109 protein-coding genes (1 of these 109 running past the window's edge) are annotated in these 110,648 nt (G+C 65.3%); 43 read left to right on the top strand and 66 right to left on the bottom strand.

Annotated features, from left to right (window positions below; genetic code table 11):
* The 5 genes in view from AC1DOQ_RS00545 to AC1DOQ_RS00525 are tightly spaced (at most 46 nt apart) and all read right to left on the bottom strand, a layout consistent with a single transcriptional unit that may run on beyond the window.
* Positions 1-383 carry the 5' portion of an SCO family protein gene (locus tag AC1DOQ_RS00545; protein WP_477359007.1) on the bottom strand. The gene continues 211 nt to the left of window position 1, outside the view, so only the first 383 of its 594 coding nucleotides appear in the window; its start codon is at positions 381-383; the stop codon falls past the left edge of the window.
* A gap of 10 nt (positions 384-393) precedes the next feature.
* Positions 394-1,299, bottom strand: a complete 906-nt coding sequence (cyoE, locus tag AC1DOQ_RS00540) for a heme o synthase (RefSeq protein WP_477359004.1) — start codon at positions 1,297-1,299, stop codon at positions 394-396.
* Positions 1,296-2,462 (bottom strand): COX15/CtaA family protein, encoded by a 1,167-nt coding sequence (locus AC1DOQ_RS00535; protein ID WP_477359001.1) that lies wholly within the window; start codon positions 2,460-2,462, stop codon positions 1,296-1,298. Before AC1DOQ_RS00535 ends, cyoE begins: the two co-directional genes overlap by 4 nt.
* 10 nt (positions 2,463-2,472) lie before the next feature.
* The gene (locus AC1DOQ_RS00530; protein WP_477359816.1) at positions 2,473-3,027 is read right to left on the bottom strand and encodes an SCO family protein; all 555 of its coding nucleotides are present in this window, start codon (positions 3,025-3,027) and stop codon (positions 2,473-2,475) included.
* A 46-nt stretch (positions 3,028-3,073) separates the two neighbouring features.
* Positions 3,074-3,793, bottom strand: a complete 720-nt coding sequence (locus AC1DOQ_RS00525) for an SURF1 family protein (RefSeq protein ID WP_477358998.1) — start codon at positions 3,791-3,793, stop codon at positions 3,074-3,076.
* A gap of 31 nt (positions 3,794-3,824) precedes the next feature.
* On the opposite strand from AC1DOQ_RS00525, the gene AC1DOQ_RS00520 reads away from it, so the two are divergent.
* Positions 3,825-4,025, top strand: a complete 201-nt coding sequence (locus AC1DOQ_RS00520; RefSeq protein ID WP_442124245.1) for a twin transmembrane helix small protein — start codon at positions 3,825-3,827, stop codon at positions 4,023-4,025.
* A 57-nt stretch (positions 4,026-4,082) separates the two neighbouring features.
* Here AC1DOQ_RS00520 and AC1DOQ_RS00515 read toward each other — a convergent pair whose 3' ends face one another.
* The 7 genes from AC1DOQ_RS00515 to AC1DOQ_RS00485 form a co-directional block, all read right to left on the bottom strand.
* Positions 4,083-4,940 carry a cytochrome c oxidase subunit 3 gene (locus tag AC1DOQ_RS00515; RefSeq protein WP_477358995.1) on the bottom strand — a complete coding sequence of 286 codons (858 nt, stop codon included), beginning with the start codon at positions 4,938-4,940 and terminating at the stop codon, positions 4,083-4,085.
* A 56-nt stretch (positions 4,941-4,996) separates the two neighbouring features.
* Positions 4,997-5,197: a DUF2970 domain-containing protein gene (locus tag AC1DOQ_RS00510; protein ID WP_477358992.1), complete on the bottom strand. Its 201-nt coding sequence runs from the start codon at positions 5,195-5,197 to the stop codon at positions 4,997-4,999.
* On the bottom strand, positions 5,190-5,744 hold the full coding sequence (locus AC1DOQ_RS00505; RefSeq protein WP_477358989.1) for a cytochrome c oxidase assembly protein: 555 nt from the start codon (positions 5,742-5,744) through the stop codon (positions 5,190-5,192). The genes AC1DOQ_RS00510 and AC1DOQ_RS00505 overlap by 8 nt, the downstream gene beginning before the upstream one ends.
* Before the next feature lies 1 nt (position 5,745).
* Entirely contained in the window at positions 5,746-5,880 is a 135-nt protein-coding gene (locus tag AC1DOQ_RS00500) for a hypothetical protein (RefSeq protein WP_477358986.1), read from the bottom strand.
* Position 5,881: 1 nt separating this feature from the next.
* On the bottom strand, positions 5,882-7,510 hold the full coding sequence (gene ctaD, locus AC1DOQ_RS00495; RefSeq protein ID WP_477358983.1) for a cytochrome c oxidase subunit I: 1,629 nt from the start codon (positions 7,508-7,510) through the stop codon (positions 5,882-5,884).
* A 24-nt stretch (positions 7,511-7,534) separates the two neighbouring features.
* Positions 7,535-8,728: a cytochrome c oxidase subunit II gene (gene coxB, locus AC1DOQ_RS00490; RefSeq protein ID WP_477358980.1), complete on the bottom strand. Its 1,194-nt coding sequence runs from the start codon at positions 8,726-8,728 to the stop codon at positions 7,535-7,537.
* Positions 8,729-9,084: 356 nt separating this feature from the next.
* The gene (locus tag AC1DOQ_RS00485) at positions 9,085-10,008 is read right to left on the bottom strand and encodes a methyltransferase domain-containing protein (protein ID WP_477358977.1); all 924 of its coding nucleotides are present in this window, start codon (positions 10,006-10,008) and stop codon (positions 9,085-9,087) included.
* A 310-nt stretch (positions 10,009-10,318) separates the two neighbouring features.
* Here AC1DOQ_RS00485 and AC1DOQ_RS00480 point away from each other — a divergent pair, with 310 nt between their 5' ends.
* A complete protein-coding gene (locus AC1DOQ_RS00480) occupies positions 10,319-10,885 on the top strand; it encodes a ComF family protein (protein WP_477358974.1) in 567 nt (188 codons plus the stop codon).
* 32 nt (positions 10,886-10,917) lie between these two features.
* On the opposite strand, the gene AC1DOQ_RS00475 is transcribed toward AC1DOQ_RS00480, so the two are convergent.
* Complete coding sequence (locus AC1DOQ_RS00475) at positions 10,918-11,550, bottom strand: hypothetical protein (RefSeq protein ID WP_477358971.1); 633 nt, start codon at positions 11,548-11,550, stop codon at positions 10,918-10,920.
* A gap of 185 nt (positions 11,551-11,735) precedes the next feature.
* Between AC1DOQ_RS00475 and trmL the strand changes: the two genes are divergently transcribed.
* Positions 11,736-12,206, top strand: a complete 471-nt coding sequence (gene trmL, locus AC1DOQ_RS00470; RefSeq protein WP_442124235.1) for a tRNA (uridine(34)/cytosine(34)/5-carboxymethylaminomethyluridine(34)-2'-O)-methyltransferase TrmL — start codon at positions 11,736-11,738, stop codon at positions 12,204-12,206.
* An 89-nt stretch (positions 12,207-12,295) separates the two neighbouring features.
* A complete protein-coding gene (locus AC1DOQ_RS00465; protein ID WP_477358968.1) occupies positions 12,296-13,873 on the top strand; it encodes a poly(ethylene terephthalate) hydrolase family protein in 1,578 nt (525 codons plus the stop codon).
* A 16-nt stretch (positions 13,874-13,889) separates the two neighbouring features.
* Here the strand turns inward: AC1DOQ_RS00465 and rfaE2 are convergent, their stop codons facing one another.
* Positions 13,890-14,372 carry a D-glycero-beta-D-manno-heptose 1-phosphate adenylyltransferase gene (gene rfaE2, locus AC1DOQ_RS00460; RefSeq protein WP_477358965.1) on the bottom strand — a complete coding sequence of 161 codons (483 nt, stop codon included), beginning with the start codon at positions 14,370-14,372 and terminating at the stop codon, positions 13,890-13,892.
* A 56-nt stretch (positions 14,373-14,428) separates the two neighbouring features.
* Positions 14,429-15,610, bottom strand: a complete 1,182-nt coding sequence (locus AC1DOQ_RS00455; RefSeq protein WP_477358963.1) for a PilT/PilU family type 4a pilus ATPase — start codon at positions 15,608-15,610, stop codon at positions 14,429-14,431.
* A gap of 119 nt (positions 15,611-15,729) precedes the next feature.
* On the opposite strand from AC1DOQ_RS00455, the gene AC1DOQ_RS00450 reads away from it, so the two are divergent.
* Entirely contained in the window at positions 15,730-16,677 is a 948-nt protein-coding gene (locus AC1DOQ_RS00450) for a hydrogen peroxide-inducible genes activator (protein WP_477358960.1), read from the top strand.
* On the opposite strand, the gene AC1DOQ_RS00445 is transcribed toward AC1DOQ_RS00450, so the two are convergent.
* On the bottom strand, positions 16,655-17,233 hold the full coding sequence (locus tag AC1DOQ_RS00445; protein WP_477358957.1) for a hypothetical protein: 579 nt from the start codon (positions 17,231-17,233) through the stop codon (positions 16,655-16,657). The two genes, AC1DOQ_RS00450 and AC1DOQ_RS00445, sit on opposite strands and share 23 nt — an antisense overlap.
* 133 nt (positions 17,234-17,366) lie before the next feature.
* Here AC1DOQ_RS00445 and ubiA point away from each other — a divergent pair, with 133 nt between their 5' ends.
* The 5 genes from ubiA to AC1DOQ_RS00420 all read left to right on the top strand — a co-directional run bounded on the left by ubiA (position 17,367) and on the right by AC1DOQ_RS00420 (position 20,830).
* On the top strand, positions 17,367-18,221 hold the full coding sequence (ubiA, locus tag AC1DOQ_RS00440; protein WP_477358954.1) for a 4-hydroxybenzoate octaprenyltransferase: 855 nt from the start codon (positions 17,367-17,369) through the stop codon (positions 18,219-18,221).
* Positions 18,222-18,261: 40 nt separating this feature from the next.
* The gene (locus tag AC1DOQ_RS00435; RefSeq protein ID WP_477358951.1) at positions 18,262-18,582 is read left to right on the top strand and encodes an ElaB/YgaM/YqjD family protein; all 321 of its coding nucleotides are present in this window, start codon (positions 18,262-18,264) and stop codon (positions 18,580-18,582) included.
* The gene (locus AC1DOQ_RS00430; protein WP_477358948.1) at positions 18,582-18,974 is read left to right on the top strand and encodes a phage holin family protein; all 393 of its coding nucleotides are present in this window, start codon (positions 18,582-18,584) and stop codon (positions 18,972-18,974) included. Before AC1DOQ_RS00435 ends, AC1DOQ_RS00430 begins: the two co-directional genes overlap by 1 nt.
* Complete coding sequence (locus tag AC1DOQ_RS00425) at positions 18,967-19,257, top strand: hypothetical protein (protein ID WP_477358945.1); 291 nt, start codon at positions 18,967-18,969, stop codon at positions 19,255-19,257. Before AC1DOQ_RS00430 ends, AC1DOQ_RS00425 begins: the two co-directional genes overlap by 8 nt.
* A gap of 412 nt (positions 19,258-19,669) precedes the next feature.
* Complete coding sequence (locus AC1DOQ_RS00420; protein ID WP_477358942.1) at positions 19,670-20,830, top strand: GGDEF domain-containing protein; 1,161 nt, start codon at positions 19,670-19,672, stop codon at positions 20,828-20,830.
* A gap of 100 nt (positions 20,831-20,930) precedes the next feature.
* Here AC1DOQ_RS00420 and AC1DOQ_RS00415 read toward each other — a convergent pair whose 3' ends face one another.
* The 3 genes from AC1DOQ_RS00415 to AC1DOQ_RS00405 form a co-directional block, all read right to left on the bottom strand.
* Entirely contained in the window at positions 20,931-21,125 is a 195-nt protein-coding gene (locus tag AC1DOQ_RS00415; RefSeq protein ID WP_477358939.1) for a DUF1059 domain-containing protein, read from the bottom strand.
* 72 nt (positions 21,126-21,197) lie between these two features.
* Positions 21,198-22,013: a pyrroline-5-carboxylate reductase gene (proC, locus tag AC1DOQ_RS00410; protein ID WP_477358936.1), complete on the bottom strand. Its 816-nt coding sequence runs from the start codon at positions 22,011-22,013 to the stop codon at positions 21,198-21,200.
* A gap of 9 nt (positions 22,014-22,022) precedes the next feature.
* The gene (locus AC1DOQ_RS00405) at positions 22,023-22,724 is read right to left on the bottom strand and encodes a YggS family pyridoxal phosphate-dependent enzyme (protein WP_477358933.1); all 702 of its coding nucleotides are present in this window, start codon (positions 22,722-22,724) and stop codon (positions 22,023-22,025) included.
* Between the two features lie 163 nt (positions 22,725-22,887).
* Between AC1DOQ_RS00405 and AC1DOQ_RS00400 the strand changes: the two genes are divergently transcribed.
* The 4 genes from AC1DOQ_RS00400 (at position 22,888) to AC1DOQ_RS00385 (ending at position 27,513) form a co-directional block, all read left to right on the top strand.
* The gene (locus AC1DOQ_RS00400; protein WP_477358930.1) at positions 22,888-23,931 is read left to right on the top strand and encodes a type IV pilus twitching motility protein PilT; all 1,044 of its coding nucleotides are present in this window, start codon (positions 22,888-22,890) and stop codon (positions 23,929-23,931) included.
* Positions 23,932-23,940: 9 nt separating this feature from the next.
* On the top strand, positions 23,941-25,077 hold the full coding sequence (locus tag AC1DOQ_RS00395; RefSeq protein WP_477358927.1) for a PilT/PilU family type 4a pilus ATPase: 1,137 nt from the start codon (positions 23,941-23,943) through the stop codon (positions 25,075-25,077).
* A 103-nt stretch (positions 25,078-25,180) separates the two neighbouring features.
* Positions 25,181-26,995 carry an L-lactate permease gene (locus AC1DOQ_RS00390; RefSeq protein ID WP_477358924.1) on the top strand — a complete coding sequence of 605 codons (1,815 nt, stop codon included), beginning with the start codon at positions 25,181-25,183 and terminating at the stop codon, positions 26,993-26,995.
* Between the two features lie 35 nt (positions 26,996-27,030).
* Positions 27,031-27,513: a glutathione peroxidase gene (locus tag AC1DOQ_RS00385; RefSeq protein WP_477358921.1), complete on the top strand. Its 483-nt coding sequence runs from the start codon at positions 27,031-27,033 to the stop codon at positions 27,511-27,513.
* Positions 27,514-27,696: 183 nt separating this feature from the next.
* On the opposite strand, the gene AC1DOQ_RS00380 is transcribed toward AC1DOQ_RS00385, so the two are convergent.
* The 7 genes from AC1DOQ_RS00380 to AC1DOQ_RS00350 are packed head-to-tail and all read right to left on the bottom strand — an operon-like array spanning position 27,697 to position 35,401.
* Positions 27,697-29,763: a glycoside hydrolase family 97 protein gene (locus tag AC1DOQ_RS00380; RefSeq protein ID WP_477358918.1), complete on the bottom strand. Its 2,067-nt coding sequence runs from the start codon at positions 29,761-29,763 to the stop codon at positions 27,697-27,699.
* 51 nt (positions 29,764-29,814) lie between these two features.
* Positions 29,815-30,501 (bottom strand): pentapeptide repeat-containing protein, encoded by a 687-nt coding sequence (locus AC1DOQ_RS00375; RefSeq protein ID WP_477358915.1) that lies wholly within the window; start codon positions 30,499-30,501, stop codon positions 29,815-29,817.
* A gap of 54 nt (positions 30,502-30,555) precedes the next feature.
* On the bottom strand, positions 30,556-30,870 hold the full coding sequence (locus tag AC1DOQ_RS00370) for a hypothetical protein (protein ID WP_477358912.1): 315 nt from the start codon (positions 30,868-30,870) through the stop codon (positions 30,556-30,558).
* 38 nt (positions 30,871-30,908) lie between these two features.
* Entirely contained in the window at positions 30,909-31,583 is a 675-nt protein-coding gene (locus AC1DOQ_RS00365) for an NMCC_0638 family (lipo)protein (protein WP_477358909.1), read from the bottom strand.
* Entirely contained in the window at positions 31,580-32,821 is a 1,242-nt protein-coding gene (gene glcF, locus AC1DOQ_RS00360; protein ID WP_477358905.1) for a glycolate oxidase subunit GlcF, read from the bottom strand. The genes AC1DOQ_RS00365 and glcF overlap by 4 nt, the downstream gene beginning before the upstream one ends.
* 6 nt (positions 32,822-32,827) lie before the next feature.
* A complete protein-coding gene (gene glcE, locus AC1DOQ_RS00355) occupies positions 32,828-33,910 on the bottom strand; it encodes a glycolate oxidase subunit GlcE (RefSeq protein WP_477358902.1) in 1,083 nt (360 codons plus the stop codon).
* Between the two features lie 9 nt (positions 33,911-33,919).
* Positions 33,920-35,401: an FAD-linked oxidase C-terminal domain-containing protein gene (locus AC1DOQ_RS00350; RefSeq protein WP_477358899.1), complete on the bottom strand. Its 1,482-nt coding sequence runs from the start codon at positions 35,399-35,401 to the stop codon at positions 33,920-33,922.
* A 74-nt stretch (positions 35,402-35,475) separates the two neighbouring features.
* Between AC1DOQ_RS00350 and AC1DOQ_RS00345 the strand changes: the two genes are divergently transcribed.
* Genes AC1DOQ_RS00345 through AC1DOQ_RS00335 form a run of 3 tightly spaced genes read left to right on the top strand, consistent with a single transcriptional unit; the run spans position 35,476 to position 37,896 of the window.
* Positions 35,476-36,030 (top strand): cob(I)yrinic acid a,c-diamide adenosyltransferase, encoded by a 555-nt coding sequence (locus tag AC1DOQ_RS00345; RefSeq protein ID WP_477358896.1) that lies wholly within the window; start codon positions 35,476-35,478, stop codon positions 36,028-36,030.
* 13 nt (positions 36,031-36,043) lie between these two features.
* The gene (locus tag AC1DOQ_RS00340; protein WP_477358893.1) at positions 36,044-37,198 is read left to right on the top strand and encodes a rhomboid family intramembrane serine protease; all 1,155 of its coding nucleotides are present in this window, start codon (positions 36,044-36,046) and stop codon (positions 37,196-37,198) included.
* Entirely contained in the window at positions 37,195-37,896 is a 702-nt protein-coding gene (locus tag AC1DOQ_RS00335) for a 2OG-Fe(II) oxygenase (RefSeq protein WP_477358890.1), read from the top strand. Before AC1DOQ_RS00340 ends, AC1DOQ_RS00335 begins: the two co-directional genes overlap by 4 nt.
* A gap of 31 nt (positions 37,897-37,927) precedes the next feature.
* Here AC1DOQ_RS00335 and AC1DOQ_RS00330 read toward each other — a convergent pair whose 3' ends face one another.
* From AC1DOQ_RS00330 to AC1DOQ_RS00315, 4 genes are read right to left on the bottom strand one after another with little or no spacing between them, the layout of a single operon-like run.
* Positions 37,928-38,872 carry an MYG1 family protein gene (locus AC1DOQ_RS00330; protein ID WP_477358887.1) on the bottom strand — a complete coding sequence of 315 codons (945 nt, stop codon included), beginning with the start codon at positions 38,870-38,872 and terminating at the stop codon, positions 37,928-37,930.
* 13 nt (positions 38,873-38,885) lie between these two features.
* Positions 38,886-40,757, bottom strand: a complete 1,872-nt coding sequence (dxs, locus tag AC1DOQ_RS00325; RefSeq protein WP_477358884.1) for a 1-deoxy-D-xylulose-5-phosphate synthase — start codon at positions 40,755-40,757, stop codon at positions 38,886-38,888.
* Entirely contained in the window at positions 40,758-41,654 is an 897-nt protein-coding gene (locus AC1DOQ_RS00320) for a polyprenyl synthetase family protein (protein WP_477358881.1), read from the bottom strand.
* Positions 41,651-41,920, bottom strand: a complete 270-nt coding sequence (locus AC1DOQ_RS00315; protein ID WP_477358878.1) for an exodeoxyribonuclease VII small subunit — start codon at positions 41,918-41,920, stop codon at positions 41,651-41,653. The genes AC1DOQ_RS00320 and AC1DOQ_RS00315 overlap by 4 nt, the downstream gene beginning before the upstream one ends.
* 402 nt (positions 41,921-42,322) lie before the next feature.
* On the opposite strand from AC1DOQ_RS00315, the gene AC1DOQ_RS00310 reads away from it, so the two are divergent.
* The 3 genes from AC1DOQ_RS00310 to AC1DOQ_RS00300 are packed head-to-tail and all read left to right on the top strand — an operon-like array spanning position 42,323 to position 45,224.
* Positions 42,323-43,438 (top strand): aromatic ring-hydroxylating oxygenase subunit alpha, encoded by a 1,116-nt coding sequence (locus AC1DOQ_RS00310; protein ID WP_477358875.1) that lies wholly within the window; start codon positions 42,323-42,325, stop codon positions 43,436-43,438.
* A complete protein-coding gene (locus AC1DOQ_RS00305) occupies positions 43,438-44,355 on the top strand; it encodes a DMT family transporter (RefSeq protein WP_477358872.1) in 918 nt (305 codons plus the stop codon). Before AC1DOQ_RS00310 ends, AC1DOQ_RS00305 begins: the two co-directional genes overlap by 1 nt.
* Before the next feature lie 11 nt (positions 44,356-44,366).
* A complete protein-coding gene (locus AC1DOQ_RS00300; protein ID WP_477358868.1) occupies positions 44,367-45,224 on the top strand; it encodes a sulfurtransferase in 858 nt (285 codons plus the stop codon).
* 45 nt (positions 45,225-45,269) lie between these two features.
* On the opposite strand, the gene AC1DOQ_RS00295 is transcribed toward AC1DOQ_RS00300, so the two are convergent.
* The 4 genes from AC1DOQ_RS00295 to polA all read right to left on the bottom strand — a co-directional run bounded on the left by AC1DOQ_RS00295 (position 45,270) and on the right by polA (position 50,081).
* Positions 45,270-45,401, bottom strand: a complete 132-nt coding sequence (locus tag AC1DOQ_RS00295; protein WP_477358864.1) for a hypothetical protein — start codon at positions 45,399-45,401, stop codon at positions 45,270-45,272.
* A 98-nt stretch (positions 45,402-45,499) separates the two neighbouring features.
* Positions 45,500-46,249 carry a ZIP family metal transporter gene (locus AC1DOQ_RS00290; protein ID WP_477359814.1) on the bottom strand — a complete coding sequence of 250 codons (750 nt, stop codon included), beginning with the start codon at positions 46,247-46,249 and terminating at the stop codon, positions 45,500-45,502.
* A 107-nt stretch (positions 46,250-46,356) separates the two neighbouring features.
* On the bottom strand, positions 46,357-47,190 hold the full coding sequence (locus AC1DOQ_RS00285; RefSeq protein ID WP_477358861.1) for a dienelactone hydrolase family protein: 834 nt from the start codon (positions 47,188-47,190) through the stop codon (positions 46,357-46,359).
* A 128-nt stretch (positions 47,191-47,318) separates the two neighbouring features.
* Positions 47,319-50,081 carry a DNA polymerase I gene (polA, locus tag AC1DOQ_RS00280; RefSeq protein WP_477358858.1) on the bottom strand — a complete coding sequence of 921 codons (2,763 nt, stop codon included), beginning with the start codon at positions 50,079-50,081 and terminating at the stop codon, positions 47,319-47,321.
* Between the two features lie 153 nt (positions 50,082-50,234).
* Between polA and AC1DOQ_RS00275 the strand changes: the two genes are divergently transcribed.
* The 3 genes from AC1DOQ_RS00275 to AC1DOQ_RS00265 are packed head-to-tail and all read left to right on the top strand — an operon-like array spanning position 50,235 to position 52,499.
* A complete protein-coding gene (locus AC1DOQ_RS00275; protein WP_477358855.1) occupies positions 50,235-50,717 on the top strand; it encodes a hypothetical protein in 483 nt (160 codons plus the stop codon).
* 52 nt (positions 50,718-50,769) lie between these two features.
* Positions 50,770-51,729 (top strand): homoserine kinase, encoded by a 960-nt coding sequence (locus AC1DOQ_RS00270; protein WP_477358852.1) that lies wholly within the window; start codon positions 50,770-50,772, stop codon positions 51,727-51,729.
* Positions 51,726-52,499, top strand: a complete 774-nt coding sequence (locus AC1DOQ_RS00265; protein ID WP_477358850.1) for a BPSS1780 family membrane protein — start codon at positions 51,726-51,728, stop codon at positions 52,497-52,499. The genes AC1DOQ_RS00270 and AC1DOQ_RS00265 overlap by 4 nt, the downstream gene beginning before the upstream one ends.
* Before the next feature lie 77 nt (positions 52,500-52,576).
* Here AC1DOQ_RS00265 and AC1DOQ_RS00260 read toward each other — a convergent pair whose 3' ends face one another.
* Positions 52,577-54,895 carry a UvrD-helicase domain-containing protein gene (locus tag AC1DOQ_RS00260; RefSeq protein ID WP_477358847.1) on the bottom strand — a complete coding sequence of 773 codons (2,319 nt, stop codon included), beginning with the start codon at positions 54,893-54,895 and terminating at the stop codon, positions 52,577-52,579.
* A 205-nt stretch (positions 54,896-55,100) separates the two neighbouring features.
* On the opposite strand from AC1DOQ_RS00260, the gene AC1DOQ_RS00255 reads away from it, so the two are divergent.
* Positions 55,101-55,643 carry an SRPBCC family protein gene (locus AC1DOQ_RS00255; RefSeq protein WP_477358844.1) on the top strand — a complete coding sequence of 181 codons (543 nt, stop codon included), beginning with the start codon at positions 55,101-55,103 and terminating at the stop codon, positions 55,641-55,643.
* Between the two features lie 125 nt (positions 55,644-55,768).
* Positions 55,769-56,239 (top strand): hemerythrin domain-containing protein, encoded by a 471-nt coding sequence (locus AC1DOQ_RS00250; RefSeq protein WP_477358841.1) that lies wholly within the window; start codon positions 55,769-55,771, stop codon positions 56,237-56,239.
* Positions 56,240-56,315: 76 nt separating this feature from the next.
* On the opposite strand, the gene AC1DOQ_RS00245 is transcribed toward AC1DOQ_RS00250, so the two are convergent.
* From AC1DOQ_RS00245 to AC1DOQ_RS00230, 4 genes are all read right to left on the bottom strand, one after another.
* Positions 56,316-58,415, bottom strand: a complete 2,100-nt coding sequence (locus AC1DOQ_RS00245) for a M13 family metallopeptidase (protein ID WP_477358839.1) — start codon at positions 58,413-58,415, stop codon at positions 56,316-56,318.
* A 146-nt stretch (positions 58,416-58,561) separates the two neighbouring features.
* Positions 58,562-59,053: a porin family protein gene (locus AC1DOQ_RS00240; protein WP_477358836.1), complete on the bottom strand. Its 492-nt coding sequence runs from the start codon at positions 59,051-59,053 to the stop codon at positions 58,562-58,564.
* Between the two features lie 216 nt (positions 59,054-59,269).
* The gene (locus tag AC1DOQ_RS00235) at positions 59,270-61,057 is read right to left on the bottom strand and encodes a M56 family metallopeptidase (RefSeq protein WP_477358833.1); all 1,788 of its coding nucleotides are present in this window, start codon (positions 61,055-61,057) and stop codon (positions 59,270-59,272) included.
* Positions 61,058-61,291: 234 nt separating this feature from the next.
* Positions 61,292-62,398, bottom strand: a complete 1,107-nt coding sequence (locus AC1DOQ_RS00230) for an S-(hydroxymethyl)glutathione dehydrogenase/class III alcohol dehydrogenase (RefSeq protein ID WP_477358830.1) — start codon at positions 62,396-62,398, stop codon at positions 61,292-61,294.
* Positions 62,399-62,535: 137 nt separating this feature from the next.
* Between AC1DOQ_RS00230 and AC1DOQ_RS00225 the strand changes: the two genes are divergently transcribed.
* Entirely contained in the window at positions 62,536-63,552 is a 1,017-nt protein-coding gene (locus AC1DOQ_RS00225; RefSeq protein ID WP_477358827.1) for a GlxA family transcriptional regulator, read from the top strand.
* 3 nt (positions 63,553-63,555) lie between these two features.
* Here the strand turns inward: AC1DOQ_RS00225 and AC1DOQ_RS00220 are convergent, their stop codons facing one another.
* Positions 63,556-64,209, bottom strand: a complete 654-nt coding sequence (locus AC1DOQ_RS00220; protein WP_477358824.1) for an ANTAR domain-containing response regulator — start codon at positions 64,207-64,209, stop codon at positions 63,556-63,558.
* A 345-nt stretch (positions 64,210-64,554) separates the two neighbouring features.
* On the opposite strand from AC1DOQ_RS00220, the gene AC1DOQ_RS00215 reads away from it, so the two are divergent.
* The 4 genes from AC1DOQ_RS00215 (at position 64,555) to AC1DOQ_RS00200 (ending at position 70,484) form a co-directional block, all read left to right on the top strand.
* Positions 64,555-66,132 carry a S8 family serine peptidase gene (locus tag AC1DOQ_RS00215; protein WP_477358821.1) on the top strand — a complete coding sequence of 526 codons (1,578 nt, stop codon included), beginning with the start codon at positions 64,555-64,557 and terminating at the stop codon, positions 66,130-66,132.
* A 126-nt stretch (positions 66,133-66,258) separates the two neighbouring features.
* Positions 66,259-66,915, top strand: a complete 657-nt coding sequence (locus tag AC1DOQ_RS00210; RefSeq protein WP_477358818.1) for a class I SAM-dependent methyltransferase — start codon at positions 66,259-66,261, stop codon at positions 66,913-66,915.
* 49 nt (positions 66,916-66,964) lie between these two features.
* Positions 66,965-69,763, top strand: coding sequence for a valine--tRNA ligase (locus tag AC1DOQ_RS00205; protein WP_477358815.1), 2,799 nt, complete (start codon positions 66,965-66,967; stop codon positions 69,761-69,763).
* 106 nt (positions 69,764-69,869) lie between these two features.
* Positions 69,870-70,484 carry a hypothetical protein gene (locus AC1DOQ_RS00200; protein WP_477358812.1) on the top strand — a complete coding sequence of 205 codons (615 nt, stop codon included), beginning with the start codon at positions 69,870-69,872 and terminating at the stop codon, positions 70,482-70,484.
* On the opposite strand, the gene AC1DOQ_RS00195 is transcribed toward AC1DOQ_RS00200, so the two are convergent.
* From AC1DOQ_RS00195 to AC1DOQ_RS00185, 3 genes are read right to left on the bottom strand one after another with little or no spacing between them, the layout of a single operon-like run.
* A complete protein-coding gene (locus AC1DOQ_RS00195) occupies positions 70,451-71,080 on the bottom strand; it encodes a response regulator transcription factor (protein WP_477358810.1) in 630 nt (209 codons plus the stop codon). The two genes, AC1DOQ_RS00200 and AC1DOQ_RS00195, sit on opposite strands and share 34 nt — an antisense overlap.
* On the bottom strand, positions 71,065-72,207 hold the full coding sequence (locus tag AC1DOQ_RS00190; RefSeq protein WP_477358807.1) for a sensor histidine kinase: 1,143 nt from the start codon (positions 72,205-72,207) through the stop codon (positions 71,065-71,067). Before AC1DOQ_RS00190 ends, AC1DOQ_RS00195 begins: the two co-directional genes overlap by 16 nt.
* Before the next feature lie 23 nt (positions 72,208-72,230).
* Positions 72,231-74,036 carry a CIA30 family protein gene (locus AC1DOQ_RS00185; RefSeq protein ID WP_477358804.1) on the bottom strand — a complete coding sequence of 602 codons (1,806 nt, stop codon included), beginning with the start codon at positions 74,034-74,036 and terminating at the stop codon, positions 72,231-72,233.
* A 202-nt stretch (positions 74,037-74,238) separates the two neighbouring features.
* Here AC1DOQ_RS00185 and AC1DOQ_RS00180 point away from each other — a divergent pair, with 202 nt between their 5' ends.
* The 3 genes from AC1DOQ_RS00180 to AC1DOQ_RS00170 all read left to right on the top strand — a co-directional run bounded on the left by AC1DOQ_RS00180 (position 74,239) and on the right by AC1DOQ_RS00170 (position 77,451).
* Positions 74,239-74,685, top strand: a complete 447-nt coding sequence (locus AC1DOQ_RS00180; protein WP_477358801.1) for a DUF2147 domain-containing protein — start codon at positions 74,239-74,241, stop codon at positions 74,683-74,685.
* 32 nt (positions 74,686-74,717) lie between these two features.
* Positions 74,718-76,901 (top strand): putative bifunctional diguanylate cyclase/phosphodiesterase, encoded by a 2,184-nt coding sequence (locus AC1DOQ_RS00175; protein ID WP_477358798.1) that lies wholly within the window; start codon positions 74,718-74,720, stop codon positions 76,899-76,901.
* Between the two features lie 91 nt (positions 76,902-76,992).
* Entirely contained in the window at positions 76,993-77,451 is a 459-nt protein-coding gene (locus AC1DOQ_RS00170) for a hypothetical protein (RefSeq protein WP_477358795.1), read from the top strand.
* Here AC1DOQ_RS00170 and AC1DOQ_RS00165 read toward each other — a convergent pair.
* The 11 genes from AC1DOQ_RS00165 to tyrS form a co-directional block, all read right to left on the bottom strand.
* Positions 77,448-77,900, bottom strand: a complete 453-nt coding sequence (locus AC1DOQ_RS00165; RefSeq protein WP_477358792.1) for a YaiI/YqxD family protein — start codon at positions 77,898-77,900, stop codon at positions 77,448-77,450. The two genes, AC1DOQ_RS00170 and AC1DOQ_RS00165, sit on opposite strands and share 4 nt — an antisense overlap.
* Before the next feature lie 13 nt (positions 77,901-77,913).
* A complete protein-coding gene (ruvB, locus tag AC1DOQ_RS00160) occupies positions 77,914-78,981 on the bottom strand; it encodes a Holliday junction branch migration DNA helicase RuvB (protein WP_477358789.1) in 1,068 nt (355 codons plus the stop codon).
* A 75-nt stretch (positions 78,982-79,056) separates the two neighbouring features.
* Positions 79,057-79,635, bottom strand: coding sequence for a Holliday junction branch migration protein RuvA (gene ruvA / locus AC1DOQ_RS00155; RefSeq protein ID WP_477358786.1), 579 nt, complete (start codon positions 79,633-79,635; stop codon positions 79,057-79,059).
* A gap of 19 nt (positions 79,636-79,654) precedes the next feature.
* A complete protein-coding gene (gene ruvC, locus AC1DOQ_RS00150) occupies positions 79,655-80,197 on the bottom strand; it encodes a crossover junction endodeoxyribonuclease RuvC (RefSeq protein WP_477358783.1) in 543 nt (180 codons plus the stop codon).
* Positions 80,198-80,363: 166 nt separating this feature from the next.
* Positions 80,364-81,950, bottom strand: a complete 1,587-nt coding sequence (gene purH, locus AC1DOQ_RS00145; RefSeq protein WP_477358781.1) for a bifunctional phosphoribosylaminoimidazolecarboxamide formyltransferase/IMP cyclohydrolase — start codon at positions 81,948-81,950, stop codon at positions 80,364-80,366.
* Positions 81,951-82,047: 97 nt separating this feature from the next.
* Positions 82,048-82,281 carry a helix-turn-helix domain-containing protein gene (locus AC1DOQ_RS00140; RefSeq protein ID WP_036235444.1) on the bottom strand — a complete coding sequence of 78 codons (234 nt, stop codon included), beginning with the start codon at positions 82,279-82,281 and terminating at the stop codon, positions 82,048-82,050.
* 87 nt (positions 82,282-82,368) lie between these two features.
* On the bottom strand, positions 82,369-83,394 hold the full coding sequence (dusB, locus tag AC1DOQ_RS00135) for a tRNA dihydrouridine synthase DusB (protein ID WP_477358778.1): 1,026 nt from the start codon (positions 83,392-83,394) through the stop codon (positions 82,369-82,371).
* 106 nt (positions 83,395-83,500) lie between these two features.
* A complete protein-coding gene (locus AC1DOQ_RS00130) occupies positions 83,501-84,142 on the bottom strand; it encodes a histidine phosphatase family protein (protein WP_477358775.1) in 642 nt (213 codons plus the stop codon).
* A 13-nt stretch (positions 84,143-84,155) separates the two neighbouring features.
* Positions 84,156-84,824 carry a YbhB/YbcL family Raf kinase inhibitor-like protein gene (locus AC1DOQ_RS00125; RefSeq protein WP_477358772.1) on the bottom strand — a complete coding sequence of 223 codons (669 nt, stop codon included), beginning with the start codon at positions 84,822-84,824 and terminating at the stop codon, positions 84,156-84,158.
* A gap of 54 nt (positions 84,825-84,878) precedes the next feature.
* The gene (dtd, locus tag AC1DOQ_RS00120) at positions 84,879-85,337 is read right to left on the bottom strand and encodes a D-aminoacyl-tRNA deacylase (RefSeq protein ID WP_477358769.1); all 459 of its coding nucleotides are present in this window, start codon (positions 85,335-85,337) and stop codon (positions 84,879-84,881) included.
* 10 nt (positions 85,338-85,347) lie between these two features.
* A complete protein-coding gene (tyrS, locus tag AC1DOQ_RS00115) occupies positions 85,348-86,622 on the bottom strand; it encodes a tyrosine--tRNA ligase (RefSeq protein WP_477358766.1) in 1,275 nt (424 codons plus the stop codon).
* Between the two features lie 169 nt (positions 86,623-86,791).
* Between tyrS and AC1DOQ_RS00110 the strand changes: the two genes are divergently transcribed.
* From AC1DOQ_RS00110 to AC1DOQ_RS00100, 3 genes are all read left to right on the top strand, one after another.
* Positions 86,792-88,153, top strand: coding sequence for a M23 family metallopeptidase (locus tag AC1DOQ_RS00110; RefSeq protein WP_477358763.1), 1,362 nt, complete (start codon positions 86,792-86,794; stop codon positions 88,151-88,153).
* Positions 88,154-88,290: 137 nt separating this feature from the next.
* Positions 88,291-89,394 (top strand): anhydro-N-acetylmuramic acid kinase, encoded by a 1,104-nt coding sequence (locus tag AC1DOQ_RS00105; RefSeq protein WP_477358760.1) that lies wholly within the window; start codon positions 88,291-88,293, stop codon positions 89,392-89,394.
* 10 nt (positions 89,395-89,404) lie between these two features.
* Positions 89,405-89,821, top strand: coding sequence for a GNAT family N-acetyltransferase (locus AC1DOQ_RS00100; RefSeq protein WP_477358757.1), 417 nt, complete (start codon positions 89,405-89,407; stop codon positions 89,819-89,821).
* Between the two features lie 58 nt (positions 89,822-89,879).
* Here AC1DOQ_RS00100 and erpA read toward each other — a convergent pair whose 3' ends face one another.
* From erpA to rplM, 5 genes are all read right to left on the bottom strand, one after another.
* On the bottom strand, positions 89,880-90,257 hold the full coding sequence (erpA, locus tag AC1DOQ_RS00095; protein WP_477358754.1) for an iron-sulfur cluster insertion protein ErpA: 378 nt from the start codon (positions 90,255-90,257) through the stop codon (positions 89,880-89,882).
* A gap of 54 nt (positions 90,258-90,311) precedes the next feature.
* Positions 90,312-90,728, bottom strand: a complete 417-nt coding sequence (locus AC1DOQ_RS00090; protein WP_477358751.1) for a bactofilin family protein — start codon at positions 90,726-90,728, stop codon at positions 90,312-90,314.
* Positions 90,729-90,853: 125 nt separating this feature from the next.
* The gene (gene argC, locus AC1DOQ_RS00085; protein WP_477358748.1) at positions 90,854-91,891 is read right to left on the bottom strand and encodes an N-acetyl-gamma-glutamyl-phosphate reductase; all 1,038 of its coding nucleotides are present in this window, start codon (positions 91,889-91,891) and stop codon (positions 90,854-90,856) included.
* 248 nt (positions 91,892-92,139) lie between these two features.
* Positions 92,140-92,532: a 30S ribosomal protein S9 gene (rpsI, locus tag AC1DOQ_RS00080; RefSeq protein WP_028102305.1), complete on the bottom strand. Its 393-nt coding sequence runs from the start codon at positions 92,530-92,532 to the stop codon at positions 92,140-92,142.
* A gap of 9 nt (positions 92,533-92,541) precedes the next feature.
* A complete protein-coding gene (gene rplM, locus AC1DOQ_RS00075; protein ID WP_258844852.1) occupies positions 92,542-92,970 on the bottom strand; it encodes a 50S ribosomal protein L13 in 429 nt (142 codons plus the stop codon).
* 272 nt (positions 92,971-93,242) lie between these two features.
* Here rplM and AC1DOQ_RS00070 point away from each other — a divergent pair, with 272 nt between their 5' ends.
* From AC1DOQ_RS00070 to AC1DOQ_RS00055, 4 genes are read left to right on the top strand one after another with little or no spacing between them, the layout of a single operon-like run.
* Positions 93,243-94,724 (top strand): alpha/beta fold hydrolase, encoded by a 1,482-nt coding sequence (locus AC1DOQ_RS00070; protein WP_477358744.1) that lies wholly within the window; start codon positions 93,243-93,245, stop codon positions 94,722-94,724.
* A 13-nt stretch (positions 94,725-94,737) separates the two neighbouring features.
* The gene (locus tag AC1DOQ_RS00065; protein ID WP_477358741.1) at positions 94,738-95,472 is read left to right on the top strand and encodes an ABC transporter ATP-binding protein; all 735 of its coding nucleotides are present in this window, start codon (positions 94,738-94,740) and stop codon (positions 95,470-95,472) included.
* The gene (locus AC1DOQ_RS00060; protein WP_477358738.1) at positions 95,469-96,653 is read left to right on the top strand and encodes an ABC transporter permease; all 1,185 of its coding nucleotides are present in this window, start codon (positions 95,469-95,471) and stop codon (positions 96,651-96,653) included. Before AC1DOQ_RS00065 ends, AC1DOQ_RS00060 begins: the two co-directional genes overlap by 4 nt.
* Positions 96,654-96,694: 41 nt before the next feature.
* Positions 96,695-97,117, top strand: coding sequence for an OsmC family protein (locus AC1DOQ_RS00055; protein ID WP_442124028.1), 423 nt, complete (start codon positions 96,695-96,697; stop codon positions 97,115-97,117).
* Positions 97,118-97,161: 44 nt separating this feature from the next.
* Here the strand turns inward: AC1DOQ_RS00055 and coq7 are convergent, their stop codons facing one another.
* The gene (gene coq7 / locus AC1DOQ_RS00050; RefSeq protein WP_477358735.1) at positions 97,162-97,809 is read right to left on the bottom strand and encodes a 2-polyprenyl-3-methyl-6-methoxy-1,4-benzoquinone monooxygenase; all 648 of its coding nucleotides are present in this window, start codon (positions 97,807-97,809) and stop codon (positions 97,162-97,164) included.
* Between the two features lie 254 nt (positions 97,810-98,063).
* Between coq7 and AC1DOQ_RS00045 the strand changes: the two genes are divergently transcribed.
* Genes AC1DOQ_RS00045 through AC1DOQ_RS00035 form a run of 3 tightly spaced genes read left to right on the top strand, consistent with a single transcriptional unit; the run spans position 98,064 to position 102,808 of the window.
* Positions 98,064-98,957 carry an ABC transporter ATP-binding protein gene (locus AC1DOQ_RS00045; RefSeq protein ID WP_477358732.1) on the top strand — a complete coding sequence of 298 codons (894 nt, stop codon included), beginning with the start codon at positions 98,064-98,066 and terminating at the stop codon, positions 98,955-98,957.
* A 4-nt stretch (positions 98,958-98,961) separates the two neighbouring features.
* Positions 98,962-102,555 carry a M1 family aminopeptidase gene (locus AC1DOQ_RS00040; RefSeq protein WP_477358729.1) on the top strand — a complete coding sequence of 1,198 codons (3,594 nt, stop codon included), beginning with the start codon at positions 98,962-98,964 and terminating at the stop codon, positions 102,553-102,555.
* A 46-nt stretch (positions 102,556-102,601) separates the two neighbouring features.
* Entirely contained in the window at positions 102,602-102,808 is a 207-nt protein-coding gene (locus tag AC1DOQ_RS00035; protein WP_477358726.1) for an addiction module protein, read from the top strand.
* A 126-nt stretch (positions 102,809-102,934) separates the two neighbouring features.
* Here AC1DOQ_RS00035 and AC1DOQ_RS00030 read toward each other — a convergent pair whose 3' ends face one another.
* From AC1DOQ_RS00030 to AC1DOQ_RS00005, 6 genes are all read right to left on the bottom strand, one after another.
* Positions 102,935-103,861 carry a bile acid:sodium symporter family protein gene (locus tag AC1DOQ_RS00030; protein ID WP_477358723.1) on the bottom strand — a complete coding sequence of 309 codons (927 nt, stop codon included), beginning with the start codon at positions 103,859-103,861 and terminating at the stop codon, positions 102,935-102,937.
* Between the two features lie 102 nt (positions 103,862-103,963).
* Positions 103,964-105,610: a methyl-accepting chemotaxis protein gene (locus AC1DOQ_RS00025; RefSeq protein WP_477358720.1), complete on the bottom strand. Its 1,647-nt coding sequence runs from the start codon at positions 105,608-105,610 to the stop codon at positions 103,964-103,966.
* 178 nt (positions 105,611-105,788) lie between these two features.
* The gene (locus AC1DOQ_RS00020) at positions 105,789-106,742 is read right to left on the bottom strand and encodes an IS1595 family transposase (protein ID WP_477358717.1); all 954 of its coding nucleotides are present in this window, start codon (positions 106,740-106,742) and stop codon (positions 105,789-105,791) included.
* A 160-nt stretch (positions 106,743-106,902) separates the two neighbouring features.
* Positions 106,903-109,596, bottom strand: a complete 2,694-nt coding sequence (locus AC1DOQ_RS00015) for a DNA topoisomerase III (protein WP_477358714.1) — start codon at positions 109,594-109,596, stop codon at positions 106,903-106,905.
* Positions 109,597-109,862: 266 nt separating this feature from the next.
* Positions 109,863-110,330 (bottom strand): Smg family protein, encoded by a 468-nt coding sequence (locus AC1DOQ_RS00010; protein ID WP_442124035.1) that lies wholly within the window; start codon positions 110,328-110,330, stop codon positions 109,863-109,865.
* Between the two features lie 107 nt (positions 110,331-110,437).
* A partial coding sequence (locus tag AC1DOQ_RS00005; RefSeq protein ID WP_477358711.1) for a DprA-like winged helix domain-containing protein occupies positions 110,438-110,648 on the bottom strand: 211 nt, incomplete at its 5' end.

Below are 110,648 nucleotides of genomic sequence, written 5' to 3'. Positions count from 1 at the left end.
CCCATGAAGCGCTTGTCGAAGGCCGGCACATAGCTGGCCAGCAGCTGCGGGGTGTCGCGCTCGGGGTCGAGGGTGATGAACAGCACCTGCACCTGGTCGGCCTGCGGGCCCAGCTTCTGCATCACGCCGGCCATTTCCGCCATCGTGGTCGGGCACACGTCCGGGCACTGGGTGTAGCCGAAGAAGACGACAACGACCTTGCCCTTGTAGTCGGCCAGGGTGCGCGGCTTGCCGTTGAAATCGGTCAGGCTGAAGCCCTTGGCGTAATCGAGGCCGGTGACGTCGGTGTTCTGGAAGCTGACCTGCTTGCCCGGCAGCTTGTCGCAGGCGGCAAGGGAAAACGCCAGGGTGGCGGCGACAAGTGCGGACAGCAGTTTTTTCATGTCGAGGGAATCAGAAAGTCAGGTATTGCTTCACATAGTGGTCGACCAGCAGCGCGGCGAACAGCAGCGAGAGGTAGATCACGGACCAGGCGAAGGCCTTGCGCGCGACCTGGTCGCTGTAGTGCTTGTGGACCAGCCAGCCGTGGCGCAGGAACCCGGCGTTCAGGCCGATGGCGGACAGCAGGTAGAGCCAGCCGCTCATGCCGACCGCGAACGGGAACAAGGTGCAGGCGGCCAGCGCGATCGAGTACAGCCAGACCTGCTGGCCGGTGTACTTCATGCCGTGGGTGACCGGCATCATCGGCAGGCCGGAACGCACGTAGTCGTCGCGGCGGTACATGGCCAGCGCCCAGAAGTGCGGCGGGGTCCAGACGAAGATGATCAGCACCAGCAGCCAGGCTTCCATCGGCACCGTGTTCGCCACCGCGGCCCAGCCCAGGGCCGGCGGCATCGCGCCGGACAGGCCGCCGATCACGATGTTCTGCGGCGTGTTGGGCTTGAGCAGGATGGTGTAGATCAGCGCATAGCCGACGAAGGTGACGAAGGTCAGCCACATGGTCAACGGATTGACCATGGTGTACAGGATGCCCATGCCGGCGCCGCCGAGGATGGCGGAGAAGAACAGGGTCTGGGTGGTCGACAGCTCGCCCATGGCGGTGGCGCGGCGCGCGGTGCGGGCCATGCGGGCGTCGACTTCGGCCTCGATCAGGCAGTTGACGGCGAAGGCGGCGCCGGCCAGCAGCCAGATGCCGAGCGTCGCCCAGAACAGCACGTGCCAGCCGGGGAAACCGTCGGTGGCGAGGAACATGCCGATCACGGCACAGAAGACGGCCAGCTGGGTGACGCGTGGCTTGGTCAGCGCCCAGTATTGCGATACGCGGCTGGGCGGTTTATGGGTTGCGGTTTGGGTAATCATGAGTGGCCCGTGGGCACCACCTCCGCTTCATGCCGGGGGGAGCGCACCAGGTCGAGTTGATACTGTACCTTGTAGTTTATCATGGTCACCAGCAAGACAAGCAGGGCCGCCCCCGCGTTGTGCAGCACAGCAATTGCAAGAGGGAAATTAAAAAACACGGTCGCGACACCCGTCAGAACCTGCGCCAATAATACTAAAGCAATGTTCCGGGCAGCGCCGTGCAGGCCCGGCAAACGCCAGGCGCGCCAGGCTGTCAGGCCCAGCACCAGCACCACGACGGCCGCGAAGTTCCGGTGCACCCAGTGGATGGCGGTCAGGGCCGAGAACGGCAGGTAATGGCCGGCAGCGGTTTTGCCGAGCTCGCGCCACAAGGTGAAGCCGTGCTGGAAGTCCATCTCTGGGACAATTTGTCCTTGGCAGAGTGGAAAGTCATTGCAGGCAAGCGTCGCATAATTGGTACTTACCCACCCGCCGAGTGCCAATTGGATGAGCACGACGGCGCCGGCCAGCCAGGCCAGCGGGCGCAGGCGGCGCAGCTCATTGGCCATTTTCAACGCGACCGATGGCGCCGACACCGGCATCGGATGCAGCAGATTGTCCTCGCGTCCACCCAGCCAGACGGCCAGCGCCAGCAAGGTCATGCCGAACAGCAGGTGCAGGGTCACGATCACCGGCTGCAGCTTCATGGTCACGGTCCAGGCGCCGAACGCGCCCTGCACGCACACCCAGAAGAACAGCAGCGTGGGCAGCCAGGGCGAATGCGAGCGCCCTTTCGAACGGCGCCATTGCACCCACGAAGCCACCATCAGGCCGATGATCATGAGGCCGATGCCCATCGCCAGGAAGCGGTGGATCATCTCGATCCAGGCTTTCACCTTCGTCACCGGGCCGGTCGGCATCAGGGCCTCGGCGGCGGCGATGTGCGCGTGGGCCAGGAAGGGGTTGGCTTCGCCGTAGCAGCCCGGCCAGTCCGGGCAGCCGAGGCCCGAGTCCGTCAGGCGGGTGAAGCCGCCGAACACGATCAGGTCGAAGGTGAAGAAGGCGATCACCCAGGCCAGCTTGCGGTAGCGGTTGCCGCCGGTCGCCATCCAGACCACGGACAGCGGCACGCTGGCGGCCAGGATGCCGGTCAGGGCCAGCAGTATGAAATTCGAGACTTCCATGATTCTTGCATCAGCCGACCGAAGAAGCCTTCAGCAGCTTGTTGATATCCTTGTACACTTTGCGCGGTTCCGGGTCCTTCGGGAAACGCATCATCAAATGGCCCAGCGGGTCGATCATGTAGATATGCTCGGTCACCTTGGTCCCCGGGTCGGCCGGCAGCCAGTCCGCCACGGCCTGGGCATCGGCGCGCAGCATGTGGGTGCCGTCGAATTCGCGGATCACGATGGTGTCGAGCGGCTCCTTGTCGTTGATCAGCCAGACGCGCTCGATGCGGTCCTGCTCCTTGCCCTGCATAAGGCGCAGCTGGCGCATCGCGAACAGCTGCTTCCGGCAGGCCTCGTCACAGGTGCCGGGCGCCACCATCAGCATCACCCACTTGCCCTTGAACTGTTCCAGCGCCACCGGCTTGCCGTCCAGGGTGGTGGTCGCCATCGCCGGGATCGGGTGGGCGCGCTGGTCGATCAGGGTGCCGTAGTTGTTGCGCTTTTCCGGCTTGAGCACGTAAAAGGTGAAGTATGACGCGATCATCGGCGACGCGCACACCAGCAGCACCACCCAGAGCATCCAGCGGCCGCGCTTGCGTTGTTGGGGTTCAGCCGGCTTGCTCAGTTTAACTTCGTCCACGTCGAAATCCTGTAATCACAAAAAAGAGGAAAGCCATCGCCGCCAGCGCATACCACTGCACGGCATAGCCCTTGTGGCGGTCGATGTCCAGGCTGGGCATGGGCCAGTTGCGCGTCAGGCCGTCGCCCGGCGCCCCGGTCCCGGTCTGCTCGACCACGACCGGCAGCAGGTCCAGCCCGCTGGCGCGCGCCACCTCGGCCGGGTCGGTGTTCTGCACGATCGCGTTCGGCGCCAGCGGCGCCGGCGTCCCCAGCTGCATCACGCGGGCCAGCTGGCGCACCGCCCTGCCCTCGAGCGTGACCTGGCCCGGGGGCGTGGTATAGGGCGGCAGCTTGTCGTGCTCGGCCGTATTACGCGGCAGCCAACCGCGCGCCACCAGTACGGACTTGCCCGACCCCGCTATTGTAAACGGCATCAGCAAAACGAATCCGCTGCGGCCTTCTTGCGGCCGGTTGTCGAGGAACACGGGCCAGTTGGGGACGAATTCCCCGCTAACAATGACACGGTGAAACTCCACCGCGGCGGGATCGACGGCGCTGCCATCGAGCGTCAGCGGGGGCGCCGCCATGCCCTTTTCCAGTTTCGTCTGCAGGACGGTTTTCTCGGCCGCGCGGCGGGTTTGCCAGTTGCCCAGCACGATCCCCAGCACGACGAGGACCAGGGTGGCAAGGAAGGGAACGGTCCTGAAATGGAAGCGAAGTCGCATACAATGTCACTATTCCAACTCGGGGCCAGTCATGAAAATCGTCGTCGCCATCGCCTTCGTGCTCATCATCGCCAGCCTGGCTTCCGCACTATTCTTCCTGATGCGCGACAAGGGCCGCAGCAACCGCACCGTGCAGGCGCTGGCGATGCGGGTGGGGCTGTCGATCACCCTGTTTCTGCTGGTGCTGTTTTCTTACAAGATGGGGTGGATTCAGCCGACGGGATTACGTTAGCCCATAAACGTCGTCCCCGCGAAGGCGGGGACGACGATTTAGGGCTTGCGGGACTTCTTACAGCCAGTAGACGACCACGTACAAGCCCAGCCAAACCACGTCCACGAAGTGCCAGTACCACGCCGCCCCTTCGAAGGCAAAGTGGTGTTCCGGCGTGAAGTGGCCCTTCAGTACGCGGTACAGCACCACCGACAGCATGATCGCACCCATGGTCACGTGGAAGCCGTGGAAGCCGGTCAGCATGAAGAAGGTCGAACCGTAGATGCCCGAGGTGAGCTTCAGGTTCAGTTCGGTGTACGCGTGGTGGTATTCATAGGCCTGGAAGCCCATGAAGACGGCGCCCAGCAGGATGGTGCAGAACAGCCAGAAGGCGGTCTTGCTGCGGTGCCCTAGACGCAGGGCGTGGTGGGCGATGGTCAGGGTCACGCCCGAGGTCAGCAGCAGTGCGGTGTTGATGGTCGGGATCGGGAACGGGCCCATCGTGTTGAAGGACTCGACGGTGCCGGCCGGGCCGACGTTGCCCCAGTGGCCGGCGAAGTCCGGCCAGATCACCTTGTGGTCGAGGTCGGACAGCCAGGGCATGCTGATCGAGCGCGCATAGAACAGCGCACCGAAGAAGGCCCCGAAGAACATGACTTCCGAGAAGATGAACCAGCTCATCGACCAGCGGTAGGAGCTGTCGATGCGGGCGCCGTACTTGCCCGATTCCGATTCGCCGATGGCGTCGCCGAACCAGAAATACAGCACCACGAGCATGGCCAGGATGCCGGCAATGCAGACGCTGGGGCCCCAGGGCGTGCCGTTGACCCAGCCGGCCGCGCCCGCCATCGTGACGAGCATCGATAGGCCGCCGGCCATCGGCCACCGCGAGGGGCCAGGGACGAAATAGTACGGCGCATTTTGTGGCGAACTCATTCTCATCTCCTCAAACGAACTTTTTGATTTGTCGAATTCCTGCTTGCTGCTTGTTCCTATTTCGCCACCACCATCCGCACCACGAACAACAGGATGCCGATGAAGATCGCCGCCCCGAGCAAGCCGCCGACGATCACGTGGATCGGGTTCAGGTTGGCGGCGTCGTGGTCGTAATCCTTGCGCTTGCGGACCCCGAAGAAGGACCAGAACACGGCCTTCATGGTGGCGCCGAAGCCTGCCTTGCGTTCATCACTCATTTTTTGCCACCGCTCCGCCGATCTCGAAGAAGGTATACGACAGCGTGATGTTCTTCACTTCGCGCGGCAGCGCCGGGTCGATGAAGAACACCACCGGCATCTGGCGCGCCTCGTTCGGGCCCAGCACCTGCTCCTTGAAGCAGAAGCACTCGACCTTCTTGAAGTGCGGCGTCGCCGACTGCGGCGCGTAGCTCGGGATGGCTTGCGCCTTCACGGTGCGCGCCTGGGTGTTCACGACCTCGTAGACCACGGTCGCCATCTCGCCCGGGTGCACGTCGATGCTGCGCTGCGTCGGACGGAAGCGCCACGGTCCCTGCGCATTGCCGTCCAGTTCGACGGTGACGGTGCGCGTCAGGTCGACCTGGGTGTTGGCCGGACGCTCCACCGTGCCGTCCTTCTGCGTCAGCACGTTGATGCCGAGGACTTCGCAGACCTGGCGGTAGATCGGCACCAGCGCATAGCCGAAGCCGAACATCACGCCGGCCACCACCACCAGCTTGGTGAAGGTGGTGCGGTTCAGGGCCAGCCGGCCGCTCTTCTCGGCCATCTCAGCTCAGCCAGAGCCGCTTGACGAACAGCAGCACGAAGAAGAACAGCGCCAGCCCGCCCACCAGCCAGGCGGTGCGCAGGTTCTTCCTGCGCAGCCGGGCGGTACGCTCCTGGCTCGATTCAGCCATCATCATCTCACTTCACCAGCGGCGGGTTCTCGAAGGTGTGGAAAGGCGCCGGGCTCGGCACGGTCCACTCCAGGCCTTCCGCGCCTTCCCAGGGCTTGGCTTCCGCCTTCTGGCCGCCGCGGATGGTCGGCAGCACCACGAAGAACAGGAAGTAGACCTGGCTCAGGCCGAAGCCGAAGGCGCCGATCGACACGATCTGGTTGAAGTCGGTGAACTGCACGGCGTAGTCGGCATAGCGGCGCGGCATGCCGGCCAGGCCCAGGAAGTGCATCGGGAAGAAGGTGATGTTGAAGGTGATCAGCGACAGCCAGAAGTGCATCTTGCCGCGGAATTCCGGATACATGTGGCCGGTCCATTTCGGGGCCCAGTAGTAGAAGCCGGCGAACAGGGCGAACAGCGAGCCGGCCACCAGCACGTAGTGGAAGTGGGCCACCACGTAATAGGTGTCCTGCACCTGGATGTCGATCGGGGTCACGGCCAGGATCAGGCCGGTGAAGCCGCCCATCGTGAACACGAAGATGAAGCCGACCGCGAACAGCATCGGGGTCTCGAAGGTCATCGAGCCCTTCCACATGGTGGCGACCCAGTTGAACACCTTCACGCCGGTCGGCACCGCGATCAGCATGGTGGCGTACATGAAGAACAGCTGGCTGGTCACCGGCATGCCGGTGGTGAACATGTGGTGGGCCCAGACGATGAAGGACAGGATCGCGATCGAGGCGGTCGCGTACACCATCGAGGCGTAGCCGAACAGCGGCTTGCGGGCGAAGGCCGGGATGATCTGCGAGACGATGCCGAAGGCCGGCAGGATCATGATGTAGACCTCGGGGTGGCCGAAGAACCAGAAGATGTGCTGGTACATGACCGGATCGCCGCCGCCTGCCGCGTTGAAGAAGGAGGTGCCGAAGTGGCGGTCGGTCAGGGTCATGGTGATGGCGCCCGCCAGCACCGGCATCACGGCGATCAGCAGGTAGGCGGTGATCAGCCAGGTCCAGCAGAACATCGGCATCTTCATCAGGGTCATGCCGGGCGCGCGCATGTTCAGGATGGTGACGATGATGTTAATGGAACCCATGATCGACGAGGCGCCCATGATGTGCAGGGCGAAGATCGCCATGTCCATGCCCGGGCCCATCTGGGTCGACAGCGGCGCGTACAGGGTCCAGCCGGCGGCGGTGGCGCCGCCCGGCACGAAGAACGAGGTCGCCAGCAGGATCGCGGCCGGCGGCAGCAGCCAGAACGAGAAATTGTTCATGCGCGCGAAGGCCATGTCGGAGGCGCCCACCTGCAGCGGGATCATCCAGTTGGCGAAGCCGACGAAGGCCGGCATGATCGCGCCGAACACCATCACGATGCCGTGCATGGTGGTCAGCTGGTTGAAGAACTCGGGACGGAAGAACTGCAGGCCGGGCTGGAACAGCTCGGTGCGGATCATCAGCGCCAGCACGCCGCCCGAGAGCAGCATGGTGAACGAGAACCACAGGTAGAGGGTACCGATGTCCTTGTGGTTGGTGGCGAACAGCCAGCGGCGCAGGCCGGTCGGATGGTCGTGGGCGTGATCGTGATCGTGCGCGCTCAGGTGATCGTGAGGATGCGCGTGATCGTGGTCGTGTGCGTGATCGATGGTGGAACTCATTTCAGGGTCTCCGATTCCAAACGCTTATTTGCCGCGGGCGGCCAGGACTTCCGACGGCTGGACGATGTTCTCGTCGGCCTTGTTGGTCCAGTTATTACGGGTGTAGGTGATCACGGACGCGATGTCGGTATCGGACAGCTGCTTCCATGCCGGCATGGCGCTCGGATACTTGCCGCTGTGCTTACCGTTCAGCAGCACGTTGATCTGCTCGGCCTTCGGACCCAGCACGACCGGCGAGCCGACCAGCGAGGCGAAGGCGTTCGGCACACCCTGGCCGCTGGCCTGGTGGCAGGCGACGCAGTTGGCGGCATAGATCTTCTCGCCCTTGGTCTTCAGCTCGTCGATGGTCCAGACCTTGTTCGGATCGTCGGCCAGGGCCGCCATTTCCTTCTTCTTGGTGTTGACCCAGGCGGTGTAGTCCTCGGCTGATACGACCTTCACAACGATCGGCATGAAGGCGTGCTCCTTGCCGCACAGCTCGACGCAGTTGCCGCGGTAGGTGCCGATCTTCTCGGCCTTGAACCAGGTGTCGCGCACGAAGCCCGGGATCGCGTCCTGCTTGACGGCGAAGGCCGGAATCGTCCAGGAGTGGATGACGTCGTTGGCGGTCAGCACCAGGCGGACCTTCTTGTTGACCGGCACGACCATTTCGTTGTCGACTTCGAGCAGGTAGTTCTCGGTGCGCGCGGTGGTCGGCGCCACACCGGGCTCGCCGACGGCGCTGCGCGGGGTGGACAGGTTCGACAGGAAGCCGATGCCCTCGCCCTCGCCCTTCAGGTAGTCATAGCCCCATTTCCACTGCATGCCGGTGACCTTGATGGTCAGGTCCGGGTTCGAAGTGTCCTTCATGGCGACGACCGCGTGGGTGGCGGGCAGCGCCATGCCGATCACGATCAGGAAGGGAACCACCGTCCATGCGATCTCGACCGCGGTGGATTCGTGGAATGTGGCCGGTTTGTGGCCCAGGGATTTCCGGTGCTTGAACACCGAGTAGAACATGACGCCGAACACGCCGATGAAGATGATCAGGCAGACGATCATCATCCAGTTGTGCAGGCTGTAGATATAGTCGCCGATGCCCGTTACGGCTGGCTGCATGTTGAGCTGGTGCTCGACCGGCCGCCCGATGACCTCGGGCTCGGCCCACGCCAGGGCCGGCATGCCGGCTCCTACCGCGAGACCGGACATCGCCGCTTTTAATCGCTTTGCATAAGTCATGTTGTCCCCAACCACCCAAAAAAATTGAATTTTCTTAAAGAGGCCGGCACTCCATGAACGAACTGCCGCCGCTCCGAAATCCTTCCTGCAAACCTCGACCATCAGGGACTACGAGACCTCGATGAACGCTTTTGCTCGGGCTCCGGCACCGCAAAACGCGGTTTCCGAAGCCTTTGGTGTTGCTGCAACCAGTTCGACTTCACGCTGTTTTTGCCTAAGTTTTTAGCGTGATGACTGCTTCAGTCGAAAAAAGTGTCATTGATTATACTGAAATCGCTAATTTTTATTCAAGGAAAATTACCTCATCCGCATGATGATCCATGATGCACTGCGGCAATTTTCTCGCGCTGACTCGCTCACTGTGGACGCGGCGGTTGCTGGCGTGGCTGGAAACGCACGATCGCCTCGCCCGCCGCCGTGACTTTCGGCGCCGGCCGGAAGGCGTGGCCGTAGATGATCTCGAACGTCAGGCCAAGTTTGCCGTCCGGGCGGCGCTGGCTTTCCAGGGCATCCAGCATGCGCTGCCAGGCCGCGCGTCCGACCAGGCCGCGGCGGCGCGTGGCCAGCGGATTGCCGCCGAAGGCGCGCACGTCGGCAAGCAGGGCCTGCGCGGTGTCGTAGGTGACCGTGATCTGCTCCATGTCCATGACCGGCGTGGTGAAGCCCGCTTCCACCAGCTGGTCGCCGAAATCGTGCATGTCGACGAAGGGCAAGCTGTGCGGGGTCTCGTCCATCGCCGCAAAGGCGTTGCGCAGCTCGATGAAGGTATCCGGGCCGAAGTTCGAGAACATCAGCAGGCCGTCCACGCGCAGCACGCGCCGCCATTCGGCAAACACGCGGTCCGGCTGCGGATGCCAGTGCAGCGCCAGGTTCGACCATACGAGGTCGACCGAGTTCGGACCCAGAGGCAGCTGGCCGAAGTCGGCGCAAACGAGATCGATGCCGCTCTTGGCGGGCAGCAAACGGCTGAGGAAGGAACGCGGCGCCTGGCCGGCACCGGCGGCGGCGCGCAGCATGGCCGGCACCGCATCGACACCCAGCACCTGGGCGGCGGGATAGGCTTTCTGCAGCTCGGCGAGATCGGCACCGGTGCCGCAGCCGGCATCCAGCACCTGCTGCGGAGAATTCTTCACCAGCGACAGGCGCTCGAACATGCGGCCGGCGATTTCGCGGCGCAGGAAGTCCGAAGGCGCCACGCGGGCCGGGTCGGCAAACAGCTGCTTGATGCGCACCGGGTCGATCGGCGCACTCATCTTGGAAGGGGATTGGGGCGAAGCCATGGGTCAACTGCGGTCAAATTGGAACATGGCGGCAGTGTACATGATGGGGCCTGAACCGTTTGGCGACAGCCCCCTTATGCCCCGACACCCTCTGTCCCTGCTGCGCCGCTGGCCACGCGCCATGCTGGATCTGCTGCTGCCCTCGCAGTGCGCGCTGTGCGGCGGCGGCTGCGACGACGTCGTCTGCGCGCCCTGCCGCGAACATTTTTGCCAAACGGCAAAAAATCACTGCGCCCGCTGCGGCAATCCTTTAACGTCGTCCCCGCGCCCTACCCCGTCGTTCCCGCGAAAGCGGGAACCCTTACCGAGCATGCAAAACGACAACAAAGAAAACACCTGCCGCACCTGCCAAACCTACCCACCCAACTACGACGCCACCATCTTCGCCGTCGACTACACCCCACCCCTCGACCACCTGGTCCTGCAATTGAAATTCGGCGCCCGCCTCCCGCTGGCCCCCTGGTTCGCCCGCATGCTGAGGGACGCCGTGCTGGCCCGCCCCGGGCTGCCGCTGCCCGACCTGCTGTGCCCGGTACCGCTGGGTCCTGGCCGCCTGGTCGAACGCGGCTTCAACCAGGCCCTCGAAATCGCCAGGCCGCTGGCCGCCTCCCTGGGCGTGACCCTGCATCCGGCGCTGGCCTCACGCCGGGTCGATACGCGCGCCCAGTCCGGCGTCTCGCCGCACGAGCGCGCCGACAATATCCGCGGCGCCTTCGTCATCGAAGACCCGGATCTTGTGGACGGCCGTCACGTCGGCATCGTCGACGACGTCATGACCAGCGGCAGCACGCTGGACGAGCTGGCGGCCACTTTCAAGCGCTTCGGCGCCGCGCGCGTCACCAATCTCGTGTTCGCGCGCACGCCGCCGCGCGCCTGACGCGGCGGCGGTTCGCGCGGCGCGCGGACAGCTCAGGGCCCGGGGTGGGGATTGTCGGGCAGCGAAGGCAGCGCGCTCAGGTACTCGTAGACGGCGCGCAGGTCGTGGTTGGTCATCTTGCCCACCGCCGGCCACGGCATCACTTGCAGGATCTGGCCCGCCGGATCGTGGGGATTGTGGCCGGTGCGCAAGGTCTGCACGAACTCGTCGCGCGTCAGGCCCGCCGGGCGCCCCTTGTTGTCCGGGGTCAGGTTGGGGGCGGTGATGGCCGGCCCGAACATGCGGCCGCCCGACATGTATTGCTCGGCATTGACACGCTCCGGCTGGCCCTGGAAGGGATCGCCGCCGGGGGAATAGCTGGGGTGGGTGTGGCAATCGACGCAGCCCATCGTGTTGACGATGTAGCTGCCCTGCCAGACCATGCCGCGCGACTTGCCCTTCAGGTTGAGAATGACGCCGGCCGGCACGATTTCCCGGCCGCGCTGGACGCGGCCGTCGTTGTCGTCCAGTGTAGGGCTGGCTGCGCTGGCGCTGGCGTTGGCGTTGCCGTTGGCATTGCCGTTACCGTTGCCGGGGCCGGCGTCGGCCAGCAGCGGCAAGGCACTGGCCGACGCCAGGACGATGGCCGCCCAGCGATAGCGGCGGGAAAAACCGGATCCGTTCATGTTTCCTCCTTGTGTTGAAGTACACGGTGGCCGAAAACGAATCCACTCAGTATAGGCACAGCCTGTCAATACGCCAGGCAAATCCTGCCCATCGATCCTGATAGGACGACTTTGCAACGGTGATGCCGTTCTGCGCTATGCTCCCGCTTTCAAGGCATCCTGCCGTCGCCTTCAAGGAGAAGAATTTGTTTCACGTAGTACTGGTCGAACCCGAAATCCCACCGAACACCGGCAACGTCATCCGCCTGTGCGCCAATACCGGCGCCCAGCTGCACCTGATCGAGCCGCTGGGCTTCCCGCTGGACGACGCCAAGATGCGCCGCGCCGGCCTCGATTACCACGACTACGCGACCATGAAGGTGCACAAGAACTGGGACGCCTTCCTGGCGGACGCACAGCCGGACACCAGCCGCATGTTCGCCATGACCACCCACGGCTCTTCTCCCTTCGGCGACGCCGCCTTCAGGCCTGGCGACGTGTTCGTGTTCGGCGCCGAGTCGCGCGGCCTCGATCCGGCCCTGCGCGAAACCTTCCCGCCGGCACAGCGCATCCGCCTGCCGATGATGCCGGGGAACCGCAGCCTGAACCTGTCGAACACCGTGGCGGTGGTGGTCTACGAGGCTTGGCGCCAGAACGGCTACGCGGGCGGCGCGTAAGTACGCGACCGGGCTGGCAGATTTACCAGCTATACCCTGCATGGGTCGGCAGCTAGGATGAGAACTTTCCATCTCATCAAGCCTCCGTAATGCACAAACTTCTTGCCCTCCTCCTGCTGGCCGCTTCGGGCGCCGCCGCTGCCGGCGGCGCTGGCCCCTTCGTCTTCTCGAACGACCCCGGCCCCTGGCCGGTCGGCGTGCAGGTCAAGGCGCAGTACGACTACAGCCGCGTCTACCGTCCCACCTTCGACATGGTGACCGGCCAGCCCGAGACCCATGAGCGCGCGCGGCCGATCCAGGCGATCACCTGGTATCCGGCCGGCGCCAGGGGCAAGCCGCTTACCTGGCGCGACTACATGGCGACCAAGGCGACCGAGGATGCGCCCTGGCTCTCCGCCGCCGAAGTGCAGGCCGCGACCGATACCGCCATCGCCGGCAACACCGCCGGCCTGGCGCCCGCCGCGGCGAAACGCATGCTGGCGCAGCCGATGTGGGCCAGCAAGGATGCCCCCACCGCCGCCGGCAAGTTTCCGGTCGTGATCTACGCGCCCAGCTTCAGCGCCTCGGCCACCGAAAACGTCGACCTGTGCGAATACCTGGCCAGCCACGGCTACATCGTGATCGCCAGCCGTTCGATGGGGACGCGCACCAAGGCCATGACCAGCGACCTCGAAGGCCTGGAGGCGCAGGCCGCCGACATCGCCTTCCTGATCGGCCAGGCCAGCCGGATTCCGCAGGCCGACGTGTCGCGCATCGCCGTGGCAGGCTACAGCTGGGGCGGGCTGGCGAACGTGCTGGCGGCGGCCCGGGACGACCGTATCCGCGCGCTGGTGAGCCTGGACGGTTCGGTGCGCTACTGGCCCGAGTTCGTCGACGGCGGCAAGGATGCGGCCAGGTATGCGACGCCCGCGCGGCTGGCGGTGCCGATGCTGTTCGTGGCCCGCGAGCGCGACTCGCTCGAAACCCTGGCAAAGAGAAAGAAGAAGATCGACTTCAACCTGTTGAACCAGATGACCTATGCCGACATGACCGTCGTGACGATGCGTCCCATGACCCATGCGGACTTCGCGTCGGATGGCCTGCGCTTCGCGAGCGACAAGCGTTTCGGCGAGTACTCGCGCGACGAAGTCTCGATGGCGCACAGCTGGACCGCGCGCTACGTCGAGCGCTTCCTCGACGCCTACCTGAAGAACGATGCGAAGGCGATGGCCTTCCTCGACAACCAGCCCTCGGCCAACCAGGCGCCCGCCCACATGATGTCGGTGGAGCGCCGCAAGGGCGCCGGCACGGCGCCGACACTGGAAGCCTTCGTGCGCACTCTGCAGACCGGCGGCTACGAGCATGCGCAGGAAGTCTACGACAGGATGCATGCCGCCAGCCCGGAGTTCAGCCTGGAATCGGACTGGCTGAACGTCTACGGCTACCAGCTGCTGCGCAGCGGGCGCGTGAAGGAGTCGCTGCCGATCTTCCGTCTCGGCACCAGGCTGGCGCCGGACTGGGGCGCCATCGCCGACAGCCTGGCCGAAGCCTACGAGGCGGCCGGGGAGCGCCAGCTGGCGATCGACGAATACCGGCGCGCACTGTCGCTCGATCCGACGATCGGCCATTCGGCCGAACGCCTGAAGGCGCTGGAAACGGGAGCGCCGGCGAAGGCGGCCGGCGGTTGAATCCTGGTTGCCGGGCTTATCCGCCGAACTGGCGGATCCTGGCGACCAGCTTGGTGGTCGAGCGGTCGTGCGCGAAGTCGATCGCGACCGCCTTGCCGCCCTGGGCGATGACTTCCTTCCCTTCCGGGATCTCGGTCATGACGTAGTCGCCGCCCTTGGCGTAGATGTCGGGGCGGGCTTCCTGCACCACCTCCAGCGCGGTGTCCTCGTCGAACTCGACCACCAGGCTGACCGATTCCAGCGCGGCCAGCACGGCCATGCGGTCGGCCATGGTGTTGAGCGGGCGGTCGTCGCCCTTGCCGAGGCGCTTCACGGAGGCGTCGGTATTGACGGCGACCACCAGCGAGGCGCCCAGTTCGCGGGCCTGGGCCAGGTAGGTGACGTGGCCGCGGTGCAGGATATCGAAGACGCCGTTGGTCAGCACGACCGGTTTGGGAAGGGCGTCGACGCGCTGTCGAAGTTCGGCGCGGGTGGTGAGTTTTTGTTCGAAGGTGGGCATGGGAACTTGGCTTCCCGCCTTCGCGGGAATGACGATTCAAAGATTCGCTATTGTAATCAGCTCGCGCCCTCTTCCGGTTCTTCCTCGATCATCATCGACAGCTCGGCCTTCGAAGCGGCGCCGTCGCCACCCGGTGCGCGGCGTTCGCCCGAGAGCTTGATCTGCAGGCGCAGGCCGTTGGCCGAGTCGGCGTTGCGGATCGCTTCGTCGTAGCCGATGTAGCCGGCGTTGTAGAGTTCGTACAGCGCCTGGTCGAAGGTGCACATGCCCAGTTCGCGCGACTTGTGCATGATTTCCTTGATGCCGTGGAAGTTCCCCTTCAGGATCATCTCGCTGATGGTCGGGGTGTTCAGCAGGATCTCGATGGCCGCCTTGCGGCCCTTGCCGTCTTCAAGGCGGATCAGGCGCTGGGAGACGATGGCGCGCAGGTTCGCGGACAGGTCCATCAGCAGCTGCGGCCTTCTCTCTTCCGGGAAGAAGTTGATGATCCGGTCCATGGTCTGGTTGGCATTGTTCGCGTGCAGCGTGCCGAGGCAGAGGTGGCCGGTTTCGGCGAAGGCGATCGCGTGCTCCATGGTCTCGGTATCGCGGATCTCGCCGATCAGGATCACGTCCGGCGCCTGGCGCAGCGTGTTCTTCAGCGCGTTGTGCCAGGAGTGGGTATCGACGCCGACCTCGCGGTGGGTGACCAGGCAGTTCTTGTTCTTGTGGACATATTCGACCGGGTCCTCGACCGTGATGATGTGGCCGGCCGAGTTGGCGTTGCGGTAGTCGATCATGGCCGCCAGGGTGGTCGACTTGCCGGAGCCGGTGCCGCCGACGACCAGCACCAGGCCGCGCTTGGTCATCACGACATCCTTCAGCACCTCGGGCAGGTCGAGCTTCTCGAAAGTCGGGATCTCGGAGGCGATCGTGCGCACCACCATGCCCACGCTCTGCTGCTGCACGAAGACGTTGACGCGGAAGCGGCACACGTTCGGCAGCGAGATCGCGAAGTTGCACTCCATCTCGGCCTCGAACTCGGCGCGCTGGCGTTCGTTCATCAGCGACAGGGCCAGGGCGCGCGTCACCTCGCCCGACAGGCGCTGGCTGCTGAGCGGCTTCATGGCGCCCTGGTGCTTCATGCTGGGCGGGAAGTCGGCGGAGATGAAGAGGTCGGATCCGCCCTGCTGCTGCATGACGGTCAGCAGCTTGTGCATGTATGCCTGGGCTTCCGCCGGGCCGAAGGTGGAGGACATGGTGGCCTTTTTATTAACAGCGGGCAACATCACCCGGGAAGGCCATTATATCGACAGCTTTACCGCTAAAATAGTGCTCATCCTCTCATGCCCGCAGCACTGTTGTAATCCTGAAGCCCATGACCCTGACCGAACTGAAATACATCGTTGCTGTCGCCCGTGCCCGGCATTTCGGCCACGCCGCCGAGGCCTGTTTCGTCGCACAGCCGACCCTGTCCGTCGCCATCAAGAAGCTCGAGGACGAACTGGGCGTGACGCTGTTCGAACGCGGCGGCTCCGAAGTCTCGGTGACGCCGCTGGGCGCCCAGATCGTGGCCCAGGCCGAACGCGTGCTGGAACAGACCGCCGCCATCAAGGAACTGGCCAAGCAGAACAAGGATCCGCTGTCGGGCCCGCTGCGCCTGGGCGTGATCTATACCATCGGCCCCTACCTGCTGCCGCCGCTGGTGAAGAACCTGATCGACAAGGTGCCGCAGATGCCGCTGGTGCTGCAGGAGAATTTCACGGTCAAGCTGCTCGACCTGCTGCGCCAGGGCGAACTCGACGCCGCCATCATGGCCCTGCCGCTGCCGGAACACGGCATGGCGGTACAGCCGCTGTACGACGAACCCTTCGTGGTCGCGATGCCGAAGAATCATCCCTGGGCCACGCGCAAGGAAATCTCGGCCGCAGACCTCAAGAGCGAAACCATGCTGCTGCTCGGCGCCGGCCACTGCTTCCGCGACCAGGTGCTGGAAGTCTGCCCGGAGATGGCCAAGTTCTCCTCGCCCAGCGCCGGCAACGGCATGCAGCGCACCTTCGAAGGCTCGTCGCTGGAGACGATCCGCCACATGGTTGCCAGCGGCATCGGCCTGACGGTGCTGCCGCGCGCCTCGGTGCCGGACATGAAGGACCCGAACGGCATGCTGACCTTCGTGCCTTTCCAGGATCCGGCGCCGTCGCGCCGCGTGGTGATCGTCTGGCGCAAGAGCTTCACGCGCCGCGCCGCGATCGACGCCGTGGTCAATGCCGTTGCCGAATGCGGGCTGCCGGGCGTGGAGATGGTCACGTTCCAGGACGCGGCCTGAGACGCGGCTGAACGGCCGGCGCCGCAATGACGGCAGCAGCTGCCGCCGGCGCCGGCTCGGGATGGAAGCCGGGCAACTGGCAGGCGCCCGGCGCGGCCGGCTGGCGCGCCAGGATGTTTTCCAGCAGCTCCGTGCTGCGGCGCGGCGCGGCGGCACCCACGGTGCAGCGCACCGGCTCCCAGGTCACCCCGGTCAGCCTGAATTCCATCGTCTGCACGTGATAGCCATGTCCCCCCTGTTCGACGGCCACCACGACGGTGTCGCCATTCACGGCGCCGAGCGCGAAGCGGCGCTGGGGCAGGCCGCCCCCCGGCACGTCGCCGGCATTGAAGCGGTCGCCGCGGTCGGCGATCCCGCCCTCCTCGCCCAGGCCCACGCCCAGCAGGGCCTGGATGCCGGCCGGCAGCTCGCGCAGCGACTGCGCCTCGGTCCAGTCAGCCGCGCCGCGCTCCGCATCCCATCGGCCCGCGCCGGCGCCCGCCCTGGCAGCCGCATCGGCCAGCGCACAACAGCCGAGCCCGATACCTGCCGCCACCACGATACTTGCGAGCTGCATCTCGTCCCCCTTTTTTATTGTCGAAAGCCGGCATCGTAGCCCGCTCGAGCCCGTCATACCTTGTGCATAGTCGATCGTGCGCCACGAACAGGCTAAAATCCTGATCTTGCAAATTTTCAATTCAGAATCCGCGATGAACAAGCTGGCGCTCTACTTCCGCCTGATCCGCGCCGACAAGCCGATCGGCATCCTGCTGCTCCTGTGGCCGACCCTGTGGGCCTTGTGGATGGCATCCGGCGGGCGGCCCGACCCGATGGTGGTCCTCATCTTCGTACTCGGCACCGCCCTGATGCGTTCGAGCGGCTGCGCGATCAACGACTACGCCGACCGCGACTTCGACCGCCACGTCAAGCGCACCGTCGACCGCCCGCTGACCAGCGGCCGCATCAAGGGCTGGGAAGCGCTGATGGTCGCCGCGGCGCTGGCGATCGTGTCCTTCCTGCTGATCCTGCCGCTGAATACGCTCACCAAGCAGCTCTCGGTGATCGCCGTGATCGTGGCCGGCAGCTACCCCTACTTCAAGCGCTTCTTCGCCATTCCCCAGGCCTACCTGGGCATCGCCTTCGGCTTCGGCATCCCGATGGCCTTCGCCGCCGTGCAGGACCACGTGCCGGCGGTGGCCTGGTGGCTGCTGGTGGCGAACGTGTTCTGGGCCGTGGCCTACGACACCGAGTACGCGATGGTCGACCGCGACGACGACCTCAAGATCGGCATCCGTACCTCGGCGATCACCTTCGGCAGATACGATGTCGCCGCCGTCATGCTGTGCTATGCGGCGGCGCTGGGCATCGACCTGGTGTGCGGCTGGATGCTGGGCCTGCGCTGGTGGTTCGTGGGCGGCGTGCTGGTGGCGGCCGCGATGGCGCTGTACCACTACACCCTGATCCGCGGACGCGACCGCATGCGCTGCTTCGCCGCCTTCCGCCACAACAACTGGCTGGGCGCCGCACTGTTCGCTGGCGTCGCGCTGGACTATGCTTTAGGTTAATATTGACACTAATACACACCCACTTTCGACGAGGTTCACCATGATGGAAAAAATCCCGACCCAGACCGGCGCGCGCGACCAGCTGCTGTCCGACCTCAAGACCGTCATCCATGACGCCGAAGCCTGGCTGCGCCACAGCGGCTCGCTGACCGGCGAAGAGCTGAAGGCGGCCAAGGCCAAGTTCGAGCGCACCCTCGTCAAGGCCAAGGACGACATCATCCGGCTCGAAGAAGCCGTGGTCGAGAAGACCAAGGTCGCCGCCAAGGCCACCGACGAATACGTCCAGGAAAACCCCTGGAAGTCGGTCGGCATCGCCGGCGCCGTCGGCGTCGTGATCGGCATGCTGATCGCCCGTAAGTAATGGCGATCCTGGCGGCCGTAGGCCGCGTGGCATCGACCCTGGTCGCCATGGTCGGCACGCGGCTGGAGCTGGCCGCCGTCGAATTCCAGGAAGACGCGCGCCGCCTGCTCGGCTACCTCGCCTGGTCGCTGCTGGCGGTGTTCCTGGCGGCAGGCGCCATCATGCTGGTGGCGCTGTTCGTGATCCTGTTGTTCTGGGACTCCTACCGCCTGCAGGCGGTGGCCGGCATGGCCGTCCTGCTGGGCGCCGCCGCCTTCCTGATCGTGTCGAGCGTACGCGCCAAACTGAACGCCCAGACGCCCCTGTTCGCGGCCACGCTGGCCGAACTGCGCAAGGACGTCGAGTACGTGCGCCACACGGCCCATGCACACGCGGAGGCCGCCAATGAATAAACCTTCCCTCGCCGCACGCCGCGCGGAACTCGTCGAGCGCTGCGCCGAGCAGCGCACCGGCCTGGCCTACGAACTGCAGTCGCTGCGGCCGTCGAATGTGCTCGACCATCCGGTTGCCGGCTATGTGGCCGGCCACAAGAAACTGGTGCTGGGCGCCCTCGGCGCCGGGCTGGGCATGGCGCTGCTGCGCCGCAAGCGCCTGCTGGCGCTGGCCGCCTCCGGCACCTCGGCCTGGCGCATGGCCCAGGGGGCGCTGGCGATGCTGGCACGCTTCCGCCAGTAAGCGCACACCGTGCGTGTGGCGGCGCGACACCGGTTTGTCCTGGCGGTATCGCCGCCGCGGTCGCCATCGAGACTCACCCCGCCCGCAGTGGCAAGCGCCTCCTGGGCATCCTGCTGCCGGCAGCCTTGATGCTTGGGTTCGGATATTTTTTCTATTCGCCTTTCCAATCCTTGTGCTCCGTGCCTGCACGGCCGTCATGAACGAACGGGAAGAGCTTGGATTCGAAGCCTGGGTCAACTGCTGAAGTCGTACATGCCGGACTTCCCTGTCCGCTTAGTGTCGATTCCACCACGCTGTGAAAGTTTGTGATTTTTTCAATCAGGCAACCTGTTATGCTGGAAAGATCGGCGAATCCGTCCACCGGCGAACAGCCGCAACCAGCGTGTCTCCTTACCCAGCGCCCAGGCATGTCGTGAACACCCATCAATCAACCAGCAAGTCCGACCTGGCTCTTGCCCGCGAAACCGGCTTTTCGGAATGTGCGATTGCGCTTCGGCGCGCACTCACCACCACGCCAGTCGGATGGCTGCTCGCCGTATGGTTCTGCTGGGGCCGTGTTCCCATCCATTCCATCGCCTTGTGGCTGGGGTGTGCCGCCGCCGTGTGGGCCGGCAGCCTGGCGGTCTTGCAGCACATGATCGTCACCGGCTCCAGCCTGGCGCGGCATGGCAATCGGCTTCGCTGGATCGCCGGACTGGACGGCTTTGGCTGGGGCCTGCTTACGTGGTTCCTGATCGGCTATGACCCCACGCTCGACGCGACGCTGATGGCGCTGCTGTGCGGCGTCACCTCGATCAATGCACAGGTGTATGGGACTTATGTCGTTGCCTATTTCGGGCAGATCGGGATTTTGTGGGGCATGGCGGTATTCGGATTATTGCTGGTTACCAGCAGCCAGGGTGCGCTCGATTATGTTGCCGGCCTGAGCGTTTTCATTGCCCTCACTGCCTACTATACGCGTGCAATCTCGCAACGCTTGATCGAAGGGATACGCCTGCTGCATGCCAATGCCTCACTGGCGTCGCAACTGCGCACGGCGCTCCACCAGGTCGAACTCGATGCGGCGACCGACGCGCTGACAGGGCAAGGGAACCGCCGGGCACTCGATGAAGCACTCAAGCAGCAGCTCGATCGACGCGCAGCTTCCGGCGCCCCGTTTTCCATCCTGATGCTCGATATCGACTTCTTCAAGAAGATCAACGATGAATTCGGCCATATGGTCGGCGACGATGTCCTGCGCGCTTTCGCGCAGAAGCTGCGCGAGTTCCTGCGTTCGGACGATTTCTGCGCGCGCTTCGGCGGCGAGGAGTTCGTCGTCGTCCTGCCGGACACGCCCCTGGTCGCAGCAATGGAAATCGGCGAACGTATCTGCAGAGGTATTGCGCACGCTCCCCTGCTGGCCAAGCCGAGGGTGCAGGCAACGGTGTCCATTGGCGTGGCGACAATGGAGCCAGGGCAGAACATCAGTGAACTGTTTGCCGCAGCGGATGCCGCCGTCTACCTTGCGAAGAACGAAGGGCGCAACCAGGTGCGCTCCCGCATGCACATGCCGGTACAGGTCGCCGGCATATGAAGCCGGCCGCCTTTACCGGACCGGGTGGCCGTCCAGCGTGTAGCTGATGCGGGCGTTGTAAGCGCCCTTCGGCGCCCGCCGTCCTCGGTGCCGGCCCGGATCAATCGGGCGGCCGGCCCTCGTGCATGATCTGTTTCAGCTGCGTGCGCAATTCGGGCGTATCCGCATGCTTGTGCACGGCAACCGCATGCTGGGCAGCGGCGTCGATGAGCTCATCCTCACGGTCGGCCGCGATCGTGATGCTGCAATTCATTTCGCTCGGAAACTCACGACAATCGATATATTTGCGTGTCATGGCGCTCTCCTGGCTTGAGGCATTCAAGCAAAGTATAGGCCGCCCTGCGGGGACATCAAGCGGAGAAGCCGTTTATCCCCTGCCCAGCTCCTCGCCCAGCTCGCGCCCGCGCTCTGCCGCCGCCTTCATCGCATCGACGATGGCCTGCTTCACGCCGGACGCTTCCATGCTGGTGATGGCCGCATGAGTCGTGCCGCCCTTCGAGGTGACGCGCTGGCGCAGCACCTCGGCCGGCTCGCCGGACTGCGCCGCCAGCTGGGCCGCGCCGGTAAAGGTCGCCATCGCCAGCTCCCTGCCCTGCTCCGCGGACAGTCCCATCTCGACGGCCGCCTGCTGCATCGCCTCGAGGAAGAAGAAGACATAGGCCGGGCCGCTGCCCGACACCGCCGTCACCGGATCGATCAGCTCTTCCGACTCCAGCCACACGGTCTTGCCGACCGCGCGCAGGATGCTGTCGGCGGCGGCCTTTTGCGCCTCGCTGACGCCGGCCATCGCCACCATGCCGGTGATGCCCTGGCCGATCAGGGCCGGCGTGTTCGGCATGGTGCGCACGATGGCGCCATAACCGCCCAGCCAGCGCGACAGGTCCGTGCCGCGGATGCCGGCGGCGATCGACAGCACCAGCGGGCGCGCATCCAGTTGCGACTGCAGGCGCAGCGCCACGTCGCGCATCTGCTGCGGCTTCACGGCCAGCACGATCACCTCGCTCGCCGCGACTTCGGCGGCGATCTCGGGCGCGGTCGTCACGCCATATTGCGTCCGCAGCTTCTCGAGCGCCTCCGCGTTCGGATCGACCACGTGGATGTCGCCGGCCTGCGCCACCTTGCCGGCCAGGCCGGCGATGAGGGCGGTGGCCATGTTGCCGCCGCCAATGAAACTGATTTTCATATTGCTCTCTTATTCGTAATGGCGGGCGCCAAAGATGGCGCTGCCTACACGCACGATGGTCGCGCCTTCCATCACCGCCGCGCGCATGTCGCCGGACATGCCCATCGACAGGGTATCCAGCTGGATGCCGGACTTGACGAGGGCCTGGGCCAGCTCGCGCAGGCGCGCAAAGGGCTCCCGTTGCAGCGCCGGGTCTTCCTGCGGTTCGGGAATCGCCATCAGGCCGCGCAGGCGCAGGTTCGGCAGCGCGGCGACCGCCCGCGCCAGTGCCGGCAGTTCTTCCGGCGTCACACCGCTCTTGCTGGCTTCGCCGCTGATGTTCACCTGCAGGCAGATATTCAGCGGTCCCAGCTCGGGCGGGCGCTGCTCGGACAGGCGCTGGGCGATCTTCAGGCGTTCGACCGTGTGCACCCAGGAGAAACTGGCGGCGATCGGGCGCGTCTTGTTCGACTGGATCGGGCCGATGAAATGCCATTCCAGCGGCGTATCCGGTAGCGCTTTTGCGACAGCCGCGATCTTGTCGACGCCTTCCTGCAGGTAGTTCTCGCCGAAGGCGCGCTGGCCGCAGGCGGCCGCTTCGAGCACGGCTTCCGCAGGGAAGGTCTTCGATACGGCCAGCAGCTGGACCGTCGAACGCGGCCTGTTTGCGGCCCGGCAGGCGGTCTCGATTGTCGCTTCGACAGCTTGCAAGTTCCCGGCGATTGTGGACATAATGGTTTTCTACAGGAAATATTTTTCGGTCTAAGCAAAGCGGCATAACGTCGTTCCCGCGAAGGCGGGAACCCAGGTTTGCATGAGTATCGTCGACGCAAACAGAACTTGGATCCCCGCCTTCGCGGGGACGACGACGATGCAGCACAAGGATTATATCTAAATGGACATCTCTGAACTCCTCGCCTTCTCGGTCAAGAACAAGGCCTCGGACCTGCACCTGTCGGCCGGCCTGCCGCCGATGATCCGCGTGCACGGCGACGTCCGCCGCATCAACCTGCCGCCGCTGGAGCACAAGGACGTGCACGGCATGATCTATGACATCATGAACGACGGCCAGCGCAAGCAGTACGAAGAGATGCTGGAGTGCGACTTCTCGTTCGCGATTCCCGGCTTGGCGCGCTTCCGCGTCAACGCCTACAACCAGGAACGCGGCGCGGCGGCCGTGATGCGTACGATTCCGTCGAAGATCCTGAGCCTGGAAGAACTGAACGCGCCGCGGATCTTCGCCGAGCTGGCCCTGAAGCCGCGCGGCCTGGTGCTGGTGACCGGCCCGACCGGCTCCGGCAAATCGACCACGCTGGCGGCGATGGTCAACCACCTGAACGAGAACGAGTACGGCCACATCCTCACCATCGAGGACCCGATCGAGTTCGTCCACGATTCCAAGAAGTGCCTGATCAACCAGCGCGAAGTCGGTCCGCACACGCTGTCCTTCAACAACGCGCTGCGCTCGGCGCTGCGCGAAGACCCGGACGCGATCCTGGTCGGCGAGCTGCGCGACCTCGAGACCATCCGCCTGGCGCTGTCGGCCGCCGAAACCGGCCACCTGGTGTTCGGCACCCTGCACACCTCGTCCGCAGCCAAGACCATCGACCGTATCGTCGACGTCTTCCCGGCCGAAGAAAAGGAGATGGTGCGCGCGATGCTGTCGGAATCGCTGCAGGCCGTGATCTCGCAGACCCTCCTCAAGACCAAGGACGGCCTGGGTCGCGTGGCCGCGCACGAGATCATGATCGGCACCCCGGCGATCCGCAACCTGATCCGCGAAGCCAAGATCGCGCAGATGTATTCGGCGATCCAGACCGGCTCCAACGTCGGCATGCAGACCCTGGACCAGAACCTGACCGACCTGGTGCGCCGCAACGTGATCGCAAGCAGCGCCGCCCGCGCCGCCGCCAAGATTCCGGAAAACTTCCCGGGCTAAGGAATAGACATGGAACGCGACCAGGCCTCCAAATTCATGTTCGACCTGCTGCGCCTGATGGTCGGCAAGGGCGGCTCCGACCTCTTCATCACGGCCGGCTTCCCGCCCGCGATCAAGATCGACGGCAGGATGACGCCGGTCTCGAACCAGGCCCTGAACGGCAGCCACACGGCCGACCTGGCGCGCGCCATCATGAACGACAAGCAGGCCGCCGACTTCGAACTGTCGAAAGAAGCGAACTTCGCGATCAGCCCCGGCGACCTGGGGCGCTTCCGCGTCTCCGCCTTCATGCAGATGGGCTGCGTCGGCATGGTGCTGCGCGTGATCACGACCACCATTCCGAAATTCGAGGACCTCGAACTGCCGGCGGTCCTGAAGGACGTGATCATGACCAAGCGCGGCCTGGTGATCATGGTCGGCGCCACCGGCTCCGGCAAGTCGACGACGATGGCGGCGATGGTCGGCTACCGCAACGAGAACAGCTACGGCCACATCATCACCATCGAAGACCCGGTCGAATTCGTCCACCCGCATCGCAACTGCGTGATCACCCAGCGCGAAGTGGGCGTCGACACCGACAGCTTCGAAGCCGCCCTGAAGAATTCGCTGCGCCAGGCGCCGGACGTGATCCAGATCGGCGAGATCCGCGACCGCGAAACGATGGAACACGCGATCGCCTTCGCCGAAACCGGCCACCTCTGCCTGGCCACCCTGCACGCCAACAGCGCCAACCAGGCCCTGGACCGCATCATCAACTTCTTCCCGGAAGAGCGCCGGCAGCAATTATTGATGGATTTGTCGCTGAACCTGAAGGGCCTGATCTCGCAGCGCCTGATCCCCAAGAAGGAAGCCAAGGGCCGCGTGGTCGCGATCGAGATCATGCTGAACTCGCCGCTGATCTCCGACCTGATCTTCAAGGGCGAAGTCCACGAGATCAAGGAGATCATGAAGAAGTCGCGGGAACTCGGCATGCAGACCTTCGACCAGGCCCTGTTCGACCTCTACGAGGCGGACAAGATCAGCTACGAGGATGCGCTGCGCAACGCGGACTCCCTCAACGACCTGCGCCTCAACATCAAGCTCAACAGCAAGCATGCGAAGAACCGCGATCTCTCGGCGGGGACGGAGCACCTCGGCATCGTCTGATTGGCCTGCAGGGGGCGCGCACAATTGATGAACCTATGAAAACGCGCCCGCGCGTTCCATAATGTCATACAGCTAGGCCTGTCGTTCCTTCAAGGAGACGATCATGTGGCAACAGGTGTATGACCCTCTGGGCAACGCCGTCCTGTCGACGTTGGCGGCAGCCATCCCCGTCGCCGTGATGCTCGCGGCACTCGCTTTTTTCCACATCAAGGCGCATATTGCCGCCCTGCTTGGCCTCGCCAGCGCATTGTTGGTGGCAATTTTCGCGTATGCAATGCCACCGCCGACCGCGATATCGGCCGCCCTGTATGGCGCCGCCAACGGCTTGCTGCCAATCGGCTGGATCATCCTGAACGTGATCTTCCTGTACCAGCTCACCGAGCGTAAAGGCTACTTCAAGATCCTGCAGGAATCGATTACCGGCATCACCACCGACCGCCGCCTGCAACTGCTGCTGGTGGCGTTTTCCTTCGGCGCCTTCTTCGAGGGCGCCGGCGGCTTCGGCACCCCGGTGGCCGTGACCGGCGCCATGCTGATCGGCCTGGGCTTCGCGCCGCTGGCCGCCTCCGGCCTGTCCCTGATCGCCAACACGGCGCCGGTGGCGTTCGGCGCGCTCGGCTCGCCCCTGATCGCGCTGGCAGGCGTCACCGGCCTCGACCTGCTGCAACTGTCGGGCATGGTCGGCCGGCAGCTGCCCTTCTTTTCGGTGCTGGTGCCGTTCTGGCTGATCTGGGCTTTCTGCGGTTTTTCCGGCATGGCCGCAATCTGGCCGGCGGCCCTGGTGGCGGGCGTGACCTTTGCAGTCCCGCAATACCTGATCTCGAACTTTCACGGCCCGTGGCTGGTCGACGTCGGCGGCTCGCTCATGTCGATGCTGTGCCTGACCTTGTTCCTGAAAGTGTGGAAGCCGGCGACGCTCTGGCATGACGCCGCGGGCAAGCTCAAGACCAGTACGGCAACCGGCACGCAACCCAACGAAGGCGCGGGTGCCGGCGCTGGGGCTGGCGCCGGCATGGGAGCCTATGCCGGTGCAGGTGCAGGTGCGGGCGCGGGCGCGGGTGGCGGTGCCTATGCCGGCACCGATCCCTATGCCGATACGAACGGGACCGGCGGCGGCGGTGCGCCGGGTCGTGCGCCGCTGGTCCACAATCATCCGCGCGCGGCCGTGCTGCGGGCCTGGCTACCCTGGCTGATCCTGTCGGTGCTGGTGTTCCTGTGGGGCATACCCGAGTGGAAGAAGATGCTCGACAGCATTTCGGTCTTCAAGTATGACTGGCCGGCGCTGCACAAGGTGGTGCAGAAGATGCCGCCGGTGGCCAGCAAGCCGACGCTTGAGCCCGCCGTGTACACGCTCAACTGGCTGTCCGCCACCGGCTCCGGCATCCTGGCCGCCGCCATCATCTCCGGCCTGGTGATGGGCTACAGGGTGCGCGAGCTGTTCGCCGTCTACTGGGCCACGCTCAAGCTGATGCGCTTCTCGCTGCTAACGATCGCCGCCATGCTGGCGCTCGGCTATACCACCCGCTATTGCGGCCTCGACTCGACCCTCGGCCTGGCCTTCGCCAACACCGGTGTGCTGTATCCCTTCTTCGGCACCCTGCTCGGCTGGCTGGGCGTCGCGCTGACCGGTTCGGATACCGCTTCCAACGTGCTGTTCGGCGGCCTGCAGAAGACCTCGGCAACCCAGCTCGGCCTGAACCCGGTCCTGATGGCGGCGGCCAATTCCTCGGGGGGCGTGATGGGCAAGATGATCGATGCCCAGTCCATCGTGGTGGCCTCCACGGCAACCAAGTGGTACGGCCACGAAGGCGAGATCCTGCGCTATGTGTTCTTCCATTCGATCGCGCTGGCCTGCCTGGTCGGCTTGCTGGTAACGCTGCAGGCCTATGTCTACCCGTTCACCGCGCTGGTCAGGTAAGATCATCTGATCAACATCGACTACAGGAGTCCTTCGTGAACGTCTTCGATTTCCAGGCCGCCTCACTCGACGGCAAGCCGGTCGACCTCGCCCAGTACCGCGGCAAGGTCCTCCTGATCGTCAACACCGCCAGCAAATGCGGCTTCACCCCGCAGTACCAGGGACTCGAGACCGTGTACCGCGAACTGCACGGCCGCGGCCTGGAAGTGCTGGGCTTTCCCTGCAACCAGTTCGGTTCGCAGGAGCCGGGTTCGGAAGAAGAGATCGGCGCCTTCTGCGAAAAGAACTATGGCGTGAGCTTCCCGATGTTCGCCAAGGTCGACGTCAACGGCGACAATGCGCATCCGCTGTGGAAGCACCTGAAGGGCGAGGCGCCGGGCGTGCTGGGCACCGAAGGCATCAAGTGGAACTTCACCAAGTTCCTGATCGGGCGCGACGGCAAGGTGGCCAAGCGCTATGCGCCGACCACCAAGCCGGAAGAGATTGCGGACGATATCGAGAAGCTGCTGGGACAGTGAGACCGTGGAATTTGTAAACGGACTAGTACGGTACAGGCGGATACATGTTCATTTCTTTACCTTGTTCACGTAACGTGAACAGAATAAGAAATTGAAACTCGATTTATTTTCGTGCCGCGCATGCGCGGCCGGATCGACGTCCATACGACCCGGCCCTTAGCATCCGATATTCTTCTTTATAGTTCACTGCTTCGGCGTGAAACGGATCGCCTGCCCGCCCCCCGGCGCCAGCTTCAACTGCAGCACGTCCTTCGCGGTCACGGTACGCGTTTCAAGCACCAGATCGAAGCGATGCTCGTTGCGGTAATCCGCCGCGTCACCGTCGCGATAGATCTCGGCCACGTACGGCTTGCCCGGGTCGAGGAAGCCCAGCGGGAAGGACAGCGTGCGCGCCTGGCCGTCGGTGACGGCGCCGGCGTACCAGTCGTCCGACTTGCGGTCCTTGCGCGCGATGCTGACGTATTCGCCGACCGCACCGTTGATCACTCTGGTTTCGGCCCAGTCGGTCGGCACGTCGCGGATGAACTTGAAGGCGGCCGGATACTTGGCGTAGTTCTCCGGCAGGTCGGCCGCCATCACGATCGGCGAATAGATGACGACGAAATTGGCGAGCTGCTTGGCTTGCGTCGAGTTGAACACCTTGCCGTCCGCGCCCAGCAGGCTGAGGATGCCCGGCGTGTAGTCCATCGGGCCGCTCAGCATGCGGGTGAAGACCAGCTTGGCCTCATGGTCGACGGCGTTGGGTGGATTGCCCCAGGCATTGTATTCGACGCCGCGTGCGCCTTCGCGCGAGATCCAGTTCGGATACGTGCGGCGCAGGCCGGTGTCCTTGACCGGCTCGTGGGTGTCGACGGCGATCCTGTAGCGCGCGGCATCAAGCACCGCTTTCAGGAAGTGCCGCACGCCCTCCTGCGAATCGTAGTGGCCGAAGTGGATCTTGCCGTCCGGACCCTGGAACCGCATGCTGCCGGCTTCGTGCACATAGCCGGACTTCACGCTGTCCACGCCCAGCTTCGCATACAGCCGGTACGCCGCGTCCATCTGCTTTTCGTAGGCCGGCAGGTTGCCGCCGGTCTCGTGGTGGCCGATCAGGCGCACGCCCTTCTGCTTCGCATAGGCGGCCAGCGCCGGCAGGTCGAAGTCTGGATAGGACTCGGTGAAGCTGAAGTCGGCGCCGCCATGGCCCCAGTCGCTTTCCCAGCCGCGGTTCCAGCCTTCGACCAGCACGCCGCGGAAGCCGTTCTGTGCGGCGAAGTCGATGTATTTCTTGACGTTGGCCGTGTTGGCGCCATGCTGCGGCCCCGCGTTCCAGGTCGTGTGCTGCAGGTGCATGCTCCACCAGACGCCGACGAACTTGGATGGGTGGACCCAGGACACGTCGCCCAATCTGTTCGGTTCGTTCAGGTTCAGCTCGAGATCGGACATGTAGAGGCCGGCCGCGTCGTCGGCGATGCGCAGCGTGCGCCACGGGGTCGTGAAGGCGCCGTGGCGGACCACCGCCGGGCCGATGCTCGACGGCGCCAGTTGGGCGCGCAGCTTCTGCCCTTCGACCTTGCGCACCCACATCGAGGCGTAATCGACCAGCGCCGCCTCGTGCAGGGCGAGGTGGGTGCCGTCCGCCAGGCGCATGGTCAGCGGGGTGTTGGCGGTGCCGATTTCGGCCAGCGGCGCCTTCTGGATCTGTTCTTCAAGGCCCGGCAGCTCGCCGGCCGGGATCCACCAGGCAGTGGCCGGCTGGGCGACCACGAATTCGGTCAGCTCGTCGAGGATCTCGGTGTCGCGCAGCTGCGGCTGGTCCGGGAATTCGTAGCGGAAGCCGACGCCGTCGTCGTAGATGCGGAATACGATCGCCAGCGCGCGATTCGCACGGCTTTTCTGCTCGACCTCGACGCGCAGCTCACGGTAGTGGTTGCGCACGAAGCGGCGCTCGCCCCAGGGCTGCTCCCAGGTGTCGTCATGCTCGCTGACCTGCTTTGCGCGCAGGCTGAAGCCGCCGTCCAGCTTCTGTGCGTTGGCCAGGTTGAAGCCCAGGCGCGACAGGCCGATGATCTCCTTGCCGCGGCGCTTGATGTCGTAACCCAGCTTGCCCATGCCGTCGATCTGCACGTCGACGCTGAGCACGTCGCCCGGCGAAGCCGCGCTGGCCACCACGGCCTGCGCCCAGGCGGACTGGCCGGCCAGGCTGAGGGCGGCCGCCAGTGCCGCGGCAAACAAACGGAAATCCGGCTTGAAACGGGGACGAACGCGCATCGCTGACACCTCCACAAAAGAGATGTAATTTTACTACAGCCGCGTTCGGATTCAGGCGACGTTCAGGCCCATCGCCCGCACCAGTTCGGCCGCCTGGCGCGGCGAGATGGTGGCGCCGGCGAACTGCTTGGCGTTCGAGAGTTTCAGCCCGCCGAGGTCGGCCTCGCGCAAATCCGCATGCTCGAAGCGCGTGTCCTTGATGTGGGCATCGCGCAGGCTGCCGCCTTCGAACACGGCGTCGCGGAAGTCGCAGCCCGACAGGTCGGCGTCGGAAAAATCCAGGCCCGTGAGCCTGGCCTTGCGGAAGGACATGCGGCGCAGGTCGGCGCCGATCAGCAGGCTATCCTCGAAGGACAGGCCGAGCTGGCCGACCTCCTCGAAGCTGGCGCCGGTCAGCTTGCAGCCGCGGTAGCTGCAGGAGGCCAGCTTGGCGCGGCGCCAGCTGGCGTTGTTCAGGTCGCAGGCTTCGAAGCGCGCGTCGACCAGGTCGGCGGCCTCGAAATCGGCATGGCCGCCGCGGCAGCGCCGCCAGCGCGTGCGCGCCAGGTTGGCAGCAAAGAAGGAGGCCTCGGCCACGGCGCAGTTGGCAAAGCTGCAGTCCTGCAGGTTCAGGCGCGACAGGTCGGCCTGCTGGAAATCGCATTCTTCGAACACCAGCAGCGCTTCCTGTGCGAGCAGTTCTTCGATGCGGTCGCGGCCGACGGTTTCGCCGCTGATGGTCATGGTTGGTTTCGACATGCCGACAGCATAACCGGCCACGTCCGAAAATACAGCCTCGTTTGAAGCCGCGCTCTAACGCGTCTCGACCAGTGCCGAGGAATGGATGGTGCAGCCGCGGTGCACGTTCTCGAGGAAGCGGATCGCCTCGCCCAGGCGCGCCGTGGCCGGCAGCATGCGGCCCAGCGATTCGTCGTCGTTCAGCTGGTCGATGCCGTAGGCGATCGCGCGCGAGACGTCGCGGGCCTGGCGGCCGTCGCTGTTGTAGAGTGCATCGTAGACGCCGATTTCTTCCCACAGAGAGACGTAGCCGGGGCCGATCGAATCCTGGAACGCGACCGAGGGCGCCGCATCCTCGTCCTGCGAAATCAACCGGAACACGAAACTCATGGCACCTCCGCCTTGCATAATTCGGGGCGCCGATCCTATCACGGCCTTGGGTTTCGCGCCGGACGCGCCGGGGTCCTGGACGGCGGCGCTGCGCCCGTGGCGTCACCGGCAATCATCGCCACCGAACCCAGCGCCTGCAGCTCGGCCTTGGGCGATGCCGTGGTGGTGAGCATGAATTCCATCTTGCGGCGCGCGCCCGGCGGCGCCCAGGTCGACGACACGGTGCGCATCTTGATCTTGTCCGCGCTCAGCTCGTCCCGGCTGGGGCCGCGCTTGGCCACCATCGGCTTGGGCGCATCGGCGACGATGTCGAGGAAACCCTTTTCGATCGCGGCGGTGTTCGCGCGGTGCGCGTGCAGCAGGCACAGGTTCTTCCCGGCAGGCAGGGCCAGCACGTAATTCCCCAGCTTGCCCTTGTACGGCACCGGCCAGGCGTCGCCGTCCATCCCGGCCAGGAACAGCTTGGCGTCTTGCGCCGGCAGTTTCGGCACCTTGTCGCGCAGCAGGCGGGCGCGGAACTCGTCGAGGTCGCCGAAGTGGCGTACGCACAGTTCGACGTAGAGGTTCAGGAAGCCGTCGGCGCCTTCGTCCGCTCCGGCGGCCTTCTTGTTGGCGGGCTTGGCGGCGTGATGGGCGGCAGGCTTGTGCGCCTGTCCTTCCCCCGCCAGGGCCGCCATCGGCAGGACCAGCAGCAAGGCTGCGACGACCCTCATCGGACCGGCGCCCCGGCCAGGGCGCGGTCGACCAGTTCGATCCAGTGCGTGACCGGCGTCTCCGTGCCCGACTGCAGGTGGGTGATGCAGCCGATGTTCGCGGACACGATCTCCTTCGCCCCGGTGGCCTCCAGGTTGGCGACCTTGCGGTCGCGCAGCGCATGCGCGATCTCCGGGTGCAGCACCGAATAGGTGCCGGCCGAGCCGCAGCACAGGTGGCTGTCCGCGCACAGCACCACGTCGACGCCGGCGGCGCGCAGCACGCCCTCGACCTTGCCGCGGATCTGCTGGCCATGCTGCAGGGTACAGGGCGGGTGGAAGGCGATGCGTTCCTTGATGCTGCCGGCCAGGCGCGCGCCGATCTCGCCTTCGAAATCCTGCATGACTTCGGACAGGTCCTTCGTCATCGCGCTGATGCGCGCCGCCTTCTCGGCGTACTGCGGGTCGTGGGCCAGCAGGTGGCCGTATTCCTTGACGGTGACGCCGCAGCCGGAGGCCGTCATCACGATGGCCTCGACCTTGCCGCTGTCGACATAGGGCCACCATGCGTCGATGTTGCGGCGCATGTCCTGCAGGCCGCCGTCCTGGTCGTTCATGTGGTAGCGCACCGCGCCGCAGCAGCCGGCCTTGGGGGCTTCGATCAGCTGCACGCCCAGCGCATCGAGCACGCGTGCGGTGGCGGCGTTGATGTCGGGCGCCATCGCCGGTTGCACGCAGCCCGCCAGCGCCAGCATCTTGCGCGCATGCTCGCGCCGCGGCCAGGCGCCCGCGCTGCGCGCCGGCTGCAGCTTGTCGCGCAGGCTGTGCGGCAGCAGCGGACGCGCCGCCTGGCCTGCCTTGAAGGCCGGCTTGAACAGTGCGCCGCGCGGCAGGAATTCCTTCAAGGTCGTGCGTTTCACGCGGTCGCCCAGCGGCCGGGCAACGCGCTCTTCGACCACCTTGCGGCCGATGTCGACCAGGCGCCCGTACTTCACGCCGGACGGGCAGGTACTCTCGCAGTTGCGGCAGGTGAGGCAGCGGTCCAGGTGCAGCTGGGTCTTGCGGGTCGGCTCTTCGCCTTCCAGCACCTGCTTGATCAGGTAGATGCGGCCGCGCGGGCCATCCAGCTCGTCGCCCAGCAGCTGGTAGGTCGGACAGGTGGCGGTGCAGAAGCCGCAGTGCACGCAGGCGCGCAGGATGGCTTCCGCCTCATCTCCTTCGCGCGTGCCCTTGATGAAATCGGCGAGGTTCGTTTGCATGGTTCTTTAATACATCCGGCCGGGGTTGAAGATGTTCGACGGATCGAATCCGGCTTTCAGGCGTTCGTGGATCTTCGCGACGGCCGGCGCCAGCGGCTGGAACACGCCGACGCTTTTATCGCCGCCGCGGAACAGGGTCGCGTGGCCGCCGCAGGCCTTCACCGTGGCGCGAATGCGCTCGGCCGCGGCGGCATCGCCGTCGGCGCGCAGCCAGCGCTGCGCCCCGCCCCACTCGATCAGCTGCGGGCTTCCCAGCACGATGGCCCCGTAGGTGGACGGCACCGACAGCCGCCAGAGCGGTGCATCGCCATCGAAGAAGGCATGGCGCTGCTCGCGCAGGCTGGCCCAGAAGGCCTCGCAGTCAGGCATGATGTGGCCGCCGTGCGCGATGCCCAGCGAGCGGATCGCGGCATCGACCGCGGCCCGGGCGCCGGACAGGCGCAGCGACAGGATGCCGTCGACCCAGCAGCTGGCCGAGATCGGCAGCGGCTGGCCGCCCCATTCGTTCAGCTTGCGGATGGCGTCGACCTCGTTCATCTCGAAGCGCAGCGTGGCTTCGCGGTAGGCCAGCGGCAGTACCTTGACCGAGACCTCCAGCAGCAGGCCGAGGGTGCCCAGCGAGCCGGCCAGCAGGCGCGAGACGTCGTAGCCGGCCACGTTCTTCATCACCTGGCCGCCGAAAGTCAGGATGTCGCCCTTCCCGTCCAGCAGCTTGGCGCCGAGCACGAAGTCGCGCAGGGCGCCGCTGCTGGCGCGGCGCGGGCCCGAGAGGCCGGCGGCGATGGTGCCGCCCAGGGTCGCGCCGCCGTCACCGAGATGCGCGAAGTGCGGCGGCTCGAAGGCCAGCATCTGCTTGCGCTCGGCCAGCACGGCTTCGATGTCGGCCAGGGGCGTGCCGCAGCGCGCCGTGATCACCAGTTCGGTCGGCTCGTAGTCGACGATGCCGGCATAGGCGCGCGTGTCGAGGACTTCGCCTTCGAGGCGCTGTCCGTACCAGTCCTTGCTGCCGCCGCCGCGGATGCGCAGCGCGCCTTTGCCTGCGGCCGCGGTGCGCACCTGGTCCTGGAATCGTTCAAGAATCTGCTGCATGGTGTACTTTCAAAAACGCGGCAGGTCCGCGAACGGCAGCACGCCGCCGCTGACCCGCATCTTGCCCATTTCGGCGCAGCGCTGGAGGGTCGGCACCGCCTTGTTCGGATTCAGCAGCATGGCGGGGTCGAAGGCGCGCTTGACCGTGAAGAAGGCTTCCAGCTCGTTCGCGCCGAACTGCACGCACATCGAATCGATCTTCTCGACGCCGACGCCGTGCTCGCCGGTGATGGTGCCGCCGACCTCCACGCACAGGGCCAGGATGGCGGCGCCGAAGTCTTCCGCGCGCTGCAGCTCGCCCGGCTTGTTGGCGTCGAACATGATCAGGGGGTGCATATTGCCGTCGCCGGCGTGGAACACGTTCGCGCAGCGCAGGCCGTAGGTGTCCTGCATCGCTTCGATCCGGCTCAGCACGTGGGCCAGGTGCTTGCGCGGGATGGTACCGTCCATGCAGTAATAGTCGGCCGAGATGCGGCCCGCCGCCGGGAAGGCGTTCTTGCGGCCGGACCAGAAGCGCAGGCGCTCGGCCTCGTTCTGCGACACCGCGATGGCGCTGGCACCGGCCTGCTGCAGCACTTCCGTCATGCGTTCGATTTCCTCGGCCACCTCGAGCGCGGTGCCGTCCGCCTCGCACAGCAGGATCGCGGCCGCCTCGAGATCGTAGCCGGCCTTCACGAAGGGCTCGACCATGCGCGAGGAGGTACGGTCCATCATCTCCAGGCCGGCCGGGATGATGCCGGCCGCGATCACGCTGGCCACCGCGTTGCCGCCCGTCACCACGTCGTCGAACGACGCCATGATCACCTGGGCCAGCGCCGGCTTCGGCACCAGCTTGACGGTCACTTCGGTGACGATGCCGAGCATGCCTTCCGAGCCGATGAAGACGGCCAGCAGGTCCAGGCCCGGCGAATCGAGGCCGTCACCGCCCAGTTCGATGACATCGCCTTCCATCGTACAGACGCGCACGCGCAACACATTGTGCACCGTGAGGCCGTATTTCAGGCAGTGCACGCCGCCGGAGTTCTCGGCCACGTTGCCGCCGATGGTGCAGGCGATCTGCGAGGACGGATCCGGCGCATAGTAGAGGCCGAAGGGCGCCGCCGCTTCCGAGATCGCCAGGTTGCGCACGCCGGGCTGGACCACGGCGGTGCGCGCATAGGGTTCGACGCGCAGGATGCGGTTCAGGCGCGCGGTCGAGATCACCACGCCGTCTGCCAGCGGCTGGGCGCCGCCGGAAAGGCCGGTGCCGGCGCCGCGCGGCACGATCGGCACCTTCAGCTCGCGGCAGACCTTCAGGATGGCCAGCACCTGCTCCTCGTTGTCGGGCAGCGTCACGATCATCGGCAGCTGGCGGTAGGCCGCCAGGCCGTCGCATTCGTAGGGACGGGTATCTTCGGGATCGTGCAGGACGCAGCGCTCGGGGAGCACGGCACGCAGGGCGCCTGCCACCTGGCGGCGGCGTTCGGGATCGACTGGTATGGCGGGAATCATAAGCCGATTGTAAGCACTATTGCACTATTTTGGCGTATGCTCGCGCTATCTTTTTTTATAGGCAGGGCATAAGCATGGGCAATCGACTTTCGAAAATCGCGACCCGCACCGGCGACGACGGCAGTACCGGACTCGGCGACGGCAGCCGTACCGGCAAGGACAGCGCCCGCATCGCCGCGCTGGGCGACGTCGACGAACTGAATTCCTTCGTCGGCCTGCTGCTGTGCGAGGACATGCCGGCCGGGCTCAGGGAAGAGCTGATCTCGATCCAGCACGACCTGTTCGACCTCGGCGGCGAGCTGTGCATCCCGGGCTACCAGATGATCAAGGACGAGCACGTGGCGCGCCTGGACGGCCTGCTCGAGAAATACAATGCCGACCTGCCGGTCCTGAAGGAATTCATCCTGCCGGCCGGCTCGCGCGCGGCATCGACGGCCCACGTGTGCCGTACCGTGTGCCGGCGCGCCGAGCGCAGCATCGTCGCGCTGTCGAAGACGGACACCATCAACGCCCAGCCGCGTCAATACGTGAACCGCCTGTCCGACCTGATGTTCGTGCTGGCGCGCGTGCTGAACCGCTTCGCCGGCGGCAGCGACGTGCTGTGGCAGCACGAGCGCAAGCGCGGCTGACGGGGCGCGACAGATGCAGGACAGCGGCAAGGCCGACGGCGTTTTCGAGGTCCGCTTCTACCGGGGCGGCGCGAACTGGCCCTCGAATCCCTTCCGGCTGCAGGGACGCGGCCAGCTGGCGATCGAGCCCGACTTCGTCTACGTGCGCGGCAGCAGCCACCGCTCGTTCCGCTTTCCGAAAAAGGAGGAGGAGCGCCTGCGCAAGGTCGACATCGTCAACGTGCGCACCGCGGGCGAGGACGTGATCTTCGACGTGGTCGGCGTCCAGGGCATGCAGGAAGTCGGCTTTTCCGCCGCCGGCCGCGATGCCGCGAAAGCCATCGCGGCGGCCCTTCCCTCGCGCTGCACGCCCGAGTTCGAGGTGGCGCATGCCGAGCGCGAGGTCTTCCATGACCGCATCGACTACTGGAGCCCGTCGACGCCGGTGATCTGGACCTTGCTGGCGGCCAACATCGGCATCTTCTTCCTGATGTGGCTGGAGCGTAAGGGCTTCGGCATGCCCTGGTTCAGGCCGCTGCCCGGCTGGGACTCGCTGGCCGCGGTGCAGGCCCACCTGCAGCTGTGGCAGCAGGGCCTCCACAAGCTGATGACGGCGCGCCAGTGGTGGCCGGATGCGCCCCCTGCCCTGCTCGCCGAGCAACTCGTCAAATGGGGGTCGAACGTGCCGCGCAAGACCCTGGGCGAAGGCCAGTGGTGGCGCCTGCTGAGCTCCGCCTTCCTGCATGGCAGCCTGCTGCACCTGGGGATGAACATGCTGGTGCTGTGGCAGGCCGGCCAGCTGGTCGAGCGCATCTTCGGCAGCCTGCGCTTCACCGGCCTGTACCTGCTGGCCGGCATCGGCGGCGGCCTGGGCAGCATGCTATGGGGCCTGGTCTCCCAGCAACCCGTCAACAGCGTGGGCGCCTCGGGCGCGATCTTCGGCATCATCGGCGGCCTGTTCGCCTTCATCGGCCGCGAACACAGCGGCGTGCCGCCGACCGTGGTGCGGGACCTGCGCGGCTCGGTCGGACCCTTCCTGCTATTCAATATCGGCGCCGGCTTCCTGTATCCGCACACCGACAACGCGGCCCACATCGGCGGCCTGGTCGCCGGCTGGCTGGCCGGCCACCTGCTGGCGCGCTCGCTGCACGTGCCGGCCCAGCATGCGGCCGCCCAAGGAGCACCATGACAGACGATTTCATCGGCATCTATGACGGCGCCCTGAGCAGCGAGCAATGCACCCACATCCTGCAACGCTTCGAAGCCAGCGACAAGGTCGTGCGCGGCCGCACCGGCAACGGCGTGGACGTGGCCAAGAAGGACAGCTGGGACCTCACCCTCACCCAGTACCCGGAATGGCAGGACGTCGCCGGCCTGATGGCATCGAGCCTGCGGCGCCACCTGGCGCAGTACGTGGACCGCTACCGCGCGCTGGTGCTGGGCGCGCTGTCGCCGATGGTCGCGCATCCATCCACCGGCCAGCCGGTCCAGCTCTCGCTCGACAACTTCGACGAATGCGGCCGCCCCCACCTGGACGCGCTGGTGCAGGCGATGTACCGCTGCGGCCCGATCAACCTGCAGAAGTACCTGCGCGCCAGCGGCGGCTACCACCACTGGCATTCCGAGATCTATCCGCAGAACGCCAGCTGCGAAACCCTGCACCGGGTGCTGCTGTTCCAGTTCTACCTGAACGACGTGGCCGACGGTGGCGAAACCGAATTCCTGTACCAGGGCCGCAAGGTGGAAGCGCGGCAGGGCCGCCTGATCATCGCGCCGGCCGGCTTCACGCACACGCACAAGGGGCATGTGCCGCATAGCGGGGACAAGTATGTGGCGACTTCGTGGATTCTTTATCGGCGGGCGGAGGAGTTGTTTGGGCAGAGATAACGTCGTTCCCGCGCAGGCGGAAACGACGGGATTACATCCCGACTTCCTTCAAGGCCTGCAAGGCCATCGCATGAATACCGTCATACGACTTGGCAGCGGCAATGAAGCGGCCGTTGTGGCAGAAGCCCGCATCCGGCACGCCGGTCACAAGCGCCAGGTCGGCGTCGCGCAGGCCGGCCCAGGAGGCCGGCAGGTCGGCCCTGGCTTCGAAGGTGTCGGCGGTGGCCGGCACCGTGTGCAGCATGTAGCGCTGCTCGCCGATGTTGTGGCTGATGACGAACAGGACCTTCGGCATTTCCTTGCGCACCACCGAGCTCCAGGGCAGCGCGCTGTTCTTCAGGTAGAGCAGGCGGCCGTCTTCCAGCACCTCGGCCTTGCGCACCTGCTCCAGCGCCAGCAAGGCGCCGACGCGGTACTTGACGGCGTTCGCCATCACGTCGATGAGGAAATCCATCGCGCGCCGGAACTGGCTCAGGCGGTAGGCGTCGGCGCGCTCGCCGTAGCCCAGCCTTTCCTCGTCCAGCCAGCTCAGGTTGTAGCCGGAGATCACCGCCGACAGGCCGTAGCCGCCGGGCGCGTTCTTGGCCGCGCCGACGTCCGACAGGTCCAGGTACTGCACGATGTCGGCGTCGATGGCGTAGGCGATGTGCTGGGCCGTTTCGTCGCTGAGCTGCTGGCCGGTGTGCTTCGCCGCCAGCGCAGCCACGCAGCGCGCGCCGTATTCGCGCCATACCAGGCCGGCGCTCGCATACGGCACGCCGGTCTGGCGGGCGCCGCTGAAGCCCTTCTGGTGGTGGTCGAAGCGGCCCGTGGCCGGGTCCCAGATGCCGCCGACGTCGATCACGACGTCGCCGCTCTCGATGATGGCCGGGTCGCGCGTGCGCACCAGTTCGGCCTCGGGATGCAGCACGTGGATGACGGCAACCGCCCAGGCGTCATCCGCATGGAATTTGCCGCCGTGGGTGACGATCAGCATGACCGGTCTCTGCTCAGTTGTTGTTCACGACCAGGCGCGGCTCGCCGATCCCGAAACGTTCGCGGATCGATTTGCCGATGCCGTGCGCGTCGAGGCCGACGGAAGCCAGCAGCACGCCCGGGTCGCCCTGGTCGATGAACTTGTCCGGCAGGCCCAGGATCAGCAGCGGCTTGACGATGGCCTCGAGCGCCAATGCCTCGGCGACGGCCGAGCCGGCGCCACCCATGGTGCAGCCCTCTTCCACCGTCACCAGGTAGTCGTGGTCCCTGGCCAGGCGCTTGACCAGCTCGACGTCGAGCGGCTTCACGAAGCGCATGTCGGCCACGGTGGCGTTCAGGCCCTCGGCCGCTTTCAGGCTCGGCGCCACCATCGAGCCGAAGGCCAGGATGGCGACGCCCTTGCCCTCGCGTTTCACGGTGCCCTTGCCCAGCTCGATCGAGCTCAGCTCCTGCTGGATGGCGGCGCCGACGCCGGCGCCGCGCGGATAGCGCACCGCCGCCGGGCCCGGATAGTGATAGGCGGTGGTCAGCATCTGGCGGCATTCGTTCTCGTCCGACGGCGCCATGACGACCATGTTCGGGATGCAGCGCAGGTAGGCCAGGTCGTAGTTGCCGGCGTGGGTCGCACCGTCGGCGCCGACCAGGCCGGCGCGGTCGAGGGCGAAGGTCACGTCCAGGTTCTGCAGCGCCACGTCGTGGATCAGCTGGTCGTAGCCGCGCTGCAGGAAGGTCGAGTAGATCGCCAGCACCGGCTTGACGCCCTCGGTCGCCATGCCGGCGGCGAAGGTCACCGAGTGCTGCTCGGCGATGCCGACGTCGAAGTAGCGGTCCGGATACTGCTGGTGGAAGCGCACCATGCCCGAACCTTCGCGCATCGCCGGCGTGATGCCGACCAGGCGCTTGTCGGCGGCGGCCATGTCGCACAGCCAGTTGCCGAACACTTCGGTGTAGGTGATCTTGGACGGCGCGGTGGCGGGCTTGATGCCCTCGCTCGGGTTGAACTTGCCGGTACCGTGGTACAGGATGGGCTCGGCCTCGGCCAGCTTGTAGCCCTGGCCCTTCTTCGTCACCACGTGCAGGAATTGCGGGCCTTTCAGCCTGCGGATGTTTTCCAGGGTCGGGATCAGCGAATCGAGGTCGTGGCCGTCGATCGGGCCGATGTAGTTGAAGCCGAATTCCTCGAACATCGTGGCCGGGACCACCATGCCCTTCGCATGTTCTTCGAGCTTCTTGGCCAGTTCCAGCATCGGTGCCGGCAACACGCTCTTTCCCACGTTCTTGGCGGCGGCGTAGAACTGGCCCGACATCAGGCGCGCCAGGTAGCGGTTCAGCGCGCCCACCGGCGGCGAGATCGACATGTCGTTGTCGTTCAGGACCACCAGCAGGTCGACGTCGTCCTCGACGCCGGCATTGTTCAGGGCTTCGAAGGCCATGCCGGCCGTCATCGAGCCGTCGCCGATCACGGCGATCGCCTTGCGCTTTTCGCCCTTGATCTTGGCCGCCTGCGCCATGCCCAGCGCCGCCGAGATCGAGGTCGACGAGTGGGCGGTGCCGAAGGTGTCGTACTCGCTCTCGTCGCGCTTCGGGAAGCCGGACAGGCCGTGATGCTGGCGCAGCGTCGGCATGCGGTCGCGGCGGCCGGTCAGGATCTTGTGCGAATAGGTCTGGTGGCCGACGTCCCAGACGATGCGGTCTTCCGGCGTGTTGAACACGTAGTGCAGCGCGATCGTCAGCTCGACGGTGCCGAGGTTGGACGAAAGATGGCCGCCGGTCTTGGACACCGAATCGAGCAGGAACTGGCGCAGTTCGGTGGCCAGCGGGGTCAGCTGGGTGCGCGGGAGCTTGCGCAGGTCCGCCGGGTCGTTGATGGTATCTAGCAGTTTCATTTAGGCCTTCCGCTGCACGATCAGGTCTGCCAGCTCGCGCAGACGCAGTGCTTGTTCTCCGAACGGCGCCAGCGCTTCGTGCGCCTGCTGCCGCAGTTGTTCGGCCAGCGCCTTGGACGGCTCCAGCCCCAGAATCGTTACGTAAGTCGGTTTGTTCGCCGCCGCGTCCTTGCCGGCCGTCTTGCCGAGGGTGGCCGAATCTTCGGTCGCGTCCAGCACGTCGTCCACCACCTGGAAGGCCAGGCCGATCGCGCGCGCGTATTCCTTCAACGCGTCCAGCTCCCGCGCATCGAGCTCGCGGCCGGCCAGTGCGCCCAGCAGCACCGAGACGCGCAGCATGGCGCCGGTCTTCAGCTGGTGCATGCGCTCCAGTTCTTCCAGGGTCAGTGCCAGGCCCACGCTGTCCAGGTCGATCGCCTGGCCGCCGCACATGCCGGCGGATCCGGCCGCCTCGGCCAGCAGGCGCAGCATCGTGACCAGGCGCGCCGGGGCCACATCCGTACTGCCGGCCAGTACGTCGAAGGCCTGGGCCTGCAGCGCGTCGCCGACCAGCAGCGCGGTCGCCTCGTCATACGCCACGTGCACGGTCGGCTTGCCGCGGCGGAGCGCGTCGTCGTCCATGCAGGGCATGTCGTCGTGCACCAGCGAGTAGGCGTGGATCATCTCGACCGCGCAGGCGGCGCGCGCGACGGCATCCTCGCCCGCGCCGAACAGCTCACCGGCGGCATGCGCCAGCAGCGGGCGCACGCGCTTGCCGCCGCCCAGCACCGTGTAGCGCATCGCTTCGTGCAGCTTGGCCGGTACCTGGCCAGTCGGCGGCAGGAAGCGCTCGAGCGCGGCTTCGGTGCGGGTTTGCACGCCTTCCATCCAGGCGCGGAAATCGGGCTGGGCGCTCATACCTCATCCTCGCCGTCGGCGCTGAAGGGTTTCAGCATCTCGCCTTCGAGCACCTTGACCTGCGACTCCACCTTTTCCAGCTGGGCCGCGCAGTAACGCACGAGTTCGGAACCGCGGGCATAGGCCGCGACCGAGGCTTCCAAGGGCAATTGTCCGCCTTCCATCTGCGTGACGAGCTGGGCCAGCTCGGCCATCGCCTGTTCGAAGGATTCCGGCGGCAGGGCGGCCTGCGCTCCAGGGCTCTCCGCGCTTGTTTTATTTGGCATAATGACTTTAATCGGTTCGGGGCTCGACTTGCCTGGCGGCAGTGCGTTGGCACTTGCGCGAGGCGCGACAGTCTAATCGCTTATTGTAAACAATCCTACCCCTGCGTGATGGCGCGACAGTTGCCGTTTTCTTGCAAGCAAAGACACATTTTATCGCAAAGCGCCTGCCGATTCATGAAAACGATGCCTTTCAGGCAATTTTTGAGCATCCACGCACCACAACCACGTGCGGGACCGAGACCGGATGAGCCTTTACAGGCTATAATCTCCGGTTCTGTCTCCGAATTACCGTATTCCGTTCTTTAAGGCGCAGGAAAAGCCGCAAGTTTTTCGACGCCCCAAAAAATACTGGTTCTCGGATTCTTTCTCTTCTTTGGCTGATATCTGTAAAGGGGGGTTGGGATGTCCGATCTGGCTACCCACGCCAAGCTGGCGCGCTCGTGCGCTCAGCTTCCGGTAAATGTCTACTTCGACGAAGCGCTGTTGCAGCGCGAAATGCATCACCTGTTCCAGAAGGGCCCCCGCTACATCGGGCATGAATTGATGGTTCCCGAACAGGGCGATTTCGCGACCCTGAAGTCGGAGAACGAGGGCCGTATGCTGGTGCGCAATGCGCAAGGCATCGAACTGCTTTCCAACGTCTGCCGTCATCGCCAGGCGCTGATGTTCAATGGCCGCGGCAATGCCAAGAATATTGTCTGCCCCCTGCACCGCTGGACCTATGACCTGAAGGGTGAACTGATCGGCGCGCCGCACTTTGCCGACACGCCCTGCCTGAACCTGTCGAAGACGCCGCTGCAGAACTGGAACGGCCTGCTGTTCGAACAGAACGGCTACAACGTGATGGACAAGCTCAAGCAGCTGTCGGTGACGAAGGACCTCGATTTCTCGGGCTATATGTTCGACCACGTCGAGGTGCACGAGTGCGACTACAACTGGAAGACCTTCATCGAAGTCTACCTGGAGGACTACCACGTCGAGCCCTTCCACCCTGGCCTGGGCAACTTCGTCAGCTGCGACGACCTGCGCTGGGAATTCGGCACCGACTACAGCGTCCAGACCGTGGGCGTGCACCGCGGCCTGCAGAAGTCCGGCTCGCCCGCGTATAAAAAGTGGCAGGAACAGGTCCTGAAGTTCAACAACGGGCAGGCGCCGAAGCATGGCGCGATCTGGCTGACCCTGTACCCGAACATCATGGTCGAGTGGTATCCGAACGTGCTGGTGGTGTCGACCCTGTGGCCGATGGGACCGCAGAAGACCCGCAACGTGGTCGAGTTCTACTACCCGGAAGAGTTCGTGCTGTTCGAGCGCGGCTTCGTCGAAGCCGAGCGCGCGGCCTATATGGAAACCTGCGTCGAGGACGACGAGATCGCCCTGCGCATGGATGCCGGCCGCAAGATCCTGCTGGACCGCGGCGTCAGCGAAGTCGGCCCCTACCAGTCGCCGATGGAAGACGGCATGCAGCACTTCCACGAGTGGTACCGCAGCAAATTGGAAAACGTCCCACCGGGAATTTAATGCCAGCTCTTTGGATGTTGTTTGCCAGCTTCGCGTTCGCCGCCATGGGCGCGGGCGTGAAGCTGGCCTCCCCGTTCTACTCCACCTCCGAAATCGTGATGTACCGGGGCCTGGTCGGCACCGTCATCCTGTTCCTCACGATCCACCTGCAGGGCGGCAGCTTCCGCACCCTCTTCCCCCGTCAGCATCTGACGCGCAGCCTGGTCGGCGTGACCTCGCTGTGGATGTGGTTCTTCGCGATCGGCAAGCTGCCGCTCGCCACCGCCGTCACCCTCAACTACATGGCGCCGATCTGGCTCGCCACCTGGATGTTCTTCATTGGCTGGTGGCATGCGAAGGGCGAGACCGAATGGCCGCTGGTGCTGGCCATCGTGATGAGCTTCGTCGGCGTGACCCTGGTGCTGCGCCCTGCGGTCGAGACCAACCAGTGGCTGGGCGGCGCGATCGGCCTGGCGTCCTCGATCGTCTCGGCGATGGCCTATATGCAGGTGCGTAACCTGGGCCAGATGGGCGAGCCGGAATACCGCGTGGTGTTCTATTTTTCGCTGACCACGACCTGCGCAGGCTTCTTCGGCACCCTGCTCGAGAACGGTCCGGCCACGCCCTTCCATCCGCATACCTGGCACAGCGGCCTGCTGCTGGTGGCGATCGGCGTGCCGGCCCTGCTGGCGCAGATGGCGATGACGCGCGCCTATCGCCTCGGCAAGGTGCTGGTGGTGGCCAACCTGCAGTACACCGGCATCATCTTCTCCAGCCTGTGGGGGATGCTGCTGTGGGGCGACGTGTTCGACTGGCACGTGTGGCTGGGGATGGGCGTGATCCTGGTCTCCGGCATCGCCGCGACGTTCTACAATACGAAGCGCACGGCGCGTGGCGCCGTCGTCAAGGATACCGATCCCATCGCCAGCGAACTTTAAGGAGACCGCCCGTGTACACGACCCTGATCGAACCCGCCGCCCTGGCCGCCCACGTCAACGACGCCGACTGGGTGATCGTCGACTGCCGCCACGACCTGGTGAACCTGGCAGCCGGACGCGAAGCCTATGCGGCCGGCCACCTGCCGAATGCGCTGTTCGCTGACATGGAACACGAACTGTCCGGCGCCAGGCGGGATGCAGGCGGCGCCTTCCGCGGCCGCCATCCGCTGCCGGAAAAGGACGCCTTCATCGAACTGCTGCGCAGCTGGGGCGTGAACGACAGCAGCCAGGTCGTGGCCTACGATGCCCACGGCGGCATGTATGCGGCGCGCCTGTGGTGGATGCTGCGCTGGATCGGCCACGAAGCCGTGGCGGTGCTGGACGGCGGCCTGCCGGCCTGGCAGTCGGCCGGCCAGCCGGTCGTCACCGATGCGCCGGCTGCGCGCGCCCGCGGCACGATCGCCGCGCGCGAGCCGCTGGTCACGACGGTGGACGTGAACGCGGTGCTGCACAATGTGGAACATGGCGGCCGCCAGGTCGTCGACGCGCGTGCGCCGGACCGCTTCCGCGGCGAGAACGAGACGATGGATCCGGTCGGCGGCCATATCCCGGGCGCGAACAACCGCTTCTTCAAGGATAACCTGCAGGCGGACGGCCGCTTCAAGGCACCGGCGCAGCTGAAGGCGGAACTGGGCGTGGCGGTGGGCGATCCGAAGAACGCCATCATGCAGTGCGGCTCCGGCGTGACGGCCTGCCACAACCTGCTGGCGCTGGAAGTGGCCGGCATGCCGGGCGCGGCGCTGTATCCGGGATCGTGGAGCGAGTGGAGCGCTGACGCGGCGCGGCGGATTGCCACCGGCGACAGCTAATCGTAGGGTGGGCACACCGTGCCCACGATAAGCCTCGGTGGTGTATCAGTGACTGAAATCGTAGGGCGCCGGCAGGAAGTCCGCCAACGTAAATACGACGACCGACAGCACCAGGATGCCGAGTACATAGCCGAACCGCGACGGCTTCTCGCGCAGCGCCACAACCAGTTGGTTCACCAGCCTTGCCATTGCTTCCCCCACACGTAGGTAAGCACCCAGCATAGGCCGCATCGAATCGCGATGTCAACATCAGGGCGCAAGAAAGCCCTGAAACCTCAATGTCCGTGCGTCAGGAGCAGCACGATGACCACACCCAGGCCGATCAGCAGCACCTGCGGGATCGATTCGCGCACGGTGGCGCGGCGCTGCATCTGCGGCATCAGGTCGCTCACGGCGATGTAGATGAAGCCCGACGAAGCGAACACCAGCACATAGGGAATCAGGCCGCTGGCCTTGTCCAGTGTGTAGTAGCCGAGCACCCCGCCGACCACCGCCAGCAGGCTGCAAAGCAGGTTGAACACATAGGCGCGCACGCGCGAAAAGCCGGCGTTCAGCAGCACGATGAAGTCGCCGATCTCCTGCGGGATCTCGTGGGCGATGATGGCCACGCCGGTCAGGATGCCCAGCTTGGGATCGGCCAGGAAGGCCGCCGCGATCAGGATCCCGTCCGTGAAGTTGTGCATGCCGTCACCGATCAGGATCATCCAGCCGGCCTTGCCGGCCTGGTGGGCGTCGTGGCCGTGGGCGTGGTGATGGCCGTCGCCCTCGTGATGATGCGAATGGCGCAGCAGCGCCACCTTCTCGAGCATGAAGAAGGCCAGCAGGCCGCCCAGCAGCGTCGCGAACAGCGCGCGCGGGTCGACGCCGGACTCGAAGGCTTCCGGCAGCGCGTGCAGCAGCGAGGTCGCGAGCATGATGCCGACCGACAGGCTGACCATGCGCTCGACCACCTTCGCGAGCAGGGCGAACGAGAACACCGCGGCAGCCGTGATGCTGAGGACGCCGGCCACGCCGGTGGCCAGCAGGATGGAGATGAGAACGGGATCGATCGTGAAGCCTCTTGTTGTTCTTGGTGCGCCGCCGACGGGCGCAAGCCGGGCATTGTACCGTGCCCGGCTTGCGCCTGCCGGGATCAGGCCACGCCGTACTTGCGGAACCAGGCCAGCGCGCGCGTCCAGCCGCCCTTCGCGTCCTTCTCGTTATAGCTCGGACGGTAGTCGGCATGGAAGGCGTGACCCGCATCCGGATACACCACGAACTCCGAGCCGCTGGCGCCCTCGGCCAGCGCCGCCTTCATCTTCTCGACGCTGTCGAGGGAGATGCCGGTGTCCCTGGCGGCGTACAGGGCCAGCACCGGCACGGTCAAGGCAGGGGCGATGTCGACCGGGTGCCGCGGCGTGTTGGCCGTGGCGTCGCCCGTCAGGCGGCCGTACCAAGCCACGCCGGCCTTGACCTTCGGGTTGTAGGCAGAGTACATCCAGGTTACCCGTCCGCCCCAGCAGAAGCCGGTGATGCCCAGCCTGTCGACGTCGCCGCCATTTGCCGCGGCCCAGGCCACGCAGGCGTCGAGGTCGGCCATCACCTGGGCGTCCGGCGTTTTGTGGATGATGTTCTTCATCAGGTTGGGGATGTCGGCGATGGCCGACGGATCGCCCTGGCGCACGAAGAGTTCCGGCGCCAGCGCCAGGTAGCCCAGCTTGGCGAAGCGGCGTGCGACGTCGGCGATGTGCTCGTGCACGCCGAAGATTTCGGAGATCACCAGGACCACCGGCAAATTCGATTTGCCCTCGGGCTGGGCGCGGTAGACGGGCACGGCCTGGCCGTTCACGGTCAGCTCGATGGTGCCGGCGCTCAGGCCGGCGGTGTCGGTCTGGATCAGCGACCGGGCCGCAACCGGCTGCGTGGCGGCGGCAAAGCCGGCGCCGGGCGCCGCCGGGTGGGCGCGATCCTGTACGAGGTCGTTCATGTGCATCCTCTGGTCGGGTAACAAAGGATGGCTATCTTAACGTAGGGTGGGCACTCCGTGCCCACGCGTGAGGTCATCTTCACACGTTGGCGGGGACCGCCCACCCTACATGAGCGGGCGCTCACACTTCAGTGAGCTTCCTCCCAGTTAGCCCCCACGCCCGTCTCGGCCACCAGCGGCACCTTCAGGGTCGCCACGCCGGCCATCAGCTCCGGCAGCTTCTGCTTGACCAGCTCCAGTTCGCCCTCCGGCACCTCCAGCACCAGTTCGTCGTGCACCTGCATGATCATGCGGGTGCCGAGCTTCTCCGTCTCGAGCCAGTCCTGCACGGCGATCATGGCCAGCTTGATCAGGTCCGCCGCCGTGCCCTGCATCGGCGCATTGATCGCCGCGCGCTCGGCGCCGGCGCGGCGCGGGCCGTTCGGCGAATTGATCTCCGGGAGCCACAGGCGGCGGCCGAACACGGTCTCGACATAGCCCTTGGCCTTGGCCGACAGGCGGGTCTCGTCCATGTACTGCTTGACGCCGGCGAAGCGCTGGAAGTAGCGCTCGATGTAGTTGCTGGCGGCGCCGCGCTCGATGCCCAGGTTCTGTGCCAGGCCGAATGCGCTCATGCCGTAGATCAGGCCGAAGTTGATGACCTTGGCATAGCGGCGCTGCTCGCTCTCGACGTCTTCCGGCGCCAGGTTGAAGATCTCGGCGGCGGTGGCGCGGTGGATGTCTTCGCCCGCGGCGAAGGCACGCAGCATCGCCTCGTCGCCGGAGATGTGGGCCATGATGCGCAGCTCGATCTGCGAATAGTCGGCCGATACCAGCACGCAGCCGGGCGATGCGACGAAGGCTTCGCGGATGCGGCGTCCCTCGGCGGTGCGCACCGGGATGTTCTGCAGGTTCGGATCGCTCGAGGCCAGGCGTCCCGTGATCGCCACCGCCTGCGCGTAGTTGGTGTGCACGCGGCCGGTGTTCGGGTTGACCATCTTCGGCAGCTTGTCGGTATAGGTCGACTTCAGCTTGGACAGGCCGCGGTGCTCGAGCAGGATCTTCGGCAGCGGATAGTCCTCGGCCAGCTTCTGCAGCACCTCTTCGTCGGTGGACGGGGCGCCGGTGGCGGTCTTCTTGATCACCGGGAGCTGCAGCTTGCCGAAGAAGATTTCGCCGATCTGCTTCGGCGAACCGAGGTTGAAGGGGCCGCCGGCCAGTTCATAGGCCTGCTGCTCGAGCTCCCCGATGCGCGCGGCCAGCTCGCCGGACTGTTTGGCCAGCAGCTCGGCGTCGATCAGCACGCCGTTGCGCTCGATCTTCTGCAGCACCACGGAGGTCGGCAGCTCGATCTTGCGGTAGATGTAGTTCAGGCCTGCGTCGCTCTCCACATGCCCGATCATGGCCTGGTGCAGGCGCAGCGTGATGTCCGAGTCTTCGGCCGCATACTCCGTGGCGCGGCCCAGCTCGACCTGGTCGAAGCAGATCTGGTTCACCCCTTTGCCGCACACGTCGACGAACGGAATCGTGGTGTAGCCGAGATGGCGCATCGCCATGGTGTCCATGTCGTGCGGCTTGTGCGACTCGAACACATAGGACTGCAGCAGGGTGTCGTGGACGATGCCGCGGATCCTGACGCCGTGGTTCTCGAAGATGTGGGCGTCGTATTTCAGGTTCTGGCCGAGCTTGGGCTTGTCCGGGTTTTCCAGCCAGGGCTTCATGCGCGCCAGGACTTCCTCGCGGTTCAGCTGCTCGGGCACGCCGGCGTAGCGGTGCGCCAGCGGAATATAGGCGCCCTTGCCAGCTTCCACCGACAGCGAGATGCCGACCATCTCGGCCGTCATCGGGTCGAGCGACGTCGTTTCGGTGTCGACCGAGGTCAGCTCGGCCTTGTCGATCAGTTCCAGCCAGCGTTCCAGTTGCTCCTGCGTGGTGACGGTCTCGTACTCGCCCTTGATGACCGGCATGCCGGGCAAGGTGGCACTCGTGCCGGCTGCGCCTTCGGGCGAATTCAATGGCGCCGCACCCGGCGAGACGAACTTGCCAGGATTACCGTTGCCGAGTTCCTTCAGCATGGTCTTGAAGCCGTAGCGCTGGAAGAAGTCGCGCAGCGCTTCCTTGTCTTCCGGACGGCCGACCAGGGTTTCCTCGATCGACACCAGGTGATTCGCCAGGTCGCAATCGGTCTTCACGGTGATCAGTTCGCGGCCTTTCGGCAGCCATTCCAGCGCCGCCTGCAGGTTCGCGCCCACCGCGCCGCCGATGGTGTGCGCGTTCTCGATCACGCCGTCCAGGGAACCGTGCAGGGTCAGCCACTTCACGGCCGTCTTCGGGCCGCACTTGTTCACGCCGGGGACGTTGTCGACGGTGTCGCCGATCAGGGTCAGGTAGTCGATGATGCGGTTCGGCGGCACGCCGAACTTGGCCAGCACGCCGGCTTCGTCGAGCTTCTCGTTGCTCATCGTATTGATCAGCATGACCTTGTCGTTGACCAGCTGGGCCAGGTCCTTGTCGCCGGTCGAGACCACGGTGTTCATGCCGCGCGCGGTGGCCTGGGCCGCCAGGGTGCCGATCACGTCGTCGGCCTCGACGCCTTCGACCATCAGGATCGGCCAGCCCATGTGGCGCACCACTTCGTGGATCGGCTCGATCTGTTTGCTCAGGTCTTCCGGCATCGAGGCGCGGGTGGCCTTGTACTCGGGGTAGAGGTCGTCGCGGAAAGTCTTGCCCTTGGCGTCGAACACGCAGGCGATGTAGGCGGCCGGGAAGTCGGCGCGCAGGCGGCGCAGCATATTGACCATGCCGTGCATCGCGCCGGTCGGGTGACCGTCGGGGCTGCGCAGGTCGGGCAGCGCGTGGAATGCGCGGTACAGGTAGCTGGAGCCGTCAACGAGAAGCAGGGTATTGTCCATGGAGGGTCGGAATGAGCAAATGTGCGCCATTATCGCAGAATCGGATTCCCATCCATATGGGGCCGGTTCGCTCTTTTCACATGCTTTTCACATGCATTTCACTGGCGGGCGGCGCTGTTTGTTACAATGAACCAAACGTCAAAGGTGACCACCATGCCACGCATTTCCTCCCGCCTGTCCCTCCTCGCACCTTGCCTGGGCCTGCTGCTGGCCGCGCAGGCCGGATCGGCACTGGCCCAGCAATCGTCCCAGCCGACCCCGCCGCAGTCGACGCAGAACCAGGCGCCGCCCAAGCTCGAGCGCGTCGAACCGGGCAGCGATGTACCGGCCACCAATATCCCCTCGCGCGAGCGCACCCGGATCAAGGAAACGCGCGACGGCGGCCAGGTTACCGAAGTCGAGGTCACCAGCAGCGGCAGCCACTACTATATGAAGCCGAACAACCCGCCGGGCAATGCGGTACCGGGCAGCGGGAGCGGCAATTCGATCCGCGCGCCGCAATGGAAGGTGGGAGAATTCGACCTGTCGGGCAAGCGCAAGGCCGCCGAAAACGGCAGCAATGCGCCGACCACCGCCGACGCGCCGCCGCCGCCCCCGCTGCCGGCCAACGCGACCGCCGGCCCCGAGAAGAAATGACGACCGGCCGCCTTCGTGCGGCCGCCACAGCTACCCCAATATTTCGTGAACGATGGCAGTTTTCACCTCGGTCACACTGGACGACCTGAGCCAGTGGATCAAGCAGTTTCCTCTCGGTAAAGCCCTGGCGCTGAAAGGCATTGCCAGCGGCATCGAAAACAGTAACTTCTTCCTGACGACCGAGCGCGGCGAATTCGTCCTGACGATTTTCGAGAACCTCGACTTCGAGCAGCTGCCCTTCTACGTGCAGTTGATGCGCCACCTGTCGGAGCGCGGCATTCCGGTGCCGGCGCCGGTGCCGAACGACCAGGGAGAACTGGTGGTGGCGCTGCACGGCAAGCCGGCCGTCGTCGTCAGCAAGCTCGACGGCAGCTCGCAGATGGATCCGCAGCCCGTGCATTGCTCGGAAGTCGGCACCATGCTGGCGAAGATGCACCTGGCCGGCCGCGACTTCCCGCTGCGCCAGCCGAATCTGCGCGGCCTGGACTGGTGGATCGAGACCGTGCCGAAGGTCCTGCCCTTCCTCGACGCGGATGAAGCCGCCCTGCTGGAATCCGAACTGGCCTTCCAGCGCGAGTTCGCCGCCGGCCCCGTCTACGCCGGACTGGCCCAGGGTCCGGTCCACGCCGACCTGTTCCGCAATAACGTGATGTTCGTCGGCGAGCGCCTGAGCGGCTGCTTCGACTTCTATTTTGCCGGCTGGGACAGCTGGCTGTTCGACATCGCCGTCACCGTCAACGACTGGTGCATCGATCTCGACACCGGCCGCCTCGACCAGGACCGCGTGCTGGCGCTGACCCGCGCCTACCACGCCGCCCGCCCCTTCACCGAGGCGGAAGCCGAGGCCTGGCAGCCCATGCTGCGCGCCGCGGCCCTGCGTTTCTGGCTGTCGCGCCTGTACGACCTGCACCGTCCGCGCGAAGCCGAGATGCTGACGCCGCACGATCCCACCCACTTCGAACGCGTGCTGCGCGAGCGCATCGCCGTTCCCGCCCCGGGTCTCACAGCATGAGCACACTGCCCGCACGTACCGGCTGGGATTGGCTGAAACGGGGCATGGCCCTGTTCCGCAAGCAGCCGGCCGCCCTCACCACCCTGCTGTTTGCCAGCATCCTGCTGGCGATCGGCATCAGCGCCGTGCCCATCATCGGCCCGATCATCGTGGTGGTGCTGATCCCCTCGTTCTCGATGGCCTTCATGCAGGCCTGCCTGATGATCGACAACGGCGACCGCGTGACCCCGGCCGTGCTGCTGACGGGCTTCCGCAAACCGGTGCTGGGCGGCCTGTGCAAGGTGGGCGTGATCTATCTCGGCGTCTTCCTGGTGCTGACCCTGATCGCGCTGATGATCACGCCGGAATCGCTGCGCCAGCTGCCGGGCAATATCAAGCTCGATCCGAAGGACAAGCTGCCCTTCACGCTGGGCGACGTCGCCGCCGTGTTCGGCCTGCTGATCCTGGAAACGGTGTCGCTGCTGACCCTGTGCTTTGCCGCGCCGCTCACCTACTGGAAGCAGATGGGACCGGGCAAGGCCACCTTCTACAGCTTCTTCGCCGTGGTGCGCTCGGCGCGCGTGTTCGGCGTGATGCTGCTCTCCTGGTTCGGCATCTTCACCCTCATCACCTTCGTGGTGGTGAACCTGTTCAGCGCGATCGCGCTGGCCCAGGTGGTGCTGATGTGGCTGATGTTCCTGTTTATCCTGTTCCTGCAGTGCGCGATCTACGCCGGCTACCGCGATATTTTCGGCAAGCCGGCCGCTGGCAAAGAGGCGCAGCCGGCGTAATCATCGTGGGCACGGTGTGCCCACCCTACGGTCGGCGCAACAGGTAGGGTGGGCACACCGTGCCCACGGTCGAACGATCACCGCGCCAGCTTCTCCAGCTTGGCCACCGACAGGTCGAGCATCTTCATCCCCGCCCCGCCGAAGTTGATCAGGGCGCGCGGGCTGCCCGCCCCGCCCTCGATGTTGACGATCACGCCCTCGCCGAAACGCGCGTGCGACACGGCTTCGCCGATGCGCCAGCCGATGCCCTTGTCGCTAGAGGACTTCTGCGTGATCTGCTTGGCGATCTGGTTGTCGCTGCCGCCCTCGCGGAAGCTGGCGTCGTCCCAGGCGGTGGTCGACTTGCGGCCGCCGAACCAGTTGGTCTGCACCCGCGGCGACAGCCACTTCAGCGATTCTTCCGGCAGCTCGTCGAAGAAGCGCGACTTCATGTTGAAGCGGGTCTGGCCGTGCAGCATGCGCTGCTGGGTAAAGCTCATGTACAAACGCTTGCGCGCGCGCGTGATCGCCACGTACATCAGGCGGCGCTCCTCGTCCACGCCGTCCAGCTCGCGCGAGCTGCTCTCGTGCGGGAACAGGCCTTCTTCCAGGCCGGTGATGAACACGGCGTCGAATTCGAGGCCCTTGGCCGAGTGCACCGTCATCAGCTGCATCGCGTCCTGGCCGGCCTGGGCCTGGGCATCGCCCGCTTCCAGCGAGGCGTGGGCCAGGAAGGCCGACAGCGGCGACATCACGGCAGCCAGCGGCGCATCGGCATCCAGCACCTCGACGCCGTCGGCGTTGACGATGGCCGTGCCGCTGCTGGCCGCCGCCTGCGGGCCCAGGTGGGCCGGGGCGTTCACGCCGAAGCCTTCTTCCTGCACGAAGTGGGTGGCGGCGCTGACCATCTGTTCCAAGTTCTCGATGCGCTCGGCGCCTTCCTTTTCCTTCTCGTAGTAGGCCAGCAGCGTACTGCGCTCCAGCACCACCTTCACCATCTCCGGCAGCGGCAGCTGCTGGGTCTCGAAGCGCGCGCTCTCGATCAGCTTGACGAAGTTGCCCAGCGCGGCGCCGGCCTTGCCGGTCATATACGGCACCGCCGCATACATCGACACGCCATAGCTCTCGGCCGCCATCTGCAGCTGCTCGAGCGAGCGCGCGCCGATGCCGCGGGTCGGGAAGTTCACCACCCGCAGGAAGGCCGAGTCGTTGTGCGGATTGTCCATCAGCTGCAGGTAGGCGATCGCATGCTTGACCTCGGCGCGCTGGAAGTAGCGCAGGCCGCCGTACACGGTATAGGGCAGGCCGGCCGCGAACAGCGCGTGCTCGATCACGCGGCTCTGCGCGTTCGAGCGGTACAGGATCGCGATCTCGCTCCTCGGCATGCCCTCGGCCATCAGGCTCTTGGCTTCGTCGATGATCCACTGCGCCTCTTCGAGGTCGCTCGAGGCTTCGTAGATGCGCACCGGCTCGCCCTGCCCCGCGTCGGTGCGCAGGTTCTTGCCCAGGCGCCGCGTGTTATTCGCGATCAGGAAGTTGGCGGTGTCGAGGATGTGGCCGTGCGAGCGGTAGTTCTGCTCCAGCTTGATCAGGTTCCTGACCTCGAACTCGCGCTCGAAGGCCTGCATATTGCCGACATTGGCGCCGCGGAAGGCGTAGATGCTCTGGTCATCGTCGCCGACCGCGAAGATCGCGCCGCCGGCCGCCTCGCCGTGGCCGGCCAGCAGTTTCAGCAGGTTGTACTGCAGGTCGTTCGTATCCTGGAACTCGTCGACCAGGATGTGGCGGAAGCGCATCTGGTAATGCTGGCGCAGCGGATGGTTACGCTGCAGCAGTTCGTAGGCGCGCAGCAGCAGCTCGGCAAAATCGACCACGCCCTCGCGCTGGCACTGCTGGTCGTAGGCGTCGTACAGCTCGACCATGCGTTTTTGCACGTGGTCATAGGCCTCGACCTGGCTGGCGCGCAAGCCGTTGTCCTTGGCGTTGTTGATGAAGTACATCAGGTCCTTGGCCGGGTACTTCTCGTCATCGACATTCAGGGCCTTCAGCATGCGCTTGATCATCGACAGCTGGTCCTGCGAATCCAGGATCTGGAAGCTCTGCGGCAGCGCGGCGTCGCGGTGATGGGTGCGCAGCAGGCGGTTGCACAGGCCGTGGAAGGTGCCGATCCACATGCCGCGCGTGTTCACCGGCAGCATCGCCGACAGGCGGGTCAGCATTTCCTTCGCCGCCTTGTTGGTGAAGGTCACCGCCATCAGGCCGGCCGGCGAGACCTGGCCAGTCTGGATCAGCCAGGCGATCCGGGTGGTCAGCACACGGGTCTTGCCCGAGCCGGCACCGGCCAGGATCAGGGCGCTCTGGGACGGCAGCGTGACCGCGGCGAGCTGTTCGGGATTCAGATTGTCGAGGAGATTCATGCGGGCATTATAAACGTCGGGATGGCTCCCAGGCTGGTATCGGGCGCAATTTTACTGGTTATATATACAGTATCACAACAGTTTCCTCAAGGCTCGCTAGCGCCGTCCAAACAGGACTTATCGTAAGTTACGAGCAGATGTGTTCTCAAGCCGGCCTTATCCGGTCGTTCTTTATCGAAGCTCTACTCGTAACAAGGAGGCAACAATGCTGAATCGAGTCGTTACTGTGGCCGCGCTGGCGGTTGGCGGCATGATGCTGTCGAAAAAAATGAAAAATCGTGGTTCGAACATGGACTCCTCGATCGTCGAGACGATCGAAGTCAACGTGCCAGTGAGCACTGCCTACAACCAGTGGACCCAGTTCGAGGACTTCCCGCAATTCATGAGCAGCGTGCACGAAATCCGCCAACTGGACGACAAGCACCTGCACTGGAAAGCCAATGTGGCCGGCGAGGAAAAGGAATGGGATGCCGAGATCACCGAGCAGATCCCGGACAAGCGCATCGCCTGGCGCAGCGTCACCGGCGTGCCGAACGGCGGCGTGGTCACCTTCCACAAGATCTCGGATGACGTGACCCGCATCGCCTTGCAGATGGATTACCAGCCGGAAGGCCCGCTGGAAAAACTGGGCGACGCCTTCGGCGCCGTGCGCATGGAAGCCCGCGGCAACCTGCAGAAGTTCAAGGAAATGCTGGAGTCGCGCGGCAAGGAAACCGGTGCCTGGCGCGGCAAGATCTCGCAGCACTGATCGGGCTCCGGCCCATCCAGGCGCCGCCCGCGGGCGGCGTTTTTTTTGACGGATTGCCGGCCCTAAACGGATCGCGCCCCCGCGACGACCGGGAGTAGGATGGCACACCTTTTCAGGAGACCATCATGGACAATGTTGACCCGATCCAGGCGCTGACGCGCGACCACGACATGGTGCGCAAGCTGGCCGACACCTATCTCAACAGCAGCGACATGGAGGTGAAGAAGCAGTCGGCCATCCAGCTGCTGCAAGCCATCCACACCCATTCGCGGCTGGAAGAATCGATCTTCTATCCGAACGTGCGCTGCCTGGACGACAATCTGGTGCGCCATTTCGAGCAGGACCACCTGAAGGTCGACGACCTGCTGGCCACCTTGCAGGGCATGCAGCCCGACGAACCGCGCGCCGAGCCGCTGATGCGCGAGATGCTCAACGCGGTGCTCAACCACATCGACGAGGAAGAACAGCAGCTGTTCCCGCGGCTGCAGCGGTCGAATGTCGATATGTCGGATATCGGCTTGCAGATGCAGTCCTTCGAGGCGAATCTGATTCACATGCAGGCGCAGGCCAGCGATCAGGGGACGCGGCGGCGTTGAGGTCTTTTGCGCGAGTGAATACGTGCGTAGTCAAGGATACGCACACCTGAACGTCGCCGGTTCGATCTTCACACGCTTACCAAACCCTGCAACGCTTCTCCTTCACCATAGCCTGCCCCGGCTTGCAGTGGAAAGCCTCCTGGAACTGCGGCATGTTCACCACCAGGCCGTTCACGCGGAAGCGGCCCGGTGAGTGGGGGTCGGTCAGGGCTTTTACGCGCAGGTTTTCCGGGCGGTCGTTTTCGCAGGCCCATTGGGCGTTACCGACGAAGAAGCGCTGTTCCGGGGTCAGGCCGTCGCGCAGGGGCTGGGCCTGTTGCGGCATGCTGGCCATCTCTTCCTTCCATGCCATCCAGCCCAGGATCAGGCCGCCCAGGTCGGCGATGTCCTCGCCCAAGGTCAGCTTGCTGTTGATCTTGATGTCGTCGACCACCGTGTATTGCGCGTACTGGTCGACGATGCACTGGGCGCGCTCTTCGTATTCCTTGGCGTCCTGCTTCGTCCACCAGTCCTTCAGGTTGCCCTTGGCGTCGAACTGGCGGCCTTCGTCGTCGAAGGCGTGGGTCAGCTCGTGGCCGATGGTGCCGCCGGTGTTGCCGTAGTTCGGCGCATCGTCCATCTTCGGGTCGAACAGCGGCGGCTGCAGCACGCCGGCCGGGAAGTTGATGTCGTTCATCTGCGGATCGAAGTAGGCGTTCACCGTCGGCGGAGTCATCGACCATTCGCCGCGGTCGAGCGGCTTGCCGATCTTGGCCAGCTGGCGGCGCGATTCGAACATATTGCCGCGCTCGACGTTGCCGGCGAAGTCGCCCGGCTTCACCTCATAGCTGCCGTAGTCGCGCCACTTGTCCGGATAGCCGATCTTGTTGACGATCGCGGCCAGCTTTTCCTGGGCGCGCTTCTTGGTCTCGGGGCTCATCCAGTCGAGCGACTCGATGTCCTTCTTCATCGCCTCTTCGACCTGGCGGGTCATGTGCAGGGACTTGGCCTTCAGCTCCGGCGAGAAGGCGCGGCTGACGAACTCCTGGCCCAGCGCTTCGCCGAGCTGGCGGTCGACCAGGCCCACGCAGCGTTTCCAGCGCGGCGGCTGTTGCTGGACGCCGCGCAGGGTCTTGCTGAAGAAGTCGAAGTGTTCCTGGTCGAACTTCGATGCCAGCGCCGGCGACAGATTGCGCGCCACATGCCACTGCAGGTAGGTGCGGGTGGCGTCGATGTCGCTGCTCTTCCACATCTTCGCCAGCGCCTTGAAGAAGGCCGGTTCGGTGACGTTGAAGGTGTTCTGCTTGCCCTGCCCGATCTCGTCCAGGTAGGTGTGCCAGTCGAAGCCCGGGGTCAGGGCTTGCAGGCCCTTGGCATCGACCTTGTGGAACAGCTTGTAGGGGTCGCGCTTGTCGACGCGCGACAGCGAGGCCCTGGCCAGTTCGGTCTCCATCGCCATCACGCGCTCGGCCTTGCGCTGCGCCAGCTCCGGCGCGTCGCCCAGCAGCTTGAAGGTGTTGGCGATGTGGAGGATGTACTTGGCGCGCACCTCTTTCGACTTGTCGTCGGTCTTGAGGTAGGAATCGCGGTCAGGCAGGCCCAGGCCGCCGGCGGTGGCGAAGGCGATCACGCGGGTCGAATCGCCGAAGTCCTGGCTCGATCCGAAGCCGAAGTACAGGCCCTGGTCGGCCAGCGCCAGGTGCAGGCGCGCCAGCACGCGCGGCAAGTCCTTGTTGGAGCGCAGCGCCGCGATCTGGTCGAAATAGGGTTTCAGCGGTTCGGCGCCGCGCGCCTCGATGGTGCGCTCGTCCATGCAGGCGCCGAAATAGTCGCCGATCTTCTGCTGGTTGGCGTTGCGGCCGTCCCGGCGCTTGGACAGGTCTTCGAGGATGCCCCACAGGAAGCGCTGGTTGTCCTGGGCCAGCTTGCCGTAGACCGACCAGCGCGCCTGGTCGGCGGGGATCGGATTGTTCTTCATCCAGCCGCCGCAGGCGTACTGGTAGAAGTCGACGCAGGGGTCGGCGCTGCGGTCCATCGAATTCACGTCCAGCCCGGGCGTGTACGGGAATTCCTTGGCCGGTCGTTCGGCCGTCGTCGGGGCGGCGGTGGCGGGTGCGGTTGCCGGCGTATTCTGGGCATGTGCCAGCGCAGCGGCGCCGGCAAGGGATAAAACGACAGCTAAGCGTGCTGGGGGCATGGCATGGACTTTAAAAAAATATAAACGTCCGTATGCTGCCATAATGCTCCCGAAAAATAAATGGCACACGTTCCGAAAATCGAAACATGTGCCACCTGTTTTAATAAGCGGGCGATGAATTGCCGCTTATTCCCGTCTTAATTAAATTAAAACTTGAAGACGACGCCGACGCCGTAATTGGTCGAATCGCTGGACGGCTTCTGCACTTCGAAACGGCCGGAAATGGTCGGGGTGAAGCTGTAGCTCAGGCCGGCACCGTACATGACGCCGCTGGTGTCGTCGCCATAGGACAGGCCGCCGTAGCTGGCTTCACCGCGCAGCTGGTTGTAGCCCAGGCGGCCATAGACCTCGACCTGGTTGCCGAGCGGGTAGGAGCCGACCACCGAGAGGTGGGTCTGCTTCGCCTTGACGTTGACGCCCAGCACATCCCAGCTGCCCAGCTGGCGATAGCCCAGCTCGATGGCAAAGTTCTGGTTGAAGCCATAGCCGAGGAAGCCGCCGACGCTGGCCTTGTTGTCGCTGAGGCCGTCGAGCTTGGTCGAGCCGAGGTCCAGGCCGCCGTAATAAGCGGTCGGTGCGGCGAACGCGGAAGATGCCGCGAAAGCCAGTGCGGCGGCGGCAGCGATTTTCTTGAACATGTTAATTCCTATCTCTTGGTGATTATTATTGAATAGCACCGGAAAACATTTTTCCGGTTGCTGAAAAGAAATTATACCTATCTTCTTTTGCGCCGCACAATACGGTGTAATTACCGTATTAAATCCTGTTATATGCACATTTAATCGAATACATATAAATAAGACCGGAAATGAAATCCATTTCCGGTCTTATTTATATGCATGCAAGGATAGTATTCAGCCCTGCCCCGGTGCCGGCTGCGCCAGTCCCCTGGCCATCGCATCGCGGATCAGGCTGCGCATGGTCTTGTCGGCGGCCTTGCCCTCCTGGTCCATCTGCTTGCCGAGCGCATCCATCTTCTTGCCCAGCGCGTCCATCGGCTTGCCGGCCTCGTTCATGCGCTTGCCGGCGGCGTCCATGCTGGCCTGGGCGCGGCGCTGCCCTTCACTCTCGGTTGCGGCGTGCATCTGCTGGCCCAGTGCGTTCATCTGCCGGCCAAGCGTATTCATCCTGTCGTTCAGGCGGTCGCGCTCGCTGTCGCTGCCGGCCTTGCCGATCTGCTGGCCAAGGCTGGACATCTGCCGCCCCAGCTCGTTCATCTTGCGCTCCAGCTCACGCACCCGCGCCTCGTCGGGCCGCATGCCGGCGGCGGCCTGCTCCATCTCCTTGCCGATCGCATCCATGGCCTTGCCGTGCTTGTCCATCTCCTTGCCGTAGGCATCCATCTGCTCGCCCAGCCGGTTGACCGGTTCCCAGGCCGCATGCGCCTTCGCCAGCGTGTCGCGGTCCTGCACGATCCAGGTCTTGCCGCCATCGCGGAACCACAGGAATTCGCCCTTGATGCTGCGCTTGAGCTGCTTGATCGACGGCCAGTCGGCGCTGTTGCCGGTCATGTTGAAACCGTCGTCGCCCTCGCCCACCAGCGCATAGGGCGCTTCCCGGCTATCCTGCTGCGTCACGTGGACCGTCGATTTCTGCTGGGCCGGCGCGGCCGCCGGCGTGGTGCCGGCATGGGCGTGGATGGCGGCCGTCAGGGCCAGGCCGAGGGCCGGCAGGGACAGCTTCCAGTTAAGGGGTTCGGCGTGCGGGCGAACCAGGCGTTTGATGCGAGACATGAGCGTTCCTCTTATTCCAAATGCCCCAGGGGCGAGTTGCGGGGAGAGCTGGAACAGGTCCAGCTCGGATAATGCAAGCGCGAGACGCCGCGGTTCGCCCAGCGCGCTTGCGGCCAAATCGTCGGCGATCAGTTCCCGCTCGATCCGGATGCGGTGCGACAGCCACCACACGGCCGGGTGATAGAACAACAGGATCTCGATCGCACTCTGTACCAGGTTGACCAGGTAGTCGTGGCGCCGCACATGGGCCAGCTCGTGGGCCAGCAAGGCCTCGAGCAGCTGCGGCGCCATGCCGGTGGCCAGCGAGGCCGGGACCAGCACCAGCGGGGCCAGGGCCCCTGCCGTCACCGGACTGGCAAGATCGTCCACCAGCCCGAGGATGACCTTGCGGCCGATCCCCAGCCGCAGCGCCAGGCGATCCAGCACGGCCTGCCACTCGGCGTCCGGCCGGTAGGCGCCGGGACGGCTGCGCCGGCGCACCCAGGCCAGGCCCAGCAGCAGGCGCACGGCCATCAGCGCGGCCCCGGCCGACCAGCACAGGATCACCAGCGGCAGGCGCGGCTGCAGGGCCTCGCGCCAGTCCGCCAGGCGCCACCCGGCCGGCAGCACGGCGCCGTGGAGCGGGCCGGGCGCCGCCTGCCCGCCATTGGACGGCAGCGCCTGCAGCAGCGCGGACGGCAGCATGAGCACGCCGTCTGTGCCCTGCCCGGCCACGCGCGCCAGCATGCCGGCCAGCGGCAGCGCCGCGCACAACAGCAGCGCGCTGCAGGCGACCAGGTAGCGCCACTGCGGACGCGCCCTGCTCAGCAAGCCCAGCAGCACGGCGGCGGCACAGCCGACCAGCGCGCCCTGCCAGACGAAGTCCAGCAATGCCCAGGCCAGGCCGGACATCCAGGCCGCGGCGTTCATCGCGTTTCCTCCCAGTGATGCAGGCTCATGCGGGTTCCTTTCGACGGATTCAGAATAGGCCAGCTAGAAAAATTTGTCTAGAACTTTTTTTCTAGTTTTGGGCGCTTGATCGATGAGGGCAGGATAGATATGCAAAGGGATGCGCGCCAGCGGGGTGCGACAGGCTGCAGGAATGGCGGCGTGGATGGAAAAAAGCCGGCATTGCGCCGGCTTGGCTTGGCGGGTGCCAGGTGCTCAGTACACCACTACCGAACGAATCGACTCGCCCTTCTTCATCAGCTCGAAGCCTTCGTTGATCTGGTCGAGGCGCAGGTGGTGGGTGATCAGGTCGTCGATGTTGATCTTGTTTTCCATGTACCAGTCGACGATCTTCGGCACGTCGGTGCGGCCGCGGGCGCCGCCGAAGGCCGAGCCTTTCCAGACGCGCCCGGTGACCAGCTGGAACGGACGGGTCGAGATTTCCTTGCCGGCTTCGGCCACGCCGATGATGATCGACTGGCCCCAGCCCTTGTGGCAGCATTCCAGCGACTGGCGCATGGTGGTGACGTTGCCGATGCATTCGAAGGAGTAATCGGCGCCGCCGTCGGTCAGCTGGACGATGGTGTCGACCACGTTCTCGACCTGGGTCGGATTCACGAAGTGGGTCATGCCGAACTTGCGCGCCATCTCTTCGCGGCCCGGGTTGATGTCCACGCCGATGATCTTGTCGGCGCCGACCATCCTGGCCGCCTGGATCACGTTCAGGCCGATGCCGCCGAGGCCGAACACGACCACGTTGGCGCCCGCCTCCACCTTGGCCGTGAAGATCACGGCGCCGATGCCGGTGGTGACGCCGCAGCCGATGTAGCAGACCTTGTCGAAGGGTGCGTCGGAGCGGATCTTGGCCAGCGCGATTTCAGGAACCACGATGTAGTTCGAGAAGGTCGAGGTGCCCATGTAGTGGTAGATCGGCTTGCCGTCCAGCGAGAAGCGCGAAGTAGCATCCGGCATCAGGCCGCGGCCTTGCGTGGAGCGGATGGCCTGGCAGAGATTGGTCTTCTGCGACAGGCAGAATTTGCACTGGCGGCATTCCGGGGTGTACAGCGGGATGACGTGGTCGTCCTTGCGCAGGGAGGTCACGCCGGGACCGACGTCGACCACCACGCCCGCGCCTTCATGGCCGAGGATGGCCGGGAAGATGCCTTCCGGATCGGCGCCCGACAGCGTGTACCAGTCGGTGTGGCAGATGCCGGTGGCCTTGACCTCGACCAGCACCTCGCCCGCCTTCGGGCCTTCGAGCTCGACTTCCTCGATCGTCAGCGGTTTACCCGCCTGCCATGCAATCGCTGCCTTGGTTTTCATATGGGATTTCCTGAGTGGTTGTGCAATCCTGCCATTATCCGCACAAGCCATGCCGCGGCCAATAGGCGCTCTCCTGGATGTCCGAAATTAATGCAATAATGACCGGATTTGTCAGCCGTCAAGAGCAGTACAGACCCATGCAGAACAGGCCAGCGTCCCCGGCAATTACCGTCGACATCGTCGTTTATCCAGGCTTCAAGGCCATGGAAGCCATCGGTCCGATGTCGGTCTTCGAATATGCCAACGTGCACCTGCGCAAGAGCGGCAAGCCGGACGGCTATGAGGTGCGCATCGCGTCCAGCCGCGAAGGCAACGTGCCCTCGGATACCCTGATGTCGCTGCAGGCCGGCAAGCGCCTCGACCTGCTGGCATTGCCGCATACGGCCATCGTGGTCGGCGCGCGCGACATCCACCGCGCGCTGGCCGAAGGCGGCGCCATCGTCGACTGGGTCGCGGCCGCCGGCCCGCGCCTGCAGCGCCTGGCGGCCCTGTGTTCCGGCGCCTTCTTCCTCGGCGCGGCCGGCGTCCTCGACGGCAAGGCCGCGACCACCCACTGGAGCGTGGCCGAACGCTTGCAGGCCGAGCATCCGGGCATCGCCGTCGATGCGGACGCCATCTTTGTGCGCGCCGGTAACCTGTGGACCTCGGCCGGCGTCACCGCCGGGATCGACCTGGCGCTGGCGCTGGTCGAAGAGGATTTCGGCAAGGAGCTGGCACTGCAGGTGGCGACCGACATGGTGGTCTACCTGAAGCGCCCGGGCGGACAGTCGCAGTTCAGTTCCCACCTGCTGAGCGAACGCACGGCGCGGCCCGGCATCCGCGAGATCCAGAAGTGGATCCTCGAAAACCTGCACCAGCGGCTGAGCGTTACCCAGCTGGCGGAAAAGGCGATGATGAGCGAGCGCCACTTCGCCCGTGTCTTCCTGCAGGAAGTCGGCATGAGCACCCAGGAATTCATCGCCGCCTGCCGCTTCGAACGCGCCCGGCAACTGCTGGCCGATCTCGCGCTGCCGCTCAAGACGGTGGCGGCGCGCGCCGGCTTCAATGGCGAAGCGCAGATGCGCCGCGCCTTCCAGAAGCGCATGGGGATCGCCCCTACCCTCTACCGCGAGCGCTTCGCCACCACCGGCGTGGCTTCGGCGCAGCGAAACTAGCGCTTACTTGCTGCGCAGCCGGCCCGCGAAAGCGCCGTGCAGGCTGTTGAGCAGCTCCTCGGCCGCGACGATCTGTTCGGCCACCTCGTTGACCTTGCGCCGGCTCGAGCGCGCATGGTCGCGCAGCACTTCGAAGGCGGTATTCCTGTCGGCCTGGTAGCGCGCCATCAGCAGGCCCACGGCCAGGCTGGTCTCGCGGCCGGCGGCCAGGGCCGCGTTCAGGTTGGCCTCGGTACGGCGCAGCTGGCGGATCTCGTCCGCGCGCGCCAGCGCCGCCTCGAAGGCCGGCAGCAGGCGGGCGGCGTCCACCGGCTTGACCACGAAACCGAGCGCGCCATGGCTGGCGGCCTGGCGCGCGGTCTCGGCATCGTCCACCGAAGACAGGAACATGAAGGGCACCTCGGTATGCTCCCTCAGGCGGCGCGCCAGGTCGAGGCCGGACATGCCGGGCATCGTGACGTCGAGCAGGGCCATCGCAAAGCAGGGTTCCTGGTGCGCGCCGTCCCGTTCGGCGATGCGCTGCAGCGCTTCCGGTGCCGACGCGGCGCCCACGGTGTCGTAGCCGGCGTGCTGCAGTACGGTGGCGAGGAATTCGAGCAGGAGGGGATCGTCGTCGACCAGCAGGATCGGCCGGCGGGAGGAAGCGGGCGCACTCATCGTGTTGTGTTCTCGCAGCGGAAGAAGAAGCCATCGCCGAAACTAACGGAATCTTCACAACTCCAGTTTCGGCCGCCAAAAATATAGCATGCACATTCGTGATGCATTTAGATTTGTATCAATTGAATCATATGCAAAGACGATAAAGCAACAACTCCCGCGCACGATTCAAAACTCGTTGCGTACGTATAAGTTAGCTCAATAAACTGGCTCGGCTGTTTTCCAAACGGCTGGGCCCGGCCTTTGAAAAGCAGTGATGTATCGGTCGTTCAGATAGTGAAACAAACAAGCACGCGACCCACGAGGTCCGCGGCGATAACAAGTAACTTAACGGAGAAAACACCGATGAATCAGAAGCACACTCGCGCATCAAAGATGGTCCCTGTCCTCGGCGCCTGCGCCGCGGCGCTGGCAATGGCATTTGCGGGAAGCGTATCGGCCGCCGCGCCGGACACCACCCGTGTGATCGTGGCCTTCAAACCCGGCGCAAAGGCGGCAGTGAAGTCGCTGGTCGCCGCGTCCAGAGGTTCGGTCAAGCAGGAAATCTTCAACATGGATGCGATGGCCATCGAAGTGCCGACCGTCGCGCTGAAGGGCCTGGAAAACAATCCGAACGTCGAGTACATCGAGGAAGACGTGATCCGCAAGCCGTTCTCGCTGACCACGCCCTCGACCGGCACCCCCTACACCGTCGGCCAGCAAGTCCCCTACGGCATCAAGCTGGTCCAGGCCGACCAGCTGCCGGACACCAACGCCGGCAACCGCAAGATCTGCATCATCGACTCCGGCGTCGACTTCAGCCATGAAGACCTGAAGGACAACGGCGCCAACGTCACCGGCGAATACGATTCCGGCACCGGCTGGTGGTACACCGACGAGACCCACCACGGCACCCACGTGTTCGGCACCATCGCCGGCGTCAACAACGGCACGGGCGTGGTCGGCGTCAATCCGAACAAGCAGCTCAAGCTGCACATCGTGAAGGTGTTCGGCGCGAACGGCGCCTGGACCTATTCGTCGACCCTGGCCAATGCCGCCAACAAGTGCGGCGCGGCGGGTGCGAACGTCATCACCATGTCGCTGGGCGGCGGCGCCAAGAGCATGACCGAGCAGCGCGCCTTCGACAGCCTGCAGACCAAGGGCGTGCTGAGCATCGCCGCGGCCGGCAACGACGGCAATGCCACCACCTCCTACCCGGCCGGCTATGGCAGCGTGATGTCGGTGGCGGCCGTGGACGAGAACAAGGTCGTCGCCTCCTTCTCGCAGTACAACAGCGACGTCGAGATCGCCGGTCCGGGCGTGTCGGTGCTGTCGACGGTCCCGATGGGCACCGGCCAGGACCCGGTCCTGAGCGTCGGTTCGAGCACCTACGCCCCGACCGCCATGGAGGGTTCGCCGGTCAAGACCGCGACCGCCCCGCTGGCCGACTTCGGCATCGGCGACACCGTCAACACCGCCGTCTCCGGCAAGGTCTGCCTGATCCAGCGCGGCACCGTCGACTTCGCGACCAAGGTCAGCAACTGCCAGAACAGCGGCGGCGTCGGCGCGGTCGTGTACAACAACGTGGCCGGTCCCCTGGCGGGCACCCTGGGCACCACCGTGACGAACATCCCTTCGGTCGGCGCGTCCGACACCGAGGGCGCCGCGATGAAGGCGCAGCTGGGCCAGAGCGCGACCGTGGGCGTCAAGGCTTCGAACTATGCCTACTTCGACGGCACCTCGATGGCGACCCCGCACGTCTCGGCAGTCGCCGCCCTGGTGTGGAGCTACTTCCCGACCTGCACCGGCGCCCAGATCCGCACCTCGCTGAACAACAGCGCGCTCGACCTGGGCACCGCCGGCCGCGACACCAAGTACGGCTATGGCCTGGTGCAGGCCAAAGCCGCCTACGACCGCATCAAGTCGCTGGGCTGCGGCAAGTAAACGCAGGGTGGGCACTCCCGTGCCCACGCGGACGTCAACATACCGCGAGCATCACCCGTGGGCACACCGTGCCCACCTTTCCAAAAAGGCGCTTCGGCGCCTTTTCTTCGTTAGAATCGAACGATCATGGACACGAAAATCATCGCCTCCTGGGGCAAGAACACCTCGCCGTGGGTGCGGGCAGTGCGCGAAGGCGAAATCGCCAGCCGCACCCTGGTCACCAACCGCGCCATCGTCGACACGGTGCGCAGCCTCGCGCCGGCCTGCGGCATCGACATCGGCTGCGGCGAGGGCTGGCTGGTGCGCGCGCTCGACGGCGTCGCCATGCTCGGCGTCGACGTCGTGCCCGGCCTGGTCGAGGCCGCGCGCCAGGCCGGCGGCGGCGACTTCCTCACCATGTCCTACGAAGAGATCGCGCAGGGCGGCCTGGACCTGGCCCTCGATATCGCCATCTGCAATTTTTCGCTGCTGGGCGAAGCGTCGGTCGCAGGCCTGTTCCGCGCCGCGCCGGGCTTGCTCAGGGCCGGCGGCCATTTCGTGGTCCAGACCATGCATCCGGTCGCGGCCTGCGGCGACGCGCCCTACCGCGACGGCTGGCGCGAAGGCAGCTGGGCCGGTTTCAACGCCGGCTTCACCGATCCGCCGCCCTGGTATTTCCGCACGCTGGGCAGCTGGGTCGATCTCTACCTCAGCCATGGCCTGCGGCTGCGGGAAATCCGCGAACCCGTGCATCCGGACACAGGGAAGCCGGTGTCGCTGATCCTGGTCGGCCAGTTGGCCTAGCGTCATCTATAATGGACCCTTTCGAAATTTCATACCAATCACAGCCATCATGGAATTAGCCAAGTCTTTCGAGCCAGCCGATATCGAACAATTCTGGCGTACCGAATGGGAAAAGCGCGGTTACTTTGCCGCCACCATGGACGCCGACAAGCCTTCGTTCAGCATCCAGCTGCCGCCGCCGAACGTGACGGGCACCCTGCACATGGGCCACGCCTTCAACCAGACCGTCATGGATGGCCTGACCCGCTACTACCGCATGCGTGGCTATAACACGGCCTGGATCCCGGGCACCGACCACGCCGGCATCGCGACCCAGATCGTGGTCGAGCGCCAGCTGGACGCCCAGAAGATCTCGCGCCACGACCTCGGCCGCGAAGCCTTCGTCGAGAAGGTCTGGGAGTGGAAGGAAAAGTCGGGCAACACCATCACCGGCCAGATGCGCCGCCTGGGCGCTTCCGCCGACTGGAACCGCGAATACTTCACGATGGACGAGCCGCGCTCGCAAACCGTGGCCGAAGTCTTCGTGCGCCTGTACGAACAGGGCCTGATCTACCGCGGCAAGCGCCTGGTCAACTGGGACCCGGTGCTGGGCACCGCCGTCTCCGACCTCGAAGTGGTGTCGGAAGAAGAAGACGGTTCGATGTGGTACATCCAGTACCCGCTGGCGGACGGCAGCGGCCACCTGACGGTCGCCACCACCCGTCCTGAAACCATGCTGGGCGACGTCGCCGTCGCGGTCGACCCGACCGACGAGCGCTATACCCACCTGCATGGCAAGATGCTCAAGCTTCCCTTGAGCGGCCGCGAGATCCCGGTCATCGCCGACAGCTACGTCGACAAGGCCTTCGGCACCGGCTGCGTGAAGATCACCCCGGCCCACGACTTCAACGACTACGCGGTCGGCCAGCGCCACAACCTGGCGATGCCGAGCATCCTGACGCTCGACGCGAAAATCGTCGACGATGCGCCGGAAGCCTACCGCGGCCTGGACCGCTTCGAAGCGCGCAAGAAGATCGTCGCCGACCTCGAAGCCCAGGGCCTGCTGGAACAGGTCAAGCCGCACAAGCTGATGGTGCCGCGCGGCGACCGCACCGGCGTCATCATCGAGCCGATGCTGACCGACCAGTGGTTCGTCGCGATGAGCAAGCCGGCGCCGGAAGGCACCTTCAACCCGGGCAAGTCGATCACCGAAGTCGCGCTCGAAAAAGTGGCGAACGGCGAGATCCAGTTCGTGCCCGAGAACTGGACCACCACCTACAACCAGTGGCTGAACAACATCCAGGACTGGTGCATCTCGCGCCAGCTGTGGTGGGGCCACCGCATTCCGGCCTGGTACGGCCCGAACGGCGAGATCGTGGTCGCCCGCAGCGACGAGGAAGCGAAGCAAAAAGCTGCCGCAGCCGGCATCACCGGTGAGCTGACCCGCGACCAGGACGTGCTCGACACCTGGTTCTCGTCCGCGCTGGTGCCCTTCTCGACCATGGGCTGGCCGGAACAGACCAGGGACATGGACCTGTTCCTGCCGTCGTCGGTGCTGGTGACCGGCTTCGACATCATCTTCTTCTGGGTCGCGCGCATGGTCATGATGACCGCGCACTTCACCGGCAAGGTGCCGTTCAAGACCGTCTACGTGCACGGCCTGGTGCGCGACTCCTCCGGCCAGAAGATGTCCAAGTCGAAGGGCAATACCCTCGACCCGATCGACCTGATCGATGGCATCGACGTCGAGTCGCTGGTGGCCAAGCGCACCACCGGCCTGATGAACCCGAAGGCCGCCGAGAAGATCGCCAAGGCCACCCGCAGGGAATTCCCGGAAGGGATCGCGGCCTACGGCACCGACGCCGTGCGCTTCACGATGGCGAGCTACGCCTCGCTGGGCCGCAACATCAACTTCGACCTCGGCCGCGCCGAAGGCTACCGCAACTTCTGCAACAAGCTGTGGAACGCGACCCGCTTCGTGCTGATGAACACCGAGGGCAAGGATTGCGGCAAGCCTGATCCGGCCGACCTGTCGCAGGCCGACCGCTGGATCATCTCGCTGATGAACCGCGTCGAGCAGGAAGTGGCGAAAGGCTTCGCCGACTACCGCTTCGACAACATCGCCAGCAGCATCTACAGCTTCGTGTGGGACGAGTACTGCGACTGGTACCTGGAACTGGCCAAGGTCCAGGTCCAGCAAGGCACCGAGGCGCAGCAGCGCGCCACCCGCCACACCCTGCTGCGCGTGCTGGAAGTGATCCTGCGCCTGGCGCACCCGATCATTCCGTTCGTGACCGAGGCGCTGTGGCAGGCCGTCGCGCCGCTGGCCAGCAAGACCGGCGACACCATCATGCTGCAACCCTACCCGATCGCCGACGAAGCGGCGATCGACGAAGGCGCGGAAGCCTGGATGGCGCAGTTCAAGAAGCTGACCGACGCCACCCGCAACCTGCGCGGCGAGATGAAACTGTCGCCGTCGGTGCGCGTGCCGCTGATCGTCGAACCGGGTTCGGAAGCCGACCGCGAGGCGGCCAAGGGCTTCGCGCCCTACGTCCAGCTGCTGGGCAAGCTGTCGGAAGTGCAGATCGTCGACGTCCTGCCGGAATCGCCGGCCGCGGTGTCGATCGTCGGCACCACCAAGCTGATGCTGAAGGTCGAGATCGACGTCGCCGCCGAGCGCGAGCGCCTGTCGAAGGAGATCGCGCGCCTGCAGGGCGAGATCGCCAAGGCCGAGGGCAAGCTGTCGAGCGAGAGCTTCGTGGCCCGCGCCCCGGCCGCCGTGGTGGCCCAGGAACGCGAGCGCGTCGCCAGCTTCGGCGCCACCCTGGCCAAGATGCAGGAGCAGCTGGGCAAGCTGCCGCCGGCCTGATCGGCCACGCCGCTCACTGACAATGCGCCGGTTCACGCCGGCGCATTTTTTTCGACCTCACGAACACGCTACTGGCACAACGATGATGAATCCCGGACCCTGCCGCATGGCGTACCAGGAATACCAGGCCGCGTCCGGACGTGGCACGGGGAAGGAGCGCGTGGTATGCGTACTCCTTACCAGCCCCGACGATCTGATCGTGGCTCCGGACAACCATGTACTCAAATGTCTCAAGGCTGCGGGCGTCGGTGCGTCGATTGGCGTCTATTTCTACCGCTTCAAAAACGAAGCACACCGCTTTATCAAGATCGGGGAATGCACTCGGCGCGAAGGCATCGCGGTCCGCTTTCAACGCGGATGGCATGGTACTGAGAGATACTCCGATAATTACACAAGGAAGCGAAGAGGCGAAACGTATGTCGACAGCGAGTTTGCCCTCGAGATTCGGCGTATTAGCCCGGAAAATCCCGCCTACTTCGTTTTCTACGAACACGCCACCCTGCATTCTCATCCCAAGATCGATGAGGTCTTCGCTTATCGGATGCACAAGCGGCTTTTCAAGTGCGACACCGCGAGTCCCGAGAGAATGAACGGGAACCCCTTACTTGCCCGGCGCCTGGTCTGGCACAAGACAGCCTTCAGTGAGGTTGTCCGATGCCGATTCCCCGACGGTACGCCCTATCCTGATCACAACCAGCCCGCATTCCTCGCCATCCGGTAAGCCTCGATCCGGTTGCCGGCATTCAGCTTGCTGATCGCCTCGGACAGGTAGTTGCGCACCGTGCCCTCGGACAGGTGGACCTGCTTGGCGATCTCGGCGCTGGTCTTGCCCTCGCCGGCCAGGCGCAGCACCTGGCGCTCGCGGTCGGACAGCGGGTCCTGGCCCGCGCTCCAGCTCTCCAGCGCCAGCTCGGGCGCGATCGCCCTGCCGCCGCCGGCCACCTGCCGGATCGCCGCCGCCAGGTTCTCGGCCGGCGCATCCTTCAGCAGGTAGCCGCGCACCCCGGCTTCCAGCGCGCGCCGCAGGTAGCCGCTGCGCGCGAAGGTGGTCACGATCACGACCTTGCCGGGCAGGCCGAGTTCTGCCAGCCGCGCCGCCAGTTCGAGGCCGGTCATCTGCGGCATCTCGACGTCGGTCAGCACGATGTCCGGCCGCAGCTCGCGACACAGCGCCAGGGCGTCCTTGCCGTTGCCGGCCGTGCCCACCACGTCGAGGTCGTCTTCCAGCCCGAGCAGGGCCGCCAGCGCGCCCAGTACCAGGGCCTGGTCTTCCGCAATCACGATGCGGATCGGATGCGGGATCAGATTCGCGGACATGCCGTCTCCTTCGATTCCTTCATCGGCAGGCGCAGCTCCAGGCGCATGCCCTTGTCCACGGCGATCGCCAGTCGGCCGCCGACGCTGGCGGCGCGTTCGCGCATGCCGCTCAGACCGTTGCCGGCGCGGACTTCGCCGCCGGCGGGCAGGCGGTCGCCGTCGTCGGCCACGCGCAGCACGGCCTCCTGCCCTTCCAGCGCCAGCTTGACCGTGCAGCGGGTGGCCCCGGCGTGGCGCACCACATTGGTCACCGCTTCGCGCAGCGCCAGCGCCAGCAAGTGTTCCTTCCCTGCCGCCAGGACGCCATGCAGGAAATGCGGCGCTACCTCCTCGCGCAGTTCGACGCCGGCCGCGGCGAGGCTGGCGCGGGCACTGGCGAGGGCGCCGGACAGGCCGCTGTCGCGGTAGCCGGTGACGGCGGTCCGCACCTCGGCCAGGGCGCGGCGGGCGGTGGTTTCGATGTCGGCGATCTCGCGCTTGCAGGCGTCCAGGTCGCGCCCGGCCAGCTTGTTCGCCAGCTCCGCCTTCAATGCGATCAGCGACAGCGAGTGGCCGAGCAGGTCGTGCAGGTCGCGCGAGATGCGTTCGCGTTCGGCGATGCGGGCGATGTGCTCGACCTCTTCCTGCTTGCGCAGCAGCTGCCTGCGCGCGGCCCGCTGTTCCGACTCCATGATCGAGCCCAGGCCCACCGCCACGCCGATGATCCAGGGCGCCAGCAGGAAGGTCTTGCCGATCGGCGACAGCAGATAGCCGGCCACGGTCGCCAGGCCCAGCACCGCGGCCAGCATCCGGTAGGCATTGCGTCCCGGCGACAGGCGCCCGCACATGCCGGCCGCGAACACGAATAGCGTGCCGGCGCCCGAGTTGTAGGGGATCCAGATGACGCCGATCAGGCAGGTCAGCGCGATGCAGAGGATGGCCGCCCGCCCCTCGGCCCAGAAGCTGTACAGGTAGAGCGGCAGGAACAGCACGGCGGTGACGCCGAACATCACCAGCTCGATCGCGCGCGGCGGCACGAAGAAGTACTGCCACAGCATGAAGGTCAGGGAAAACGCCCACAGGTAAGGCAGCTTGCCCAGTTCCGGCGGCACCCAGGGTCCGGCCAGCATGCGCTTGAGAGTCTGCATCGCTCGTCTTGTTGGTATGGTTGTCAGCGGTCGACCAGGCGAACGTCGGCGATCTCGAAGCGGTAATCGCCAGGTTGCGGTCCAGCATTAAATCCTATCATGGTCACCGCGGCCGGATCGAGTCCGTCGAAGGCGCTGAAGGGGATCGCCACTTCCTTCCACTCGGCGCCGGCCTCGAACGGCACGCCGCGCGGGATCGTCATGCCGCTCGATGCCATCGCCAGCATGTACTTGCGGCCGTCGCCCCGTACCCGGAAGCGGATCACCCTGGCGTTGCTCAGGTCGGCGCCCTGCATCGGCTGCGCGCCCGGCATGAAGGCCGCGCCGGCCCAGGGGTAGGCGAAACCGGGCTTGACCTTGGCGTCGACGGCGATCGCGGCGCCGCCTTCCTCGGCGGCCTTCGCATCGAGGTTCACGCTGGAGACACCGCCGGCGAACTTGTCGGAGGACGGCAGCCAGCCGGTGCCGAAGGGGCTGGCCAGGCGGCCGTCCTTCAGCAGGCTGATCCTGCCGTTGGCGGGCAGCGCCAGCGCGCGCTTGCCGGCGGCTTCCTGGGCCACGTGCTCACGCTGGCGGTCGCGCTGCGCGGCCATGCTTTCGCCATCCTTCCACACCTCGACGATACGGCGGGTGGCGCCGATGTCCTGCAGCGGATTGCCCTCGACCAGCACCAGGTCCGCCTTGTAGCCGGTCGCGATCGCGCCGCGCTTGCCCAGGCGGAAAGCCTTCGCCGGTGCGCTGGTGGCCGCCACCAGGGCTTCGCGCGGGCTCAGCCCGGCCTCGACCAGTGCGGCCAGTTCGTGGTGCAGGCTGGCGCCGTACTGGGTGCCGGGGTTGCCGGCGTCGGTGCCGGCCAGCACCGGCACGCCGGCCTTGCGCAGCGCGGCGGTCACCATCTTCGGCGCGTTCAGGGCGGCCGGCCGCGGCACGGGACCGTAGCCGGTTTCCAGGAAAGCGCGTTCCTCGCGGTCGAGCAGGCCGGCCACGGCCGGATCGTCGAGGATGTCGCGCGGCTTCACGCCCGCCATGCTCTCCAGCACCGAGAAGGTCGGCACGATGAAGGCGCCCTTCGACATCGCCAGCCGGGCCAGGCCGTCGGCCTCTTCCGGCGTCATCTTCGCGCCCAGGAACAGGTGGGCCAGGCCGTCCGCGCCCGCTTCCAGCGCGGCGCGCGCATTCGCCAGGGTGCTGATGTGGACCACGGCCAGCTTGCCGCGCTTGTGGGCGGCGTCGATCACCGCTTTCACGGTGGCGGGGTCGAGGCTGTTGAAGTGATGGTCGCCGAAGCCGTCTTCCATCACGATCTTGATGAAGTACGAACCCTCGGCGATGCGCTCGTCGACGAAGGCCTGGACGTCGGCGCCCTTTTCCAGGGTCGGGATCTTGATCGGGAATTCGGTGCCGTGTCCGCCCGGCGCCGTCACCAGGGTGCCGGCCGAGAACAGGTCGGCGCGGTCGCGGTTGCGGCCTTCCGCCATCGCCTTGCTGAAGTCCTGCATGATCGTTACCGGCGCCATCATGTCGACCTGGGTGGTAACGCCGAACACCAGCGGCAGCTCGAAATGCCGGTAGGTGTGGACGTGGGCGTCGATCAGGCCCGGCAGCAGGGTGCGGCCTTTGCCATCCACCACGCGCGCCCCGGCCGGCACCTTGCCGCGGTAATCGCCGTCGGCGATCACGCCGTCGCGCACCAGCACGGAACGGTGTTCGTGGGCGGTCTTGCCGTCGAACACGCGCACGTCCTGCACCAGGGTAGTGCCGGCAAGGGCGGAAGAAGCGCAGGCCAGGCCGGCGGCCAGCAGCAGCGAAGTCAGGATCGTCGGTTTCATGTGTTTCCCCTTGATTGTTGTATCGGTTTTCGTCGATGGCGATTGCCACTGGCGCCAGTATCGGGAAACGGCGCCGGCCGCGACAGAAGCGAGCGCCATCACTTTCAGGTGACAAATGTCATCCGCGAATTTCCATGCGGACGTTTACCGAACGACCGTACAGTTTGCTACACTCAATCACCCCTAAAACACCGGAGACACCATGCGCACCCTCATCAAGGCCACATTGATCGCGTCCATCCTCGCCGCCCCGCTCGCGTGGGCACAGGACGGTTCGCCGGTCGGCCTGTGGAAGACCATCGACGACAGCTCGGGCAAGCCGACCGCGCTGATCCGCATCACCGACAACCAGGGTGTGCTGACGGGCAAGATCGAGAAGCTGTTCCGCGCGCCGGACGAAGACCAGAATCCGAAATGCGTGGCCTGCACCGACGCGCGCAAGGACCAGCCCATCGTCGGCATGACCATCGTCTCCGGCCTGAAGAAGGACGGCGACGAATACAAGGGCGGCGAGATCCTGGACCCGAAGAACGGCAAGGTCTACAAGAGCAAATTGACGGTGCGCGAAGGCGGCAAGAAGGTCGAAGTGCGCGGCTATGTCGGCATGCCGATGTTCGGCCGCTCGCAGGTCTGGCTTCGTCAGGAGTGAACACCGGGTCATGGTGCGTTACACTGCGCGTCATGACACCGCCCGTTGACCCTCCTTCGGACCCGGCATCCAGCCAGGTCGCACGGTACCTGGCCGCGCCCGATGCGCCGCCGGTTCCCCTGCCCTATCTGACTTACCTGTTCGAACACGTCGCCGACGTCATCTTCTTCCTGGAGGTGCTGGATGGCGACCGTTACCGCTTTTCCGCGGTCAACGAGCGCTTCACGAAAACCACCGGCCTGCCGGTCGCCGCGGTGGTCGGCAAGGAAGTCGACGAGGTCATCCCGCCTGAATCCCTGGACCTGGTGAAGTCGAGATACCGGGAAGCCATTGCCACCGGCAAGGTCATGCGCTGGCAGGAAGTGTCGGCCTACCCGACCGGCACCAAGACCGGCGAGGTTACCGTGTCGCCGGTGATCGATGCGGACGGCGCCTGCCGCCTGCTGATGGGCGTGGTGCACGACATCACCGAGCATGTGCATAACCGGCACCAGCTCGAACTCGCTTCGCTGATGTTCGAGAACAGCCACGATGCGATCGCCGTGCTCGACCCCGAGGGCCGCATCGAGGCGGTCAATCCGGCCTTTACCGAGGTGCACGGCTTTTCGCTGGACGAGATTGCCGGCAAGGCGCCGCGCGTGTACGCCGCCGGCCTGGAAGAGCCTGGTTTCAACGAAGCAATGTGGGCGCAGCTGCGCGCCACCGGAAACTGGCAGGGCGAAGTATGGAGCCGCCACAAGGACGGCCACGTGCTGGCCGAGTACCGCACCATCACCGCCGCCCGCGGTCCGGACGGACAGGTCCGCAACTACATCGAGATCGGCACCGACATCACCGAGAGCAAGCGCGCGGAAGAGCTGGCCTGGCGCCAGGGGAACTACGATGTCCTGACGGGCCTGCCGAACCGCCAGATGTTCATGGAGCGCGTGGACCAGGCCATCCACGATGCCGACCAGGAGGCCGGCAGCTTCACCCTGCTGGTGATCGACCTCGACCGCTTCAAGGACGTCAACGAAACCCTGGGCCACTCCGCCGGCGACGAGATCCTGAAGGATGCCGCGCAGCGGCTGCTCGAGTGCACGCGCGACGGCGACACCGTGGCCCGCCTCGGCGGCGACGAGTTCATGGTGCTGCTGGCCTCGGCAGGCACGGCCGACCGGACGGCGCAAACCATCATCCAGGCGATGGCCCGCCCCTTCGCCATCGCCGACGAAACCCTGCACCTGTCGGCCAGCATCGGCATCACGCATTACCCGCGCGACGCCACCGACATGGAAAGCCTGATCAAGCACGCCGACCAGGCCATGTACGTGGCCAAGCAGCAGGGACGCAACCGCTATGCGTATTTCTCGCATGTGATGCAGGAGCGCGCTCAGGCGCGCCGGCAGCTGATCAAGGACTTGCGCAACGCGCTGGGCGAACGCCAGCTCGAAGTCCACTACCAGCCCATCGTCGACCTGGCGACCGGCGCCCTGCAGAAGGCCGAATCGCTGGTGCGTTGGACCCATCCGCAACGCGGCATGATCGGCCCGGCCGAATTCATTCCCCTGTGCGAAGAGACCGGGATGATCGTCGACCTCGGCGAACAGATCTTCGAGACGGTGGTGCGCGACGTCGCCGACTGGGAACGGGAGCATGGCGCCATCCTTCAGGTCGGCGTCAACATGTCGCCGGTCCAGCTGCTGTCCGGCCGCGAATCCTGTGAGCGCTGCTTCCAGCTGGCCAGGAATGCCGCGCTGCCGGAACATACCCTGACCGTCGAAGTGACCGAGGGCATGCTGCTCGACAATAACCCCATCGTCATCCAGCAATTGCGCCAGATCGCCGAGCATGGCATCGACCTGGCACTGGACGATTTCGGCACCGGTTATTCGTCCCTGTCCTACCTGAAGAAATTCGAGTTCCAGTACCTGAAGATCGACCGCTCCTTCGTCATGCACCTGGAAGCCGGCACCACCGACTTCGCCTTGTGCGAAACGATCGTCACGATGGCCCACAAGCTCGGCATGCAGGTCATCGCCGAAGGCATCGAAACGCCCGAACAGCTCGAACTGCTCCAGCAGGCCGGCTGCGATTTCGGCCAGGGCTACCTGTTTTCGAAGGCCGTTCCGCGGCGGGTCATCGGCCAATGGCTCGCCAGCCAGACCATGCCATGGATGCGCAGCGGCTTTGCCGCACAGGCCTTCAAACGTGCGCATCAGCAATTATCTCGATGATAAGATTGCCTGGCACATCGTTGTGCCTGATCCGAGGAAATCCAGTGAACCGTCTACATCCAGTGCGGCCATGCGCCAGGGGAACCGCGTCATGATCTTTCTGCGTCTGCTTGCCCTGCTCGCGGGCGGCCTGGTCCTCATCCTGCCGCCGGCCCTGCTGTCGAATGCCGGCCAGACCGGCATGCCGGCCTGGATCGTCGCCGGCGGCCTGGCCGGGCTCGCACTGGTTGCGCTCAGCTTCCTCTACATCGCCGTGCTGGGCAAGCGCATGCGCCGTTCCACGCATGCCCGCACGCTCGGTGGCCTGTTGCTGCTGATCCCGGCCACCGCCGGCATCGTCGTGCTGGCGACGCGCACCAATGCCGAGCTGCTGTGGGCCAGCGGCATCCTGGTGTCGTTCACGGTGCTGCTGTTCATCAGCTTCGTCTACCCGGCAGCGCCGGACCGCCGCCAGCGCCCGATGCGCGAGCGCGAGCGCGAACGCAGCGAACCCTCGCTGGTGCTGGTCCAGCGCCATCCGTCGGCGGAACGGCGCGGTTCTAGGTTCTAGGTTCTTGGGCGGCGCGCCAGATATTTGTCGAGGGAATTGGCAAATTGCTGGCGGTCGGCCTGGCTGAAGGCGGCGGGACCGCCGGTGTCGATGCCGCCGCTGCGCAACTCTTCCATGAAGGCGCGCATCGTCAGCTGCTGGGCGATGTTGTCTTTCGTATAGAAGTCACCGCGCGGATTCAGCGCATCCCCACCCTTTTCCAGTACCCGCGCCGCCAGCGGAATGTCGCCGGTGATCACCAGGTCGCCCGGCGCCAGGCGCTCGACGATCTCGGTATCGGCGACGTCGGGCCCGCTCGGCACCTGGAGCGCGCGGATGTAGCGCGAACCCGGCACCCGGATCAGCTGGTTGGCGACCAGGGTCACCTGCAGCTGCAGGCGCTCGGCCACGCGGAACAGGATGTCCTTGATCACGCCCGGGCAGGCATCGGCATCGACCCAGATTTCCATGGCCGGCGGCGCCTTATGCCGGCGGCAGGTTGTCCCACAGGTCGCCGGTCGGGCTGATGCGGGGTGCGGCGACGCCGAAATGCTTGTAGGCCAGCGGCGTGGCGATGCGCCCGCGCGGGGTGCGCTGCAGATAGCCTTGCTGGATCAGGTAGGGTTCGAGCACGTCCTCGATGGTGTCGGCGGCCTCGCCGATCGCCGCCGCCAGGTTGCCGATGCCGACCGGGCCGCCGGCAAACTTGAACAGCACCGCTTCCAGGAGCTTACGGTCCATCACGTCGAAGCCGACGGTGTCGACGTCCAGCATCTTCAGCGCGCGGTCGGCCATGTCCTTGGTGATTTCGCCGGTGCCCTTCACTTCCGCATAGTCGCGCACGCGGCGCAGCAGGCGGTTGGCGATACGCGGGGTGCCGCGGGCACGCTTGGCGACTTCGCGCGCGCCCTCCTCGTTGATCGGCGCCTCCAGCAGCGCCGCGCTGCGGGTCACGATCTTGGTCAGCTCGTCGACGTTGTAGAACTCGAGGCGGGCGACGATGCCGAAGCGGTCGCGCAGCGGATTGGTCAGCATGCCGGCGCGCGTGGTCGCGCCGACCAGGGTGAAGGGCTGCAGGTCGAGCTTCACGGAACGCGCGGCCGGGCCCTCGCCGATCATGATGTCGATCTGGTAGTCCTCGAGCGCGGGATACAAAATCTCCTCGACCACCGGCGATAAACGGTGGATTTCGTCGATGAACAGCACGTCGTTCGCTTCGAGGTTGGTCAGCAGCGCCGCCAGGTCGCCCGGACGCTCCAGCACCGGGCCGGACGTCTGGCGCAGGTTCACGCCCATCTCGCGCGCGATGATGTGGGCCAGCGTGGTTTTACCCAGGCCCGGCGGACCGAACAGCAGGGTGTGGTCGAGCGCCTCGCGGCGCTTGCGGGCGGCCGAGATGAAGATCTCGAGCTGGTCGCGGATTTTCGACTGGCCGACGTATTCGTCGAGGTGCTTGGGCCGCAAGGCGCGCTCGATCGCCTCCTCGTTCGGCGAGGCCGGCGCGGCGTCGATGATGCGCTGCTCGGTGAAGTTGTCGGTTTGGATGCTCATGGTTTCAATTTACGTTTGCGCGCGCGGGCACGGGGTGCCCGCCCTACGGTAGGGTGGGCACCCCGTGCCCACGCATCACGCCTTGGACAACGATTTCAGCGCCAGCTTGATGCCCTCGGAAACACTGGTCCCCGCCGGCATGTTCTTGATCGCCGCCAGCGCTTCCTTGTCAGAATACCCCAAGGCCAGCAGCGCATTGAGCACGTCTGCCTGGGCGTCGTCCTGCACGGCGCCGCCGACCGCGCCGATGTCGGCGCCCAGCTTGCCCTTCAGTTCCAGCAGCAGGCGCTCGGCGGTCTTCTTGCCGATGCCCGGGATCTTGACCAGGCGTCCGGCTTCCTGCAGGGTCACGGCCTGGGACAGGTCGGCCACCGACATGCCGGACAGGATCGCCAGCGCGGTGCGGGCGCCGACGCCGGTGATCTTGATCAGCTGGCGGAACACGGCGCGCTCGCTGGCGGAGCCGAAGCCGAACAGCAGGTGCGCGTCTTCCCGCACCACGTAGTGGGTGAACAGGACCACCTTCTCGCCAGTGTGCGGCAGGTTGTAGAAGGTGCCCATCGGCACGTCGACCTCGTAGCCGACGCCCTGGCAATCCACGAGCACTTGCGGGGGATTCTTTTCCAGCAGCACGCCGGAGAGACGACCGATCATGGTTGACCTTTCAATGTAATCAGGAGGAGACCAGGCGGCCGCGCCGCATGTGCAGGGCCGGCTTTTCCGGGGACAGCGAACCGATCAGCGCCAGCGCATCCATGCCGTGGGCGTGGCAGATCGCGATGCCGAGGGCGTCGGCGGCGTCGCTGCCGGGCAGGCCGGGGAGCTTCAGGAGGCGCGCCACCATTTCCTGGACCTGGGCCTTGACGGCCTTGCCGCTACCGACGACGGCCTGCTTGACCTCGGCCGGCGTGTATTCCGCCACCTCGAGGTCGGCCCCGACCAGCGCCGTGATGGCGGCGCCGCGCGCGGCGCCGAGCAGCAGGGTCGACTGCGGATTCACGTTGACGAAGACTTTTTCGATGGCCGCGCAGGCCGGCTTGTAGGTGGCGACGACTTCGCTGACGCCGGCCAGGATGATCTTGAGGCGCGGCGGCAAGGCGCCCTCCGTGCCGGTCTTGATGGTACCGGATGCGATATAGCGCAGCCGCTGCCCGTGTTTTTCAATGACCCCGAACCCCGTCGTGCGCAGGCCCGGGTCGATGCCGAGAATAATCATTATCGAATGTTATACCGGCTGGCTTGTTTCGTGGGAAAAATACTGTGCAAAAACACAGGTGCATGGTGAACATGCCACGCAATCCGCGTGGGCTCGGGGAGCCCACCCTACGATTCGCCATGTCATCTCGTAGGGTGGGCACACCGTGCCCACGCATAACGTCAAATCAATGGCGGAAGTGACGGGTGCCCGTATAGAGCATGACCACGCCACGCTCGTCCGCCGCATCGATCACTTCCTGGTCGCGCATCGAGCCGCCCGGGTGGATGACGCAGGTCGCGCCGGCATCGACCACCACGTCCAGGCCGTCGCGGAACGGGAAGAAGGCGTCCGACGCCACCGCCGAGCCGACCAGCGACAGGCCGGCGTTCTGGGCCTTGATCGAAGCGATGCGGGCCGAGTCGATGCGGCTCATCTGGCCGGCGCCGACGCCCAGGGTCATGCCGTTGGCGCAGAACACGATCGCGTTCGACTTGACGAACTTGGCCACGCGCCAGGCGAACATCAGGTCCGCCAGTTGCTGCGGGGTCGGCTGTTTCTTGGTGACCACGCGCAGGTCGGCCGGCAGCACGTTCTTCGCATCCGGCGATTGCACCAGCAGGCCGCCGCCGACGCGCTTGACGTCGAACAGGTTCTGGCCCTCACCCAGCGCGATCTCGAGCAGGCGCACGTTCTGCTTGGCCGCCATGATCTGGCGCGCTTCCGCCGTGAAGGCCGGGGCGATCACCACTTCCACGAACAGCTTGGCGATCGCTTCCGCGGCCTGGCCGTCGACCGGCACGTTGAAGGCGATGATGCCGCCGAAGGCCGAGGTCGGATCGGTCTTCAGGGCGCGCTGGTAGGCGTCCAGGGCGTCGGCGCCGATCGCCACGCCGCAGGGATTCGCGTGCTTGATGATCACGCAGCCAGCCGGCTGCTCGAGCCCGCCCAGCGTCTTGACACATTCCCAGGCGGCATCGGCGTCGGCGATATTGTTGTACGACAGTTCCTTGCCCTGCAGCTGGCGGTAGTTGGCCAGGCTGCCGGCGGCCGGAATCAGGTCGCGATAGAAGGCGGCGCTCTGGTGCGGGTTCTCGCCGTAGCGCATGTCCTGGACCTTCTCGAAGTGCAGGTTCAGGGTCTGCGGGTAGGCGGCGCGGGTGGCGTGCTGCTTGTCGTCGCCCAGGCTGGTCAGGTAGTTGGTGATCGCGCTGTCGTACTGCGCGGTGTGGGCGAAGACTTTCTTTGCCAGGCGGAACTTGGTGTCGTAGGAGACGCTGCCGGCAGCCTCGCCAATGCCTTTCATTTCCGCCAGCACCGGACCGTAGTCGGCCGGGTCGACGATCACGACCACGTCGCGGTGGTTCTTGGCCGCCGAACGCAGCATGGTCGGGCCGCCGATGTCGATGTTCTCGATCGCGTCTTCCAGCGAGCACTGCTCCTTGGCGACGGTCGCCTGGAAGGGGTAGAGGTTGACCACGACCATGTCGATCTGCGGGATGCCATGCTCTTCCAGCTTGGCAACGTGCTCAGGCAGGTCGCGGCGCGCCAGGATGCCGCCGTGCACTTTCGGGTGCAGGGTCTTGACGCGGCCATCGAGCATTTCCGGGAAACCCGTGTAGTCGGCGACTTCGGTGACGGAGACGCCATTGTCCTGCAGCAGCTTGGCGGTACCGCCGGTCGACAGGATGTTCACGCCGAGTGCGGACAGCGCGCGCGCGAAATCGAGCACGCCGGTTTTATCGGAAACGGAAATGAGGGCTTGTTTGATCATGGGAGAGGCCTGTTGATAAAAATCGGTGCGAGCATGGAGTGTCTACTACGCCGGACAGGGTCGGCGCACGCTCGCACGCCGGCCCTCCCGCCGGCGTTTACAGCAGCCCGTGCTCCTGCAATTTCTTGCGCAGGGTATTGCGATTAATGCCCAGCATCTGCGCGGCATGCGACTGGTTGCCCTCGGCACGGGTCATCACCACTTGCAGGATCGGCTTTTCGACGGTCAGCAGCATCATGTCGTAGATATTCGTCGGTTTCTGCTCGCCCAGGTCGTTGAAATAATCTTCGAGGCTTTTCTGAACGACTTCCTGGATACTTTCTTTGCTCATGTGCTACTTCACCTTGGTTGATGTGCCGCTTTTGGCAGCCCTGTCTCCGATTATTTCTTATTTTTTTGCTATTACTTGATTATTCGTTCATGCCGCAATCGCGACATCATCGGAATGCGCGGGCCGGTATTGTAACCGCTCGCCATACCGCCGTTGCGATTTGAAAAATTCATCCACGGCTGCCAGCTGCTCGGCGGTCGATTCCAGCAGGTTCATGCGCTGGCGGAATTCCTCGCCGCCGGCCAGGTCCTGCACATACCAGCCGATGTGCTTGCGCGCGGTGCGCACGCCCAGGTATTCACCATAGAAGGCGTAATGGGCCGGCAGGTGTTCGTTCATCAGCTCGCGCACTTCCTCGACCAGCGGCGCCGGCAGGTGTTCGCCGGTACGCAGGTAGTGATCGATCTCGCGGCAGATCCAGGGACGGCCCTGGGCCGCGCGCCCGATCATGACGGCGTCGGCGCCCGTGTGGTCGAGCACGAATTTCGCCTTTTCCGGGGTGGTGATGTCGCCATTCGCCACCACCGGAATCGAGACCGCCGCCTTCACCGCGGCGATGGTGTCGTATTCGGCATCGCCCTTGTAGCCGTCGGCGCGGGTGCGGCCGTGCAGGGTCAGCATGGCGATGCCGGCCTGCTCGGCCATGCGCGCGATCGTCAGGGCATTCTTGTTCTGGCGGTCCCAGCCGGTGCGGAATTTCAGCGTGACCGGCACGTCGACGGCGCTCACCACGGCTTCGAGGATGCGCTGGACCAGGTCCTCGTGCTGCAGCAGGGCCGAGCCGCACCAATTGTTGCAGACCTTCTTGACCGGGCAGCCCATATTGATGTCGATGATCTGGGCGCCGCGGTCGACGTTGAACTTCGCGCATTCCGCCAGTTCTTCCGGCACCGCGCCGGCGATCTGCACCGCCTTCGGCTCCATCTCGCCGGCATGGTCGGTGCGCCGCGAAGACTTTTCGCTGGCCCACAGGCGCGGATTCGAGGCTGCCATCTCCGACACCGCATAGCCGGCGCCGAGCTTCTTGCACAGCTGGCGGAACGGGCGGTCGGTCACCCCGGCCATCGGAGCGACGAAGACATTGTTACGCAGCGCGTAGGGACCAATTTGCACGGGAGAAAAACCAGAAAATAATCGGGAACTCGCTATTTTACCCGAATCGCTGCTCAATTTATCAGCAGACTTTTTTCGTGTGTTGCAAATCTGACATAAGCCCCTGTCAGCTCAGCTCGTCGAGCAGGGCCGGACGCAGGTGGGCCACCTCGCCCCAGCTCTCGAGCAGGAGTTTGCCGTCGTCGACGCGGAAACGGTTGATGCTGGCGTTGTAGACCTTGAAGTCGCGCGGCGTTTCCAGCGGCAGCGCCCTGGCCATCCGGTAGGCGCACTCGAGCACGCCGCCGTGGGCCACCATGGCGATGCTGCGGCCCGGATGCGCCGCCGCGGTGGCCAGGATGGCGCTGGTGGCGCGGGTGTAGAACTGGCGGAAGGTTTCGCCACGATTTTTGCCAGTTGGCAAAATTGCGTCGACGTCGCGCGCCTGCCAGGCGGCAAATTCGGCCGGGAAGCGCTGTTCGATCTCGCTGTACAGCAAGCCTTCGAAGCCGCCGTAGCAGCGTTCGCGCAGGGCCGGGTCGACGTGCAGGGGCATGCCGCGCACGGTGGCCACGGCCTGGGCCGTCTGGCGGGCGCGGTGCAGGTCGCTGGAGACGACCACGTCGATGGACTCGGACTCCAGCGCTTCGGCCAGCAGCCGGGCCTGGCGTTCGCCTTCCTCGTTCAGCGGGATATCGAGGTGGCCCTGCAGGCGGCGTTCGGCGTTCCAGGCGGTTTCGCCATGGCGGATCAGGAGGATCTTGTTCAACTATTTATCGCGATTATTTGTCAATGAGAGTGGCAGCGATTTGCGGGTTCAGCGAGTAGACGCCGAAGATCCGCGCTTCGTCCAGGATGTGGCCCGTGATCGCCAGGCGCGCCTCCCTGCCGGTGAAGCGCCCGGTCAATGGCAGGCGCGGGATGTCGAGGGCATACAGCGTGAACACATAGGTGTGGACGCGCTCGTCGTTCCAGGGTGGACAGGGACCGTCGTAGCCGTAGTACTCCCCGGCCATGTCGGGGTCGTTGGCGAACCAGCTCGTATAGTCGTTGATGCCGTGGCGCAGCTGGTGCTCGGTGCCGTTCTTGATCGTGAACGGGACCAGCGGACCGCTCTTGCCGCCCGGCGTGACCATGTCCGAGAACAAGCCTTCGGCAAAGGAATTCAGGCTGACCGGGATGTCGACCAGCGACCAGTGGTAGAAGTCGGTGCGCGGCAAGGCGTCCGGCACCGTCCTCCCCTCCTTGTTGACGTCGGCGCCGCTGGTCGGCACGTCGAGGTCGTGACACAGCAGCACCAGGGACTCGGCGCCGGCCGGGACGTCGTCCCAGGCGATGTGGGGGCTGCGGTTGCTCGACAGCTTGATGTGGCTGCCGGGGTCGATCTCGGCGAACGCGCAGCGGGGCGGGATGAGGCCGCCCTCGATAAAGGAATCACTCCAGATTTTCATCGCTCAGCCCTCCATTCCCCTCTGTTACATTGACCCGCGCCACCCGCCGCAGTTTCAGCTCGGGACCTTGGGTGGATCAACACGAAGCCAGAAAGTCACTGGACCGTCATTGGTCAGCGAGACTTGCATGTCGGCGCCGAAGCGGCCGGTCTCGACCTTACCGTGACGCTCGCGCGCCTGGCGCACGAAACGCTCGAACAGGCGGCGCCCGTCTTCCGGCGCGGCGGCCGGCGAAAACGAGGGCCGGGTGCCGGAGCGGGTGTCGGCCGCCAGCGTGAACTGCGGCACCAGCAGCAGGCCGCCCTCGACGTCGGCGACGCTGCGGTTCATCTTGCCGGCCTCGTCGGAAAAGACGCGGTAGCCGAGCAGCTTCGCGAGCAAGGCATCGGCCTCGCGCTCGGTATCGCCCTTCTCGGCGCAGACCAGCACCATCAGCCCGCGGCCGATGGCGCCGATGGTCTCACCGTCGACCACGACGCTGGCCTGGGTCACACGTTGTAGTAAGCCGATCATTACAGACCGATCATGCCGCAACCAGGGTCACGCGCGCGAACTTGCGTTTGCCGACCTGCAACACGAAGGTGCCGGCCTCGACCTGCAGCGACTTGTCGGACACGACCGTGCCGTCGATGCGCACGCCGCCCTGGTCGATCATGCGCATGGCTTCCGAGCTGGAAGCGCACAGGCCGGTCTGGCGCAGCAGCTGGGGCAGGCCCAGCGGCGCACCGCCGATGCCGACTTCCGGCACGTCGTCCGGGATCCCGCCCTTCGAGCGGTTGACGAAGTCGGCTAGCGCATCCTCGGCCGCCTGTTGCGAGTGGAAGCGCGCCACGATTTCCTGGGCCAGCGCAACCTTGGCGTCGCGCGGGTTGGCGCCGCCCTCGACGGCCTTCTTCAGCGCCGCCAGCTCGTCCAGGGATCGGAAGGACAGCAGTTCGTAATACTTCCACATCATCACGTCCGAGATGCTCATCAGCTTGCCGAACATGGTATTGGCCGGTTCGGTGATGCCGATGTAGTTGTTCTTGGACTTGGACATCTTCTCGACGCCGTCCAGGCCCTCGAGCAGCGGCATGGTCAGGATGCACTGCGGCTCCTGGCCGTAGTCTTTCTGCAACTCACGGCCCACGAGCAGGTTGAATTTTTGATCAGTTCCACCTAGCTCAAGGTCTGCTTTCAAAGCGACCGAATCGTAGCCTTGCATGAGCGGATACAGGAACTCATGGACCGAAATCGGAGTCCCATTCTTGAAGCGCTTGGTGAAGTCGTCGCGCTCCATCATGCGTGCCACCGTGTAACGCGAGGCCAGCTGGATCATGCCTCGCGCGCCCAGCGGATCGCACCACTCGGAGTTGTAGCGGATTTCCGTGCGGGCGGGATCGAGCACCAGCGAAGCCTGCTTGAAATAGGTCTGCGCATTGGTTTCGATCTGTTCGCGGGTCAGCGGCGGACGGGTCACGTTGCGGCCCGAAGGGTCGCCGATCATCGACGTGAAGTCGCCGATCAGGAAGATCACCTGGTGGCCCAGGTCCTGCAGCTGGCGCAGCTTGTTCAGCACCACGGTGTGGCCCAGGTGCAGGTCGGGCGCGGTCGGATCCAGGCCCAGCTTGATGCGCAGCGGCTGGCCGCTCTTCTCGGAGCGCGCCAGCTTCTGGGCGAATTCGCTCTCGATCAGCAGTTCGTCGACACCGCGTTTGGTGATCGCAAGGGCTTCCTGGACGGCATCGCTCAAGGGAAGAGCCGTCGCCCCGGCCGAAGTTGCAGTTTTGGCATTACCAGAAAGCTCAGCAGAAGTCATAAAAATCTTGTAGGAATAAGGCTAAAACGGTTGTAGGACCCCGTATTTTGATATAATTCGCGATCCCGTCAATCTTGCCGCATGAAAAGTTTCACAGACAACAAGTAAGAAAACAAAAAGAAAAAGCGTTGGTCTTGGGACGATGAAGCGGTAAATTTTAACTGATTGCATGAACCCAATACAGAAAATCACCGGCAAGCGCTGGTTCGGTCTCGCAGAGACCAGCCGTAAAACCCGCATCATTGCGGGCGGCGCCGCTGCGCTGGCCCTATGTGCCTTCGGCGCGACCGCAGTCGCCCCGATCGCGCCGGACGCCTCCGACATTCCTGTCAAGTCCATCGCACAAGACCTGCAACTGCCGAACCTGGCTGACCAGATCGCCGCGCTGCAGCAAGACCAGCAGGAATTCATCCACGAAGAACGCATCCGCCCGGGCGACTCGCTCGGCTCCGTCTTCACCCGCCTCGGCATCGACGACCAGCAGGCAGCAGCCTTCGTCCGCAACGACAAGCTGGCCCGCAGCATCCTCTCCCTCAAGACCGGCAAGCGCATCCAGGCCGAGACCGACGAGAACGGCCTGATGCTGACGCTGCGCGCCACCATCGCCGTCGACAAGGATCAATTTAATACCGTTACCGTGACGCGCAAGGGCGACAAGTTCGTCGTCACCAAGACGCCGGCCGAACTCGAGCGCCGCGTCGAGATGCGTTCGCGCGAAATCAGCACCTCGCTGTACGCCGCCACCGACGCCAACGTCGACGGCGGCCAGATCCCGGATTCGGTGGTCAACCAGATCATCGAGATGTTCTCGACCAACATCGACTTCCGCACGGACCTGAAGCGCGGCGACCGTTTCAACGTCGTCTATGAAAACTTCTACCAGGATGGCGAACTGGTCCGTACCGGCCGCGTGCTGGCCGGCGAGTTCATCAACCGCGGCACCGCCTACCAGTCGGTCTGGTACGAAGACCCGGTCAGCCACCAGGGCGGCTACTACAGCCTGGACGGCCAATCGCTGAAGAAAGCCTTCCTGAAGTCGCCGGTCGCCTTCAGCCGCATCTCCTCCGGCTTCTCGATGCGCATGCACCCGGTGTTCAATGTGTGGAAAGCGCACAAGGGTGTCGACATGGCCGCGCCGATGGGCACCCCGATCCGCGCCGCCGGCGACGGCACCGTCGATTTCGTCGGCGTGTCGAACGGCTACGGCAACATGGTCGTGCTCAAGCACTGGTCGAACTACAGCACCGCCTACGGCCACATGAGCCGTTTCGCCAGCGGCCTGCGCCGCGGCGAGAAGGTCCATCAGGGCGACGTGATCGGCTACGTCGGCGCGACCGGCTGGGCAACCGGCCCGCACCTGCACTACGAATTCCGTATCGGCGGCCAGGCTACCGACCCGATGAAGCTGAAGAACCTGCAGGCCCAGCCGCTGAACGCCGGCGAACTGTCGCGCTTCCGCATGGCCGCCACCGAGATGTCGCACCGCTTCTCGCTGCTGAATCCGGCCGGCAACGCGATGGCTGCGCGCTGAGCTGCAGCTGAACCGTAGATAGAATGAAGCGCCTTGCACTGTAGAGTGCAAGGCGCTTTTGTTTTGTTCAATCTTGTTCATGGGGTCAGGGCCCGGTTCTCACGGGCGGGCCCTGATCCCATCCGACTACATAGAATATGTCCGCTTCTTCCCTCTACATCGGCCTGATGTCAGGCACCAGCCTGGACGGCGTCGACGGCGTCCTGGCCGATTTTTCCGGCCGCGGCATCCGCACCCTGGACGCCGCCTTCACGCCCTTCCCTGCCGAACTGCGTACCGAACTGATGGCCCTGCAGGCGGCCAGCGAGAACGAACTGGAACGCGAAGCCCTGGCCGCGAACGCGCTGGCGCGCTGCTATGCCGATTGCGTACAGCAACTGCTGGCCCGGGCCCCGGGTCCGGTGCGCGCCGTGGCCGTGCATGGCCAGACCATCCGCCACCGCCCGGAACTGGGTTTTACGCGCCAGACCAATAATCCGGCCCTGCTGGCCGAGTTGACGGGGGTCGACGTGATCGCCGATTTCCGCACGCGCGACATCGCCGCCGGCGGCCAGGGCGCGCCGCTGGTGCCGGCTTTCCATGAAGCCCGCTTCGGCAAGCCGAAAATGCTGAGGGTGGTGGTGAATATCGGCGGCATCGGCAATATCAGCGTGCTGCACGGCGACGGCCGCGTGAGCGGCTTCGATACCGGTCCCGGCAATGTCCTGATGGATTTGTGGGTTGCGCGCCACACCGGCAAGCCCTATGACGAGGATGGCGCCTTCGCGGCGGCCGGCAAGGTCGATGAACAATTGCTGGAGATCCTGCTCGACGAACCCTATTTCCGCCAGCCGCCGCCCAAGAGCACGGGCCGCGACCTCTTCCATGCTGAATGGCTGGATGCGAAGCTGGCCCAGCGTCCCGGCCTGGCACCGGCCGACGTCCAGGCCACCCTGACGCGCCTGACGGCGGTGACGATCGCGCAGGCGATCCAGGAGGCGACCGCCGGCCGGCCGGCCCAGGCCGTCTACGTGTGCGGCGGAGGCGCCTATAACGGCGTGCTGCTGAAAGACATCGCCGAGGCGCTCGGCGGCGGGATTCCGGTGGCCTCCACCGAGGAACTCGGCGTGGCGCCGAACCGGGTCGAGGCGCTGGCCTTCGCCTGGCTGGGCTACCGCTTCACGCGGCGCCAGCCGGGCAACCTGCCGGCGGTGACCGGCGCGGCGGGCCTGCGCGTGCTCGGCGCCCTGTATCCAGCCTGAGAGGCGTTCGATGACACAATATATTACGCAGCTGTCCACACCCTCGATCGATACCTACCGCATGCTGCGCGTGGGCGCCGGCCTGAGCCCGAAGACGGTGGAGGCGGCCGCGAGAGGCTTGCCGAATACCTTGTTTGCCGTGCAGATCCTGCATGAAGGCGCACCGGTCGGCATGGGCCGCGTGATCGGCGACGGCGGCTGCTTCTTCCAGGTGGTCGACATTGCCGTCCTGCCGGCCCACCAGGGCCAGGGACTCGGCAAGGCCATCATGCGCGAGATCATGGCCTATATCGAGCGCGAGGTGCCGGACAGCGGCTACGTCAGCCTGATCGCCGACGGCAAGGCGCATGCCCTGTACGCGCAATTCGGTTTCGTGCCGACGGCGCCGGCATCGATCGGCATGGCTTACCGGCGCGCGCCGGCATGACAATAAAATGGCCGCCGCGGCAATGCCGGGGCGGCCATTCGATGAATGCGAAGAACGATTACGCCGAGAACGAGGAACCGCAGCCGCAGGTCGAGGTGGCGTTCGGGTTCTTGATGACGAACTGGGCGCCTTCGAGGTCGTCCTTGTAGTCGATCTCGGCGCCGACCAGGTACTGGTAGCTCATCGAGTCGATCAGCAGGGTGACGCCGTTCTTTTCCATGGCGGTGTCATCGTCGTTCATGATCTCGTCGAAGGTGAAGCCGTACTGGAAGCCCGAGCAACCGCCGCCCTGAACGAACACGCGCAGTTTCAGGTCGGGATTGCCCTCTTCCTCGATCAGCTGGGCGACCTTCTCGGCGGCGCTGTCGGTGAAGTTGATGGGCGACGGCATGGTGTCCTGCTCTTGCGAGCGATGCAATTCGGCGATTGCGGTCATGGATAAACTCCTGATTGAATTCGGATTTCGTCCATTATAGACGGTTGGCGCCAGTCATGCTGATGCCCCTTCCGCCGCGACGCCCAAATGAAACACCGGCTCGGTGGCCGGGATCGACGCGGCTTCGTGGGTCAGCTTGCCCGTCACCAGGGCGCCGCCATGCATTTCCAGCAGGCGGTAATGGACATCCCCATGTATGCGGCCTTTCGGCTGTAATTCAAGCAGTTCCGTCGAGCGTACCGTCCCGGCGATGTAGCCGTTGACGACCAGGTTGGCGCAGCGCACCTCGCCCTCGATGCGCGCGTGCTCGGAGACGATCAGGACGCTGTCGGCGGCGGCATCGCCGGCAATCACGTTGCCATGCACCTCGCCGTCGATGCGCAGGCCGCCGGTGAATACCAGGTCGCCCTCGATGCGTGCGGAAATGCCGATCAGGCTATCGATTTCGCTTTTTGCATTACGACCGAACATGGGACTCCCCTCGCGTTGTGATGCGTTGCCAAGCAAGCTAGTGCAAAGATCAATTTACCGTGCTCAACATCACCTGCCTTGATCTGCATCTTGTCGGCAACCCTTGCGAGGGGAGGCGCGCTTCCTTACGGCAGCAGCGCGATTTGCTGCAGGCCCATGTTTTCCGGCACGCCGAACATCAGGTTCATGCATTGCACGGCCTGGCCGGCGGCGCCCTTGACCAGGTTGTCCTGCACCACCAGGATCACCACGGTGTCGCCGCCATCCGGACGGTGCAGCGCGATGCGCAGCATGTTCGAGCCGCGGGTCGAGCGGGTTTCCGGGTGCGAGCCGAAGGGCATCACGTCGACGAATTCGGCGTCGCGGTAGGCATCCTCGAACAGGGCCTGCAGGGCGGCGTTGTCGATCTCCTTCGTCAGGCGCGCGTACAGGGTCGAGTGCATGCCGCGGATCATCGGCACCAGGTGGGGCGTGAAGATCAGGCCGACTTTCTGGTCGGTATAGCGCTGCAGCTGGGCCGAGGTCTCCGGGGTGTGGCGGTGGCCGGCCACGCCGTAGGCCTTGAAGTTGTCGCTGGCTTCCGAGAACAGGGTGCCGATCTCGGCCTTGCGGCCGGCGCCGGACACGCCCGACTTGCTGTCGGCGATCAGGTTGCCGGCGTCGACCAGGCCGGCCTTCAGCAGCGGGTAGAAGCCCAGCTGCATGGTGGTCGGGTAGCAGCCCGGGTTGGCGATCAGGCGGGCCTGCTTGATGTCTTCGCGGTTCAGTTCCGGCAGGCCGTACACGGCTTCTTCGATCAGTTCCGGCGCGGTGTGCTCCATCTTGTACCACTTCTCGAAGGCGGCGCGGTCCTTCAGGCGGAAGTCGGCGGCCAGGTCGATGACTTTCACGCCGGCGGCCAGCAGCGCCGGGGCCTGGGCCATGGCGACGCCGTGCGGGGTGGCGAAGAACACCACGTCGCACTGGGTCAGGTCGGCCTTGTCCGGGCTCGAGAAGGCCAGGTCGACGTGGCCGCGCAGCGACGGGAACATGTCCGCCACCGGCAGGCCGTCTTCCTTGCGCGAGGTGATGGCGGTCAGCTGCACCTCGGGATGGGCTGACAGCAGGCGCAGCAGCTCCACGCCCGTGTAACCAGTACCACCAACGATGCCAACTTTGATCATGTTCTTTCCTTCGTAAAGATAAATAAGGCCCAGCGAGGACGAGGCTGCAATTTTAGCAGCGTCACCGAAAATTCGGGGTCAGAGCGAAAATTCGGGGTCAGAGCACTTTTTCAGCATGCGAAAAAGTGCTCTGACCCCGAATTTTCTGACCCCGAATTTTGACCCGAATTCTGAGGTAACAAAAAAGCCGCCGGCTTTGCAGCGGGCGGCTTTCTGTCTGGCAGCAGCGCAGGGCGCTGCAGATCCAATTAACGCTTCGAGAATTGCTTTGCGCGACGTGCTTTGCGCAGACCAACTTTCTTACGCTCGACTTCACGGGCGTCACGGGTGACGAAACCGGCACGTGCCAGGTCGCCCTTCAGGCCTGCGTCGTAGTCGATCAGTGCACGGGTGATGCCGTGGCGCACTGCACCTGCCTGGCCGGACTCGCCGCCGCCATGCACGTTGACCTTGATGTCGAAACGCTCGACGTTGCCGGTCAGTTCCAGCGGCTGACGGATGACCATCAGGCCGGTTTCGCGCGAGAAGTACTCGGCGGCCGGTTTGCCGTTCACGATGATCTGGCCGGTGCCAGCTTTGATGAACACGCGGGCGACTGCACTCTTGCGACGGCCGGTGCCGTAATTGTAGTTACCGATCATGTCAGTTCCTTAGAAATCGAGTGCTTGCGGTTGCTGGGCTGCGTGCGGGTGGGTACCTTCCGCATAGACCTTCAGCTTCTTGATCATGGCGTAGCCCAGCGGGCCCTTCGGCAGCATGCCTTTGACAGCCTTTTCCAGGGCGCGGCCCGGGAAGCGCTGTTGCATTTTCAGGAAGTTGGTTTCGTAGATACCGCCCGGGTAGCCCGAGTGACGGTAGTAGGTCTTCTGGGTGGCCTTGGTGCCGGTCACGCGCAGCTTGCCTGCGTTGACGACGACGATAAAGTCACCGGTGTCGACGTGCGGAGTAAATTCCGGCTTGTGTTTGCCGCGCAGTCGGCGTGCCACTTCGCTGGCAACACGTCCGAGGACTTTGTCCGTCGCGTCAATCACGTACCAATCGCGCTGGACTTCATGGCCCTTAGCGGAAAAAGTTTTCATGTTGACTTCCTATATCTAGGTGTAAATGCTCAAATGGTGGTTCCGCTCGTCGATGCTGCCAACCGCGGACTCTGCCTTATTGTCTTTTCCTGAGCAAATGGAAAGCCCACGATCATAGCTGATCGGGGGCTCCCCAGTCAAGCCAGCCTTGACGCATACCCCACACTCCGCATGGTGATCCAGCGCAAAGAAGGTTAATGCATATATGCAACTATTTGTTGACCCACAAAAGAATAGCAATTTACTATGGGTAACGTCGTAGAGGAGACTCCGTGAAAATCCGTCCGATCCTGCCTGCCCTGTTCGCCCTGCTGTACTCGGCGTCGGCGCTTGCCGCACCACCCGCCGCCTCCGCAGCCTCCGCCGCTTCGGCTGCCTCCGCCGGCACCAGTGCGGCCGCCAAGCCGGCCGCCCGCAGCTGCCACCTGCCCGGCGCCGAGGAAACGCTGCGCTGCCTGTCCATTCCCGTCCCGCTCGACTATGCCGCGCCCGCGGCCGCCGGCCTGAAGCTGCACGTGACGGTGGCCCCGGCCTTCCGCGAGCCGGCGCGCCCCGATCCGCTGTTCGTGCTGGCCGGCGGTCCCGGCCAGGCCGGCAGCGACGTGCTGCCGCTGCTGTCGGCCGCCTTCAAGCGCGTGCGCGCCACCCGCGACATCGTCTTCATCGACCAGCGCGGCACCGGCCTGTCCGGCAAGCTCGATTGCGAGACCCCGCCCAACGAAGAAATGCTGAGCGACGCCGAGATCGAAGCCGGACTGCGCCGCTGCATCGGCAGCAAGCCGGCGCCCTTCGCCGCCTACACCACGGCGGCCGCCGCACGCGACATCGAGCAGGTCCGCCGCGCCCTCGGCTACGGCAAGATCAACGTCTGGGGCGGCTCCTACGGCACCCGCCTCGGCCAGGCCTATGCGCGCGCCTTCCCGGACAGCGTGCGTTCGCTGGTGCTGGACGGCGTCGCCGCGCCGGAACAGGTGATCCCGGCCGGCGGCCGCGACGGCCAGGCCGCGCTCGACAAGCTGTTCGCGCAATGCCGGGCCGATACCGCCTGCAACAAGGCCTACCCCAAGCTGCGCGCCGAATTCGACGCCCTGGCCGCGCGCGCCGAGGCCGGCCTCAAGCTGTCGATCGCCGATCCGCGCACGGCCCAGCAGGTGACGTTCACGATGACCGGTCCGCGCTTCCTCGGCACCGTGCACAACATCCTGTACTCGCCGGCCGACGCGCGCCGCCTGCCCTTCCTGCTGCACAGCGCCTACCAGGGCCGTTGGGAGCCCTTCATCGCGCGCCACAACATCGCCGGCGACTTCGCCAGCGATGCCTCCAGCGCGACCCTGCTGTACCTGTCGGTGGTCTGCGCCGAGGACGTACCGCGCATGACGCCGGCGCTACTGAAGGACGACGCGGCGCTGCTCACGCGCCCGCTGGCCGACCGCATTCCCGGCCTGTGCAAGCTGATGTCGGTGCCGGCCGCGCCGTATGCCGAGCCGTCGACGATCCAGGCGCCGGCCCTGCTGCTGTCCGGCGCCCTCGATCCGGTGACGCCGCCGCGCCGCGCCGAAAGCGCCGCGCGCCACATGCGCAATGCCCAGCAATTGGTGGTGGCGAATGCCGGCCACGGCGTCTCGCAGCTCGGCTGCGCGCCGCGCCTGCTGCGCGAATTCCTCGACCGCCCGGCCAGCCCGCTCGACGCCAAGTGCCTGTCCGAGATCCCGGCCCCGACCTTCCAGCTCGGCAGCGCCGGCCCGCAACCCTGATCCCCAGCCCGCCATGATAGAAGTCCAGGAAGTACGCAAACAGTTCGGCTCCGTGCACGCCCTCGGCGGCGTCAGCTTCACCGCACGCGACGGCCAGATCACCGCCCTGCTCGGTCCCAACGGCGCCGGCAAGACCACCCTCCTGCGCACCCTGGTCGGGCTGCTCAGGCGCGACCACGGCAGCATCGCGATCGACGGCGTCGATCCGGAAAAGGATCCGCTGGCGGTACGCCGCAACATCGGTTTCCTGACCGACCAGTTCGGGCTCTACGAGCGCCTCAGCACCCGCGAATACCTGCAGTACTTCGGTGAGCTGAACGGCATGGCCGGCCCCGCGCTGAAACAGCGCATCGACGAAGTATCGGGGCTGCTGCAGATGGACGACATCCTCGAGCGCCGCGCCAAGGGCTTCTCGCAGGGCCAGCGCATCAAGGTCGCGCTGGCGCGCACGCTGCTGCACCGCCCGCACCACCTGCTGCTGGACGAACCGAGCCGCGGCCTGGACGTGATGAGCACGCGCGCCCTGCGCACCGCCTTGTCGAGCCTGCGCGCCGAGGGCTGCTGCGTGATCATGGCCACCCACGTGATGCAGGAAGTGACCCATCTGTGCGACGACGTGATCGTCATCGCCAAGGGCCATACGGTGGCCCAGGGCTCGCCCGAAGAACTGTGCCGGCGCACCGGCATCGCCAACCTGGAAGACGCCTTCGTCAGCCTGGTCGGCACCGAAGAAGGGATCGCCGCATGAAACCGAGCTTCCTGATCGTCTTCCTGAAAGAGCTGCGCGAAGCCCTGCGCGACCGCCGCACGCTCGGCCTGCTGGCGCTGTTCACCCTGATGTACCCGATCATGATCGGCTACGTGGTCAACCAGACCATCAAGCGCGCCACCAAGCCGGAGCGCGACGGCGTCGAGATCGCGGTCATCGGCGGCGCCCAGGCGCCCACGCTGATGGCCCAGCTCAAGCAGCGCAACATCACCGCCAGGGAGCTCGGCCCACTCGACGAGCCGGCGATCACCGAGGCGCTGCAGGCGCGCAAATACGCCGTGGTGCTGCGTCTGTCCGATAAATTCACCGAGAACTATGCGGCGATGCGCCCGGCGCGCGTCGAGCTGTGGTACGACTCGGCCGACGAGAACGGTCCGCGCCGCCGCGAGGTCGAGAGCGTGCTGGAAGCCTACAACGCCAACGTCGCCGGCGCGCGCCTGCTGGCCCATGGCGTGTCGCCGGCGACCCTGGCGCCGGTCCAGGTCCAGCGCTTCGATACCGCCACCAATGCCTCGCGTTCGGCGGGCCTGATCGGCGGCATCCTCGGCATCCTGTTCGTGCCGGCTTTCATCTGCGGCATGTCGACCGCCGTCGACAGCACCGCCGGCGAGCGCGAGCGCCGTTCGATGGAAGTGCTGATGGCGCAGCCGGCCAAGGCCTGGGAGCTGGTGGTCGGCAAGTGGCTGACCTCCGGCAGCCTGGCCATCATCGGCGTCACCCTCGAACTGGTGCTGGCGCATGCCATCCTGTCCTGGCTGCCGCTGGAAGAGATCGGCATGTCGTGGAGCATGGGCTGGGCCGAGGTGCTACTGATCTGCATCGTCAGCGTGCCGCTGTGCCTGTTCGCCGCCGGGCTGCAGGTGGCGCTGGCCATGAACGCCAGATCCTTCAAGGAAGCGCAGAGCGTGCTGAGTTTCGTGATGATCCTGCCGATGCTGCCGGCCTTCATCGTGCCGATGATGGAGCTGAAGACCGCGGACTGGATGTATATGGTGCCGGTGCTGTCGAACCAGACCCTGCTGCGCGAAATGAGCAAGGGCGGCGACATCGGCGCCCTGCCCGTCCTGATGACCTTTGCCTGTTCGGCGCTGGCGGCGGCCATCGCCGTCGGCTTCGCCAGCTGGCGCATGAAGAGCGAACGCTACGTGCTCTCCGTGTAAGCCTTAGAATAGACGGCCTGAATCACGCAAGGGAGAATGCAATGGAAGTCAAAGTCAGCTGGAACGGCCCGTCGGGGATGAGCTTCCGGGCCGAAACCGGCTCGGGCCACATGGTCAGCATGGACGGCGCGCCGGAAGGCGGCGGCCACAACCTGGCGCCGCGCCCGATGGAGATGGTGCTGCTCGGTACCGGCGGCTGCACCGCCTATGACGTGGTGCTGATCCTGAAGCGCGGCCGCGAGGACGTGCGCGGCTGCGACGTCACGCTGAAGGCCGAACGCGCGGACGCCGATCCGAAGGTGTTCACGAAGATCCACTTCCATTTCATCGTCAGCGGCCGCAACCTGAAGCCGGCGGCGGTGGAGCGGGCCGTCAACCTGTCGCACGACAAGTACTGCTCGGCCTCGATCATGCTGGCCAAGACGGCCGAGATCACGCACTCGTTCGAGATCGTCGAGGCGTAAATGCGTGGGCTCGGGGAGCCCACCCTACATGCGACGCAAACGCTTCAAATGTAATACGCGGTGGTGGTCATGACCTTGGCCATCGCCCGCATCGCCATGCGCACCGGCAGCGGCATCTCGGCCGCGCCCATCGCCTGGGCCTTGGCGCCGTGCTCGATCTCGTCGACGCGCATCTGGTCGACGATGGCGCGCGACTTGCCGTCCTGCGGCGGCAGTTTGTCCAGGTGGCTGTTCAGGTGGGCTTCGACCTGGCGCTCGGTCTCGACCACGAAGCCCAGGCTGTGGGCGTCGCCCATGCGCGCCGCCACCGTCCCCAGCGCATAGGCGCCGGCATACCACACCGGATTCAGGAGGCTCGGCTGGGAACCCAGTTCGGCCAGGCGTTCGGCGGTCCAGGCCAGGTGGTCTTCTTCCTCGCGGCCGGCCTGCTGGAACTGGGCGCGCATCGCCGCGCTGCCGGCATGGCGCGACTGCGAATCGTACAGCGCCTGGGCGCAGACTTCGCCGACGTGGTTCACACGCATCAGGCCGGCGCTGTGGCGCGCTTCCTGGGCATTCAGTTCGCAGTCCTGGGCCAGGGTGCCGGGATTCGGACGCGAAGCCTTGGCCACGCCGCCGACCACGCGCAGCGCGCGGTCGAAGCCCGAAATCAGGTTGTCGAGAGGATTGATGGAGCGGGACAGGTTATCCATGGCTTGCATGTTCAATACGCTGAAAGCGCCATTATATGCCTCCGCCGTATATTCCCCCCACCCGGCAGGGAAAGGAAGTTGTCAAACTGGACAGAAATTTTTCACTGCCGTATGCTGGGACGTTGTTTCCACTGCACCTGGTCGCGCGTTTTTGCATTCCGGGACGGTGAAACTGCCGTGTGTCGCATGGACGCTGCCCCTGGCGCTCATTTTTAATACAATGCAATAGTCATCAAAATACGCAGATTCTCACTATGGAATTAGAAATCCGCAACTTGTCCAAGACCTACGCCAACGGCGTGGTGGCGCTGGACGGGGTCACGCTGAGCATCCCGCCCGGGATGTTCGGCCTGCTCGGGCCGAACGGCGCCGGCAAATCGACCCTGATGCGGATCCTGGCCACCCTGCAGGAATGCGATTCCGGCTCGGTGTTCCTGGACGATATCGACCTGCTCGACGAAAAGGACGAGGTGCGCCGCCTGCTCGGCTACCTGCCGCAGGATTTCGGCGTCTATCCGAAAGTGACCGCTTACGAACTGCTCGACCATTTCGCCCAGCTGAAAGGGCTGGCGAACCGCGCCCGCCGGCGCGAAGTGGTCGACGGCCTGCTGCAGCAGACCAACCTGTTCGAGGTGCGCGACCAGCGCCTCGGCACCTTCTCGGGCGGCATGAAGCAGCGCTTCGGCATCGCCCAGGCCCTGCTGGGCGATCCGCAGCTGATCATCGTCGACGAGCCGACCGCCGGCCTCGACCCGCAGGAGCGGGTGCGCTTCCATAACCTGCTGTCCGACATCGGCCAGGACAAGACCGTGATCCTGTCCACCCATATCGTGTCCGACGTCGCCGACCTGTGCGCCAACATGGCGATCATCAACAAGGGCAATGTGCTGCTGTGCGGCGAGCCCGCCAGGCTGATCGAGGGCATCGAGGGGAAGATCTGGGCGCGCTTCGTCAACAAGCCCGAGCTGCTCGCCTTCCAGAAGCGCCACACGGTGATCTCGACCCGCCTGCTGAGCGGACGCCCGATGATCCACGTGTATGCCGAGCGCTATCCGGGCGACGATTTCGAACCCGTCCACCCCACCCTCGAAGACGTCTACTTCGCCACCATCGCCGGCCGCCACAACGCGGCGGCGGGAAACTGCTGAGTTCATGCGCGCGCTCTACGCCATTGCGCTGTTCGAGGCCCGGCAGCGCCTGAAGCTCCTCTCGACCTGGGTCTATTTCGCCTCCTTCCTGGCGCTGGCGATGCTGTGGGTGGCCGCGTCCGGCGGCGCCTTCAAGGATTTCACGGTCTCCTTCGGCGGCCGGGTGCTGGTCAACGGTCCGCGCCAGGTGGCGCTGTCGGTGGCCCTGCTGGGCTGCTTCGGCATCGTGGTGGCGGCCGCCATGCTGGGCCGCTCGGTGCAGCAGGACTTCGAATACGAGACCCATCACTTCTTCTTCAGCGCGCCGATTCCGAAGTCGGCCTACGTGTTCGGGCGCTTCCTCGGCGCCCTGGCCACGATGGCCGTGGTGTATTCCTCGATCGTGCTGGGCAACCTGCTGGGGACCCTGCTGCCGGGCGTCGACCCGTCGCGGGTCGGCCCGTTCTCGGCGCTGGCCTACCTGGCGCCCTACTTCCTGACCCTGCTGCCCAACCTATTCATCTTCGGCGCCATCTTCTTCGTGCTGGCGGCGCTGACGCGGCGCATGCTGCCGGTGTACGTGGCCGGCGTGGTGATGATGATCGGCTACCTGGTGGCGCCCTCGCTGGCGCGCGACCTCGACTACAAGACCCTGGCGGCCCTGATCGACCCCTTCGGCACCACCGCCCTGATCCGCCTGACCGAATACTGGACCATCGCCGAGCGCAACACGCGCATGGTCCCCTTCGAAGGCGTGTACCTGGCGAACCGCCTGATCTGGTCGGCTTTCTCGCTGGTCGTGCTGCTGCTCGGCTACTGGCGCTTCAGCTTCGTCGCCAGCCCGCCGGCCCGGCGCGCGGCCGCGCGCGGCGAAGGCGAGACCGCGGCGGCCACGCCCCAGCCGGCCGCCGACACGCGCGAGACGCCCGACTTCGCCGCCCGCAACCTGGGCCTGCTGCTGCTGAAATCGACCTGGCTCAACCTGCGCGAGTCGGTCAAGAACGTCTACTTTGCCGTGATCGCGCTGGCCGGCGTGCTGGTGCTGGTGGTCAGCTCGCTCGACCTGGGCACCATCTACGGCACCACCACCTATCCGGTCACCTACATGGTGCTGGACCTGATCCGCGACGTGTTCGCGGTGTTCCTGCTGATCGTCACCACCTTCTATGCCGGCGAGATGGTCTGGCGCGAACGCGAATCGCGCATGGCCCAGATGCTGGATGCGATGCCGATGCCGAGCTGGCTGCCGCTGGCGTCCAAGACCCTGGCCCTGGTCGGCCTGCAGGCGGTGCTGCTGCTGGTGGCGATGCTGTGCGGGATGCTGATCCAGCTGTTCCGCGGCTACGTGGCGCTGGAGCCCGGCCTCTACCTGTTCACCCTGTTCGCCGTGCTGCTGCCCAAGTATGCGCTGGTGGCGGTGCTGGCGGTCGCGGTCCAGGCCATCCTCAACCACAAATACCTCGGCTACTTCGTGCTGGTGCTGTACTACGTGGCCAGCATCACCTTGTCCACGCTGGGCCTGGACCACCCGATGCTGCTGTACGGCGCGCTGCCGGACGTGACCTATTCGGCGATGAACGGCTTCGGCCACCACCTGGCGCTGCAGCGCGCGCTGCTGGTGTACTGGGGCGGCGCCGCGCTGGTGCTGCTGGCGGCCGCGCTGGTGCTGTGGCCGCGCGGCGTGACCGACCGCTTCCACGACCGCCTGCAGCTGGCGCGCCAGCGCCTGAGCCCCGGCGTGCTGGGTGCCTTCGGCCTGGGCGCCCTGCTGTTCCTGGGATCCGGGCTGCTCCTCTGGTACAACCTGGAACACGTGGGCGCCTACCAGTCCGCCTGGACCAAGGACCGCCTGCGCGCCGAGTACGAACTGCGCTACCGCCGCTACGCGAAACTCCCGCAGCCGCGCATCACCGACGTCGACCTGCAGGTCGACATCATGCCGGCCACCCGCACCCTGAAGGTGAAGGGCGCCTACCAGCTGGAGAACCGCAGCGGCGCGCCGATCCCGGAACTGGTCCTGACCCAGCAGCCCGGCCCGGTGCTGCGTCTGCGCTTCTCGCAGGCGGCTCAGTTGGGGATCAAGCTGCTGTCCGCCGACGCCAAACGCGGCTTCTACCGCTACGCCCTGGCCACGCCGCTGGCGGCGGGCGCGCGCATCGCCCTCGAATTCGAACTGGAGGATGCGCCGGGCGGCGTGCTGGGCCTGGGCCGCGACACGGCGGTGGTGGGCAACGGCACCTTCTTCAGCAATGCGATCCTGCCCCGCGTCGGCTACCAGCACAATGTCGAACTGCAGGACGACCGCGACCGCAAGCGCCACGGCCTGGGGCCGAAGGAGCCCATGGCGGCGCGCGAGGACCAGGGCGCGCGCGCCAGCAACTACCTCGGCAGCGACGCCGACTGGATCCGCTTCGACGCCGTGGTCTCCACCTCGCTCGACCAGATCGCGGTGGCGCCGGGCACCCTGGACAGCGAGTGGATGGCCAAGGGCCGCCACTACTTCCACTACCGGATGGACAAGCCGATCCTGAACTTCTATACCTTCCAGTCGGCGCGCTACGAAGTGCGGCACGACCGCTGGCAGGACGTGACGATCGACGTCTACTACCAGCCCGGCCACGACTTCAACGTCGACCGCATGATCGGCGGCGCCAAGGCCGCCCTCGAATACGGCACCAGGCACTTCGGCCCCTACCAGTTCCGCGAGCTGCGCATCGCCGAATTCCCGCGCTATGCCTCGTATGCCCAGGCGGCGCCGGGCGCCATCGCGTTCTCGGAGAGCGCCGGCTTCATCGCCAAGGTCGATCCGGAATCGCGCAAGGACATCGACTACCCGTATTACGTGACCGCCCACGAAGTCGGCCACCAGTGGTGGGCGCACCAGCTGATCGGCGCCGACACCCGCGGCGCCACCGTGCTGTCGGAGAGCCTGGCCGAATACACGGCGCTGATGACGATGCGGCGCACCTTCGGCTCCAGCAAGATGCGGCGCTTCCTGCGCTACGACCTCGAGGAATACCTGATGGGCCGGGCGACGGAACGCAAGCGCGAGCTACCGCTGGCGCAGAACGAGGACCAGCCCTACATCCACTACCGCAAGGGCAGCCTGGCGATGTACCTGCTGCAGGACCTGGTGGGCGAAGATGCCGTCAACGGCGTGCTGCGCCAGCTGCTGGCCGAATACGCCTTCCACGGCGCGCCCTACCCGACCGTCACCACCCTGGTCGAGAAACTGCGCGCGGTGACGCCGGCCGACAAGGCCTACCTGATCGACGACCTGTTCGAGTCCATCGTGCTGTACGGGAACCGCGCCGACAGCGCCAGCGCGCACCGCCGCCAGGACGGCAAATACGAGGTGACGATCCGCGCCACCGCCGGCAAGGTACGCGCCGGTGAACTGGGCGAGGAACACGAGGTGCCGCTGAAGGACTGGATCGAATTCGGCGTCGACGACGAAAACGGCAACCCGCTGGCACGCGAGCGCCGCCTGGTCGAACGCCGCCAGCAGACCGTCGTGCTGGTGGTCGACGCACGCCCGGCAAGGGCCGGCATCGACCCCGATAACAAGCTGATTGACAGGAAACCAACGGATAATATGGTCCCTGTCGACACGCAATAAACTTCACGTTATTATCTGGTCACAATTTCCTGTTAGGAGTATGAGGATGTCTACCGTCGCAGAACTGGCCGCACAGATCCAGCTGCTTTCCAAAGCGGAAAAGCGCGAGCTGATGCAGTTGCTGCTGACCGACAGCGACGACCCGGAACAGGACGCCGACGAAGCCTGGCGCGCCGAGATCGTGCGCCGCGTGAAGGCGATCCGCAACGGCGAGGCGGCCATCCGCGCGCTGCAGGAAGACTTGCGGGAGTAATCTGCCGGTAACGCTGCCTGCGGCAGACCTTGAAGAACCGCGAAGCGATTCGCGGTTTTTTTATTCCTTCCCGACATGGAAGAAATGATGCTGGGAGCCGTGCGCATCGCGCCGGCGCCTGAGCGATCAATCGGTCCTGCGCGCGAACCAGGCCGCCAGCACCGAACCCGACAGGTTGTGCCAGACGCTGAACAGCGCACTCGGCACCGCCGCCAGGGGACTGAAATGCGCGGCCGCCAGGGCGGCGCCGAGTCCGGAATTCTGCATGCCCGTCTCCAGCATGACCGCCTTGCGCTTGGCGAGGTCCATGCCGAACAGCCTGGCGAACAGGTAGCCGAGCGCGAAACCCAGCAGATTGTGCAGGACCACGGCTACCAGGATCAGCAGGCTGCCGGTCGCCAGCTTGGGCTGGTTCAGGGCAACGACGATGGCGACGATCACCACGATGGCCGCCGTGGACACCAGCGGCAGGACCTTGACGCTGGCCGCCGCCTGCCGGCGGAACAGGGTCTTGGCAACAATCCCCAGCAGGATGGGCACGATGACCACCTGCACGATATCCAGGAACAGGGATTGCGTGTTAATCGTCATCCATTTGCCGGCCAGCAGGGACACCAGGGCCGGCGTGGCGAGCGGCGCGACCAGGGTCGACACCGAGGCGATCGACACCCCGAGCGCGACATCGCCCTTCGCCAGGAAAGTCATTACGTTGGAGGCGGTGCCGCTAGGGCAGCAGCCGACCAGGATCACGCCGACAGCGATGTCCGGCGGCAGCCGCAGCGCCACCGCCAATACGTAGGCGATGCCGGGCATGATGAGGTAGTGGCCGACGACGCCGATGGCGACGTCCTTCGGCCGGCGGAAGACTTCCCTGAAATCCGCCGCCGACAGGGTCAGCCCCATGCCGAACATGACGATGCCGAGCAGGGGCGTGATCCAGGCCTTGTGGCCCGTGAACAGCTGGGGCGCGAAAAAGCCGAAGCAGGCAAACAGGAGGACCCAGGCCGAAAATGTTCTGCCGACAAAACTGCTGACTTTTTCCAGTGCCTTCACGCGTGTTCACTTTCCGATGACGAAACCTGGAAGAGCGTAGCACGCCTCTATCGGCAATGCTTATAGGCACTGCCGATTTATCGGCTCAGCTTCTGAATCGGCTCAGAAGCTTTCCCAGCCATCGCCGGCCGTCACGGCTGGCGCCTTGCGCGGCGCGGCCAGCACCGGACGGGCCGGGCGGGACGCCGCCTGCCGGCCTTCGCTGCCGGTGCGGAAGGTGCCGACCAGGCCCGCCAGGCCGTCCGCCTGCTCCTGCATCGCCTCGGCGGCCGCCGCCGCCTGCTCGACCAGCGCCGCATTCTGCTGGGTCACCTGGTCCATCTGGGTGATGGCCTGGTTGACCTGCTCGATGCCGGCGCTCTGCTCGTCGCTGGCGGCGGCGATCTCGCCGATGATGTCGGACACCCGCTTGACGCTGCCGACCACCTCTTCCATCGTCCGCCCCGCCTGGTCGACCAGGCGCGAACCGGTGGCGACCTTCTCGACCGAGTCGCCGATCAGCTCCTTGATCTCCTTGGCGGCCGCGGCCGAGCGCTGGGCCAGGTTGCGCACCTCGCCGGCCACCACCGCGAAGCCGCGGCCCTGCTCGCCCGCACGGGCCGCTTCCACCGCCGCGTTCAACGCCAGGATATTGGTCTGGAAGGCGATGCCGTCGATGACGCCGATGATGTCCGAAATGCGGCGCGCCGACTCGTTGATCGAGCCCATGGTGCTGACCACCTGGGCCACCACCTCGCCGCCGCGCACGGCGTTCTCGGAGGCCGTGGCCGCCAGCTGGTTGGCCTGGCGGGCGTTATCGGCGTTCTGCTTCACGGTCGAGGTCAGCTCTTCCATCGACGAGGCCGTCTCTTCCAGCGAGCTGGCCTGCTGTTCGGTGCGCGAGGACAGGTCCTGGTTGCCGGCATTGATCTCGCTGGAAGCGGTGGCGATGGTGTCGGTGCCGGCGCGCACGCGGGTCACGATGTCGAGCAGCGCGCCGTTCATCTCCTTCAGGGCCGCCATCAGCTGGCCGGTCTCGTCCTTCGAGCGCACGTCCACGTGCGCCGTCAGATCGCCCTCGGCCACGCGCCGGGCGATGCTCACCGCATAGCCGAGCGGCGCCGTGATGTTGCGCGCCAGCCAGATCGCCACCGCCAGGCCCAGCACGACGGCAACGAGGCCGCCGCCAATCAGGGTCAGCGACATCGAGGCCGAGCGGGCGTCGGCGGCCTTGGCGCGCTCGGCCATCAAGCCGTTCTCCTCGGCCTTCATCTCGGCCAGCAGCTTGCGCATCGCATCCATGCTCTGCTTGCCCTTGCCAGCCTGCTCGGCGGCCACCACGGCGGCGATATCGGCATCCTGGCCGGCGCGGCGCAGCTTGATGGTCGGGTCGACGGCGCCGTCGAGCCACTTCTGCTGCTCGTCGGCGAGACGCTGCAGGCGTGCCTGCTGGTGCGGATTGTCCGCGGTCAGCTTGCGAGCGGCTTCCAGGTGCTGGCGGAAGTCGTCCTTGCCGGCGTTATAGGGCTCGAGCGACGCTTCCTTGCCGGTCAGGGCAAAGCCGCGCTCGCCGGTTTCGGTGTTGACCAGCGCCAGCAGGACCGCGTCGACCTCGGCGAGCACCTGGTGGGTATGCTCGTTCATCCGGTTGGCATCGCCCAGGCGCGCGAAATTGAAGTAGGACAGGCTCACCAGCGTGATCAGGAGAGCCAGGATCGCGCCAAAGCCGAGGTACAGGCGGGTTGCAATATTGAGGTCGAAGAGTCTCATGTCGGAATATCAATAATTGAGCGATTTGCGGATCCGAAACGTGAAATGTGTCGCAATTTCGGTTGCCGCACGGAAATATACATGATTTCTTGTCAGATTTGTATATTGCGTGCGCAATTCCGTTAATTTTTTGAGACAGTGACTGAGGAGCTGGTCGAAAAAAAAGGCGCTGTTCGCGCTAGGTGTTGAACCGGCCGAGCGCCGCTCTCAAAAAGGCATCCGCACTGGCGATCCGCCGCCCATCCAGCGCCCAGCGCCAGCCGAAGTAATGGGGCAGATAGCGGCTGGCGACGCCGCGGAATGGCAGCAGCCAGGCGCGCATCCGGCTGTGGTACGCGTTGACGTTCTGGATGTGCAGCGCACCGCGCCTTCGTTCGCCGGCGCTCGCGTTGATGGCTTCATGTGAGATCCCGAGCTCCTGCGCGAATGCCGGATAGGCCGCATGGCTGTCGGTCACCAGCAGCACGTCGCGCTCCAGCCTTGGCCCCAGGTGCTTTACTAACTGCCGCTTGCTGACGCTGCCCTTGCCGGTCATGGCATCGATGGTCCGGCCGCTGCGATCGCGCGCGACCAGGATGCACACCTGCTCGTTCGAGATCCCACGCTTTGTCGCCTTGCCACCACGCTTTCGTGGCGGACGGTCGAGGCTTCTGGAACCCTTGTGCGATTCGAGCACATACATCTCATCGGCTTCGGCGATACCGCTCAAGCGCTGCGGCCGGTCATCCTTGCTCAAGGCCAGGAAGCGGTGACGCCATCGAAAACTGGTCGCACTGGCCACGCCGATCTCGCGCGCCGCGCGGCGCACGCTGCGGGAGTCGAGCATGCCGCCGAGGTAGTCGAGCCAATGCCCTTTGTAGCGCAGCCGGGCCAGCGGCGTGCCGCTGAGCAGGTTGAAGGTGCGGCGGCAACTGCGGCAGCGGTAGCGCTGCAGTCCGTGCGCATGGCCGTGGCGATAGGGTTTGCTGGCCTGGCAGTGCGGGCAACAGGGTGGTGCGGCGGGCTGCTCGACGATCTCAAGTACGCGATCGAGGCCGGCTACCGATTGCAGCAGTTCGAGCACGCGGTCGCGTTGCCGCCGGGTCAAGCTGGACAGACGTTGCAGGAACTGTTCGAACTGCCGTGCTTGCATGGTGCCTCCGTCAACGCTTCAGGTCGACATTGGACCGCAGGCTTACGAAATAGATTCCACACTTGGCGCGAACAGCGCCAAAAAAAACCCGAGGCCGGCAAGCGGCTTCGGGTTTCTGTACAGCTCGATACGATACGCCGGCGACGCCGGCAGGAGGCGTTTATTCTCCGGCCGTTACCTTCTTCGCGGTGCTCGCCGCGCGCTTGGCCGGCGCTTTCTTTGCCGCTACCGTTTTGGTCGCGCTCTTGGCGGCCGTCTTGGTGGCGGTCTTGGCAGCGGTCTTGGCCGCCGCCTTACGCGCGGTGGGCTTGCTCGCTACCGCCGCGCCGCCCTCGTCTCCGCCCTCGTCGGCAGCCGCAGCCTTGCCCTTGGCGCCCGGCTTGGCCTTGCGCTCCTCGAACTCGAAGCTGATCTTGCCGTCCTTGCCGCGCACCAGGAAAGCCTTGAAGGCGCGGCGCGTACGCTGCGATACGAAGCCCGGCAGCAGATCCGTCTTGCCTTCGTTCAGCAGCTTGGCCATCTGCTCGGGCAGGATTTCCTGCTGCAGGATGATGCGGCTGCTGCGGAAGTCGCAGGTCTTGGGCTTGGCCACGCTGTTTTCGCAGACGTAGGCCAGGGGCATCTCATAGACGCCGGCGTGGCATTTCGGGCAGGGACCGACCGCGGTCTGGCCGCTGAAGTCGACGCCTTCGCCCTCCTCGCCCTCATCCTTGTCCTGGCCGAAGTCGAACTCCAGCTTGTAGTTGTGGATGTCCTCGTCGCGCACGATGCGCAGGACCGCTGCGAACGGACGGCCCATCTTCGAGCGGAAGCCCTGCAGCGGACCGATGGTGCGGTTCTTCAGCAGTTCCTCGACTTCCTCGATCTCGAACTGGCGGCCGCCCGGCACCTTGCTCATCGAGAAATCGCACTTGGTGCAGGCGAAGCGGCGGTAGTTTTCCTTGACCACGCCGGCGCAGTTCGGGCACGGCGTCTTGAGCGTCGCGTACTCGCCCGGGATGGTGTCGTTGTCGTATTCCTTGGCGCGCTTGACGATGATCTGGGTCATCTGCGCGATCTCGCGCATGAACTCTTCACGCGAGATCTGGCCCTTCTCCATCTGCGACAGCTTGTATTCCCATTCGCCGGTCAGTTCCGGCGCGGTCAGCTCGTTCACGCCCAGGCCGCGCAGCAGGGTCATCAGCTGGAACGCCTTGGCGGTCGGGATCAGGTCGCGGCCTTCGCGCAGCAGGTATTTCTCGGTCAGCAGACCTTCGATGATGGCGGCGCGGGTCGCCGGCGTGCCCAGGCCCTTGCCGGCCATGGCGTCGCGCAGTTCGTCGGAATCGACCAGCTTGCCCGCGCCTTCCATCGCCGACAGCAGGGTCGCTTCGTTGTAGCGTGCGGGCGGCTTGGTCACCAGGCCGTTCGGCGTGACCTTGTCGGCCAGCACCTTCTCGCCCTTGGCGACCGGCACCAGGCTGGCGCCGTCCTTGTCGTCGCCGGCGGCTTCCTTGCCGTACACGGCCAGCCAGCCGGGGTTGGTCATGACCTTGCCCTCGGTCTTGAACTGGTGGCCCGAGACTTCGGTATAGCGGGTCGTGACCAGGAACTCGGCGGCCGGGAAGAACAAGGCCATGAAGCGGCGCGTGACCAGGTCGTAGAGCTTCTGTTCCGGCTCGGACAGGTTCTTCGGCACCACGCCGGTCGGGATGATCGCGAAGTGGTCCGAGATCTTGCTGTTGTCGAAGATGCGCTTGTTCGGCTTGACCCAGCCTTTATCCAGGATCTGCTTGGCGAACTGGTGGTAGTTCGAGTTCCCCTTCAGCACTTCCAGGGTCTGCTTGACCGTGTTCAGATAGTCTTCCGGCAGCGCGCGCGAATCGGTACGCGGGTAGGTCAGCACCTTGTGCTTCTCGTACAGGGCCTGGGCCAGGCCCAGGGTGTTCTTGGCCGAGAAGCCGAAGCGGCCGTTGGCTTCGCGCTGCAGCGAGGTCAGGTCGAACAGGGCCGGGGCCATCGAGGTGGTCGGCTTCGATTCCTCGGTGACGATACCCTGCTTGCCATGGCAGGCCACGACGATGGATTCGGCGGCGGCCTTGCTCCACAGGCGTTCCGGACGCTTTTCCGGATCGTTCTCGTCCTTCTTGAACTTGGTGTCGAGCCAGCGCCCTTCGTAGACGCCGGCGGCGCAGACGAACTCGGCGCGCACTTCCCAGTAGTCGCGCGCCACGAACTTGCGGATTTTTTCCTCGCGCTCGACCACGATCGACAGGGTCGGGGTCTGGACCCGGCCGACGGTGGTCAGGAAGAAGCCGCCCTCCTTGGAGTTGAAGGCGGTCATGGCGCGGGTGCCGTTGATGCCGATCAGCCAGTCCGCTTCCGAGCGGCAGCGCGCGGCGTCGGCCAGCGGCAGCATCTCTTCGTCGCTGCGCAGGTGGGCGAAGCCGTCGCGGATCGCGTTCGGCGTCATCGACTGCAGCCACAGGCGCTTGACCGACTGCTTGGCCTTGGCGTTCTGGGCGATCAGGCGGAAGATCAGTTCACCTTCGCGGCCCGCGTCGCATGCGTTGATGAGGGTCGTGACATCCTTGCGCTTGATCAGCTTGTTCAGCACCTTGAGGCGCGATTCGGTCTTGGCGATCGGGTTCAGGGCGAAGTACGGCGGGATCATCGGCAGGTGAGTGAAACTCCACTTGCCGCGCTTGACGTCGTATTCCTCCGGCACCGCGATCTCGAGCAGGTGGCCCACCGCGGACGACAGGACGTATTCGTCGGATTCGAAATACTCATCGTGCTTGGTGAAGCCGCCGAGCGCCTTGGCGATGTCGTTCGCCACGGAGGGCTTCTCGGCAATGATGAGGGCTTTGGTCATATGGTTTCTCTATGTATTCGGTGGTCGCGGCACGCGCATCATACATGACGGCGGCCGCACGGATCAGGATCACATCCCCTGGATTCCCGTCCGTTGATAGCTTATTGGTAACAATTAACAAGTAGCCGCAAATGATAAGCGGGTTGACGCGCACTCCGCAAGTAGACTCTGCCTCCCGTATGCTGAGGGAAAATACGCCTCATCTTGCTTTGTTGCAAGAAAAAACGGGGCCGCAGCCCCGTTTTCATCATGACGATTGTGAAATATCAGTGTAGCAAGCGCGGTTCGGCGTCTTCGTCTTCGTCGGCCCCGAACAGGTCGTCGAACATGAGCGCGTCCGGCTCCTTGCCCTGGCTCCACAGCAGCATCAGGACGATGATCTTCAGTTTGCCCAGCGTGACCGGTGATTCGTCCAGCGCCAGCGCGCGTTCGATGACGATCTCGCGCTGCGAGGCGGTGAGCAGACCGGCCAGCTCGAGGAACTGGATGAAGCCGACGGCAGCGCTGCCGAGGGCATCGACTTCTTGCGAAATATAGAAACGGGTACCGCTGGATTCAAGGGCCGGATTGGTGGTACCGGCCATTTCGGTGAGACCGTTCAGCCAGTCCAGCGCTTCGGAAATCTCGACATCGTCGAAACCGACGGCGGACAGCTTGCGCGCCAGGGCGGCCGGCTCGGGACAGGCATCGGGACGGTAATACGTCTCGTAAAGGTAGACTAGGATGTCGAACATGGTGACGCTACTGTAGCAGCTAAGTTCGCCCCGGCACAAGTGCGTCACAAGGTCCACTGCCGTCCAGAAACATCACCGTTGTTTATCGGCCTTATCCGCTTCTCTACTTACTTCACTACTCTTTGCACCCTGCCACCAGGCTGGCGTTCGACCATTCCGGCGAGCTCGAGCGCAAGCAATTGGCTGCTCAATAATGCGGGGCCGATGCCCAGCGATGCCAGCAGAATATCGGGCTCGACCGGGTCGTGGCCGAGCGCGGCCAGCAGGGCGTCGCTGCCGGCCGGCGCACCGTCCGGACCGGCGGCCGGCGCATCGCCG

The sequence above is a fragment of the Massilia sp. 01N417 genome (assembly GCF_056399645.1).
This window is presented reverse-complemented; position numbering and strand designations above follow the sequence as displayed.

Excerpts from the sequence above, each read along its gene's own strand:
- purH (WP_477358781.1), bottom strand. The coding sequence starts at position 81,950 with ATGATCAAACAAGCCCTCATTTCCGTTTCCGATAAAACCGGCGTGCTC.
- AC1DOQ_RS00535 (WP_477359001.1), bottom strand. The coding sequence starts at position 2,462 with ATGGAAGTCTCGAATTTCATACTGCTGGCCCTGACCGGCATCCTGGCC.
- AC1DOQ_RS00260 (WP_477358847.1), bottom strand. The coding sequence starts at position 54,895 with ATGAATCTCCTCGACAATCTGAATCCCGAACAGCTCGCCGCGGTCACG.
- AC1DOQ_RS00020 (WP_477358717.1), bottom strand. The coding sequence starts at position 106,742 with ATGCAAGCACGGCAGTTCGAACAGTTCCTGCAACGTCTGTCCAGCTTG.
- AC1DOQ_RS00060 (WP_477358738.1), top strand. The coding sequence starts at position 95,469 with ATGAAACCGAGCTTCCTGATCGTCTTCCTGAAAGAGCTGCGCGAAGCC.
- AC1DOQ_RS00450 (WP_477358960.1), top strand. The coding sequence starts at position 15,730 with ATGACCCTGACCGAACTGAAATACATCGTTGCTGTCGCCCGTGCCCGG.
- AC1DOQ_RS00365 (WP_477358909.1), bottom strand. The coding sequence starts at position 31,583 with ATGAGGGTCGTCGCAGCCTTGCTGCTGGTCCTGCCGATGGCGGCCCTG.
- AC1DOQ_RS00200 (WP_477358812.1), top strand. The coding sequence starts at position 69,870 with ATGGCGTACCAGGAATACCAGGCCGCGTCCGGACGTGGCACGGGGAAG.
- AC1DOQ_RS00430 (WP_477358948.1), top strand. The coding sequence starts at position 18,582 with ATGGCGATCCTGGCGGCCGTAGGCCGCGTGGCATCGACCCTGGTCGCC.
- AC1DOQ_RS00370 (WP_477358912.1), bottom strand. The coding sequence starts at position 30,870 with ATGAGTTTCGTGTTCCGGTTGATTTCGCAGGACGAGGATGCGGCGCCC.
- AC1DOQ_RS00185 (WP_477358804.1), bottom strand. The coding sequence starts at position 74,036 with ATGAAACCGACGATCCTGACTTCGCTGCTGCTGGCCGCCGGCCTGGCC.
- rplM (WP_258844852.1), bottom strand. The coding sequence starts at position 92,970 with ATGAAAACTTTTTCCGCTAAGGGCCATGAAGTCCAGCGCGATTGGTAC.
- AC1DOQ_RS00425 (WP_477358945.1), top strand. The coding sequence starts at position 18,967 with ATGAATAAACCTTCCCTCGCCGCACGCCGCGCGGAACTCGTCGAGCGC.
- AC1DOQ_RS00285 (WP_477358861.1), bottom strand. The coding sequence starts at position 47,190 with ATGAACGACCTCGTACAGGATCGCGCCCACCCGGCGGCGCCCGGCGCC.
- AC1DOQ_RS00305 (WP_477358872.1), top strand. The coding sequence starts at position 43,438 with ATGCCAGCTCTTTGGATGTTGTTTGCCAGCTTCGCGTTCGCCGCCATG.
- cyoE (WP_477359004.1), bottom strand. The coding sequence starts at position 1,299 with ATGATTACCCAAACCGCAACCCATAAACCGCCCAGCCGCGTATCGCAA.
- ruvA (WP_477358786.1), bottom strand. The coding sequence starts at position 79,635 with ATGATCGGTCGTCTCTCCGGCGTGCTGCTGGAAAAGAATCCCCCGCAA.
- AC1DOQ_RS00090 (WP_477358751.1), bottom strand. The coding sequence starts at position 90,728 with ATGTTCGGTCGTAATGCAAAAAGCGAAATCGATAGCCTGATCGGCATT.
- AC1DOQ_RS00195 (WP_477358810.1), bottom strand. The coding sequence starts at position 71,080 with ATGTCCGCGAATCTGATCCCGCATCCGATCCGCATCGTGATTGCGGAA.
- AC1DOQ_RS00485 (WP_477358977.1), bottom strand. The coding sequence starts at position 10,008 with ATGGCTTCGCCCCAATCCCCTTCCAAGATGAGTGCGCCGATCGACCCG.
- AC1DOQ_RS00010 (WP_442124035.1), bottom strand. The coding sequence starts at position 110,330 with ATGTTCGACATCCTAGTCTACCTTTACGAGACGTATTACCGTCCCGAT.
- argC (WP_477358748.1), bottom strand. The coding sequence starts at position 91,891 with ATGATCAAAGTTGGCATCGTTGGTGGTACTGGTTACACGGGCGTGGAG.
- AC1DOQ_RS00045 (WP_477358732.1), top strand. The coding sequence starts at position 98,064 with ATGGAATTAGAAATCCGCAACTTGTCCAAGACCTACGCCAACGGCGTG.
- polA (WP_477358858.1), bottom strand. The coding sequence starts at position 50,081 with ATGGACAATACCCTGCTTCTCGTTGACGGCTCCAGCTACCTGTACCGC.
- AC1DOQ_RS00510 (WP_477358992.1), bottom strand. The coding sequence starts at position 5,197 with ATGAGTGATGAACGCAAGGCAGGCTTCGGCGCCACCATGAAGGCCGTG.
- rpsI (WP_028102305.1), bottom strand. The coding sequence starts at position 92,532 with ATGATCGGTAACTACAATTACGGCACCGGCCGTCGCAAGAGTGCAGTC.
- AC1DOQ_RS00515 (WP_477358995.1), bottom strand. The coding sequence starts at position 4,940 with ATGAGTTCGCCACAAAATGCGCCGTACTATTTCGTCCCTGGCCCCTCG.
- AC1DOQ_RS00215 (WP_477358821.1), top strand. The coding sequence starts at position 64,555 with ATGAATCAGAAGCACACTCGCGCATCAAAGATGGTCCCTGTCCTCGGC.
- AC1DOQ_RS00245 (WP_477358839.1), bottom strand. The coding sequence starts at position 58,415 with ATGCCCCCAGCACGCTTAGCTGTCGTTTTATCCCTTGCCGGCGCCGCT.
- AC1DOQ_RS00390 (WP_477358924.1), top strand. The coding sequence starts at position 25,181 with ATGTGGCAACAGGTGTATGACCCTCTGGGCAACGCCGTCCTGTCGACG.
- AC1DOQ_RS00015 (WP_477358714.1), bottom strand. The coding sequence starts at position 109,596 with ATGACCAAAGCCCTCATCATTGCCGAGAAGCCCTCCGTGGCGAACGAC.
- ctaD (WP_477358983.1), bottom strand. The coding sequence starts at position 7,510 with ATGAGTTCCACCATCGATCACGCACACGACCACGATCACGCGCATCCT.
- dxs (WP_477358884.1), bottom strand. The coding sequence starts at position 40,757 with ATGAAACTGCTAGATACCATCAACGACCCGGCGGACCTGCGCAAGCTC.
- AC1DOQ_RS00065 (WP_477358741.1), top strand. The coding sequence starts at position 94,738 with ATGATAGAAGTCCAGGAAGTACGCAAACAGTTCGGCTCCGTGCACGCC.
- AC1DOQ_RS00170 (WP_477358795.1), top strand. The coding sequence starts at position 76,993 with ATGATCTTTCTGCGTCTGCTTGCCCTGCTCGCGGGCGGCCTGGTCCTC.
- glcE (WP_477358902.1), bottom strand. The coding sequence starts at position 33,910 with ATGCAGCAGATTCTTGAACGATTCCAGGACCAGGTGCGCACCGCGGCC.
- AC1DOQ_RS00235 (WP_477358833.1), bottom strand. The coding sequence starts at position 61,057 with ATGAACGCCGCGGCCTGGATGTCCGGCCTGGCCTGGGCATTGCTGGAC.
- AC1DOQ_RS00265 (WP_477358850.1), top strand. The coding sequence starts at position 51,726 with ATGAGCACACTGCCCGCACGTACCGGCTGGGATTGGCTGAAACGGGGC.
- AC1DOQ_RS00480 (WP_477358974.1), top strand. The coding sequence starts at position 10,319 with ATGCAAAACGACAACAAAGAAAACACCTGCCGCACCTGCCAAACCTAC.
- AC1DOQ_RS00465 (WP_477358968.1), top strand. The coding sequence starts at position 12,296 with ATGCACAAACTTCTTGCCCTCCTCCTGCTGGCCGCTTCGGGCGCCGCC.
- AC1DOQ_RS00520 (WP_442124245.1), top strand. The coding sequence starts at position 3,825 with ATGAAAATCGTCGTCGCCATCGCCTTCGTGCTCATCATCGCCAGCCTG.
- AC1DOQ_RS00250 (WP_477358841.1), top strand. The coding sequence starts at position 55,769 with ATGGACAATGTTGACCCGATCCAGGCGCTGACGCGCGACCACGACATG.
- AC1DOQ_RS00190 (WP_477358807.1), bottom strand. The coding sequence starts at position 72,207 with ATGCAGACTCTCAAGCGCATGCTGGCCGGACCCTGGGTGCCGCCGGAA.
- ubiA (WP_477358954.1), top strand. The coding sequence starts at position 17,367 with ATGAACAAGCTGGCGCTCTACTTCCGCCTGATCCGCGCCGACAAGCCG.
- proC (WP_477358936.1), bottom strand. The coding sequence starts at position 22,013 with ATGAAAATCAGTTTCATTGGCGGCGGCAACATGGCCACCGCCCTCATC.
- AC1DOQ_RS00345 (WP_477358896.1), top strand. The coding sequence starts at position 35,476 with ATGGGCAATCGACTTTCGAAAATCGCGACCCGCACCGGCGACGACGGC.
- AC1DOQ_RS00100 (WP_477358757.1), top strand. The coding sequence starts at position 89,405 with ATGACACAATATATTACGCAGCTGTCCACACCCTCGATCGATACCTAC.
- AC1DOQ_RS00175 (WP_477358798.1), top strand. The coding sequence starts at position 74,718 with ATGACACCGCCCGTTGACCCTCCTTCGGACCCGGCATCCAGCCAGGTC.
- AC1DOQ_RS00230 (WP_477358830.1), bottom strand. The coding sequence starts at position 62,398 with ATGAAAACCAAGGCAGCGATTGCATGGCAGGCGGGTAAACCGCTGACG.
- AC1DOQ_RS00140 (WP_036235444.1), bottom strand. The coding sequence starts at position 82,281 with ATGAGCAAAGAAAGTATCCAGGAAGTCGTTCAGAAAAGCCTCGAAGAT.
- tyrS (WP_477358766.1), bottom strand. The coding sequence starts at position 86,622 with ATGACTTCTGCTGAGCTTTCTGGTAATGCCAAAACTGCAACTTCGGCC.
- AC1DOQ_RS00275 (WP_477358855.1), top strand. The coding sequence starts at position 50,235 with ATGCCACGCATTTCCTCCCGCCTGTCCCTCCTCGCACCTTGCCTGGGC.
- AC1DOQ_RS00340 (WP_477358893.1), top strand. The coding sequence starts at position 36,044 with ATGCAGGACAGCGGCAAGGCCGACGGCGTTTTCGAGGTCCGCTTCTAC.
- AC1DOQ_RS00025 (WP_477358720.1), bottom strand. The coding sequence starts at position 105,610 with ATGAGACTCTTCGACCTCAATATTGCAACCCGCCTGTACCTCGGCTTT.
- AC1DOQ_RS00500 (WP_477358986.1), bottom strand. The coding sequence starts at position 5,880 with ATGATGATGGCTGAATCGAGCCAGGAGCGTACCGCCCGGCTGCGCAGG.
- ruvC (WP_477358783.1), bottom strand. The coding sequence starts at position 80,197 with ATGATTATTCTCGGCATCGACCCGGGCCTGCGCACGACGGGGTTCGGG.
- glcF (WP_477358905.1), bottom strand. The coding sequence starts at position 32,821 with ATGCAAACGAACCTCGCCGATTTCATCAAGGGCACGCGCGAAGGAGAT.
- AC1DOQ_RS00375 (WP_477358915.1), bottom strand. The coding sequence starts at position 30,501 with ATGTCGAAACCAACCATGACCATCAGCGGCGAAACCGTCGGCCGCGAC.
- rfaE2 (WP_477358965.1), bottom strand. The coding sequence starts at position 14,372 with ATGCCCACCTTCGAACAAAAACTCACCACCCGCGCCGAACTTCGACAG.
- AC1DOQ_RS00395 (WP_477358927.1), top strand. The coding sequence starts at position 23,941 with ATGGAACGCGACCAGGCCTCCAAATTCATGTTCGACCTGCTGCGCCTG.
- AC1DOQ_RS00350 (WP_477358899.1), bottom strand. The coding sequence starts at position 35,401 with ATGATTCCCGCCATACCAGTCGATCCCGAACGCCGCCGCCAGGTGGCA.
- AC1DOQ_RS00270 (WP_477358852.1), top strand. The coding sequence starts at position 50,770 with ATGGCAGTTTTCACCTCGGTCACACTGGACGACCTGAGCCAGTGGATC.
- coxB (WP_477358980.1), bottom strand. The coding sequence starts at position 8,728 with ATGACTTATGCAAAGCGATTAAAAGCGGCGATGTCCGGTCTCGCGGTA.
- ruvB (WP_477358789.1), bottom strand. The coding sequence starts at position 78,981 with ATGAGCATCCAAACCGACAACTTCACCGAGCAGCGCATCATCGACGCC.
- AC1DOQ_RS00525 (WP_477358998.1), bottom strand. The coding sequence starts at position 3,793 with ATGCGACTTCGCTTCCATTTCAGGACCGTTCCCTTCCTTGCCACCCTG.
- AC1DOQ_RS00405 (WP_477358933.1), bottom strand. The coding sequence starts at position 22,724 with ATGTCCACAATCGCCGGGAACTTGCAAGCTGTCGAAGCGACAATCGAG.
- AC1DOQ_RS00210 (WP_477358818.1), top strand. The coding sequence starts at position 66,259 with ATGGACACGAAAATCATCGCCTCCTGGGGCAAGAACACCTCGCCGTGG.
- AC1DOQ_RS00435 (WP_477358951.1), top strand. The coding sequence starts at position 18,262 with ATGATGGAAAAAATCCCGACCCAGACCGGCGCGCGCGACCAGCTGCTG.
- AC1DOQ_RS00475 (WP_477358971.1), bottom strand. The coding sequence starts at position 11,550 with ATGAACGGATCCGGTTTTTCCCGCCGCTATCGCTGGGCGGCCATCGTC.
- AC1DOQ_RS00530 (WP_477359816.1), bottom strand. The coding sequence starts at position 3,027 with ATGCTCTGGGTGGTGCTGCTGGTGTGCGCGTCGCCGATGATCGCGTCA.
- AC1DOQ_RS00110 (WP_477358763.1), top strand. The coding sequence starts at position 86,792 with ATGAACCCAATACAGAAAATCACCGGCAAGCGCTGGTTCGGTCTCGCA.
- AC1DOQ_RS00040 (WP_477358729.1), top strand. The coding sequence starts at position 98,962 with ATGCGCGCGCTCTACGCCATTGCGCTGTTCGAGGCCCGGCAGCGCCTG.
- AC1DOQ_RS00310 (WP_477358875.1), top strand. The coding sequence starts at position 42,323 with ATGTCCGATCTGGCTACCCACGCCAAGCTGGCGCGCTCGTGCGCTCAG.
- AC1DOQ_RS00330 (WP_477358887.1), bottom strand. The coding sequence starts at position 38,872 with ATGCTGATCGTCACCCACGGCGGCAAATTCCATGCGGATGACGCCTGG.
- AC1DOQ_RS00220 (WP_477358824.1), bottom strand. The coding sequence starts at position 64,209 with ATGAGTGCGCCCGCTTCCTCCCGCCGGCCGATCCTGCTGGTCGACGAC.
- AC1DOQ_RS00255 (WP_477358844.1), top strand. The coding sequence starts at position 55,101 with ATGCTGAATCGAGTCGTTACTGTGGCCGCGCTGGCGGTTGGCGGCATG.
- AC1DOQ_RS00035 (WP_477358726.1), top strand. The coding sequence starts at position 102,602 with ATGTCTACCGTCGCAGAACTGGCCGCACAGATCCAGCTGCTTTCCAAA.
- AC1DOQ_RS00315 (WP_477358878.1), bottom strand. The coding sequence starts at position 41,920 with ATGCCAAATAAAACAAGCGCGGAGAGCCCTGGAGCGCAGGCCGCCCTG.
- AC1DOQ_RS00125 (WP_477358772.1), bottom strand. The coding sequence starts at position 84,824 with ATGAAAATCTGGAGTGATTCCTTTATCGAGGGCGGCCTCATCCCGCCC.
- AC1DOQ_RS00240 (WP_477358836.1), bottom strand. The coding sequence starts at position 59,053 with ATGTTCAAGAAAATCGCTGCCGCCGCCGCACTGGCTTTCGCGGCATCT.
- AC1DOQ_RS00415 (WP_477358939.1), bottom strand. The coding sequence starts at position 21,125 with ATGACACGCAAATATATCGATTGTCGTGAGTTTCCGAGCGAAATGAAT.
- AC1DOQ_RS00055 (WP_442124028.1), top strand. The coding sequence starts at position 96,695 with ATGGAAGTCAAAGTCAGCTGGAACGGCCCGTCGGGGATGAGCTTCCGG.
- AC1DOQ_RS00165 (WP_477358792.1), bottom strand. The coding sequence starts at position 77,900 with ATGGAAATCTGGGTCGATGCCGATGCCTGCCCGGGCGTGATCAAGGAC.
- AC1DOQ_RS00225 (WP_477358827.1), top strand. The coding sequence starts at position 62,536 with ATGCAGAACAGGCCAGCGTCCCCGGCAATTACCGTCGACATCGTCGTT.
- AC1DOQ_RS00445 (WP_477358957.1), bottom strand. The coding sequence starts at position 17,233 with ATGCAGCTCGCAAGTATCGTGGTGGCGGCAGGTATCGGGCTCGGCTGT.
- AC1DOQ_RS00320 (WP_477358881.1), bottom strand. The coding sequence starts at position 41,654 with ATGAGCGCCCAGCCCGATTTCCGCGCCTGGATGGAAGGCGTGCAAACC.
- AC1DOQ_RS00505 (WP_477358989.1), bottom strand. The coding sequence starts at position 5,744 with ATGGCCGAGAAGAGCGGCCGGCTGGCCCTGAACCGCACCACCTTCACC.
- AC1DOQ_RS00105 (WP_477358760.1), top strand. The coding sequence starts at position 88,291 with ATGTCCGCTTCTTCCCTCTACATCGGCCTGATGTCAGGCACCAGCCTG.
- AC1DOQ_RS00205 (WP_477358815.1), top strand. The coding sequence starts at position 66,965 with ATGGAATTAGCCAAGTCTTTCGAGCCAGCCGATATCGAACAATTCTGG.
- AC1DOQ_RS00455 (WP_477358963.1), bottom strand. The coding sequence starts at position 15,610 with ATGTCCTCCACCTTCGGCCCGGCGGAAGCCCAGGCATACATGCACAAG.
- AC1DOQ_RS00400 (WP_477358930.1), top strand. The coding sequence starts at position 22,888 with ATGGACATCTCTGAACTCCTCGCCTTCTCGGTCAAGAACAAGGCCTCG.
- erpA (WP_477358754.1), bottom strand. The coding sequence starts at position 90,257 with ATGACCGCAATCGCCGAATTGCATCGCTCGCAAGAGCAGGACACCATG.
- coq7 (WP_477358735.1), bottom strand. The coding sequence starts at position 97,809 with ATGGATAACCTGTCCCGCTCCATCAATCCTCTCGACAACCTGATTTCG.
- AC1DOQ_RS00180 (WP_477358801.1), top strand. The coding sequence starts at position 74,239 with ATGCGCACCCTCATCAAGGCCACATTGATCGCGTCCATCCTCGCCGCC.
- AC1DOQ_RS00380 (WP_477358918.1), bottom strand. The coding sequence starts at position 29,763 with ATGCGCGTTCGTCCCCGTTTCAAGCCGGATTTCCGTTTGTTTGCCGCG.
- AC1DOQ_RS00335 (WP_477358890.1), top strand. The coding sequence starts at position 37,195 with ATGACAGACGATTTCATCGGCATCTATGACGGCGCCCTGAGCAGCGAG.
- dtd (WP_477358769.1), bottom strand. The coding sequence starts at position 85,337 with ATGATCGGCTTACTACAACGTGTGACCCAGGCCAGCGTCGTGGTCGAC.